The 115,343-nt window shown below is 55.3% G+C and carries 95 protein-coding genes and 2 riboswitches (1 of these 97 only partly in view); of the genes, 35 read left to right on the top strand and 60 right to left on the bottom strand.

The annotated features are described in order from the left end of the window. From C8R31_RS08470 to C8R31_RS08450, 5 genes are all read left to right on the top strand, one after another. Positions 1 to 400: the 3' portion of an HAD-IIIA family hydrolase gene (locus C8R31_RS08470; RefSeq protein ID WP_107693645.1), read on the top strand. The gene continues 227 nt to the left of window position 1, outside the view; 400 of the gene's 627 nt are visible here — the last part of the coding sequence; its start codon lies beyond the left edge, outside the window; it ends in the stop codon at positions 398 to 400. A 142-nt stretch (positions 401 to 542) separates the two neighbouring features. After that, the gene (gene rfaE2, locus C8R31_RS08465) at positions 543 to 2,018 is read left to right on the top strand and encodes a D-glycero-beta-D-manno-heptose 1-phosphate adenylyltransferase (RefSeq protein ID WP_107693644.1); all 1,476 of its coding nucleotides are present in this window, start codon (positions 543 to 545) and stop codon (positions 2,016 to 2,018) included. Positions 2,019 to 2,032: 14 nt separating this feature from the next. Next, positions 2,033 to 3,118, top strand: a complete 1,086-nt coding sequence (locus C8R31_RS08460) for a glycosyltransferase family 9 protein (protein ID WP_107693643.1) — start codon at positions 2,033 to 2,035, stop codon at positions 3,116 to 3,118. Then, positions 3,103 to 3,909 carry a glycosyltransferase family A protein gene (locus tag C8R31_RS08455; RefSeq protein WP_107693642.1) on the top strand — a complete coding sequence of 269 codons (807 nt, stop codon included), beginning with the start codon at positions 3,103 to 3,105 and terminating at the stop codon, positions 3,907 to 3,909. The genes C8R31_RS08460 and C8R31_RS08455 overlap by 16 nt, the downstream gene beginning before the upstream one ends. 58 nt (positions 3,910 to 3,967) lie before the next feature. Further along, positions 3,968 to 4,759, top strand: coding sequence for an inositol monophosphatase family protein (locus C8R31_RS08450; RefSeq protein WP_181320514.1), 792 nt, complete (start codon positions 3,968 to 3,970; stop codon positions 4,757 to 4,759). A gap of 66 nt (positions 4,760 to 4,825) precedes the next feature. Here the strand turns inward: C8R31_RS08450 and C8R31_RS08445 are convergent, their stop codons facing one another. Next, entirely contained in the window at positions 4,826 to 5,284 is a 459-nt protein-coding gene (locus tag C8R31_RS08445; protein ID WP_107693877.1) for a YbhB/YbcL family Raf kinase inhibitor-like protein, read from the bottom strand. 129 nt (positions 5,285 to 5,413) lie between these two features. Between C8R31_RS08445 and C8R31_RS08440 the strand changes: the two genes are divergently transcribed. Then, positions 5,414 to 6,430, top strand: a complete 1,017-nt coding sequence (locus C8R31_RS08440; protein WP_107693640.1) for a glycosyltransferase family 9 protein — start codon at positions 5,414 to 5,416, stop codon at positions 6,428 to 6,430. 136 nt (positions 6,431 to 6,566) lie between these two features. After that, positions 6,567 to 7,370 carry a glycosyltransferase gene (locus C8R31_RS08435; RefSeq protein ID WP_258192638.1) on the top strand — a complete coding sequence of 268 codons (804 nt, stop codon included), beginning with the start codon at positions 6,567 to 6,569 and terminating at the stop codon, positions 7,368 to 7,370. On the opposite strand, the gene C8R31_RS08430 is transcribed toward C8R31_RS08435, so the two are convergent. From C8R31_RS08430 to lgt, 9 genes are all read right to left on the bottom strand, one after another. Then, on the bottom strand, positions 7,342 to 8,511 hold the full coding sequence (locus C8R31_RS08430) for a glycosyltransferase family 9 protein (RefSeq protein WP_146164574.1): 1,170 nt from the start codon (positions 8,509 to 8,511) through the stop codon (positions 7,342 to 7,344). The genes C8R31_RS08435 and C8R31_RS08430 overlap by 29 nt on opposite strands. 65 nt (positions 8,512 to 8,576) lie before the next feature. Then, positions 8,577 to 8,771, bottom strand: a complete 195-nt coding sequence (locus C8R31_RS08425; RefSeq protein ID WP_107693637.1) for a DUF2795 domain-containing protein — start codon at positions 8,769 to 8,771, stop codon at positions 8,577 to 8,579. Between the two features lie 200 nt (positions 8,772 to 8,971). Next, a complete protein-coding gene (locus C8R31_RS08420; RefSeq protein WP_107693636.1) occupies positions 8,972 to 9,340 on the bottom strand; it encodes a DUF393 domain-containing protein in 369 nt (122 codons plus the stop codon). A gap of 80 nt (positions 9,341 to 9,420) precedes the next feature. Then, positions 9,421 to 9,771, bottom strand: coding sequence for a DUF4156 domain-containing protein (locus C8R31_RS08415; protein WP_107693635.1), 351 nt, complete (start codon positions 9,769 to 9,771; stop codon positions 9,421 to 9,423). 147 nt (positions 9,772 to 9,918) lie between these two features. Continuing rightward, a complete protein-coding gene (locus C8R31_RS08410; protein WP_107693634.1) occupies positions 9,919 to 10,251 on the bottom strand; it encodes a YnfA family protein in 333 nt (110 codons plus the stop codon). A 147-nt stretch (positions 10,252 to 10,398) separates the two neighbouring features. After that, positions 10,399 to 10,503 carry an antibiotic biosynthesis monooxygenase gene (locus tag C8R31_RS16760; protein ID WP_219907486.1) on the bottom strand — a complete coding sequence of 35 codons (105 nt, stop codon included), beginning with the start codon at positions 10,501 to 10,503 and terminating at the stop codon, positions 10,399 to 10,401. A gap of 217 nt (positions 10,504 to 10,720) precedes the next feature. After that, complete coding sequence (locus C8R31_RS08400; RefSeq protein WP_258192636.1) at positions 10,721 to 11,389, bottom strand: SRPBCC family protein; 669 nt, start codon at positions 11,387 to 11,389, stop codon at positions 10,721 to 10,723. Then, a complete protein-coding gene (locus C8R31_RS08395; protein WP_107693633.1) occupies positions 11,386 to 11,994 on the bottom strand; it encodes a class I SAM-dependent methyltransferase in 609 nt (202 codons plus the stop codon). The genes C8R31_RS08400 and C8R31_RS08395 overlap by 4 nt, the downstream gene beginning before the upstream one ends. A gap of 6 nt (positions 11,995 to 12,000) precedes the next feature. Beyond that, on the bottom strand, positions 12,001 to 12,858 hold the full coding sequence (gene lgt, locus C8R31_RS08390; RefSeq protein ID WP_107693632.1) for a prolipoprotein diacylglyceryl transferase: 858 nt from the start codon (positions 12,856 to 12,858) through the stop codon (positions 12,001 to 12,003). 302 nt (positions 12,859 to 13,160) lie between these two features. Between lgt and ilvD the strand changes: the two genes are divergently transcribed. The 5 genes from ilvD to C8R31_RS08365 all read left to right on the top strand — a co-directional run bounded on the left by ilvD (position 13,161) and on the right by C8R31_RS08365 (position 18,830). Continuing rightward, on the top strand, positions 13,161 to 14,834 hold the full coding sequence (ilvD, locus tag C8R31_RS08385) for a dihydroxy-acid dehydratase (protein WP_107693631.1): 1,674 nt from the start codon (positions 13,161 to 13,163) through the stop codon (positions 14,832 to 14,834). Positions 14,835 to 14,869: 35 nt separating this feature from the next. Continuing rightward, complete coding sequence (locus C8R31_RS08380) at positions 14,870 to 16,969, top strand: thioredoxin domain-containing protein (protein WP_107693630.1); 2,100 nt, start codon at positions 14,870 to 14,872, stop codon at positions 16,967 to 16,969. Positions 16,970 to 16,986: 17 nt separating this feature from the next. Further along, complete coding sequence (locus C8R31_RS08375; RefSeq protein ID WP_107693629.1) at positions 16,987 to 17,298, top strand: c-type cytochrome; 312 nt, start codon at positions 16,987 to 16,989, stop codon at positions 17,296 to 17,298. A gap of 145 nt (positions 17,299 to 17,443) precedes the next feature. Next, on the top strand, positions 17,444 to 18,205 hold the full coding sequence (locus C8R31_RS08370) for a YdcF family protein (RefSeq protein WP_107693875.1): 762 nt from the start codon (positions 17,444 to 17,446) through the stop codon (positions 18,203 to 18,205). Between the two features lie 208 nt (positions 18,206 to 18,413). After that, a complete protein-coding gene (locus tag C8R31_RS08365; protein ID WP_107693628.1) occupies positions 18,414 to 18,830 on the top strand; it encodes an OsmC family protein in 417 nt (138 codons plus the stop codon). A gap of 75 nt (positions 18,831 to 18,905) precedes the next feature. On the opposite strand, the gene coq7 is transcribed toward C8R31_RS08365, so the two are convergent. Together coq7 and C8R31_RS08355 are read right to left on the bottom strand one after the other, a co-directional pair. Further along, a complete protein-coding gene (gene coq7, locus C8R31_RS08360; RefSeq protein ID WP_107693627.1) occupies positions 18,906 to 19,532 on the bottom strand; it encodes a 2-polyprenyl-3-methyl-6-methoxy-1,4-benzoquinone monooxygenase in 627 nt (208 codons plus the stop codon). A 33-nt stretch (positions 19,533 to 19,565) separates the two neighbouring features. Then, positions 19,566 to 20,972: a (Fe-S)-binding protein gene (locus C8R31_RS08355; RefSeq protein ID WP_107693626.1), complete on the bottom strand. Its 1,407-nt coding sequence runs from the start codon at positions 20,970 to 20,972 to the stop codon at positions 19,566 to 19,568. A gap of 313 nt (positions 20,973 to 21,285) precedes the next feature. Between C8R31_RS08355 and C8R31_RS08350 the strand changes: the two genes are divergently transcribed. Next, entirely contained in the window at positions 21,286 to 21,855 is a 570-nt protein-coding gene (locus tag C8R31_RS08350) for a TMEM165/GDT1 family protein (RefSeq protein ID WP_375136129.1), read from the top strand. A 60-nt stretch (positions 21,856 to 21,915) separates the two neighbouring features. On the opposite strand, the gene C8R31_RS08345 is transcribed toward C8R31_RS08350, so the two are convergent. Next, positions 21,916 to 22,359, bottom strand: a complete 444-nt coding sequence (locus C8R31_RS08345; protein WP_107693624.1) for a CBS domain-containing protein — start codon at positions 22,357 to 22,359, stop codon at positions 21,916 to 21,918. 158 nt (positions 22,360 to 22,517) lie between these two features. After that, the gene (locus C8R31_RS08340) at positions 22,518 to 23,741 is read right to left on the bottom strand and encodes a class I SAM-dependent methyltransferase (RefSeq protein ID WP_107693623.1); all 1,224 of its coding nucleotides are present in this window, start codon (positions 23,739 to 23,741) and stop codon (positions 22,518 to 22,520) included. Positions 23,742 to 23,848: 107 nt separating this feature from the next. On the opposite strand from C8R31_RS08340, the gene C8R31_RS08335 reads away from it, so the two are divergent. Continuing rightward, positions 23,849 to 24,589: a pteridine reductase gene (locus tag C8R31_RS08335; RefSeq protein ID WP_107693622.1), complete on the top strand. Its 741-nt coding sequence runs from the start codon at positions 23,849 to 23,851 to the stop codon at positions 24,587 to 24,589. A 63-nt stretch (positions 24,590 to 24,652) separates the two neighbouring features. On the opposite strand, the gene gatB is transcribed toward C8R31_RS08335, so the two are convergent. The 3 genes from gatB to gatC all read right to left on the bottom strand — a co-directional run bounded on the left by gatB (position 24,653) and on the right by gatC (position 28,060). After that, the gene (gene gatB / locus C8R31_RS08330; protein WP_107693621.1) at positions 24,653 to 26,131 is read right to left on the bottom strand and encodes an Asp-tRNA(Asn)/Glu-tRNA(Gln) amidotransferase subunit GatB; all 1,479 of its coding nucleotides are present in this window, start codon (positions 26,129 to 26,131) and stop codon (positions 24,653 to 24,655) included. Positions 26,132 to 26,224: 93 nt separating this feature from the next. Continuing rightward, the gene (gatA, locus tag C8R31_RS08325; RefSeq protein WP_107693620.1) at positions 26,225 to 27,691 is read right to left on the bottom strand and encodes an Asp-tRNA(Asn)/Glu-tRNA(Gln) amidotransferase subunit GatA; all 1,467 of its coding nucleotides are present in this window, start codon (positions 27,689 to 27,691) and stop codon (positions 26,225 to 26,227) included. A gap of 81 nt (positions 27,692 to 27,772) precedes the next feature. Continuing rightward, the gene (gene gatC, locus C8R31_RS08320; protein WP_107693619.1) at positions 27,773 to 28,060 is read right to left on the bottom strand and encodes an Asp-tRNA(Asn)/Glu-tRNA(Gln) amidotransferase subunit GatC; all 288 of its coding nucleotides are present in this window, start codon (positions 28,058 to 28,060) and stop codon (positions 27,773 to 27,775) included. Between the two features lie 125 nt (positions 28,061 to 28,185). On the opposite strand from gatC, the gene C8R31_RS08315 reads away from it, so the two are divergent. The 7 genes from C8R31_RS08315 to C8R31_RS08285 all read left to right on the top strand — a co-directional run bounded on the left by C8R31_RS08315 (position 28,186) and on the right by C8R31_RS08285 (position 36,234). Further along, positions 28,186 to 29,244, top strand: coding sequence for a rod shape-determining protein (locus C8R31_RS08315; protein ID WP_107693618.1), 1,059 nt, complete (start codon positions 28,186 to 28,188; stop codon positions 29,242 to 29,244). Positions 29,245 to 29,311: 67 nt separating this feature from the next. Further along, positions 29,312 to 30,214, top strand: a complete 903-nt coding sequence (gene mreC / locus C8R31_RS08310; protein ID WP_107693617.1) for a rod shape-determining protein MreC — start codon at positions 29,312 to 29,314, stop codon at positions 30,212 to 30,214. Continuing rightward, positions 30,201 to 30,722: a rod shape-determining protein MreD gene (gene mreD / locus C8R31_RS08305; RefSeq protein WP_107693616.1), complete on the top strand. Its 522-nt coding sequence runs from the start codon at positions 30,201 to 30,203 to the stop codon at positions 30,720 to 30,722. Before mreC ends, mreD begins: the two co-directional genes overlap by 14 nt. Further along, the gene (gene mrdA, locus C8R31_RS08300) at positions 30,719 to 32,629 is read left to right on the top strand and encodes a penicillin-binding protein 2 (protein WP_107693615.1); all 1,911 of its coding nucleotides are present in this window, start codon (positions 30,719 to 30,721) and stop codon (positions 32,627 to 32,629) included. Before mreD ends, mrdA begins: the two co-directional genes overlap by 4 nt. Further along, a complete protein-coding gene (gene rodA, locus C8R31_RS08295; RefSeq protein WP_107693614.1) occupies positions 32,622 to 33,722 on the top strand; it encodes a rod shape-determining protein RodA in 1,101 nt (366 codons plus the stop codon). Before mrdA ends, rodA begins: the two co-directional genes overlap by 8 nt. Then, positions 33,719 to 34,834: a septal ring lytic transglycosylase RlpA family protein gene (locus C8R31_RS08290; RefSeq protein ID WP_308811265.1), complete on the top strand. Its 1,116-nt coding sequence runs from the start codon at positions 33,719 to 33,721 to the stop codon at positions 34,832 to 34,834. The genes rodA and C8R31_RS08290 overlap by 4 nt, the downstream gene beginning before the upstream one ends. Before the next feature lie 158 nt (positions 34,835 to 34,992). Continuing rightward, positions 34,993 to 36,234, top strand: a complete 1,242-nt coding sequence (locus C8R31_RS08285) for an alanine--glyoxylate aminotransferase family protein (RefSeq protein ID WP_107693613.1) — start codon at positions 34,993 to 34,995, stop codon at positions 36,232 to 36,234. 210 nt (positions 36,235 to 36,444) lie between these two features. Here the strand turns inward: C8R31_RS08285 and metF are convergent, their stop codons facing one another. From metF to metK, 3 genes are all read right to left on the bottom strand, one after another. After that, a complete protein-coding gene (metF, locus tag C8R31_RS08280; RefSeq protein ID WP_107693612.1) occupies positions 36,445 to 37,290 on the bottom strand; it encodes a methylenetetrahydrofolate reductase [NAD(P)H] in 846 nt (281 codons plus the stop codon). A 70-nt stretch (positions 37,291 to 37,360) separates the two neighbouring features. After that, complete coding sequence (ahcY, locus tag C8R31_RS08275) at positions 37,361 to 38,809, bottom strand: adenosylhomocysteinase (protein WP_107693611.1); 1,449 nt, start codon at positions 38,807 to 38,809, stop codon at positions 37,361 to 37,363. 16 nt (positions 38,810 to 38,825) lie between these two features. Continuing rightward, positions 38,826 to 38,903, bottom strand: a riboswitch (S-adenosyl-L-homocysteine riboswitch). A gap of 25 nt (positions 38,904 to 38,928) precedes the next feature. After that, positions 38,929 to 40,137, bottom strand: coding sequence for a methionine adenosyltransferase (gene metK, locus C8R31_RS08270; protein WP_107693610.1), 1,209 nt, complete (start codon positions 40,135 to 40,137; stop codon positions 38,929 to 38,931). 189 nt (positions 40,138 to 40,326) lie between these two features. Here metK and dapF point away from each other — a divergent pair, with 189 nt between their 5' ends. The 5 genes from dapF to hslU all read left to right on the top strand — a co-directional run bounded on the left by dapF (position 40,327) and on the right by hslU (position 45,024). Beyond that, the gene (dapF, locus tag C8R31_RS08265) at positions 40,327 to 41,154 is read left to right on the top strand and encodes a diaminopimelate epimerase (protein ID WP_107693609.1); all 828 of its coding nucleotides are present in this window, start codon (positions 40,327 to 40,329) and stop codon (positions 41,152 to 41,154) included. 102 nt (positions 41,155 to 41,256) lie between these two features. Further along, positions 41,257 to 42,006 (top strand): DUF484 family protein, encoded by a 750-nt coding sequence (locus C8R31_RS08260; RefSeq protein WP_258192635.1) that lies wholly within the window; start codon positions 41,257 to 41,259, stop codon positions 42,004 to 42,006. After that, positions 42,003 to 42,908, top strand: coding sequence for a tyrosine recombinase XerC (gene xerC, locus C8R31_RS08255; protein WP_107693608.1), 906 nt, complete (start codon positions 42,003 to 42,005; stop codon positions 42,906 to 42,908). The genes C8R31_RS08260 and xerC overlap by 4 nt, the downstream gene beginning before the upstream one ends. Positions 42,909 to 43,030: 122 nt before the next feature. After that, a complete protein-coding gene (gene hslV, locus C8R31_RS08250) occupies positions 43,031 to 43,552 on the top strand; it encodes an ATP-dependent protease subunit HslV (RefSeq protein WP_107693607.1) in 522 nt (173 codons plus the stop codon). Positions 43,553 to 43,692: 140 nt separating this feature from the next. Next, the gene (gene hslU, locus C8R31_RS08245) at positions 43,693 to 45,024 is read left to right on the top strand and encodes an ATP-dependent protease ATPase subunit HslU (RefSeq protein ID WP_107693606.1); all 1,332 of its coding nucleotides are present in this window, start codon (positions 43,693 to 43,695) and stop codon (positions 45,022 to 45,024) included. 139 nt (positions 45,025 to 45,163) lie between these two features. Here the strand turns inward: hslU and C8R31_RS08240 are convergent, their stop codons facing one another. Genes C8R31_RS08240 through C8R31_RS08220 form a run of 5 tightly spaced genes read right to left on the bottom strand, consistent with a single transcriptional unit; the run spans position 45,164 to position 49,127 of the window. Beyond that, positions 45,164 to 46,354, bottom strand: coding sequence for an NAD(P)/FAD-dependent oxidoreductase (locus tag C8R31_RS08240; protein ID WP_107693605.1), 1,191 nt, complete (start codon positions 46,352 to 46,354; stop codon positions 45,164 to 45,166). Between the two features lie 33 nt (positions 46,355 to 46,387). Then, positions 46,388 to 47,020 carry a bifunctional 2-polyprenyl-6-hydroxyphenol methylase/3-demethylubiquinol 3-O-methyltransferase UbiG gene (locus tag C8R31_RS08235; protein WP_107693604.1) on the bottom strand — a complete coding sequence of 211 codons (633 nt, stop codon included), beginning with the start codon at positions 47,018 to 47,020 and terminating at the stop codon, positions 46,388 to 46,390. Between the two features lie 40 nt (positions 47,021 to 47,060). After that, positions 47,061 to 47,864: a DUF2063 domain-containing protein gene (locus tag C8R31_RS08230; protein ID WP_107693603.1), complete on the bottom strand. Its 804-nt coding sequence runs from the start codon at positions 47,862 to 47,864 to the stop codon at positions 47,061 to 47,063. After that, positions 47,845 to 48,699, bottom strand: coding sequence for a DUF692 domain-containing protein (locus C8R31_RS08225; RefSeq protein WP_107693602.1), 855 nt, complete (start codon positions 48,697 to 48,699; stop codon positions 47,845 to 47,847). The genes C8R31_RS08230 and C8R31_RS08225 overlap by 20 nt, the downstream gene beginning before the upstream one ends. 11 nt (positions 48,700 to 48,710) lie before the next feature. Next, positions 48,711 to 49,127 carry an EF-hand domain-containing protein gene (locus C8R31_RS08220; RefSeq protein ID WP_107693601.1) on the bottom strand — a complete coding sequence of 139 codons (417 nt, stop codon included), beginning with the start codon at positions 49,125 to 49,127 and terminating at the stop codon, positions 48,711 to 48,713. Between the two features lie 466 nt (positions 49,128 to 49,593). Between C8R31_RS08220 and dksA the strand changes: the two genes are divergently transcribed. Further along, positions 49,594 to 50,016: an RNA polymerase-binding protein DksA gene (gene dksA, locus C8R31_RS08215; protein WP_107693600.1), complete on the top strand. Its 423-nt coding sequence runs from the start codon at positions 49,594 to 49,596 to the stop codon at positions 50,014 to 50,016. Between the two features lie 147 nt (positions 50,017 to 50,163). Here the strand turns inward: dksA and pnp are convergent, their stop codons facing one another. The 18 genes from pnp to C8R31_RS08120 all read right to left on the bottom strand — a co-directional run bounded on the left by pnp (position 50,164) and on the right by C8R31_RS08120 (position 72,143). Then, complete coding sequence (gene pnp / locus C8R31_RS08210) at positions 50,164 to 52,269, bottom strand: polyribonucleotide nucleotidyltransferase (RefSeq protein WP_107693599.1); 2,106 nt, start codon at positions 52,267 to 52,269, stop codon at positions 50,164 to 50,166. 110 nt (positions 52,270 to 52,379) lie between these two features. Beyond that, complete coding sequence (gene rpsO / locus C8R31_RS08205; protein WP_107693598.1) at positions 52,380 to 52,649, bottom strand: 30S ribosomal protein S15; 270 nt, start codon at positions 52,647 to 52,649, stop codon at positions 52,380 to 52,382. A gap of 257 nt (positions 52,650 to 52,906) precedes the next feature. Next, on the bottom strand, positions 52,907 to 53,644 hold the full coding sequence (locus C8R31_RS08200; protein ID WP_107693597.1) for a phosphorylase: 738 nt from the start codon (positions 53,642 to 53,644) through the stop codon (positions 52,907 to 52,909). Next, positions 53,641 to 55,587: a squalene--hopene cyclase gene (gene shc / locus C8R31_RS08195; protein WP_107693872.1), complete on the bottom strand. Its 1,947-nt coding sequence runs from the start codon at positions 55,585 to 55,587 to the stop codon at positions 53,641 to 53,643. Before shc ends, C8R31_RS08200 begins: the two co-directional genes overlap by 4 nt. A gap of 218 nt (positions 55,588 to 55,805) precedes the next feature. After that, entirely contained in the window at positions 55,806 to 56,585 is a 780-nt protein-coding gene (locus C8R31_RS08190; protein WP_107693871.1) for a VacJ family lipoprotein, read from the bottom strand. A 132-nt stretch (positions 56,586 to 56,717) separates the two neighbouring features. Then, the gene (locus tag C8R31_RS08185; protein ID WP_258192634.1) at positions 56,718 to 59,411 is read right to left on the bottom strand and encodes an MMPL family transporter; all 2,694 of its coding nucleotides are present in this window, start codon (positions 59,409 to 59,411) and stop codon (positions 56,718 to 56,720) included. A gap of 158 nt (positions 59,412 to 59,569) precedes the next feature. Next, positions 59,570 to 60,202: an HpnM family protein gene (locus C8R31_RS08180; protein ID WP_107693596.1), complete on the bottom strand. Its 633-nt coding sequence runs from the start codon at positions 60,200 to 60,202 to the stop codon at positions 59,570 to 59,572. Positions 60,203 to 60,292: 90 nt separating this feature from the next. After that, positions 60,293 to 61,402, bottom strand: a complete 1,110-nt coding sequence (hpnH, locus tag C8R31_RS08175; protein ID WP_107693595.1) for an adenosyl-hopene transferase HpnH — start codon at positions 61,400 to 61,402, stop codon at positions 60,293 to 60,295. A 505-nt stretch (positions 61,403 to 61,907) separates the two neighbouring features. Next, positions 61,908 to 63,167, bottom strand: a complete 1,260-nt coding sequence (locus C8R31_RS08165) for a porin (RefSeq protein ID WP_107693593.1) — start codon at positions 63,165 to 63,167, stop codon at positions 61,908 to 61,910. A 208-nt stretch (positions 63,168 to 63,375) separates the two neighbouring features. Next, positions 63,376 to 64,266 (bottom strand): indole-3-glycerol phosphate synthase TrpC, encoded by an 891-nt coding sequence (gene trpC / locus C8R31_RS08160; protein ID WP_107693592.1) that lies wholly within the window; start codon positions 64,264 to 64,266, stop codon positions 63,376 to 63,378. A 3-nt stretch (positions 64,267 to 64,269) separates the two neighbouring features. After that, positions 64,270 to 65,313: an anthranilate phosphoribosyltransferase gene (trpD, locus tag C8R31_RS08155; protein WP_107693591.1), complete on the bottom strand. Its 1,044-nt coding sequence runs from the start codon at positions 65,311 to 65,313 to the stop codon at positions 64,270 to 64,272. 74 nt (positions 65,314 to 65,387) lie between these two features. After that, positions 65,388 to 65,951, bottom strand: a complete 564-nt coding sequence (locus tag C8R31_RS08150; RefSeq protein WP_107693869.1) for an aminodeoxychorismate/anthranilate synthase component II — start codon at positions 65,949 to 65,951, stop codon at positions 65,388 to 65,390. A gap of 278 nt (positions 65,952 to 66,229) precedes the next feature. After that, positions 66,230 to 66,706 (bottom strand): hypothetical protein, encoded by a 477-nt coding sequence (locus C8R31_RS08145; protein WP_107693590.1) that lies wholly within the window; start codon positions 66,704 to 66,706, stop codon positions 66,230 to 66,232. A 177-nt stretch (positions 66,707 to 66,883) separates the two neighbouring features. Then, the gene (locus C8R31_RS08140; protein WP_258192633.1) at positions 66,884 to 67,672 is read right to left on the bottom strand and encodes a DNA repair protein; all 789 of its coding nucleotides are present in this window, start codon (positions 67,670 to 67,672) and stop codon (positions 66,884 to 66,886) included. Then, positions 67,659 to 69,344 (bottom strand): putative porin, encoded by a 1,686-nt coding sequence (locus C8R31_RS08135; protein ID WP_107693589.1) that lies wholly within the window; start codon positions 69,342 to 69,344, stop codon positions 67,659 to 67,661. Before C8R31_RS08135 ends, C8R31_RS08140 begins: the two co-directional genes overlap by 14 nt. A gap of 21 nt (positions 69,345 to 69,365) precedes the next feature. Continuing rightward, complete coding sequence (locus tag C8R31_RS08130; RefSeq protein ID WP_107693588.1) at positions 69,366 to 70,031, bottom strand: TonB C-terminal domain-containing protein; 666 nt, start codon at positions 70,029 to 70,031, stop codon at positions 69,366 to 69,368. 4 nt (positions 70,032 to 70,035) lie between these two features. Further along, a complete protein-coding gene (locus C8R31_RS08125) occupies positions 70,036 to 70,440 on the bottom strand; it encodes a biopolymer transporter ExbD (RefSeq protein WP_107693587.1) in 405 nt (134 codons plus the stop codon). A gap of 11 nt (positions 70,441 to 70,451) precedes the next feature. Continuing rightward, entirely contained in the window at positions 70,452 to 72,143 is a 1,692-nt protein-coding gene (locus C8R31_RS08120; RefSeq protein WP_258192632.1) for a DUF2341 domain-containing protein, read from the bottom strand. A 297-nt stretch (positions 72,144 to 72,440) separates the two neighbouring features. Between C8R31_RS08120 and C8R31_RS08115 the strand changes: the two genes are divergently transcribed. Beyond that, the gene (locus C8R31_RS08115; protein WP_107693586.1) at positions 72,441 to 73,769 is read left to right on the top strand and encodes a glycerophosphodiester phosphodiesterase family protein; all 1,329 of its coding nucleotides are present in this window, start codon (positions 72,441 to 72,443) and stop codon (positions 73,767 to 73,769) included. 554 nt (positions 73,770 to 74,323) lie between these two features. Here C8R31_RS08115 and C8R31_RS08105 read toward each other — a convergent pair. The 16 genes from C8R31_RS08105 to gspG all read right to left on the bottom strand — a co-directional run bounded on the left by C8R31_RS08105 (position 74,324) and on the right by gspG (position 100,324). Next, positions 74,324 to 84,553 carry a filamentous haemagglutinin family protein gene (locus tag C8R31_RS08105; RefSeq protein WP_107693584.1) on the bottom strand — a complete coding sequence of 3,410 codons (10,230 nt, stop codon included), beginning with the start codon at positions 84,551 to 84,553 and terminating at the stop codon, positions 74,324 to 74,326. A gap of 132 nt (positions 84,554 to 84,685) precedes the next feature. After that, complete coding sequence (locus C8R31_RS08100; RefSeq protein ID WP_258192631.1) at positions 84,686 to 86,200, bottom strand: ShlB/FhaC/HecB family hemolysin secretion/activation protein; 1,515 nt, start codon at positions 86,198 to 86,200, stop codon at positions 84,686 to 84,688. Between the two features lie 183 nt (positions 86,201 to 86,383). After that, the gene (locus C8R31_RS08095) at positions 86,384 to 87,880 is read right to left on the bottom strand and encodes a hypothetical protein (protein ID WP_107693582.1); all 1,497 of its coding nucleotides are present in this window, start codon (positions 87,878 to 87,880) and stop codon (positions 86,384 to 86,386) included. An 88-nt stretch (positions 87,881 to 87,968) separates the two neighbouring features. Continuing rightward, positions 87,969 to 88,841 (bottom strand): PEP-CTERM sorting domain-containing protein, encoded by an 873-nt coding sequence (locus C8R31_RS08090; RefSeq protein ID WP_107693581.1) that lies wholly within the window; start codon positions 88,839 to 88,841, stop codon positions 87,969 to 87,971. 105 nt (positions 88,842 to 88,946) lie between these two features. Further along, positions 88,947 to 89,027, bottom strand: a riboswitch (cyclic di-GMP riboswitch). 480 nt (positions 89,028 to 89,507) lie between these two features. Continuing rightward, entirely contained in the window at positions 89,508 to 90,287 is a 780-nt protein-coding gene (gene epsA / locus C8R31_RS08085) for an XrtB/PEP-CTERM-associated transcriptional regulator EpsA (protein WP_107693866.1), read from the bottom strand. Positions 90,288 to 90,564: 277 nt separating this feature from the next. After that, complete coding sequence (locus C8R31_RS08080; RefSeq protein ID WP_181320511.1) at positions 90,565 to 91,239, bottom strand: type II secretion system protein; 675 nt, start codon at positions 91,237 to 91,239, stop codon at positions 90,565 to 90,567. A 22-nt stretch (positions 91,240 to 91,261) separates the two neighbouring features. Next, positions 91,262 to 91,678, bottom strand: a complete 417-nt coding sequence (locus tag C8R31_RS08075; protein ID WP_107693580.1) for a type II secretion system protein — start codon at positions 91,676 to 91,678, stop codon at positions 91,262 to 91,264. 55 nt (positions 91,679 to 91,733) lie between these two features. Beyond that, a complete protein-coding gene (locus tag C8R31_RS08070; protein ID WP_107693579.1) occupies positions 91,734 to 92,234 on the bottom strand; it encodes a type II secretion system protein in 501 nt (166 codons plus the stop codon). Positions 92,235 to 92,246: 12 nt separating this feature from the next. Further along, positions 92,247 to 94,499 (bottom strand): secretin and TonB N-terminal domain-containing protein, encoded by a 2,253-nt coding sequence (locus C8R31_RS08065; RefSeq protein ID WP_107693578.1) that lies wholly within the window; start codon positions 94,497 to 94,499, stop codon positions 92,247 to 92,249. Next, positions 94,496 to 95,044, bottom strand: a complete 549-nt coding sequence (locus C8R31_RS08060) for a secretion system X translation initiation factor (protein ID WP_107693577.1) — start codon at positions 95,042 to 95,044, stop codon at positions 94,496 to 94,498. The genes C8R31_RS08065 and C8R31_RS08060 overlap by 4 nt, the downstream gene beginning before the upstream one ends. After that, positions 95,041 to 95,628 (bottom strand): hypothetical protein, encoded by a 588-nt coding sequence (locus C8R31_RS08055; protein WP_107693576.1) that lies wholly within the window; start codon positions 95,626 to 95,628, stop codon positions 95,041 to 95,043. Before C8R31_RS08055 ends, C8R31_RS08060 begins: the two co-directional genes overlap by 4 nt. Then, positions 95,619 to 96,167: a fimbrial assembly protein gene (locus C8R31_RS08050; protein ID WP_107693575.1), complete on the bottom strand. Its 549-nt coding sequence runs from the start codon at positions 96,165 to 96,167 to the stop codon at positions 95,619 to 95,621. The genes C8R31_RS08055 and C8R31_RS08050 overlap by 10 nt, the downstream gene beginning before the upstream one ends. Further along, positions 96,167 to 96,991: a hypothetical protein gene (locus C8R31_RS08045; protein WP_258192630.1), complete on the bottom strand. Its 825-nt coding sequence runs from the start codon at positions 96,989 to 96,991 to the stop codon at positions 96,167 to 96,169. Before C8R31_RS08045 ends, C8R31_RS08050 begins: the two co-directional genes overlap by 1 nt. Next, positions 96,972 to 98,678, bottom strand: coding sequence for a GspE/PulE family protein (locus C8R31_RS08040; RefSeq protein ID WP_219907485.1), 1,707 nt, complete (start codon positions 98,676 to 98,678; stop codon positions 96,972 to 96,974). Before C8R31_RS08040 ends, C8R31_RS08045 begins: the two co-directional genes overlap by 20 nt. After that, a complete protein-coding gene (locus tag C8R31_RS08035) occupies positions 98,675 to 99,859 on the bottom strand; it encodes a type II secretion system F family protein (protein ID WP_107693573.1) in 1,185 nt (394 codons plus the stop codon). The genes C8R31_RS08040 and C8R31_RS08035 overlap by 4 nt, the downstream gene beginning before the upstream one ends. 6 nt (positions 99,860 to 99,865) lie before the next feature. Further along, entirely contained in the window at positions 99,866 to 100,324 is a 459-nt protein-coding gene (gspG, locus tag C8R31_RS08030; protein ID WP_107693572.1) for a type II secretion system major pseudopilin GspG, read from the bottom strand. A 465-nt stretch (positions 100,325 to 100,789) separates the two neighbouring features. Here gspG and C8R31_RS08025 point away from each other — a divergent pair, with 465 nt between their 5' ends. From C8R31_RS08025 to C8R31_RS07995, 7 genes are all read left to right on the top strand, one after another. After that, a complete protein-coding gene (locus C8R31_RS08025; RefSeq protein ID WP_107693571.1) occupies positions 100,790 to 101,488 on the top strand; it encodes a response regulator transcription factor in 699 nt (232 codons plus the stop codon). Positions 101,489 to 101,889: 401 nt separating this feature from the next. Then, positions 101,890 to 102,894: a multicopper oxidase domain-containing protein gene (locus tag C8R31_RS08020; RefSeq protein ID WP_107693570.1), complete on the top strand. Its 1,005-nt coding sequence runs from the start codon at positions 101,890 to 101,892 to the stop codon at positions 102,892 to 102,894. 34 nt (positions 102,895 to 102,928) lie between these two features. Beyond that, positions 102,929 to 105,814: a multicopper oxidase domain-containing protein gene (locus tag C8R31_RS08015; RefSeq protein WP_219907484.1), complete on the top strand. Its 2,886-nt coding sequence runs from the start codon at positions 102,929 to 102,931 to the stop codon at positions 105,812 to 105,814. Between the two features lie 151 nt (positions 105,815 to 105,965). After that, positions 105,966 to 106,589: a LexA family transcriptional regulator gene (locus C8R31_RS08010; RefSeq protein WP_107693568.1), complete on the top strand. Its 624-nt coding sequence runs from the start codon at positions 105,966 to 105,968 to the stop codon at positions 106,587 to 106,589. Between the two features lie 15 nt (positions 106,590 to 106,604). After that, entirely contained in the window at positions 106,605 to 107,375 is a 771-nt protein-coding gene (imuA, locus tag C8R31_RS08005) for a translesion DNA synthesis-associated protein ImuA (protein ID WP_107693567.1), read from the top strand. A gap of 22 nt (positions 107,376 to 107,397) precedes the next feature. Continuing rightward, a complete protein-coding gene (locus C8R31_RS08000; RefSeq protein WP_258192629.1) occupies positions 107,398 to 108,858 on the top strand; it encodes a DNA polymerase Y family protein in 1,461 nt (486 codons plus the stop codon). 24 nt (positions 108,859 to 108,882) lie between these two features. Then, positions 108,883 to 112,053 (top strand): error-prone DNA polymerase, encoded by a 3,171-nt coding sequence (locus C8R31_RS07995; protein ID WP_107693565.1) that lies wholly within the window; start codon positions 108,883 to 108,885, stop codon positions 112,051 to 112,053. A gap of 52 nt (positions 112,054 to 112,105) precedes the next feature. On the opposite strand, the gene C8R31_RS07990 is transcribed toward C8R31_RS07995, so the two are convergent. Next, on the bottom strand, positions 112,106 to 114,328 hold the full coding sequence (locus C8R31_RS07990) for a fused MFS/spermidine synthase (protein WP_107693564.1): 2,223 nt from the start codon (positions 114,326 to 114,328) through the stop codon (positions 112,106 to 112,108). Positions 114,329 to 115,343 lie beyond the last annotated feature (1,015 nt).

Genomic DNA, 115,343 nt, shown 5'->3' with positions numbered 1-115,343 from the left:
TCAGACCTTGCTTGCGGCATACGGCGTGAAATTGGATGCATTTTATTACTGTCCTCACGAGCTGAGCGACGGTTGCGGATGCCGTAAGCCAATGCCGGGAATGATTTTGAGAGCAACGAAGGACCATTCCATCGAGCCCCGGATTTCATGGATGATTGGGGACATCCTGCATGACATCGAAGCCGGTAATCGTGCCGGCTGCCGTACTGTTCATTTCGATGACGGCAACGAAACCGAATGGGTGAAGGGTGCCTACAGGCAACCTGAATACTCGGTCGAAGCGTGGACGGAAGCAGCGCAGGTTATTTGCGGACCTGCGACGGGCTTCGTCAAGAGTGATGTCACTAATCGGATACATCCGCCAAAAAACGAAGAGGCATGTCCTACCTCAACAACATAACCGCGAAGTGGGGCGCATCTTAGGCGCAATGGTGCGCGCCTCTTGCCATCAACGGTGCGGTTGAATTGGCTATTTATCAGATTCAGCTGATCGGGGATTCCTGGTTCCTGGTGTTAACGAGGCTCAGGCAAAAGGAGACAGTATGAATGGCGATTACCTTGCCACTATCAATCACTTCAGTAATTTAAGTGTACTGGTGATTGGAGATGCCATGCTTGATGTTTATATGGATGGCTCCGCCGACCGGATTTGCAGAGAGGCGCCCGTTCCAATAGTCGATATCAGAGACGTCAAAACAGTGCCGGGAGGAGCCGCGAATACCGCCGCGAATCTGGCGCAGTTAGGTGCCAAAGTTCACTATATATCCGTTGTGGGGAGCGATCACGAGGCCAAACTGCTAAAAGATGCGCTCGCTGGCCATGGTCTCGATACTTCGCTCGTTTTAAGCGATCCGGTGCGCCGGACAATTACTAAACAACGGGTAACTGCGGGTAATCAACTGCTCGTGCGTTTCGACTCCGGCACGACCGAAGCAATACACCCTGACTACGAGCGGCAGGTCATCGGCAATCTGAAAAACAACTTTCACCGGGTTGATGCCGTCGTTGTGTCGGACTATGGCTATGGCATCTTGACCGATAAGGTCATTGGCGCCCTTGGCGCTTTGCAACACAAAAAGGAAAGTATTTTAGTAATTGATGCAAAGTCCCTTGATAAATATAGCCACCTGCGGGCCACGGTTGCAAAACCCAATTACCAGGAACTTGTGAGACTCCTTGCAATCACCGAACCAGCCGCAAGCGGCAAGCGGTCTGAGCAAATCAGACGCCATGGCCAGCGGCTTTTGAAAAAAACAGGAACGAAGTATGTCGCGGCCACGCTTGATATTGAGGGCGCGCTGCTGTTTCAGCACGGCAAAGAACCCTACCGTACCTTCTCAAAGCCGGTGGAGAACACCAAGGCTGCCGGCGCCGGTGATACGTATGTGGGCGCTCTCACCCTTGCGTTGGCAAGCGGTGCATCCATCGAAGTTGCCGGCGAGATCGCCAAGTCGGCTGCTGTGGTCATACTACAAAAATCCGGCACTGCTACCTGTACGAAGAGCGAGTTGAGTCATTACCTGGGGAATGGCAGTAAATATACTGATGACTGGCAAGAATTAAAAAACCGCATCGATCATCTGAGAAAAGAGGCCCGGCGCATCGTATTTACCAATGGGTGTTTCGATCTGCTCCACAGTGGGCATGTTACCTACCTCGACCAGGCTCGGACGCTAGGCGATGCCCTGGTATTAGGTCTGAACTCCGACGCAAGTATCAAACGTCTGAAAGGAAACAACCGGCCCATCAATAATTTAAGTGAACGTATCCGCATCCTATCCGGGCTGGAGTCAGTGACATTCATGACGTCTTTCGAGGAAGACACGCCTATAAGCCTGCTCGAGGTTATTCAGCCTGATCTGTATGTAAAAGGCGGCGATTACACTGTCGACAACCTGCCCGAAGCGCCCGTGGTACTGGGCTATGGTGGAAAAATCGAAATCATGCCTTTTGTCCAAGATCGGTCGACAACGAACATCATTTTGAAAATTAAAAGTCTTGATACGCAAACCGCATAGTCAGAAAGCGAACCATGTTCTCTGATGCCTGGGGGAATTACAAGAACATACTATGTGTGCGTCTTGATAATATGGGCGATGTGCTGATGAGCCAGCCCGCAATTCGGGCGTTGAAACAATCTGCTTTGGGCAGGCAAATAACCCTGCTGACATCCAGCGCAGGGGCAACCGTCGCTCCCTTTATACGGGAGGTGGACGCAATTATCTCGTTTGATGTCCCGTGGGTTAAAACGGACGAAATCAATGGGGAGCAACAATTGCTGGCGCTCGCCGATAAGTTGAGAAGCAGGCGGTTTGACGCAGCCGCGATTTTTACGTCATATAGCCAGAATCCATTGCCTGCGGCCATGCTGTGCTATCAGGCAGGTATCAAAGCCGTGCTCGGTTACTGCCGCGAGAATCCGTATCAGCTCATCAGCCACTGGTTACCTGATAAGGAGCCGCTGGATTACATTGTTCATGAGGTTCGACGACAGCTCGAGCTGGTCGAAACGGTAGGAGGAGCGACGTCGGATACAGCACTGTCGCTCCAGGTTTCGGAAGAAAGCCGGCAAACAATTCAGGCCAAGTTAGTTGCACTTGGGATCCGTACGGATAAGCAATGGCTCGTGCTTCACGCCGGGGTAAGTGAAGAAAAGCGCCGCTATCCTGCGGATGAGTATATAACCGCGTGCCGCTCGCTCATGGAACAAGGTCACAAGGTTGTCCTTACGGGTAGCAGCAGCGAGCGAAGTTATGTTGGCGAAATTGCCCATCGGCTCGGCGACGGCGCAGTTAACCTGGCGGGCGAATTATCAGTTGCAGAACTTATCGCGTTGATCGCGGCTGCGCCGGTTTTAATTTCGAATAATACCGGCCCCGTCCATATTGCTGCCGCCGTCGGAACGCCCGTCGTGGTGCTATATGCAAAAACCAACCCTCAGCACACGCCGTGGAAGGTATTGAACCGCGTGCTCTATTTTGAAGTACGCCCGGAACTGCGGACGAAGAACCGGCTGCTTCAGTCTTTCCCGGAAGTATCCGCACCTCGGGCTTCGCCTCAGGCGATTACGACAGCGGTTAATGAACTGGTAAGGGATGAGTTATGCGAGAGCGAATAACTGTGCTGATTCCCTCTTATAACCGGCCCGGTGCTCTTGCGGTCACCCTCACCGGACTTTGTTTTCAGCAGTTCCGCGATTTTACCGTCGTCATTTCCGACCAGAGCGATAGCGCACTCGTTTATCACGATTCTTCCGTCCAAACAGCAATCAGGTTACTGGAGAAAAAAGGGCACCCGGTGCGTCAATTATCCAACTCCCCGAGGCGCGGCATGGCTCAGCAACGTCAATTTTTGCTGGACTCTGCCGAGTCCCCGTACTGCCTCTATCTCGATGATGACGTTTTGCTGGAGCCTTTTGTCGTCGGCAATATGTCACAGGCCCTCGGGGAAGAACAGATTGGATTTGTGGGACAAGCGCTGATCGGAATGTCATTCAATGAGGACTATCGGCCGCAGGAAGAGGCAATCGAGTTATGGGAGGGACCGGTTGAACCGGAATTCATCACTCCCGGGGGTTCAGGATGGCAGCGCTACGCGCTGCACAATGCAGCGAATATCCTCCATATTCAGGAAAAATTACGACTCACTCCAGATATGCAAAAAAAATACAAGGTGGCCTGGGTCGGTGGCTGCGTACTGTATGACACTGTAAAACTGCGCGCAACCGGCGGATTTGAATTTTGGAGAGACGTACCGGAAGAGCATGCTGGAGAAGATGTGCTCGCCCAACTGAGAGTCATGAAACGCTATGGGGGGTGCGGTCTTATCCCATCCGGAGCTTATCATCAAGAAGTACAGACGACCGTGACGAACCGAAATTTTGACATTCCAAGGGAGCTGGCTCTGTAAACCTGCGAGAACGCTCTATTGATACCTTCTGGCACGAAAAGATGAGAGCAATCATGGCGTGTTTAACGACAATTCCCTGAAGACGACGAGATTGATTGAAAAAATAGAGAAAATAGCAGTGAGCGCGGGTGAGATCGTTAAGCGCCACTATTCGCGGGGAGTCGCAAATGTATTTAAATCTGTGCGGCAGGTAGCGACCGATGCTGACAAGGAGTCTGAACAGCTGTTGAAAGAAGGGCTTTTGAAAATATATGCGTGCGGGTTTTATGGAGAGGAAGGCGGCGGTGATATTTCCCACCACGGCGACCACTGGATTGTTGATCCACTTGACGGAACAGAAAATATGAGCGGCTATCCTCCGCTTCTTGCTGTCTCGATTGGACTGCTCCGTGACGGAAAACCTGTCCTCGGGGTCATCTATGATCCAATACACGCAACCTTATACAGCGCCCAAGAAGGTGAGCAAGTAAGAGTGAACGGAGAGGCTGCATTAGCACGCACTCAAGTCGACCCAGCGAAAGCTATTGTCGCCCTCGATTTTTCTTCGCGAATGGAAACCCGTCCGCAGACACTGCAGCAACTTGCGCGAGTGTTGGAACGAGCCCGCGCAGCGAAGATTTTTGGGGCACCCGCTCTATCTCTGGCAGAGGTAGCTGTGGGAAGGCTCGATTTGTTCTTCCGTCCTTCCACCAAGCTATCGGATATGGTCGCGGGTATCTGTATGGTTAGAGCATCAGGAGGAAAAGTAGTTGATTATGGAGGTAGGGATTGGACAATGGATTCAGAAGGCGTTATAGCCGGCTCGACCCAAATGGTCGAGGCCTATCTTCCTTGCTTCAGGCAGGCGTGAGCCGATGTTCTATTGATACGGGAAACTGCGCGCCCAGCTTTGGGTATACCCTCCTGAAACGGGAGTTTATGATTCAGCTTTTGTTCCTTCGCAAAGACCGAGGAGCGTCGCGGACCCCACAATATAATCCTGCATAGTTGCTACTACCTGTTTTTTATCCGCTTTTGCGGTCAGGTCAAGCAAAGTATCGAGAGCAAATATCTGAAAGTAGTAATGGTGGACGCCACTGAAATACTTGGAGCAAGGACCCTCATACCCGTGGGTTCCGCCATTGGCAATACCCTCGGTGCCACCCTCAGGGATATGACCGGGAGGAACGGACGTTGTTGTCGGGGGAATATTAAAAACAAGCCAGTGGATCCAAGGATTCGGGGCGGCGTCGCGGTCTTCCACAAGAAGAACGAGGCTTTTGGTTCGTGGCGGAATATCGCCGAACTCGAGAGGGGGACTTATATTTTCTCCGTTGCAGGTGTAGGCAGTGGGGACATGGGCATGAGCTGGAAATGCAGGACTGGTAATAAACATGAAAAACTCCTTTCCTAATGGAATGGCCGATATATGGTTGAAGGCACAGTTTTCGTCAGAATGGATTCCGCCTCGCATGGATTACCGGACGGCCAAGCGAAACCGTAAACGGGAATCACGAAGAACACTATGGCTCAGGTGACCGGGTTCCCCATAAAAAAAATCGCGATCTTCCGCGCGCTGAAGCTGGGTGACTTCCTGTTGTTTACGCCCGCCTTGAAAGCTATCCGGAGAGCGTTCCCGCAGGCGGTGATCGATTATGTCGGCCTCCCCTGGAATAGAGAGCTTGTAAAGCGCTACGCTCATTACATTGACAATTTTATCGAATTTCCGGGTTTTCCCGGCCTGCCGGAAAACCGATTCCGGGCCGAGGACGTCCCTGCCTTTCTATCCGGCATGCAACAGCGAAAATACGACCTGGTTTTGCAAATGCACGGAAAAGGCAACGTATCGAACCTTCTCGTGTCCCTTTTCGGCGGGAGGGTAGTGGCGGGATTCGCGAGTAAGGAAGCATACCGGCCTAACCAGAATTTCTTTCTGTCATATCCAGCGGAGCAGCCTGAGTTGCTGAAAAGCCTCGATTTGCTTGAGTTTCTAGGCATCCCTCATGATGATAAAGCCATGGACTTTCCATTATTCGACACGGACTATGAAAAATTACTGGCGTTGGAAGAATATTCATCCGTTAGCCTCGGGCCGTATGCCTGTGTACATGCTGGAGCCATTTCTGCAAAGCCATGGCCTGTAGAACATTTTGCCGCGGTTGCAGACAGTTGTATAGAGCAAGGCTTGCAAGTTGTTTTGACCGGCACAAGGCAGGAAAAACCGCTGACGCAAGCGGTAATGCAAAAAATGACAGGCGCGGGGATTGATCTGGCGGGTAAAACTGATATCGGAACACTCGCGGCTCTTATAAAAGGTAGCCGGGCAGTTGTCGCAAATGACACCGGGGTTGCACATTTAGCGGTATCAGTTGGCGCGCCAAGCGTGACCGTCTTTACAACTACCGACCCGTTGATTTGGGCACCACTCCAACAAGTTCGACATCGCGTTATAGCGGGAAGCGCTGTCAGGACGCCTGAAGCAGCTATCCTTGCCACTAAAGCATTACTGAACCAGAGAGGAGAGACTCATAATACAAACTAAATTACGGGTTCTTACCTGGCATATTCATGGTAATTATCTGTATTACCTTACCCAGGCCCCGTTTGAATTTTTACTACCGAAAGGAGAGGGCGAAGGTTATGGCGGCCGGCTGCCTGGGTTTGACTGGGGGAGCAACGTGCACGATATCCCTGTCGGCCAGGTGAAGGATCATGATTTTGACCTGATACTTTTTCAACACCGCAAAAATTACGAGGTTGACCAGCACGAAATATTGTCGGAACGTCAGCGCCGCCTCCCGAAAATCTATCTTGAGCACGATCCACCGCAGGAACATCCCACCAACACCAGGCATTGGGTGGACGATCCTTCGATACTGCTGGTTCACGTCACCGATTTTAACCGCTTGATGTGGGACAGTAACCGGACCCCGACGACGGTCATCAATCATGGCGTAATTGTTCCGGAGGACGTGAGATATTCCGGTGAGCATCCGAAAGGCATCGTGGTGGTAAATAATATACGGAAACGCGGCCGCCGTTTGGGACTGGATGTATTCGAGAAGATCCGAGCACAGATCCCTCTGGACCTGGTAGGAATGGGAGCCGCCGACCTTGGCGGCCTGGGTGAAGTGCCACATGACGCGCTCCCATATTTCGTAGCAAGATACCGTTTCTTCTTTAATCCAATTCGCTATACCAGCCTGGGTTTATCGGTTTGCGAAGCAATGATGACTGGGGTACCGATCCTGGGGCTCGCTACCACGGAAATGGCAGCGACGGTTGAAAACGGTGAAACCGGCTATGTTGAAACAGATGTGGACAAGCTAATCGAGCGAATGCGCTATCTGATAGATTACCCCGAGCATGCCCAGCAGCTGAGCCGAAATGCCAGAGCGTATGCTCGTCGCCGTTTTAATATAGAACGATTCGCGGGTGAGTGGCAGGGGGTTGTCAGTAGCTTTGTCGAAAACGCACGGTAGCTTCTTCCGGCGGCAATAATTCCGCCGCAAAATTAAGGACCTCTGCGACTGGCACGCTCTCAACAAATGAGCAGGAATGCTCGCAGTGGTCTGTTATCGGCTGAAATGGCCAGGGTGAAATCGGCTTGGTTCCACAGTTGGGACATTCAAGTTGCCAGCTTATTGCCAGACGATGATTGTTCCGGGTCAAGGGCCCCCAGTTAAGCACGTTGGGCGCCCAAAAAATCCCGATTGTCTGCGCGCCGACTGCCCGCGCCAAATGGAGCGGTCCCGTATCGTTGCTGATGACGAGCGAGCTTTTCCGTAAAAGCGCCGCTAACCCGCCAAGTCCAAGCGAAGTGCAGGGGATCGCGGCACGCTTCATTGCCTGCATCACGCTTGTTACGATCTCTTCTTCTTTTGGCGTGCCTGTTAGAACAACCTGATACCCCGCTTCTATAAGCTCATCAGCCGAGGTGGCGAATTTCGCTGCTGGCCAGACTCTGCGAAGGTCATCAGCGCCAGCATGCATGATGACGTAGGGCTTTCCTTTAATGATTTCTCTAACGACAGCCGTTTCTTGCTCATCTGTTTCTGTAACCTCAACCTGAGGTTCCAATCGCGTCGTACGCGCCCCAATCAAAGCGACCACCTCCAGATTGCGCAGAATTTCACTCTGGTAATGCACATAAGGAATAAAGCGATCGATGGGCTCCGCACCTTGATTGCGAAGTCCTACCGTGAGGCCCCCCCCGAGCCTGTTAATAAACGGATTAACCGCTTTACCATCGCCTTGCAGATGTATAACAACTGCAAATTTTTCCGCCCGCATTGCCTTGTAGAACTGTTCTACAGCGGTTGATTGAGCCGCTTGTCCCACGCAGGCGGCGCGATCTTTCATTGCAACCGCACTCTCATCGTTGACCCCAGCGAGTTGGGGTACACTGATCACTCTATCAACGGCCGAGGGGCGCGCGGATAGAAATTCCTTTGCCCAAGGCCTTGCCAGCAGCGTTAACTCGGCGTCAGGGTACGTTGCTTTGATCGCTCCCAACGCCGGCAAGGTGACAATAAGGTCACCCAGTGCCTTGGCATGCAGAACGGCAATCTTGTGCGGCGTCCCACCCAGCAAGCGCTGGCTCAAGTCACTCGGGATAATCAATTCTCGCTTTCGTCATCTCGCCGATATACCGTCTCGACTCGCTTAGAGAGATCCCATCCGGGAAATTACTCAATTTGGCCGATTGCTTTACTGACATCCGCAGGCGTCTGAAAGCTCTCCTCTGGTAGTTGCTCGAGTGTTTGCACTACCTTGTCGTCGGCACCCTTGGATTTCGCGTGCTTCACAATTTCGTCTTTCTTCGCCGGGTAATGCATGCCGGCCAAAAATTTTTGTACTTGAATAGGGTTAACTGTCGCCATAGGTCCTCCCTTCATTGGTTAGTTCATGGATGGGATTCAGCTAGAACTCAAAGATCATTCGAGATTTTCCTTTGAATTTCAGGATAGACCACATATCAGCTGTGTGCAAAAGCACCTACCGCCATTGCTTCCACAATAGCGTTGAAGTCAGACGACAGCGGGAAAATTCTGCCTGTGGCCGGACTGGGGATGGCCTTTGTCTACCAATGTCCCTTGGCACGATTCCAATGGTAGAGCAATTTGGCAAAAGCATTGTAGGCTAGATATGTGATCTGTCTGAGGACGGGCAACCGCAACAGTTTCGCCAACCAGCGCTGCCCGGGCGTTTGCAGCCAGAGGCGGGTGAAGGCGTCGGCGCCAATGTCGAGCCGGCCATCCTCGGCTTTGACATGCAAGCGCTCGCGGACCTGCTCCAAGGGAGCGCCTACCTCCCTTGCCGCTTCCGGATGGGTATGGACATCGATCCACTCAACATCCTTGACACCGCAGGCCTCCATACGCTGGCGCTGGTCCTTGATCCCCGCATTGCAAACGGGGCAGGCGCTGTTGTAGTAAACCTTGGTGGACATGCTCCAGTTCCCGGCACGTTGTTTCTCGCCACATCAAGCTCAAATGGGGTCAGAGCTATTTTTGCTTCAAGGCCTTTTCGTTACTCACAGCGATAGACTACGCCTAATACCGTGGTATTTGAAGTGCCCTTGCTGCCCCATGCATTGGTATTACTTGAATCCTGTACCCAGACGTAGTTTCCGCCCATTTTAGCCGCCTTGTTGCGGAGATCATTTCTGGCGCCAATAAGCAGATTCTTATTGGATGTATAGTCCCCCGTAAACCAGTTCCCCTGCGAGCCGACGACATCGCCCAGCGGCTTGCAATTACCGGACGGCTTTTCGGTCACAAGCTCGACAGTCTTTCCTCCCGGTGTGGTAGGAATAGCGGAACAGCCCAAAAGAAGGGCTGACAGAACAACTGGCAATGCAATGTTCGTTTTTGCAATCATATACTTTCTCCTCTAATCCCAAGTTTTTAGTCCGCCCGGACCATTTTGTGTATAAAAATTAATTTTGACCATTGTCAGCCTGGAAGATACCTCTTGACGATTGAATCTTACGACACTTCTCAACATAACCCCCGTCTGACGGGGCGCTCAGGCCTGTCGCGGCCCAAACATAATGATCGCCATGCCTGCGAGCGCCACTAGAGAACCTGCCACATCCCACGCCGTAGGCTTGATGCCGTCAATCGCCCACAGCCACAGCACTGCCGTGAAGATATAAACGCCCCCATAAGCGGCATAGGTCCGGCCCGCAGCCGTCGGGTGAAGAGTAAGCAGCCAGGCAAACAACGCGAGACTTGCGGCGGCCGGGATAAGAATCCAGGCACTGTGGCCCTGCTTGATCCAGAGGTAAGGCAGGTAGCAGCCCACGATTTCCGCAATGGCTGTAGCAAGGAAGAGCAAAAGAGTTTTCAGCTCAAACACTGTTTAGCCATCCTAAGCAGTTCACAGCTATCCGGTAACGCGATATCTGTTGATTGCGGGCGCCGTCGCAACAAGTGGTAAAGCCTTGGCAAAAGCATTCTGCACATGAGCGCTCCCCATATGGCTATCGATAGCCAAACCATTTGCCTACTCTTCAACAACGGTGAAGTCGCTCGGGTCAGCCTCGTTTTGAAAAAGCTGATAGCTGACGCAACCGCGTTCTTTGCGTGTTTCCTCTACATGGCGCAGCAAAACGGACCTCAGCTCGTCATTTTCTCAGAGCGCGCAGTTATCCTGGCCAGCACCCTTGCACTATTGTTGTTTTCCATGCTTCGTCTCTCATCGCAAATTTTGGTAGAAATCAGGAAACCGGATCCCTGCCGCCATGTCCCATGGCCCCGCGTGCATCACCCCTATTCTATCGCGACCAATTTTGCCTCGGCGATCTAATGAGAACGCCTCCTTTTTTTTATTTCTCCGCACGCGCTTTCTCGATGGAGCGCGTCATTACAGCCTTGAAGAGCTTGGGTATCGCGACGGTGTTCGACATATTGGCGACAAAGTCCGGTATCAGACCGCCTGGATTCGTCAGAAGCGTATAGGTGAGCCGCGTGCGTGTACCTCCACTGATCGGTTCGGCGACCCATGAGCCTTCGTTAAGCCTGATCCTTACCACGCCTTTAACCTCGGGCTCGGCGTCAGGGCGCGCGGTCCACTCGCTGCGGAACACGCCGCTGTTTGCGGGCGTCCCCCGCGTCATCCTGAACTTCAGAGGATAATCCCGCTCGCTCACGAAAGGCGGCGCAATCCGGTTATAGGCCACAACTTCACTGTCGTTGTTACGGCTAAGCACGCGCGATTCGATTACATACGGCATGAAATCAGGGTAATTTTCGAAGTCGTTGACAACATTAAAAATGACCTCCGGCGGTGCCTCCACCTCGGCGATTGCGACAATCCTGCGGCCCTTCTCCACGTCCTTGGTAAAAATGACAAGCTCTCCTGTACGGTAGGCTTCGGCCCAGCCTGCCCCGGGGCTTTGCACGTCCAGAGACCACGCGACGGGGACGGCGCACCCTAATAGCAGGCCGGCGCCAGAGACGGCGAGACGGTGCATGAGCTTGATCACGCTGCTCATCCGGTCGATCCCGCCTTGATCAAAAGAATGCTGCGAAACCAGCCCCGGCCCAGGACCGGCGTATCGCTGACACTCTTCAATTCCGGCACAGCAGCCAGCACTTCTTCAAAAACGACATCGAGTCGCGTAACGAGATGCTGGGATAGAAGATTCAACGTTCGTCTAAACCATGCCGTCTCACTCGGCTTGAGAAATTTATCCAGTATCAGCACGCTGCCGCCCGGCTTCAATACGCGCGCTGTTTCTCGCAAGCAGGCGCGTCCATCGGGAACAATCGCAAGGATCAAATGCAGCACGACATGATCGAAACATTCGTCCGCGAAAGGCAGAGACATGCTATTGCCCTGGACCAGGTTCATGTGAAGATTTCTTATGCGCGGCTTTACTCTATGTAACATGGCAGCCGTGAGATCAAGGCCGGTATAAGCATGTCCTGGTGGAAGATGAGGGAGATCGAGCCCGGTGCCGATACCGCTGATAAGAATGTCCTGGCTCCCTTGCTGTGGCAGTTGCGCCAGGCTTGCTGCACGCAACCCGCCGCCCGCGGTTGCAAGCAAGGCGTCGTAAAGCGGTGCGATGATCGTGTAGGAACGGCGCAAGGACATGAGCTTCTACTGGCGGTTCCGTTTCCGCGCGGCAGCTGGTCTGCCCGCTTTTTCCGCAATCTCCCGCCCAGGGGGCGGCGCGGGCCGAGTACGATAAGCCCAAACGATCATGAGCACCCCTGCCACGATCATGGGTAGTGACAGCCATTGGCCCATACTGATACCTAACGTCAGCACGCCCATAAAGCCATCATCCGGTTCCCGGAAAAATTCCGCCAATGAACGGAATACGCCATAGCCGGCAAGGAACATGCCGGAGACCGCGCCGACTGGTCTCGGGTTCGCCGAATAAAGCCACATCAATACAAAAAAGGCCAGCCCTTCCAGCGCAAACTCATATAATTGGGATGGATGCCGCGGGAGCGCGTCCACATCTGGAAAGATCATGGCCCACGAAACATCGGTAGGCCGCCCCCACAACTCAGCGTTGATAAAATTTCCGATGCGTCCCGCGCCCAAGCCCAAGGGTACCAACGGCGCGATAAAGTCCGTTACCGCCAGCCACGGCAGCTTATACTTTCGCGCCAACACTGCCATCGCGGTGATCACCCCGAGGAACCCGCCATGGAAGGACATTCCCCCCTGCCATACGGCAAAGACCTCGAGAGGATGCTGCAGGTAATAGCCCAACTGGTAAAATATTACGTGGCCCAGGCGTCCGCCTAAAATTACCCCCAGCACGCCATAGAACAGCATGTCATCGAGCATGTTGGTGGTAAATGCCCCTCTGGGGTTCTGCTTGATGCGGTATCTACCCAGCAGTATGAAAAGGGCAAATCCCAACAGATACATGAGCCCATACCACCGGACCGCAAGCGGGCCGAGATGGATGGCAATGGGGTCGAATTGGGGATGGACGAGCATGGTCTTCCGCTTATTTGAGGTAAAATACCTGTTGATCCGGTGAAGCGACAAATGTCATACCGCTTGCGGGCTGCATACTGTTGGCTTGGGCTAAATGCGGCTTAAGCCCGGAATGATGTAACGAATATGTATTTCTGGTGCCGCTGAGCAATTATACATACGGCGATCCCGTGCGCCCTAGAGGGCATGGAAAAAGACGCCTCTGAATGGTCTTTCTTTCCCTGCTAGGTTGAGATTCAAGCCTTTGTTCAATCCTCGACAATTGAGGCACTTCAGGTTTTTCGATATTTTTAGGAGCATACATGCCAGACAACCAACGCAGCCGGGCGATTACCCAGGGTGCGCAGCGTTCTCCCAACCGCGCCATGCTGCGAGCGGTCGGTTTCAGTGATACAGATTTCGACAAACCCATTGTCGGCGTAGCCAATGGTTTTTCGACCATCACCCCCTGCAACAAGGGATTGAATGAGCTGGCGCTAAGGGCGGAGCACGCCCTGAAAAAAGCCGGCGCGATGCCGCAAATGTTCGGCACGATTACCGTCTCCGATGGGATTTCAATGGGAACGGAGGGCATGAAGTATTCGCTGGTCTCGCGAGAAGTAATTGCGGACTCAATTGAGACCGCGGTGCAGGCGGAAAGCATGGACGGCGTGATTGCGGTGGGCGGTTGCGACAAGAACATGCCGGGGGCAATGATCGCGATGGCGCGGATGAACGTCCCCGCGATTTTTGTGTATGGCGGGACCATTAAGCCGGGCCATTACAAAGGGCGGGACCTCACGATTGTGAGTGCGTTCGAGGCGGTCGGGCAATATACCGCGCACAAGATAGATGAAAAGGAACTGCTTGAAGTCGAGCGTCATGCATGTCCCGGCGCCGGTTCCTGCGGCGGCATGTTCACTGCGAACAGTATGTCCTCGGCTTTCGAGGCGATGGGCATGAGCCTGCCGTACTCTTCCACCATGGCCGCAGAAGATGATGAGAAGGGCGAGAGCGCTGCCCGCTCTGCGGAAGTGCTCGTTGAAGCCATTAGAAAGCAGCTGCGGCCGCGGGACATTATTACCCGCAAATCCATCGAAAACGCAATTGCTGTAATCATGGCGGTCGGTGGCTCAACCAACGCGGTATTGCACTTCCTGGCCATCGCTCATGCGGCCGAAGTAGCGTGGACTATCGACGATTTCGAACTCATACGCGGCAAAGTCCCGGTCTTGTGCGACCTTAAGCCTTCCGGACGGTATGTTGCAACCGATCTGCACAAAGCCGGGGGCATCCCCCAGGTAATGAAGATGCTGCTCGAACATGGCCTGTTGCATGGCGACTGCGTGACAATCAGCGGTGAGACGGTGGCAGAAATACTAAAGGATGTGCCGTCGGCACCGCGCAAGGATCAGTACGTCATCCGGGAGTGGGACAATCCCATGTACGCCCAGGGCCACCTCGCCATACTCAAAGGCAATCTTTCCACGGAGGGTTCGGTGGCAAAAATTACCGGGGTCAAAACACCAAAGATTACCGGGCCTGCCAGGGTTTTCGAATCGGAAGAAACATGCATGGCGGCTATCCTCGCGCGTCAGATCCAACCGGGTGATGTGGTCGTTATCCGCTATGAGGGGCCCAAAGGTGGTCCAGGCATGCGCGAAATGCTCTCCCCCACTTCAGCCCTGATCGGCGAAGGTCTCGGCGATTCAGTCGGTCTTATTACAGACGGTCGTTTTTCAGGGGGGACGTACGGGATGGTGGTCGGCCATGTCGCACCCGAGGCTTTCGTTGGCGGTACCATCGCACTGGTGCACGAGGGGGACTCAATTACTATCGATGCCGAGAAAAGGCTGCTGCAACTCAATGTTCCCGAGGATGAGCTTGCGCGCCGCCGCGCGGAATGGACACCACCGCAGCCGCGTTATACGCGCGGCGTCCTCGCCAAGTACGCCAAACTGGTTTCGACCGCCAGTCTGGGAGCCGTGACGGATTAACGCGCGGCTTGACTCGTCCGTGCCGGGGTAAAACCATGCCCAATCATCTTGCCAGCGAAACAAGCCCCTACCTCCTGCAGCACGTGGACAATCCTGTGGACTGGTACCCATGGGGGGACGAGGCGCTGGCGCTCGCGCGCGCGCGCAACAAGCCGATATTGCTTTCCGTCGGCTACTCGGCCTGTCACTGGTGCCATGTCATGGCCCATGAATGCTTCGAAGATGCTGAAGTTGCCGCGGCGATGAACCGCGACTTCATCAACATCAAGGTGGATCGTGAGGAGCGGCCGGATATTGACCAGATTTACCAGACCGCCCACTACATGCTTACCCAGCGTAGCGGCGGCTGGCCTCTGACGCTGTTTCTCACGCCCGACCAGAAGCCTTTTTTCGGTGGCACGTATTTCCCTAAAACGCCGCGGCATAGTCTGCCAGGTTTTCTCGACCTGCTGCCGCGCGTCGCCGAGGCCTATCATACTCGCGGCGCGGATATCGAGCGCCAGGGCACCTCGCTGCTGAAATCATTCGCGAACATGCTGCCGTCAAAAAGCGCCGCTGTCCCCGCTTTTTCAGAGCAACCGCTGGACCAGGCGCTGGTGGAACTGGAGAACCGCTTCGATTCCACCAATGGCGGGTTTGGCGAAGCGCCGAAATTTCTCCATCCCACGGAACTGGAATTCTGCCTGCGCCGTTACTTTGCCACGCGTAATCATGGCGCGTTGCGCATGGCCACCCTCACGCTGCAAAAGATGGCCGAAGGCGGCATTTACGACCAACTGGGCGGGGGCTTCTGCCGCTATAGCACGGACCCGTACTGGCGTATTCCGCATTTCGAAAAAATGCTTTATGACAACGGACCACTGCTGCGGCTGTACGCGGATGCCTGGCTTGCCACTCACGATCCGATGTTCGAGCGGGTGGTCGATGAAACAGCCCGATGGGTCATGCGCGAAATGCAGCCGCCGGCAGGAAACGAACCAGGAAAAGCCACAAGTGGTGGAGGTTATTACTCAACCTTGGACGCAGACTCTGAAGGTGAGGAGGGCAAGTTCTACGTGTGGGAGCGCAGTGAGGTAGCGCAGCTTCTGCCTTCCGAGGAATATGCCGTAGTTGCTCTCTACTATGGGCTTTCGAGTCACCCCAACTTTGAACACAGGCATTGGAACTTCGAAATTGCGCAACCGATTGCCAACGTTGCGCTTGCTGTCGGCATCAGTCTTGAAGAAGCGCGACAGAGACTCGCGTCGGCGCAGGAAAGCCTCTTCAGCCAACGCGAATTACGCGCGCGCCCGGGCCGTGATGAAAAAATACTCACCAGCTGGAATGGGCTGATGATAAACGGGATGGCGCACGCCGGGCGGGTATTCGGTCGCCGCGACTGGATTCAATCAGCCGCCCGCGCCGTGGATTTTATCCGCACCACGCTATGGAAAAACAATCGCCTGCTCGCGACCTACAAGGATGGCAAAGCGCATCTCAATGCCTATCTCGATGATTATGCCTTTCTGCTGAATGGCTTGCTGGAACTGATGCAAGCTGAGTTTCGCCGGGCTGATCTCGAATTTGCTGTCGCGCTGGCCGATGTGTTATTGGAGCAATTTGAAGATCCCGCGGAAGGAGGTTTTTTCTTTACCAGCCACGACCATGAAAAACTGATCCACCGTCCCAAGCCAGGCCATGATAATGCCACACCCTCCGGCAACGGGATTGCCGCATCCGGGTTGCAAAGGCTAGGACATATTCTCGGCGAATCCCGTTATTTGCAGGCGGCGGAGCGCACCCTGGCCTTGTTCTATCCCACGATATCGCGTTATCCCAGTGCGTGTTGCAGCCTGTTGACAGCGCATGAGGAATCTCTCTTTCCACCACAGCTCGTTATCCTGCGTGGTCCGGGGCAAGCGTTGAAAGAATGGGAGGACGCGCTTCGGGTCGGTTCTCCATATACGCTTGTGTTTGCGTTGCCTTTGGAACTTATCGATCTGCCGCTGAGTCTGAGTAAACCGGCAGGAGTGAATAATACTGTCAACGCCTGGGTCTGCCACGGCGTTAAATGCTTACCGGCGATTACGGATGTGCATGAATTGCTGCGCATCTGCGAAATTCACGGTAAGATAGGGGCCCCTTTCTATAATTAACGGATAAAGGAGTGAGTATGAGAGCTGTCTGGATGGGAATGGTTGCGGCATCAGCCCTGTTGATGGTGGGCACCGCGCAAGCAAACGCGGACTTGGCAAAAGCCAATGGTTGCACAAACTGCCATACTGTTGACAAGAAATTGGTCGGCCCTGCATTGAAAGACATTGCCGCCAAGTATAAGGATGACCCGAAAGCCGAAGCATACCTGGCAGATAAAATTAAGAAAGGAAGCAACGGCGTGTGGGGTCCAGTACCGATGCCCCCGAATGCGCAAGTTAGCGATGCCAACGCCAAAGTTCTGGCAGCATGGGTTCTGACGCTTAAGTAACTTGAAATTGATTCACAAAAAAGCCGGCGCAATGTCGCCGGCTTTTTATTTGTAACCACGGAAAAAAGGCTGCCGCACGATAACGCTGGGGAGACGCATAACTTGGCGTCATACCGGTGAAGTGCGCCCTCAGGGTGCGTTGATCATGAGCTGGTTTGCGACCAACTTGGCAAGCGCGTTTCTGCTTCCGCCATTCAATCTCATTCTGTTGGGCACAGCAGGAGTGCTGCTGCTGAGGCGCAGACCAGGGTTTGGCAAGTCGCTGGTGATAGCCGCTTTGGCTTTGCTTTATTTGCTGTCCATCCCGCTCGTCGCAGACGCCCTTCTGCAGACACTGGAGTCAACCCCTAGCCGCAGGGCACTGGAGAATGACATCCAGGCCGTTGTCGTGCTGGGTGGCGGCACGTACTACGACGCCCCGGAGTATGGTAGCAATACAGTGGGGCGATTTAGCCTGGAGCGTATCCGTTACGCCGCATGGCTGCACCGGCACACGGGCAAGCCAATATTGGCGACCGGCGGCGACCCTGCTGGCTATGGTTCTGCTGAAGCGACGCAAATGAAGCGCGTGCTGGAACAAGAATTCAAGGTCCCGGTGAAATGGATCGAAACCGCTTCGCGCAACACGCGTGAGAATGCCTACAACAGCTTTGCCATACTACAAGACCACGGTGTTCACCATATCGCGCTCGTCACTCATGCCTGGCACATGCCCCGAGCGGCAATAGAGTTTGAACAGGCCGGATTCAAGGTCAGCCCCGCGGCTACCGGCTACACAACGCGTCATAAAACGAACATTTTTGTACTCATTCCCGCAGCTGGGGCATTGCAAAAAAGCAATTTATTCTTCCACGAACTCATCGGCATGGGGTGGTACAGGCTCATGCCAGCCGCGAACTCGCTGTGAACGGCTGGAAGCATTGACGATGACATTCGGACCTATTCTGCCGGATAAATCGAGCCACCGGTGCTGTAAGGCAAGCCACTCGCAAACACTCTTTGTGGAGGTAGCTGATAAAATCGGAGAATTTCAGGTAAGCGCTGGCCAGTTCCGCGATAGGAACCGTGGCATCTGCCATTTTTTACGGGACTGAATCTTTTGGGAGGGGAATCACATGCAAGCACGAATCAAGTGGAAGGATGGAGCGAGCTTTCTGGCCAAATCCGGAAGTGGTCATACGGTGCTGATGGACGGACCGCCGGACGCGGGCGGCAAGAATTCGGGACCGCGCCCAATGGAAATGTTGCTGATGGGAACCGGCGGTTGCGCGGCCTTCGACGTCGTGATGATCCTCAAAAAGGGCCGCCAGGATATCAGCGATTGCGTGGTGGAAATCGAAGCTGAACGAGCCCCTCGGGAACCCAAGGTGTTCACCCGCATTCACTTTCATTTTATCGTGACAGGAAAAAAACTGAACGCTGGACAGGTTGAGAGGGCGATTAGCCTCTCTGCAGAAAAATACTGCTCGGCTTCGATAATGCTGGCAAAGACGGCCGAACTGACACACGACTTTGAGATCGTGGAGGAATAAGATCAGTTGTTCGGGAAACGGGATAACGACAGGGACAACTGATCAGCGGCAACTTATCGGCGAGCAGCGGCGGGCTTAAACCCAGTAGGCGGTTCTCGTCATTACATTCGAGCCCAGCTTCATCATCAGTTTCACCGGCGACGGCAACTCGGCGCCACCGTGAGCCATCGCAGTCGTGGCGTGCCCGGCTTCGTCTATCTGCATCTGCGCGACGATGGCGCGGCTTTTTCCATCGTTGTGCGGCAGTCGCTTCAAATGTCCAGCCAGATGTGACTCCACCTGGCGCTCGGTTTCGGCAAGAAATCCGAGATTCCACTTATCGCCCAGCATGCCGGCCAGCGCGCCGATGGCGAACGACCCGCCGTACCATAATGGATTCAACATGCTTTTGCGTCCGCTCAATTCAGCAATCCGCCGCTCGGTCCAGGCAAGGTGTTCGGTTTCTTCACGCGCTGCCTGTGCCAGCGTTTCCTGTACGTTCGCATCGTGCGCAGTAAGTGCCTGTCCTTGATATAGCGCCTGCGCACAAATCTCCCCGACGTGATTCACGCGCATCAGGGCGGTTGATTGACGCTTCTCCCAATCGTTCAACTCGCTTTCGGGCAATTCAGTTCCCGGCACTGGCCGCAGTGTTTGTGCAGGCGTCAGCAATGTGCGTAGCGCATGGTCAAAACCAATGATGAATTTGTCGATGTTGGGCATGGAGTCCCCCGTAAGCAATATGAAGCGGAATTGTTATAATTGTATACCCATTTGCCGCGATATCAGAGTAACTGGATGCACGACCTCGATCTCGGAGCCTGCTTGGCGCAAGGCACTTCCGATGTGCATGGCGCAACCGACGTTGGATGTGGCGAGGTAACGCGCGCCGCTCGCCTTTAGCGCGGTCATCTTGTCATGCAGTAGCGGCGCCGCCATCTCCGGCTGATCAATAAAATATGTTCCGGCGGCACCACAGCACTGATCATTACCCGCCAGGGGCGTAATCAGCGCCCCTGGGATGCGCGCGAGCAATGCGTATGCATGGGCCGAACCTCGCAGTACATTTCGCAGGCTGCAGGGTTCGTGTACTGCAATTTTATGCGGCAAAGGAGCGAGTTTTACCTCATCCCATCCTTCAGCCGCCGCCAGAAAAGCGCCAATGTCCATGGCCTTCGCTGAAAATTTTATGGCTGGCCTTCGGGATTGCCCGGCCTGAGCTGCGTCGTCTTGCACCTGAGAACGTAAGCTGGACGGTTGCAAGAATGACGATAAACCGTATTCCCGCAGCTGGACGCCACACCCCGACGCGGTACTAAGGATCGCGTCCAGATTCAACTCATTGAAGGCCGCAATGTTCTGAAGCTCCAGCTGCTTCGCCGTGGTTCTGTCGCCGCTGTGCTGATGCAAGGCGCCACAGCAGGTTTGCGCGCGCGGCACATGGACCGTGTAACCCAGTCGATTGAGTACCAATATTGCCGCGTTAAGCGTGATAGCGTCCGTCAGTCGGGCGACACAGCCGAGAAAGAGGCCGACTTGTCCACGCGGTTCCGCCACAGCGGGATAAACGGGCTGCCAGGTACGCGAATCCACCATGCCGGATGAAGCAGCCGGTGTGTCGATGAATGGCAGCTGCGCCTCGAGCACGGCGAGCGCCGTTCCGCCGAATATGCCGGACTTGCGACTCCATTTTTGCAGGCCGCTGCGCTGGTAAAAACGCAAAAATGGACGCAGCGCGTCAAGCCGCCCGGGTTTAGCGATGAACTCGCGTTTGATCCATCCCTGCAGTCCGGCTTTTCGCATCTCAGGATCTCCTCGAGGGAGATCACGCTCCGAGTCCATCAGCGCACGCGTGTTGTCGATTAATTGGCCAAAGCGCACATGATTGGGGCATGCCGCCTCACAGGCGCGGCAGGTAAGACAACGGTCGATATGCAGCGCAAACCGCTCATTCATGGGAACCCGGCCGCCCATGACGCCCCCTATGAGGGCAATGCGCCCCCGCGGTGAATCGGCCTCGGACAAGGTGATACGGTAGGTGGGGCAATGCGGCAGACAAAGGCCGCATGCGACGCAGCGGTTAGCTTCGGCGCTTATTTCGGCGCGTTCGCTGGTCCGTTCGGAGGCGGATGAAACGTCAGGTGGAAGATCAGTTGCGTTCATCGTTGTAGGCGTAGACCAACTTTTGTGGGAGCCGTTCATTTAGACGAAAGTCCGGCGGGGAATCCCGAAATTTTTTTCAGAAATAGCGGCAGAGGCGTTTAAACCCACTCGACTTCATTTCTATAGAGTTCGCCCACAAGGGAGTTGGAAGAGTCTACTCGCAAGGCTGTTTGAAGAATAGGGGATTGAATATGCCCATCAATATGAGCACACGTCTGGTATCAGTGCGATAACTCATGCAGATCTATCTGGCCAGCCTTCATGCACAAATCGCGCTACAATTCACGCCCCTCAGGTCTGCAACCGTCAATCTATCGTGGAAGCGTTTTTTACCTCCACCATTCTTGTCGCAATTGCTGAAATCGGTGACAAGACTCAGCTTCTGTCATTCGTGCTCGCAGCGAAACTACGGCGGCCCTATCCGATCATGGCTGGTATTTTTGTCGCTACGCTGCTCAACCATGCGTTGGCGGCCTCGGTGGGAGCATGGCTCGCCAGCATGATTCCTTCTCATTTTATTAACTGGATAGTAGGGGCGTCATTCATCGGTTGCGGCTTGTGGGCACTCAAGCCGGATACGCTTGAGGAGCATGCGCCTTTATTTGCTGCGGGAGCGTTCGTTACCACGCTCATCGCTTTCTTCCTGGCGGAAATGGGGGACAAAACTCAGCTAGCGACCGTTGCATTGGCAGCGCGTTACGATGAGTTGACGGCGGTTGTGCTCGGCACGACTCTCGGTATGATGATGGCAAACGCGCCGGCAGTCTGGGTTGGAGAGGCGCTTGCCGGTCGGATCAATATGAGAAAGACACGCTGGGGTGCGGCAGCCTTGTTCCTGCTGATGGGAGTGTGGTCGCTCGCAGGCGTGATCGAGTTCCCCTGATACACGAACATCCGACCCCTGGCCGCAAACGCAGCAATACCCGAGCCTCCGCTACGCTGCCTAACCCGGTCCGCGGACGCCGTAAATATAGCGTTCGAGTTCATGGATAATAAATTGCTGGCCTGAAATCGAATCCTTGACCAGATCGCCGATGGAAACAAGGCCGACGACGTTATTGTTTTCAAGCACGGGCAAGTGGCGTACGCGCATCTCGGTAACCAGTGCCATGCAATCCTCGGCGGTATAGTCGGGGCTGACATACGCGACCTGCGGTGTCATGAGCTCGCTGACCCGAATATCCTTCGCAAGCCTATCCAGCAAGTACGCCTTGCGCGAATAATCCCTTTCGGTGAAGATACCGGCCATTTTTCCATCCTGTAGCACCAGCAATGCGCCAATGTTTCTTGTAGCCATCAGCTGCATGGCATCATGCACCGACTTGTCGGGCTCGATGCTTGCGACTTCATGTCCCTTGCCTTCCAGTAATTGCCTAACCGTTGTCATGGCATCATTCCTCCACTTCGGATTGAAACTTGTTCGGGCATTTCTCTTAAAATCATAGCACGTCGAACGAGCAACCTGAGCGGGAGGAACTGAACCACAAGTGGACGCGAGATCTGGACTTCTCCCAATGACAGGATGGGCGGCCTGGCCGGCATTTTCTACAACATGCGGCTTTTATCGCCGCTGGCAAATCCTGTCAGAGGTGTGGAAACATTTTTGCCAAAGGCGATAACTTTGAATAATTCTCCCATTTCAGCCGGGCTCAGCAGCTTCTGGACCTGGTTTGCAAGTGGCAGATAATCCCTCGCATTCTCGGCGGGGATCTGCGCCAGAAGCTCTGTTATGCCGCAGTTGATGAGAAAATGTGCTTGACTGGTATAGCCCAGCAAATCCAGCCCCGTTTTGTGCGCAACCTCGGCAATCGCGCTGAAGTCCACATGGCTGGTGATGTCCTGCAGGCCGGGTAGATAAAACGGGTCATCATGCGCATAATGCCGGTAGTGGCACATCAGGGTCCCGCGATGACGCTGCGGGTGGTAATACTCGTTATGCCCAAAACCATAGTCAATCAGGAGAATCGCGCCCTGCTTCAGCATTCCGCTCAGGCTGAGCATGAAGTGCCGGGCGGCGAGACTTATTTCGCTGACATAGTCGCCCCCCCGGTCGCTGCCACGGTGGGGGCCGACGCCTCCCATTTCCAGATCAGCCAACGGACGTAGGATGGAAGCCGCTTGAAACAGCTCCCCTTGTATCAGTGGACGATCGCTCCACTTGAATTCGTCCGCATCTGTCTCCACCCCTCGCTCCAACAGTTGGAAGCCGCGCCACCGGACGAGATGTACCGGCATAGCGTCGAGCACTTCATTGGCAAGTATCAGTCCATTGAATTGCTCGGGCAATTGCGTCAGCCAAATCACCCTGGCCGCCAGATGCGGCGCCCGGCGTTCAAGTAAAACTTGTTGCCGCTGTTGCAGTTCCGCGCTGACTTCGAGAATGAAATAATGCCTTGGTAAACACCCAAGTTTTTCCAGCTCAAGCAATAAATCGAGCGCGAGCTTGCCAGTTCCGGCTCCGAATTCCAGAATATCACCCTTATCCTCGTTTCCGAGCACCTGCGCCGCTTGTCGTGCCACGGCTCTACCGTACAGAGAAGAGATTTCCGGTGCGGTCACAAAATCGCCTTCCTGCCCGAATTTAGCAGCGCCCCCGCTGTAATAACCCATACCCGGCGCATACGACGCCAGCCTCATGTAATGCTCAAACGAAATCCAGCCGCCAGCCCCAGCTATTTCTGCTTTGATCAACTCCTTCACCGCGCGACTATGCTCGAGGGCCGCGTGGCTCGGTGCCGGTAACGGTGGTTGAGGTGATAGTGGCTGCATGGGCTCTATGCTACTCTTTACTATCGAGCGCCTCTTTTTGGAGCTGGCGCTAGTGAAATTGAAAGTCGCGCCTGTTTCGCGAGTGTGCAAGTGTAGAGGAGATAGCAATGCAAGGGAAAGTGATACTGGTCACCGGAGGGGCGAGGCGTGTAGGCGCGGCTACCTGTCGACGCTTGCATGCGCAGGGCGCAAACGTGGTGGTCCATTATCGAGCCTCCGCGAACGATGCGCGGGCGTTGAAAAGCGAGCTTGATCAGGTCCGCCCCGGTTCGGTTGCGCTCGTGCAGGCAGACCTGCTGGACATTAATCGGCTACCCGATTTGATTGACGAAACGATGAGCCACTTCGGCAGACTGGACGTGCTTGTCAATAATGCTTCCAGCTTTTTCGCCACTCCCCTGGGGGAGATCACAGAGGACATATGGGATGATCTTATCGGCAGCAACCTTAAGGCGCCGCTGTTTCTTTCGCAAGCGGCGGCGCCCCAGCTCAGGATGCAGCAAGGCTGCATCGTGAACATTGTCGATATCCACTCTGAGTGGCCACTGAAACGATACGTGGTATATAACGCCGCCAAGGGCGGCCTCGCTTCGCTGACCCGTTCACTCGCCGTTGAGCTCGCGCCGGAAGTCAGGGTGAACGGAGTTTCTCCAGGGCCCATCCTGTGGCCTGAAGAAGGCGAGTGGATGGATGAAGCTTCGCGCCAGCATATCATCGGGCGGACACTGCTCAAACGGACTGGAGAGCCGGAGGACATCGCGAAAACCGTAGCCTTCCTGATTGCCGATGCGCCTTATATCACCGGCCAGATTATCGCGGTGGATGGGGGACGCAGCGTGAACCTTTAGATATTGGCGGGAAAGATAACCGGCCACGAACTGACGCTTCACCAAACCGCTGCCAACTCTCCTTCACTTCAGTTTGTTTCTCAGTATCTCGTTTACCTGCGTGGGATTTGCCTTTCCCTTGGCGGCCTTCATCACCTGCCCTACGAGGGCATTAAAGGCTTTCTCCTTGCCAGCCTTGAATTCTTCCACCGATTTTGCATTCGCCGCGATAACCTCGGCGATCAGGTTTTCCAGGGCGCCTGAGTCCGAGATCTGCTTCAATCCCTGCGACTCAATAATTTGATCAGCCAGGCTTTCAGCCATTTGCGCGTTTCGGCTCTTCCAGGCCGTTGCCTCGTCCCTGCGCTTGATCCACATTTGCCTGAACACTTCCTTCGCCATCTTTCCGGAAATCGTACCATCTTTGATACGTGTTAAAAGCTGGGCAAGCTCATTGGGAGACAGTGGGCAACGATCGAAGGACCTTCCCTCATCATTGAGATAGGCGGAGGTTTCGCCCATCACCCAATTTGCGCACAGTTTCGGGTCGGAAGGAAGTTTGCGGGCAACGGCTTCAAAATACTCTGCGATATCGCGGTCAGCGGTTAGCGTCGCGGAATCATATGAAGAAAGTCCATAGTCGCGCTCCAGTCGGCTTCGCATCTGGGATGGTAATTCCGGCGACGCGCTTCGCACTTCCGAAATCCAGTTCTCAGAGATTTCGAGCGGCAGCAAATCCGGATCGGGAAAATAACGGTAATCCTGCGCGTCCTCCTTGCTGCGCATGGCTCGGGTTTCATCTTTATCCGGATCGTAGAGCCGGGTTTGCTGCTGAATGATTCCACCTTCCTCGATGATCTCGATCTGGCGTCTCGCTTCGTGATCTATGGCCTTCTCAAGAAAGCGGAACGAGTTGAGATTTTTTATTTCACAGCGGGTGCCAAGCTTGTTGGATCCGCGGGGCCGCACCGACACATTGGCGTCGCAGCGGAACGAGCCTTCCTGCATATTACCGTCGCAGATGCCGATCCAGCGTACCAGCGAATGCAAGATTTTGGCATAAGCCACTGCTTCTGCGCTGCTGCGCATATCAGGTTCGGAAACGATCTCGAGCAACGGGGTTCCGGCACGATTCAAGTCGATGCCGGTCATGCCGTGAAAATCCTCGTGCAACGACTTTCCCGCATCTTCCTCCAGATGCGCCCTAACGAGGCGGACCGTCTTCTCCGTTTCGGCGACCTGGAACGTGACAGTGCCGCCCTCGACCACTGGCAGCTCATATTGGCTGATCTGATACCCTTTGGGCAGATCCGGATAGAAGTAATTTTTCCGCGCAAAGATTGACGGGGAGTTGATTTTTGCCCCTACCGCCAACCCGAACCTGATTGCGCGCTCGACTGCGCCGCGATTCAAGACAGGCAGGACCCCCGGCAACGCAAGATCCACGGCGCAGGCTTCCGCGTTCGGCGCGACGCCAAACGCTGTGGATGCGCCTGAGAATATTTTAGATTGGGTCGAGAGTTGCGCGTGAACTTCAAGACCGATCACGGTTTCCCATTGCATTAAGAGGACCTCATTTAATTACGAACGCGTATCTGAACTGTCACGAAGCAAATCCACCCGGCAAACCGCTTCTCCTTAACTGACGACTAAAAGTTAGTCGATATTGCCGGGTTCAGCCGGCATACGCGTGTGCCAGTCCGTGGCCAGCTGGTATCGGTGCGCCACATTCAACATCTGCGCTTCGGAAAAATAATTTCCCACGATGTGCAACCCGACCGGCCTGTTTTTATTGCCAAAGCCTACAGGAATCGACATCCCAGGCAAGCCGGCTAGGTTGACAGCGATGGTATAGGCATCGGACAAATACATTTGCACCGGGTCGTTGCTTTTCTCGCCCAGATTAAAAGCAACGGTGGGAGAAGTGGGCCCCATTATGATGTCGCACTGCTTGAACGCCTCCGCAAAATCCTGCGCGATCAGTCGGCGCAGTTTTTGCGCCTGAATATAGTAGGCGTCGTAATACCCGTGCGATAGAACGTAAGTACCGATCAGGATTCGTCGCTTTACCTCCGCGCCGAAACCATGAGCGCGGCTTTTGCGGTACATGTCGTTGAGGTCGTCGTATTCTGGCGCCCGATATCCATACCGCACGCCGTCAAAGCGCGAAAGATTGCTCGACGCTTCTGCCGGAGCGAGCACATAGTAAACAGGAACGGACAGGCTCGTATTGGGCAGCGATACTTCAACCGTTTTTGCTCCAAGCTTACGATACTCAGCGAGGCTTGCCTCCACCGCGCGGGCCACATCATCGCTTATCTCATCAACAAAATATTCTTTCGGGAGGCCGATACGTAAACCATCCAAGGGCTTTTGCAAATCGCGCGTGTAATCTTCCGGCTCGCGCTGGAGGCTGGTCGAATCGCGGGGATCAAACCCCGTCATGACATTCAGCATCAATGCCAAATCTTCGGCTGACTTTGCCATGGGTCCGGCTTGATCCAGACTGGAAGCGAAAGCGATCATTCCGTAGCGCGACGCCAGCCCGTAGGTGGGTTTAAGTCCGGAGATGCCACATAGAGCCGCGGGCTGGCGGATGGAGCCACCAGTATCCGTACCGGTTGCGGCCGGAGCCAGGCGGGCAGCGACCGCACAAGCGGAACCGCCCGAGCTGCCGCCCGGCACCGCCGCGATATCCCATGGATTCTTTACTGGTCCGTAAAAGGAGGTCTCGTTGCTTGACCCCATGGCGAACTCATCCATATTGGTCTTGCCGATGTTAACGGCACCGGCCGCATTGAAACGCTCGATCACCCCGGCGTCGTAGGGCGAAACGAAGTTCGACAGCATCCTTGACCCACAGGTGGTGAGCCACCCCTTCGTACAGAAAATATCCTTTTGGGCAATCGGCACGCCGGTCAGAGGCTTTGCCCCGCCGGATGCGATCAGCCTGTCAGCCGCACGTGCCTGGGCAAGGCTAGTCTCTTCAGAAAGAGTAATGAAGGCGTTGTAGTGCGAATTCAGCGCTTGGGCTCGCTTGAAAAACTCAGCGGTCAACTCAACGCTGGAAATTTTTTTTGCGGCGAGCAGCGCGGACAGTTGGCTGAGGCTGGCGTTCAACATAGGTTTTTCGCAGAATGACGCAAATCCTGAAAGATCACGGATGAAAGGTGGAGGGAGGGGGGATGCAGGTCCAAGCAGGTGTTATTCGATCACTTTCGGCACCAGGTAAAGCCCAGCTTGGACCTGAGGCGCGATCGATTGGAACAACTCGCGCTGATCGGTCTCGGTCACCACATCCGGGCGCAGGCGCTGTGTCACATCCTGTGCGTGCGCCATGGGTGCGATTGCGGTCGCATCCACCGCCTGCATCTGCTGGATGAGACTGAAAATACCCGATAATTGCCCGAGGACGGTAGCAGCTTCTTCCTCGCCAATTTCAATACGGGCCAAGCTGGCGACCCGTTTCACATCATCCAGAGAAAGTGACATTGACTCGTTGAATCCCTTTATAACCCTTATATTCAAATAGCTAATAGAGTATCATAGCCCGCCTGAGGGACGCATTCTTTTCACGCGCTTTTTACCATCGTCGTCTGCACCGGATTCCGTAAATCATGCTTAATTTCATCAACAATAATGTACTGAGAGGTTATTTTTCGACTGACATGGCGATAGATCTGGGAACGGCCAATACCCTGATTTACGTTCGCGGTCAGGGCATCGTGCTGAACGAACCCTCAGTGGTGGCGATACGTCAGGATGGCGGACCCAATGGCAAAAAGATAATTCAGCAAGTCGGGCTGGCGGCCAAGCAAATGCTGGGACGCACCCCGGGTAACATTACCGCTATTCGCCCCATGAAGGATGGCGTCATTGCCGACTTCACGGTTACTGAACAGATGCTGAAACACTTCATCAAGAAAGTGAATCCGCCCCGGCTATTTTCCGCCAATCCCCGCATCGTTATTTGCGTTCCCTATGGCTCTACTCAAGTCGAGCGCCGCGCTATTCGCGAAGCGGCGTACGGCGCCGGAGCGCGCAAGGTGGAATTGATCGAGGAACCGATGGCGGCAGCCATCGGGGCAAATCTGCCGGTCGAGGAAGCAACAGGATCGATGGTGGTCGATATAGGTGGCGGCACGACAGAAGTGGGCGTGATTTCGTTGGGCGGTATCGTATATTCCAATTCAGTGCGAGTTGGCGGCGACAAGTTCGACGAGGCAATTATTAATTATATCCGTCGCAATTATGGGATGTTGATCGGCGAGGTGACCGCCGAATTAATCAAGAAGGAGATCGGGTCAGCGTTTCCGGGTTCGGAAGTAAGGGAAATGGAAGTTAAAGGACGCAACCTGGCGGAAGGAATACCGCGCAGCTTTACGATTTCGAGCAACGAAATACTGGAGGCGCTGACCGACCCCCTCAATAGTATCGTCAGCGCGGTTAAATCTGCCTTGGAGCATACCCTGCCCGAACTCGGTGCGGACATTGCCGAAAAGGGAATGGTGCTAACCGGTGGCGGCGCCTTGCTGCGCGATATCGACCGTTTACTCATGGAAGAGACCGGATTGTCCGTCATAATTGCGGAAGATCCGCTCACCTGCGTAGTGCGAGGATCTGGAATTGCGCTGGAAAACATGGATCAGCTGGTCGGCATATTCGCCAGCGATTAGACGGGATACTCGGGTTGGCGCCTGACCGGACAAGGCTTGACTTGGAAACCGCGAAACCTGGAACGTGATGGAAACGGCCCCGCAGTTTTTCCGGCACGGCCCCAGTCTCCTGGCCCGTCTGGTCTTTTTCGTAATGCTGTCATTGATCCTGATGGCCGTGGACACCCGGTTTAAGTATGTAGCCGAAGTCCGCCAGGTTTTATCTGCGGTGATCTATCCCCTTCAGAAGCTCGCTAATATTCCCGTCGCGGTTTATGACAACATAAGCGAATTCTTTGTCGGGCACCAACTGGCCGGGGAGAACGCGGAACTCCGTCAACAGAAACTCTTCGACCAGGAGCAACTCCAGCGATTGCAAGCGCTTGAAGCCGAAAACGTGCATTTGCGCAAGCTTCTGGATGCCGCGCAGCGAGTCCAAGGCAAGGCAGTCATGGCTGAAATCCTGCACATTCCACGCGACCCCTTTAACCGCAAGGTCATGCTTGACAAGGGCAGCCAAAGCGGAATTCAGCCGGGGCAGGTCGTGGTGGACGATGCCGGAGTAGTGGGACAGGTTACCCGCAACTATCCGTGGGTATCCGAAGTGACGCTTATTACGGATAAGGACCATTCGGTGCCGGTCCAGGTCGTGCGCAATGGCTTGCGCTCAGTCGTATCAGGGACCGGAAAGGATGCAACGCTCGAGCTGCGTTATATGGCGGGCAACACCGATATTCAGGAGGGCGATTCACTAATAACCTCGGGAATAGACGGGGTCTATCCGCCCGGGCTACCCGTTGCGGTGGTTTCGAAGATAGAGCGGAATCCCACTTATGTCTTTGCCCGGGTTACCTGCATACCCGTTGCCGGCGTCGCAAACAACCGCCAGCTGCTGATCCTGTCCATGCTGCCGCCGGCTCCCGAGATCCCCGCGGAGGCGATCGAAATGAAGCCCAATAACAAGAAACGGGAAAAAGTTGGCATTCGCTAATCACCCTAAACAGGAAATCCTTCTGCCGGTAAAAGGTTCCGTCATTGTAGTCAGCTTGACGCTGGCGCTAGTGCTGAATCTGCTGCCGCTGAAAGGCCTGGCGATGGCGTTATGGCCGGATTTCGTAGCCATGGCGATACTCTACTGGTGTATCAACCAACCGCAGCGTGCCGGTATCAGCATGGCCTTCGTCATGGGTCTTCTAACGGATATCGGCAACGCCAGCACATTTGGCCAGCACGCCCTCGCATATAGCGTAATGGCATTTGTCGCGTTGGCGTTCCACCGGCGTTTCAGCATTTTCGGCGTCTGGAAGCAGGCGCCACAGATAGGATTGATTTTACTTGCAGGTCAATTCATCATGCTTCTAACCGGACTTCTGGATGGGTCCCAGTTTCCAGGTCGCGATTTCTTTCTTCCCAGCATTACCGGAACGCTGTTGTGGCCATTCTTCTCCTCGTTATTGAGAATGCCGCAGAAGCCCAGGCCTGATAACGATGTACGATGAGCCGCACGGTAGAGCTTCGTAATCATCCGCGCGAGTTGCAACGTTTTCAGTTGCGGCTCGCCGTCAGCGCAGGGTTCGTGCTGTTGCTGTTCCTCGTGTTGTTCGCGCGCTTCTTCTATCTCCAGGTATCTCAACGTGAGCACTACCACACATTGGCGGAAGCCAACCGTATCTCTATCGCGCCAATCGTACCGAACCGGGGATTGATATTCGACCGCAATGGCGAAGTGCTTGCGCATAACTATTCCGCTTACACACTTGAGATTGTTCCGAGCAAGGTGGCCAACCTTGAGGATCTCATTAACGAGTTGTCCACCGTGGTCGAGATCGCCGCGCGTGACCGTAAGCGGTTCAAGAAACTGATGGACGAGAGCAAGAGATTCGAGAGCCTTCCCATCCGTACACGCCTGACGGACGTTGAAGTTGCGCGCTTTGCCGCGAATCGTTATCGTTTTCCTGGGGTTGAAATCAAGGCACGTTTATTCCGTCAATATCCCAAGGGGGAAATGGCGTCGCACGTCATAGGGTATATTGGTCGTATCAATGACAAGGATCTGGAGCAACTGGAGGCCAACAACGGGCTGGCCAATTATCGCGGTTCGCAATACATGGGCAAGATCGGTATCGAGCAGAGTTATGAAAATGAGCTGCACGGTATCACCGGCTTCGAGGAAATGGAAACCGACGCCGCCGGAAGAGTGATCCGGGTGATCTCCCGCACACCTCCGATTTCTGGCAATAACCTCACGCTATCACTCGATTCCAAATTGCAGGAGGTGGCGGAAAGGGCATTTGGCGACCGGCGCGGAGCACTGGTTGCGATTGAGCCCGAAACTGGCGACGTGCTCGCCTTCGTCAGCAAACCCGGTTTCGACCCCAATCTCTTTGTCGATGGCATTGACTCGGAAAATTGGGATCTGCTGAACAATTCCATCGACCGGCCGCTTAATAACCGTGCATTGCGCGGGTTGTACCCGCCGGGTTCCACATTCAAGCCGTTCATGGCGCTGGCTGGCCTGGAGCTCAAGAAACGCGCAACTCAACATTCCATTGATGATCCCGGTTACTTCAGTCTGCCGGGCAGCACGCACCGCTTCCGGGACTGGAAAGCTGGGGGCCACGGCGTCGTGGATCTCCACAAGTCTCTGGTCGTATCCTGTGACACGTATTACTACGCGCTTGCCAATGACCTCGGCATCGACAATATCTACAACTTCATTGGCCAGTTCGGGCTGGGAAAGAAAACCGGAATCGATATCGATGGCGAAGTGAGCGGCCTGTTACCGTCCCAGGAATGGAAAATGAAGCGGTACAAGCAGAAGTGGTACGCGGGCGATACGATCTCCGTGGGCATAGGTCAAGGCTACAATTTGACTACGCCCCTGCAACTGGCTTTCGCGACCGCGGTCCTGGCCGGCAAAGGGACCGCGTTCCGGCCGCATCTGGTAAAGAATGTCCTGGGCAACAACAATGAAGTACTGCGCGAGATCGCTACACATCCGCTATACACGCTGGACCTCAGTCCCGGTAATTTGCAGGCGGTGCAAAACGCGCTCGTGGACGTAACCCGGCCGGGAGGCACTGCCGCGCTTGCCGGCGCTGGCGCCGGCTATACTTTTGCCGGAAAAACCGGTACTTCGCAAGTGGTGGGCATCAAGCAGGGCGAAAAATATGTGGAAAGCAAGGTACAGGACCGCCATCGCGACCACGCGCTGTTCATTACCTACGCCCCGGCTGAAAATCCAAAAATTGCCCTGTCGGTGCTCGTTGAAAATGGCGGGCATGGCGGCGCCGCCGCTGCGCCGATCGCAAGGGTAGTAATGGACTACTATCTGCTCGGCAAGCTGCCTGAAGCGGAGGCAGCAAAACCCGTCGCCCAGACTGATGAGGAGGGCGAGCATGACTAAACCCCTGCGGCTCTGGCACTACCTCACGCGTTACGTTGACGGGGTTCTGTTGAGCGGTATCCTGTTGCTCATGCTGACCGGTCTTTTCACTTTGTACAGCGCCACAGACGCGAACCTTAACCGGGTCACCAATCAGGCGGTTAATATGCTGGTAGCGCTTAGCATTATGTGGCTGGTGGCAAACATTCCGCTCCAGCATATCATGCGCATCGCGTTGCCCATTTACATGACGGGGCTCCTGCTGCTGCTGGGCGTTGCGCTGTTCGGCGAGATCAACAACGGCGCGAGGCGCTGGCTAAACATTGGCGTAACGCGCATACAGCCTTCGGAACTGATGAAAATAGCGGTGCCGCTGATGATGGCGTGGTATTTTGACAAGCATGAAGCCACGTTGCGACTGAGAGACTATGCGGTCGCAACGTTGCTCCTGTTGCTGCCGGTCGTAATGATCTTGCGTCAGCCCGATTTGGGCACCGCGTTGTTGATTGCTTCGAGTGGTTTTTTTGTCTTGTTTCTCACCGGGCTTTCCTGGCGCATCATGGCCGGGTTGGCGGTTGCGGGACTGGGTAGCCTACCGGTGCTGTGGTCGATGATGCACGATTATCAACGCCGTCGTGTCATGACCCTGCTTGACCCTACGCAGGATGCGCTTGGGGCTGGCTACCACAGCATTCAATCCACCATCGCCATCGGTTCGGGAGGCGCGCTGGGCAAGGGCTGGCAGCAGGGAACCCAAACCCATCTTGACTTCCTTCCAGAGAAAAGCACCGATTTCATCTTTGCAGTATTTTCCGAGGAATTCGGTCTCGTCGGTAATTCACTGCTATTGCTCTTGTACCTCGCGGTGATTGCCCGCGGCATGGTTATTGCGGCCAATGCCTCAACTCAGTTTACCCGTTTGATTGCTGGATCGATCACGCTCACGTTTGCGACCTATATTTTCGTGAACATCGGCATGGTGATCGGTATTCTGCCGGTGGTGGGAGTCCCTTTGCCGCTGATCAGCTACGGCGGCACCTCGATGGTGACAATGCTGCTGGGATTTGGTATTTTGATGAGCATACAAATGCATCCGAAACTGGTGAAGACGTGAACGACATCAATCCGGGATCAAATTTGTGGTCGGCTAGCGTGACCTCGTCCACGCGGATTATCGCGGGCACCCTCATTATTTTCTTGGCTGGCTGCGGCAGCGTCCTGAAACGGGACGTGCCGGGGAAAGGCACTTCCGCCAGCGGCGCCATCTCAAGCGCGGCAAAACGGGGCGGTTATTATCTGGACGACGGCCCGGGCCATAACCCACCGCCCGACCTGGCCTCGATCCCGGATGCTACCCCCCGCGATGAGCCGTTGCGCCCTGCTAACATGAGGCCATATGTCGCTTTAGGGAAATGGTATACGCCTAGAACGATCCTCGAGCCATACCGGGAGAAAGGAATCGCGTCCTGGTATGGCCGCCGCTACCACGGACTGAAGACGGCGTCCGGAGAACTATACGACATGTATGGGATGACTGCTGCGCATCCCACTTTGCCGATACCCAGCTATGCGCTCGTCACCAATATACGCAACGGTCGATCGGTGGTAGTGCGCGTCAACGATCGCGGGCCCTTTCTCTCGGAACGGCTTATTGACCTCTCGTACACAGCCGCGTACAAACTCGACGTACTGGGTGGCGGAAGTGCCTGGGTGGAAGTGGAAACCATCCTACCAGGCGCAACAACCGCTATGCAGGTTGCCGCGGCGCAAGCTTCTGCTCGAGGTTCGGGTTCCACCGGGAAGCCCGCGCGCACCTCAAATGCCGAACGCTCACCTTCTCATACAGTCACGGCGGTCGGGGAAAAAGGAAACTTGTCGTCGGCCGCCGAGCAACAGAAGGAAGAGGACGGACCTGACTTGTTCGAAATCACTGACCCACCGGCGCAATACGGCACGACCGTTTCCGGTTCCGGGGAAGGACCCGCCACAACAGACGCAGGGGGAATTTACCTGCAACTGGGCGCATTCAGCGCCTACGATAATGCCGATAATTTTTTGGCGCGCATGCGCGCCGAGCTCCCCACGGTCAATGCGCTGGGCATCATTGCCAAAGATGGCTTGTTCAAGGTTCATGCCGGACCTTATCCGGATCAAACCATGGCCAGGCAGGCAGCCGATAAAATCGCGCAGAGCTTATCCATCCGACCGTTATTGCTGACGCGATAAATCCCCGACGCAGCGATTCACTTTCACACATGGGTTTAGCCCTTGAGGTCGAAGTGACGACGATCAGCTCGACTTCCCTGATAGCCAAATCGCATCACCCTTGATAAAATCGCCGCTTCCATCGATTAAAACTCAGCCCATCATACTCAGGATCAACCATGACCCAACATTTCGGCCCCGCCAAAAAGATCAGCACATTTTATCCTCCGCAACGTACTCTGATGGGTCCCGGGCCGTCGGACACGCATCCACGCGTCTTGTCCGCCATGGCGCGTCCAACGCTCGGCCATCTCGACCCGGTGTTCACGGATATGATGGAAGAACTGAAGAGCCTGCTGCGGTACGCCTTTCAAACGTCCAATCTGCTGACTTTCCCGGTCTCGGGCCCCGGCTCGGTGGGGATGGAAATGTGTTTCGTCAACATGGTCAGCCCCGGTGACAAGGTGATCGTGTGTCGCAACGGGGTATTTGGCGGGCGCATGATCGAGAATGTGCAGCGTTGCGGGGGTACGGCAGTGGTGGTGGAGGATAAGTGGGGAGCGCCAGTTGACCCACAGAAGGTGGAGGACGCGTTGAAGCAGAACCCTGACGCGAAGGTAGTTGCTTTTGTACATGCCGAGACGTCCACCGGGGCTCTGTCCGATGCGAAAACCCTTTGCGAAATCGCGCATCGCCACAACTGCCTCACCATCGTCGATACCGTTACGTCATTGGGTGGGTCTCCGCTCAAGGTTGATGAATGGAAGATCGATGCAATTTACTCCGGTAGCCAGAAATGTCTTTCCTGCCCTCCCGGGTTGTCGCCTATCAGCTTCTCCGAGCGCGTGGTGGAACTGGTCAAGAATCGCAAGGGAAAAGTGCAGAGCTGGTTCATGGACATCAACCTGCTGCTCGGGTATTGGGGCACAACCCGCACGTATCACCATACCGCGCCTACAAACGCGCTCTACGCATTGCACGAAGCGCTGGTGATGCTGTACGAGGAAGGATTGGAACACTCCTGGGCACGGCATCAACGCAACCACCTCGCGCTGAAGGCAGGGTTGGAAACGCTGGGAATGCAATATCTGGTCGAAGAAAAAGCCCGCTTGCCACAGCTCAACTCGGTCAATGTGCCTGAAGGCATTGACGAGAAAGAGGTGCGCCGCAGACTGCTGGCCGATTATAGCCTCGAAATCGGTGCCGGATTGGGCGACTTGGCAGGCAAGATCTGGCGCTTCGGCCTGATGGGTTATTCCAGCAGAATGGAAAATGTCATGCTGTGCCTGGGTGCGCTGGAAACAGTGTTCTCCGATATGGGCATGAAGGTCGAGCATGGGGCGGCGGAATCAGCGGCGCATCACACCTATGCCGCCAATCCGTTGCCGGTGGAGAGCAAAGGGTCGGCCAAAGCAGCCTGATCCCGACCGGACGGGGGGAGGAGCGCTCAACGCCGCGCTCCTCGGTTCTACGCTTTCCGCGAATGCTGCCAGAGGAAAAAGGGGAACAACGAATTTTGCGCTCCACCATTTCCCTGGTGAACCAAAGTAACGAGCCTCGCCGCTGAGGTAGGATGGCGGACGTGGGTGAAAACGTCAATAAGTGAAAGCCTGATCCCCTTACGGGTCTAACTACAGACCCAGCCGTTGCCAGATTGTGCTGGTCAAGCCTGCTGAGTTCAACGTATAAAAATGCAGACCGGGTGCACCCCCGCTTAGCAGTCGGTCGCAGACGTCAGTTACGATATCCAATCCGAATGCGCGTATTGATGCGCTATCATCGGCGTAGCCTTCCAGTCTTTTCCTGATCCATCGCGGTATTTCGGCCCCGCAGGCGTCGGAAAACCTGGCCAGTTGAGAGAATTTATTGATCGGCATGATGCCGGGCACGATGGGAATATTGATGCCCATCGCCTCGCATGCCTCAACGAAGCTGAAGTAAGCGTCCGCATTATAAAAATATTGTGTAATAGCGGAATCCGCCCCAGCCTCAACCTTCTGCTTGAAGTGGCGTAAGTCTTCCTGGGCTGAATCAGCCTGTGGATGGTATTCCGGATAGGCCGCCACTTCGATATGAAACGTGTCGCCGAACTCCGCGCGGATAAAGTCGACCAGCTCACGCGCATAAAGGAATTCTCCGCCTTGGGCCATGCCCGACGGTAAATCGCCTCGCAGGGCCACGATATGGCGGACGCCGCGGTCCCGATATTGTCGCAACATGCTGCGTATATTGTCGCTGGTTGCGCCGATGCAGGAAAGATGAGGCGCCACGGTATAACCCTCCGCCTGGATTTCCAGCACCGTCTCGAGGGTACGGTCGCGCGTCGATCCGCCTGCGCCAAAGGTGACCGAAAAGAATTTAGGGTTGAGCTGTGCCAACTGCCTGCGCGTCGCGCGCAGCTTTTCGATTCCCTCCGCTGTTTGCGGCGGGAAAAATTCGAAACTGAAAGTGGGGGCGAATTTTTTCTGTGATTCCATCTCTGCCAATTACAAAAAGGCGCGCAGCGGACTGGCATATGGCCGTCCGCTGCGCGCCCATCGCATGCAATTAGTACCGGTACATTCCCGGCTTGTATGGTCCGTTCTTATCCAGGTTCAGGTAACTCGCCTGCTCCTCGGTCAACTCGGTGAGTTTAACGCCCAGCTTCCCGATATGAAGCCTTGCCACTTTTTCATCCAGGTGCTTGGGCAGCACGTAGACGCTCTTCTGGTAGCTTGGGCCATTTTGCCAAAGCTCCATTTGTGCCAGTACCTGATTCGTGAACGAAGTCGACATGACAAATGATGGGTGCCCGGTGCCGCAGCCCAGATTTACCAGCCGTCCCTTCGCCAGCACGATAATGCGCCTCCCTGTGGGGAAAATGACGTGGTCCACCTGCGGCTTGATATTCTCCCACTGGTACTTCTGCACCGAAGCGATGTCTATTTCGGAATCGAAATGGCCGATGTTGCAAACAATGGCCTGGTCCTTCATTCTCAGCATGTGATCATGAGTAATGACACGCAAGTTGCCGGTGGCGGTCACGAAAATATCCACCTGATCGCATACTTCGTCCATCGTAACAACCCGGTATCCCTCCATTGCCGCCTGCAGCGCGCAAATGGGGTCGATTTCGGTAATCCATACAGTCGCGCCCAGACCCCGCAATGATTGAGCGCAGCCCTTGCCCACATCTCCATAGCCGCAGACGAGCGCGATCTTCCCGGCAATCATGACGTCGGTTGCGCGTTTGATTCCGTCAACCAGTGACTCGCGGCAACCGTAAAGATTGTCGAATTTGGACTTGGTCACCGAATCGTTGACATTGAACGCGGGAAACGGCAGCTCGCCTTTTTTCTGCATCTCGTACAGGCGATGCACGCCGGTAGTTGTTTCCTCGGTCACGCCGCGGATATTGGCGCGTCTGCTGGAATACCAGCCGGGACTAGTGCTCAACCGCTTCCGAATCGCGGCAAACAGAGCGTGTTCTTCCTCGTTAGTGGGGTTGGCAATGACGGAGGGATCTGTTTCGGCTCTGCTTCCTAAAATGATCAACAGCGTCGCGTCACCCCCATCATCCAGAATCATGTTGGGCGCACTATCTTCATCGGACCACTCGAAAATGCGGTGGGTAAATTCCCAGTAATCATCCAGCGACTCGCCCTTATATGCGAATACCGGAATGTTTGCTGCCGCGATAGCAGCCGCGGCATGGTCCTGTGTGGAGAAGATATTGCATGATGCCCAGCGCACTTGCGCGCCCAGTTTGATCAGTGTTTCAATCAACACTGCGGTCTGGATAGTCATGTGCAGGGAACCGGCAATTAACGCGCCGGCCAAGGGCTTGGCGGCGCCGTATTCCTCCCTCAATGCCATCAAACCGGGCATTTCGGTTTCGGCAATGGCGATTTCCTTACGTCCCCATTCTGCAAGGGACATGTCGGCGACTCTATAATCGGTAAATTTATTATCCGCGGGGATGGAAGTGGACGCGGAGGGGCTGAGCACAGCGTTCATAAAATTTTCTCCAGAAAATTAACGAGCGCCGTTGTTGCGATCCTTCCCCGCCGAGCCTCGCGGGACGGTGCCCGTTGCAGCGCTCCTCGGCGCGGGAAGGGATTAAAGCTGAGGTAAAACTATACATGAAGACTTGTCATTGCGTCTGCGGCCTCCTCCGCGGGTTCTATTCCGGCATCGGCGCGCAATTGCGCAGCTTTATCCGTTGCCTCCCACGAAAATTCCGGCTCGTCCCGGCCAAAATGCCCATACGCGGCGGTTTTTTGATAAATGGGGCGCAGCAAGTCAAGGCTGTGAATAATACCGCGCGGACGCAGATCAAAATGCTGCTCGATCAGCGTGACGATTTTGTCGTCCGGAATTTTTCCGGTTCCAAACGTATCGACCATCAACGAAACCGGACGCGCAACACCAATGGCATAGGCCATCTGAACTTCGCATTTGCTGGCAATACCGGCAGCAACGATATTTTTTGCCACGTAACGCCCGGCATAAGCGGCAGAACGATCAACCTTGGATGGGTCTTTGCCTGAAAAAGCGCCGCCGCCATGATGCGCGGTACCACCATAGCTGTCCACGATGATCTTTCGGCCTGTCAGACCGCAGTCGCCCATAGGACCACCCACTACAAAGCGGCCAGTGGGATTGATGAGGTAACGCGTTTCGGCGGTCAGTAAGTTTTTTGGAAGTACCGGTTTGATAAGTTCCTCAATGACCGCCTCGCTTATCTGACCGTGGGAAATGTCCGGATGATGCTGGGTCGACACCACGACGGTTTCGATCCGTTGAGCCTTGCCGTTGCGGTAGCGCACCGATACTTGCGACTTCGCGTCCGGGCGCAGCCATGGCAGGCGCCCATCCTTTCTCAGTTCGGCCTGCCGCTCCATCAGGCGATGGGCATAATAAATTGGCATGGGCATCAATTGCGGGGTTTCGTCGCAGGCATAGCCGAACATGAGCCCCTGGTCGCCCGCTCCCTGGTCCATTTCCTCTTCTTTCGTACGGTTGACTCCCTGGGCGATATCGGGGGACTGTTTATTGAAAGCAGTCAGCACTGCACAGGTTCGGTAGTCAAAACCGATGTCGGAACTGTCGTATCCGATACGCTTGACGGCTGCCCGCGCGACCTGCATATAGTCGACATTTGCCTCAGTGGTAATTTCCCCGGACATCACGATCAAGCCGGTGCTGCATAGGGTCTCGCAGGCGACCCGGGCATTGGGATCCTGAGCCAGGATTGCATCCAGAATGGAGTCGGAGATCTGATCGGCCACTTTGTCAGGATGACCTTCGGATACGGATTCGGAGGTAAAAAGATAATCGCTCATGTCGCCCAGCCCGCTTATAGTCGTAAAAGGCCTGTAGAATACCAAATTACTCGGTTATTAAGAAGACGAATAACAATATTGAGGCCGTTCCGGTGGCTGGGGAACGTCTATGTGGGGCGTGGGAACTGCGGACTTGTTCCAAGGCGTTCTGCCCCCACCCGTGTGCGCCGCTCCTGCTGCTGGTACATTATGAAATTAAGGTTCACTAAAATGCATGGCCTGGGCAATGATTTCATTGTCATCGACGCCGTGAATCAGGCGGTTGCTCTCCGCCGGGAACAACTGCGCCTTCTGGCCGACCGCCATTTTGGTATTGGCTGTGATCAAATCCTCTTGATAGAGACCGCGGAGGGCGACGCAGATTTTCGTTATCGTATTTTTAATGCGGATGGCGGAGAAGTGGAGCAGTGCGGAAATGGCGCGCGCTGCTTCGTTCGTTATGTGCACGATTATGCGATGACAGCAAAACGGGAAATCCGCGTTGAAACGCTTGCCGGGCTCATTATTCCCAAACTGGAGCGTAATGGCGAAGTGACGGTAAACATGGGGGCGCCGAAGTTCGAACCATCTGATATTCCGTTCATTGCCGAAAAGCGGGCACTGACTTACCCGCTGGATATCGAAGGCAGGCAGGTGGAGATCAGCGCTTTATCCATGGGCAACCCACACGCCGTACAGGTGGTGCCGGACATCGATCAGGCTCCCGTGTTGACCGAAGGCGTACTGATCGAGGGTCATGTCCGCTTTCCCCAACGGGTGAATGCAGGATATTTTCAGGTACTGGGCAGGCATCATATCCGCTTGCGGGTATATGAGCGGGGCACTGGCGAAACACTCTCCTGTGGCACCGGCGCCTGTGCCGCAGTAGTGACAGGTATCCAGCGAGGGATGCTAGAGTCACCGGTAAAAGTCAGCTTTGGCAGTGGCGATTTGGGCATATGCTGGGAAGGCGAAAATCGTCCCGTCTGGATGAGCGGCCCTGCAGTAGCGGTATTTGACGGAGAGATTGATTTATAGAAGCTTGAACGGTTTGAACAAATCCTCGCAGGTTGAGTTGCTGGTAAAATCGACCATTACCGCTAGCGGCTTAAGTCCGATTTGTCTTAAAAGCCAAAAACCGTGGCTGCATGGATTTCCACCGCAACCAGACCACAGGACTTCGTCGGGATACTTAATATCAATGCTATGAATCTCAGTTCGGAAGATGTAGCCCACTACCTGCGCACTCATCCCGAGTTCTTCGAGGACTTTGCGGAAATGTTGGCAGAGATTCAGTTTCCTGATCCTCACGGCGGCAGGGCCATTCCGATCAGCGAGCGGCAAATTGCCGCACTTCGGGAAAAAAATGGCGTTTTACAGGAGAAGTTGGCGGAATTGATCAGATTCGGCGAAGAGAATGACGCTATCGCCGAGAAAATGCACCGGTTGGCAGTTTCGCTGCTTAAATTCCACCGCTTGAGTGATCTGCTGCATGGTTTAAACTATAATTTGCGCGAGAGTTTCGCCGTGCCCCACACGGTGCTGCGATTGTGGAACATGCCCAGCCACGATCCCGTTCTGCAGGAACTCACTCCCACCAGTACCGATATTCATATCCTGGCAGAAAGCCTGCTGCATCCGTATTGCGGTTCCCACATCTTGGACGAGATTCGTACCTGGTTTGGTGAGGATAACCCTCGTCTGCGCTCTTTTGCCATGGTGGCCCTGCGAACGCAGCAGACCATTGGTCTGCTGGTGATGGGAAGCGAAGATCCGCAGCGGTTTTATCCTGAAATGGGAACAGTTTATCTAATGCGGCTGAGCGAACTTGTCAGCGCTTCGTTAGGACACCAGGGCGACGACGACGAAATCCGAAGCCAGTCAGTATGACACTCGAAAACAGCCGGGAACTTGCGTCAGCCTATCTCTCCCATCTGGCAACCGAACGACGCCTGTCCCCGCTGACCTGTAATAGCTATGCACGGGATATTGCTGTGCTGGTAAGACTTTCGCAGAGCACGTCGCTCGATCAGCTCCAAATTCATCATATCCGCCGGTTCGCAGCCCAACTACATGGGAACGGGTTTTCGGGCAGGAGCCTAGCCAGAATGCTATCGGCATGGCGGGGCTTTTACAGGTATCTGACGCGCGACCACGGCTTTGGGTCCAATCCGTGCACCGGCGTCCGGGCGCCGAAGTCGCCGAAACCTCTGCCGCATACCCTTTCGCCCGACGAGGCCGCGAAACTCCTCGAGTTCTCTAACGGCGATGACTCCATGGCGCTGCGGGACAAAGCAATGTTCGAGCTGTGCTATTCCTCGGGGTTGCGGCTGGCTGAACTTGCCAGCATGAAACCCGAGGATTTGAGCTTAGCCGACGGTACCGCGCGCGTCACCGGAAAAGGCAAAAAGACCCGGATAGTGCCAGTCGGCAGCAAGGCTCTCCAGGCTGTGCGGGAATGGTTACAGCAGCGCGAAGGCTTGATAAGGGCCGGCGCATCCGCGTTGTTCCTGTCTCGATACGGAAAAAACATCAGCCGGCGCTCGATTGCTCAGCGGCTGAAAGATCAGGCTGTGCGGCAGGGAATAAATACTAACGTTCATCCTCATGTTTTGCGGCACTCGTTCGCGTCGCACCTGTTGCAATCGAGCGGCGATTTGCGGGCAGTACAGGAAATGCTTGGACATGCCAGTATCAGTACCACTCAAGTTTACACCCATCTTGATTTCCAGCATTTGTCCCGGATCTATGACGCAGCCCATCCGCGCGCCAGGAAAAAGGAGAAGAGTTGAGCGACGAGCCGGCCTCAGCCTGAAGAGAAGCCCGCCCGATCATACAATTTGCAGGTTTTCAGGTAATTCAGCGTTATAATCGCCGCTCCGATTGTAACGCGCAAAATCAACGCCACAACATCATGACAACCATTCTTTCCGTGCGACGCGGAAGTCAAGTCGCACTTGGCGGCGACGGGCAGGTAACGCTGGGAGCCGTGGTAGCCAAGGCAAGTGCTCGCAAGGTACGCAGGCTGTACCACGAGAAAATTCTCGCCGGGTTCGCTGGTGGAACCGCGGACGCTTTTACCTTGTTTGAGCGTTTTGAAGGCAAACTCGAAAAACATCAGGGACATCTCATGCGCTCGGCGGTAGAACTGGCGAAGGATTGGCGAACGGACCGAATTCTGCGTCGCCTGGAAGCGATGCTGGTAGTAGCCGACCCGGGTGTTACGCTGATAATTACCGGGTCGGGTGATGTGATTGAACCAGAGTTCGGCCTTGCGGCCATCGGCAGTGGTGGCTCCTACGCTCATTCGGCAGCGCGTGCACTTCTGGAAAACACCAGTCTGCCGGCGCTAGATGTCGTCCAGAAGTCGCTGATGATCGCAGGCGACTTGTGCATCTACACCAATCAGAACCTCGTTATCGAGGTTCTGGAGTGATTCCAGCTGGCGTCACTCCAGAATAAAGTAGAACACGCTCATGCACGGTGTGGTCAAGCCGGACTCGCGTGTTATACAGTCCTTACTGCCGTCGCGCTTGCAGTTTTTTAGCAGCTCCCATTTAACAAGACCTTAATGCCATGTCTCAGTTGACCCCGCGGGAAATAGTCCACGAGTTGGATAAGCATATCATTGGACAAGAAGCAGCCAAGCGCTCCGTAGCCATCGCGCTCCGGAATCGCTGGCGCAGACAGCAGGTTATGGACCCGCTAAGGCAGGAAATTACTCCCAAGAATATTTTAATGATCGGACCTACCGGGGTCGGCAAGACGGAAATCGCGCGGCGTCTGGCCAAGCTCGCCGATGCGCCCTTCATCAAGGTCGAAGCAACCAAATTTACCGAAGTGGGATACGTCGGACGGGATGTGGACTCTATCATACGGGATCTCGTCGAATCGGCAATAAAGCAATCGCGCGAGCGGGAAACGCAAAAATTGCGTGCTCGTGCTGAAGACCACGCTGAAGAGCGCATTCTCGATGTGCTACTGCCGCCAGCGAGAGAGATGGGCGCCCCGCTCGAAGTGAGTGATGGGGAGAGCACTACCCGGCAGAAGTTCCGTAAGAAATTACGGGAGGGTGAGCTGAACGATAAGGAAATAGAAATCGAGGTGGCTTCACCACATACTCACATGGAAATTTTTGCTCCTCCCGGCATGGAAGAATTAACCACGCAAATCCAGGGCATGTTCCAAAATCTGGGGGGGGAGAGAAAAAAGACACGGAAACTGAGGATTCGTGAGGCGATGAAACTCATCACCGATGAAGAAGCGTCCAAACTCGTTAATGATGAAGAATTGAAGCTTCTCGCTGTGCAAAATGTTGAGCAGAATGGGATTGTATTTCTTGATGAGATCGACAAAATAACCAGCCGCTCGGAAACTTCCGGAGCGGATGTTTCGCGTCAAGGGGTGCAGCGGGACTTGCTTCCGCTCGTGGAAGGCACCACAGTTTCAACCAAATATGGGATGATTAAGACCGATCACATCCTGTTTATCGCCAGCGGAGCATTTCATCTCGCCAAGCCTTCCGATTTGATTCCCGAATTGCAGGGTCGGTTTCCCATTCGTGTCGAACTCACGAGCCTCAGCGCAGACGATTTTGTCCAAATCCTGACCAATACGGACGCTTGTCTCACACGCCAATATGAGGCACTCCTGGAAACGGAAGGAACCAAGCTGGAATTTACACCTGGAGCGGTACGCCGTTTAGCGGAGATTGCCTTTGCGGTCAACGAAAAAACTGAGAATATTGGCGCGAGGCGTTTGTACACGGCGATGGAGAAGCTTTTGGAAGAAGTTTCTTTTGATGCCGAAAAACACATCGGTACTACGGTGGTCATCGACGCTGAATATGTAAATACTCGCCTCGACAGCTTATCTCAAAGCGAGGATCTGGCTCGCTATGTGCTGTAACGGAACAATATTCTGTTGTTCTGCCCCGAGTAGTCACACCTGCATGTGACGTCCGCCGCCATTCTGACTTAGACGCTGCCGGCGACCCCGATTCGGCTGAACGCCCGTTATATGGCGTCGACAGGGATTGGGAATTGAACTATGCAAATTGGCCCGCAGCGTGGCCCGATGCCCAGGCCCACTGAAAATTGAATCCACCCAGGTGCCCGGTTACGTCCACCACCTCACCAATAAAGAACAGCCCGAGTACTTTTATCGCCTCCATGGTTCTGGATGAGAGTTCACGGGTATCGACCCCGCCAAGCGTTACTTCTGCCTTTCTATATCCTGCGGTGCCTTCCGGAGTGACTTGCCAGTCATGCAATTGCCCGGCGATCCGCTTCAAGCTCTTGTCATCGTAGCGATTAATCGGCTCGTCCTGTACTCCGGTAAATGCATCGATCCAGGCCTTGGCAAAACGCCGAGGCAAATGTTGCGTTAACACGTTGGATAAAAGCGCTGGGCAGTGCCTGTGGTCGAACAACCAGGTTTTTGCGTCAACATCGGGCAACAAGTTGATATGGATGGGGAGTCCCTGCCGCCAGTAGCTGGAAATCTGCAATATTGCCGGACCGCTCATACCGCGGTGCGTAATTAACAAGTTTTCCCGGAAACGGCCGCCGTTACAACTTATCTCGGCGTCAAGGGCAATTCCAGCGAGGTTTGAAAGCTGGGTGAGCTGTTCTCCCGAAAAAATCAGAGGCACCAGGCCCGCCCGCAGCGGCATGACGTTGATCCCGAATTGCTCTGCGATGCGATAGCCAAAAGAACTTGAGCCGATTTGGGGAATGGAAAGGCCGCCAGTCGCGATCACCAGTGAATCGGTCGTCAAGTCGCCAATGTCTGTTTCGAGCATGAAACCGGGGGTGCCAGCGCTGGGTCGGGTTACATTCGTAACTCGACACGGCATTTGCCATTGCACTCCCGCCTCGTTGCACTCATGCCGAAGCAACTCAATGATTTGCTGGGAACTGTCGTCGCAAAATAATTGCCCGAGCTTCTTTTCGTGATAGCGAATGTTATGCTTATCTACGAGCGCAATAAAATGCTCGGGGGTGAAGCGTGCCAGTGCCGAGCGGCAGAAATGCGGATTGTGTGAAAGAAAATTTCCTGGTGCTGCATAGCGATTGGTAAAATTACACCGACCCCCACCAGAGATACGAATTTTTTCCGCAAGCCTGGTCGCATGGTCCAGTAATAACACCGAGCGACCCCGCTTTCCCGCTTCAATCGCGCACATCATTCCCGCCGCGCCCGCGCCTATCACTACCACGTCTTTTTTCAAGGGCATGTCACATTTGTTTGCACCGGTGCTTGCCCCGCTTTATAGAGCCGCTTTGCGCCATATGCTGGCAAGCCATGGCTGCCGTTCGCGCGGAAGCCCCTCAGGCCGATAGTAATGGGATAGTTCGACAAATCCTGCATCGCCCATGAAGCGTCTCCAGCCCTCGATGTCGTGGTACATGCCGTAACGCCCCTGGTTCCAATATTCCTCGTTACTCCCTCGGGGATTGGAGCTGAATAACACGCCCCCCGGCTTCAATGTGACCCACAGTTCCTTTAATACACGTGGCAATTCGCGACCGGGAACATGAAACAGGGAAGCATTGGCGAATATTCCGTCGAAATACTCGGGCGGTAGAAAGAGCCGAAGAAAATCCTGATGCCATACTTCGCAGCCGCTATAGCTGCGAGCCATCCCGACAAAACGTATGGCACCCTCCAACCCCACTGCGATATGGCCAAGTTCTGTAAAAGCTTTCAAGTCACGGCCCGGACCGCAGCCTAAATCCAGTATGGTGCGGGGCGAGCCGGGCTTGATGTGCTGCAGGAATGTCTTGATATTCTGACTGACGTCATGATCTTTCGTGCCCGCCCAGAATGCGTCCGCACGTTCGTTGTACCGAGCCAGTGTTAGCTCGGAAATTTTTCCAAGGTCCTGCAAATCGGTGTTCATCAAAACGTTTTCACCCCGTCCTCCTGTCCGGCAGCTTTACTTAATCGGGGTTGTCCCAGGTTTCCGGGGGCGCCCCAAGGAGCGAAATCACTGGCTTCATTACCCCCAGTAGTGCGCCGCGTGCCTGCAGGTCATGCATAATGTCCAGTCCACCCTTTATTACTAGCTGCGGCATGGGATGGTTGCTTTCTTCAGCGACTATTTCAAGCGCTGCTTGACCGCTGTATTCGCCAGATTCAAGCAGGTTAATCAGGCGCGCAGTATAGGCGTTTATCTCGGTAAATTGCACTTCGTCGGACGGGCCGCGAAATACCAGCAAGTGGGTCGTTGCGGGTTGAACTTCACCTTGGCCGATACGGTGCACCGGCCAGCGATAACTCAGGTTGGCAAGCACCGGATTTAGTACGGGGCGATGGAGCAACAAGTCGCCTTCGGGTTCAATCGCCTCCCAGTCCGGGACTCGGCTCGATATGGAAAGCACCAGTTCAATCCACTCATAGTGCGCGAGTTCCAGCAAGAACGGGGGGTAAGTAGCGGGTACGGCCTCCTCAGTTTGAAGGAATTGGATAAACTCATCCGGAATCTGACGGAAGAAAGGCGAGCGGCTGCCATGGGTGGCCAGAAAGCTTCTTACGAGTCGCGCCCACTGCTGCGTCCCCAGCACCTCTCTGAGGACCGGAAAGCATGGCAGAAGAAAACTTTCGAGGTTGTTGTAAACAAGTCTCGTGTAGACCGCCATGCGATGCGTCTCAACGCCAACGGGACAGGGGCTGGAGTACGGATCGCGGAGATGGGCGGCGAATGCATACTGGAAGCGTTGAAACTCAGGAAGAGGCGACGACATGGCCTTGATTGGCGTGTTGGCTTTGGGTGACCTCTATGCGTTGGATTTCCCGCACCAGCTCATCAAGAGGGGGAATATTGAAGTCGCGCTCCAGCAACGTGGGCCTTATGCCATGGATTTCATAGGCTTGATCCAATAATGTCCATACGGAGTCAATGACGTTCGCTCCGTGGGTATCAATGATCAAATTCTCGCCTTCATGATGGTGGCCCGCGATATGCATATAAACGATACGCTCCGCCGGCATGGCTCGGATAAATTCGACGGGATCGTAGCCGTGATTAACACTGTTGACGTAGACATTATTAACGTCGAGATGCAGGTCACAATCCGCTTCGGTCAGTACCGCACGAACAAAATCCATTTCGCTCATATCCGCAACAGGAGCCTGCACGTAGTACGAGGCATTTTCCAGCGCGATGCGGCGCTCCAGAATATCCTGAACCTGACGTACACGCGCAGCAACATATTTTACGGCTTCTTCGGTAAACGGTATTGGAAGTAGATCGTACAGGTAGCCGCTGTCGTCAGAACAATAGGAGAGATGTTCTGTATATAAAACAATTCCGTGCTGATCCAGGAACTGACGAATCGAATGCAACAGGGTTACGTTCAGCGGCGCAGAGCCGCCAATCGAGAGGGAGAGACCATGGCAAACAAATGGATAGCTCTCAGTGAAACTGCGCAAATCACGCCCATGCCTTCCGCCAAGACCGATCCAGTTTTCGGGGGCGACCTCGAAAAAATCGATGACGGCTGGGACATGACTCTTCAGCGCAGGAATCAATTCCTGCCGAAAACCCAGCCCCACGCTGGAGACACCTAGGGGCTCCATTGCGCCACGAGTTACTTCTTCATCGGAGCGGGTGAACCGGGGTTCGACTTTCCCCCCCCGAAATTATCGGCTTCGGTTTTGTCGACAGAACCATCGTGATTGGCATCAATCTGGTCGAAGATGATCTCGTGATGCTTCAGAAATTCCTCTTTAGTGACCTTTCCGTCCTTGTTTGTGTCCGCCAGCGACATGCCGCATTTTCCCTCTCCCGCTTTTGCGCCCATGCCCCCTTTTGCGCCCATGCCGTATTTGCCGGGATCGGCCCGATCAGCATAGGCTATCATATAGCCCTTGTCTAAGGACTGCAGGGCAAACGGATTATTGGCGGTTGCCGCATCATCAGCCGCATTGACGACGAAAGCCGCACCCAGGCTGGTGGCAAAGACGGACCCAACCGCGATTGAGATCATAGATTTATGGTGGCGCACGGTACGTTCTCCTCAACTGTGGAAAAAATATTATGTCACAATTTGGTGACGGCGGGACGATTCATGGCACGTCGAAAAGCGGACCACGGCATTCGTTAACTGGAACAACATTGCCTAAATCGGTGCACTCAAATCATTTAATAAAGACGGGCATTTATTTTTATTGAGGGGGTATTCAAGCGGTAAGAATTCTGCAAGAATTCGTGCTGCCTTGTCCGGATGGCATGCAAATGAGTTGACAGAAGTTCTGGAAATTCTTATATATGAGCACAACATCAACCCAGCCTTTATGGAGTTAGCTAACATCCGAGTTAAGCCGGCATTTTTATTTAGGGCCTTTGAATGCAGAAGGATGATGATGTCCCACACTTTTTATCAATGGGTCAAAAAGAACCACAGATCAGTTACTGTATAATCAGTTTTTTTTAGCGTCATCTGTAACGGAATTGGAAGAGGAATACTAAACATGCCGCAAGAACTGTATAAGCAAACCGCCCCGTATAAGCCGAAGAAAGGGGAAAATTACATGAGCCCAAAGCAGCTCATGCATTTTCGCAATATACTGGAAGGGATTAAAGTCGAGTTGGGCCAGGACATAGATCGCACGGTGCACACCATGCAAGATGAGGCCACCATTTTTGCGGATCCTAATGATCGCGCCAGCCAGGAGTCGGATATGGCGTTGGAATTACGCAACCGCGACCGCGAGCGCAAGCTGATCAAGAAGATTGATGAGACTATTGCAAAAATCGATACTGGCGATTATGGCTATTGCGAAAGTTGCGGCATCGAAATCGGCCTGAAACGCCTGGAGGCCCGTCCCACAGCTACCCTTTGCATAGATTGCAAGACACTCGACGAGATAAGAGAAAAGCAGGTCGCTAAATAACCTACTGTCTTTTTTTAGGTGATCCTGACGGATCACCTTCATTTATATGCCCCGGCCTTTCATTGGGGCTTTTGCTTTTTTGGCTGACAAAGTCTTAGGGATTTACTTGGCTGCAAGGCCCTCTGTTCGAGTTCGTATCATCTGCGGCTAAGTCTCTGTGCTGTCTGTCGTCTCCGCCGAAACTGCCTTCATACTCAAACGTAAGCGACCCTTATCGTCAGCTTCCAGGACTTTTACGCGCACCGTCTGACCTTCCTTGAGATGGTCAGCAACGTTGTTGACTCGCTCATTGGCAATCTGGGAGATGTGCAACAATCCGTCCTTGCCGGGTAGCACGCTGACAATGGCGCCAAAATCGAGAAGCTTTAATACGATCCCTTGGTATATTTTCCCGACCTCTACCTCAGCGGTGATATCTTCGATCCGCTTTCTCGCCAGCTCGCCACCTTCGGCGTTGATGCAGGCTATCATAACGGTGCCATCGTCGGTGATATCGATAGTGGTACCGGTCTCTTCAGTCAGCGCCCGAATTACCGCCCCGCCTTTTCCTATCACATCCCTTATTTTCTCGGGATTGATCTTTATTTTAATGATACGCGGCGCGTGTTCCGAAATTTCCTCGCGCTTTGCGGGCATGGCCTCTTTCATGATGCGAAGAATATGCATGCGCCCTTCCTGCGCCTGGATAAGTGCAGCGTGCAAGATATCCTTGGTAATTCCCTGGATCTTGATATCCATTTGTAGAGCTGTAATACCTTTTTCGGTGCCGGCCACCTTGAAATCCATATCGCCAAGGTGATCTTCGTCACCGAGAATATCCGTCAGAACGGCAAATCTGTTGCCTTCCTTGATCAGGCCCATGGCAATGCCCGCCACATGCGCCTTTAATGGCACACCCGCGTCCATCAATGCAAGGCAACCGCCACAGACCGAGGCCATGGAACTCGAACCGTTGGATTCGGTAATCTCGGACACGACCCGCAACGAATAACCAAACTCTTCAGGAGACGGCAATACCGCAACCAGAGCCCGCTTGGCAAGTCGGCCATGGCCGATTTCCCGGCGCTTAGGCGTGCCCACACGACCTGTCTCACCCGTAGCATACGGCGGCATGTTGTAGTGAAGCATGAAGCGCTCGGAATAGTCGCCTTGCAGGGCGTCGATTTTTTGTTCGTCGCGGCCAGTACCTAATGTCGCCACCACGAGTGCCTGGGTTTCACCACGGGTAAAGAGGGTAGAGCCATGGGTTCGCGGTAATAGCCCGTGGCGAATGGTAATGGGACGTACGGTACGCGTGTCGCGGCCGTCTATACGTGGTTCGCCATCGAGAATCTGAGAACGCACGATTTTGGATTCCAGAGCGAAACAATCCTCCTTGACCGCTTGCGCATCTGGCCCATCCTCTGTACCGACGCCCACCTCAGAGAAAACTCTCGTCCATATATTGTCTATGGTTTCCGATCGAAGCTGTTTCTCCTTTATTTGGAATGCCGCCCGTAGATCGGCTTCCGCCAGACTTGCAATTTTTTCAGCCAGCGTGGCTTCTCGCGACGGTGGTACCCAGTCCCATGCGGTGACGCCGGCTTCATCAGCCAACTCATTAATGGCATCAATCGCGACCTGCATTTGCTGATGCCCATAAAGAATGGCGCCCAGCATGATGTCTTCGCTTAGCTCGTTGGCTTCGGATTCCACCATTAGAACTGCTTGCTGCGTACCTGCTACTACCAAATTCAATTGGGTCTGTTTCAATACGGTCGTGGTGGGGTTCAGGACATATTCACCATCGATGTAGCCAACACGGGCCGCGCCAATCGGACCATTAAAGGGAATGCCGGATAGCACGAGCGCCGCAGAGGCGCCTAGCATGGCAGGTACGTCCGCATCCACCTCGTTATCGGATGACAGGACCGTAGCCACAATTTGTACTTCGTTGTAAAAATGATCCGGAAACAGCGGCCGGATAGGACGATCAATCAGACGGGAAGTGAGGATTTCCTTTTCGGACGGTCGGCCCTCGCGCTTGAAAAAACTCCCCGGTATTCTACCGGCCGCGTAGGTGCGCTCCTGATAATCCACAGTTAGAGGGAAGAAGTCTTGCCCGTGCTTGGCATGTTTTGCACCCACCACGGTAACCAGAACCACAGTATCGTCCATGGATACGATTACTGCTCCGTGTGCTTGCCTTGCTATTTCTCCGGTTTCGAGCGTTAGTTGATGAGACCCATACGTTATACTTTTCTTGATTTTCAATTAACTACCCTTTTCGATAAAAACATTTCAGTTCCGCTTCGGGTCAGCCGGTACAAGTGAAACCTGACATGCTCATTCACGTCCCACTATCTCAATCAGGGCTCTATATGCTATTTGCGCAAGCCAAGACGCTCTATTAACGTGCGATAACTATCGGCGCTGCTGCTTTTCAGATAATCCAGCAGCTTGCGGCGACGGCTCACCATGCGCAAAAGCCCGCGGCGGGAATGGTGATCCTTGACGTGGGCCTTGAAATGAGTGGCCAGGTCGTTAATCCGTACGGTCAACAACGCCACTTGCACTTCGGGAGAACCCGTATCTCCAGCGGCTCGTTGGTAGTCGCGTACTACCTGTGCTTTTTGATCGGTTGTGACTGCCATGCTACTCTCCATTACACCTGATGCGAAAGGGCGACATTTTAACCTTTAACATGCTCAACGCTCAAGTAATGTTATATTTTATTTCATGCTGAGGCTAAAGACGTCGAGCGGAAGCTGTAGCCGAGACTGCACCTAAACATGAAACGAAGCAATAACTGGCGGCCATGGTGGCAAGCCGCCAATCTCCTGTTTACCCCAATGGTTAAAATGACTGATGAGTGCTTGAGCGGGCCAAGTGCGACGCCGGCGCCCCTCGTTTAGAAGCTTGCAAGAGATGAGGAGGAGCGCTGTGAAGCGATCCCCATTTGCATCCCGGCAAATCGTGCGACATTTGACAACGTGGTACATGCGGCCCGAGAATCCGCCGCAAGACGCAGCAGCATGCCAACAGTTAACGCTCGACCCAATAACAATGGCAGCAGCCGCGCCAGATCAGCCCTGCCATCGGGGCGGACCGCACCAAGCAAAACTGGCGGAGGGGAAAATTCCACGGGATCGGAGATTGCCCGAATTGCCAGAAATGGGATCCCCGCATAAGCCGCAGCCTCCGCTACCGCTCCGCTTTCCATGTCCACCGCGCAGGCCCCGGTAGCTCTCGCCAATTCACGTTTTGCCGTGCCCGATGTCAGTACGTTGGGGCTAGCAGCCAATATACCCCCAGTGATACTCAGGTGCCCAGGCAACCGCTGCCGCAGGCTCTCACGCCAACTCAAGTCAACCTCCAGCAGACGACCAGCGTGAATGAATTCCGGTAAGACTAAATCCCCTGGGTTTAAGCCTGGCTCCAGGGCACCTGCAAATCCAAAACTCATCAAGGCAGTGGCGCCGGAGGTCCTCAATCCCTCCGCAGCCTTGCGCGCTGCGTCTGCGCCCATTCCGGAAAGCCATATCGCTCCATTCTCCCCAAGGCCAATCGGTGCATTGAACGGCAGGCGGCGACGGGTAATGCAGCGAGCTTCGACTCGCATTGCCGTGACAATGCCGACGCCCCTCACGTAAATGCTTTCCGGGTCAGCGCATGGTATCTGGTCAAAGCCCACAAGGGGAAGTATTTTGCATACCCGTAGTATCTGAGGTAAAAAACGCGGGGGAAGCCTGGCGCGGTAAACCACGGGTCGTGCCACAGTCCGTCAGCGTCCTGGGTGTTCAGCAAGTATGCGATACCCCGGTTCACTTCCTGACAGTTCGCTTCGCCTGCTGCCATCAGACCCAGGAGCGCCCACGCGGTTTGAAATGAAGTGCTCGTCTTGAACTGGCCTGCCTGCTGCGGTTCGAAATATGTATCGTTGCTTTCGCCCCAGCCTCCATCATCCCGTTGCACCGACTTAAGCCAAAGTGCGGCGCGGCGAATGGCGAGATGACCCGTATCAACACCAACCAACCGGAAAGCTTCGAGCACCGACCAAGTGCCGTAAATATAGTTGCTTCCCCAGCGCCCAAACCATGCGCCGTTGGGTTCCTGTTCCGCGTACAGATAGGCAAGGCCTCTCTGTACTGCCTCCTTGTGCCGGGACTCTCCATGCAAGGCCAGGAAACCGGTACATCTTGCCGTCACGTCGCTGGTCGGCGGATCGAGCAGGGCACCATGATCCGCAAACGGAATTTCATTCAGGTAGTAATAAGTATTGTCGGAGTCAAATGCGGCAAAACCACCATCACGCGACTGCATCCCGGCTAGCCAGTCCGCAGCTCGGACAATGCTTTGGTTATAGGCTGCGGGATCCGCTTGCTGCAGAGACCATGCTACCGCCGCGGTATCGTCCAGATCGGGGTAATGGGGATTGGTGTATTGAAATGCCCAACCTCCTCCCAAAAGTCCAGGATGCTCTACCTGCCAGTCCGCAGGTGCATCAAGTATCTGATTAGGTATAAGCCAATCTAGCGCCTTTCGGATCGGCTTCTGATCCGCATTGATACCTTCTTGTAATGCGAGGCACGCGAGGACAGTATCCCACACTGGTGATGCACAGGGCTGGCACCAGACACGCTCGCCTTCGTCCACCAGCAGTTTACGCAGGGCGCCGCGGCATTGCTCCCGATATGGATGCTCATATGGATAGCCCAGCAATGCCAGCGCCTCCCCCGCGTTGACTATCGCGGGAAAGATTCCACCCAGGCCGGAATCTCCGTTCAGCCGCTCAATGGTCCAGCTTTCCGCGCGGCGTAGCGCGTAACGACGCAGCGGCTTTGGGATGAGCGGTTCAAATAATGAAGCGGTACGCTCGATGATCAAAAACAGCCGATTCAGGCGAGTGCGCACCGGGAAATAGTCCCGCTCTTCCTCGGGTGGGGTCGTAAACAGTTCCTGAATATGTACCTGGCGCGGATTGACCGCGCGCGCTTTCAAGCTGCACAGGATGGAAAGCGGTACCATTACGGCGCGAGACCAGTACGCAACCTTGCTGATGTGAAATGGAAACCACCGAGGCAACAAAATGATCTCCACCGGCACGAATGGAACGCCGCGCCACGGGATCTGACCATACATCGCAAGCAATATGCGGGTAAACACGTTCGCCCGTGCTGCGCCTCCATGTTGGATAATGGCTGCACGAGCACGCAGCATATGGGGCGCATCTGGCGAGTCTCCGACAATCTTGAGGGCGTAATACGCCTTTATAGTACAACTCAGGTCGAATGCGCCCCCGTAGTATAATGGCCAGCCGCCATGCTCAAGATCCTGCTTTTCACGAATAAACCGGGCGAGCCTGATCTCAAGGTCCGCATCCACGTCATCCATGAAGTGCATCATCAACACGTACTCGGCGGGTATTGAGCAGTCCGCCTCCAGCGGGAAACACCAATGCCCGTCTTCATTTTGTAACGAAAGCAAAGCATCGCGCGCGGCAGCCAATCCGTTTTCCAGCATTGTGGTACCCGTTGAATCCGGGTACCGATCTTGCGAAGACAACATCGCAGCACCTTCGAATCTTTTCATTTTTTTACCTACGTTCCTTGCGGGTGAATCAGGATGCAACCTATCCATATGGTCATCAGAATAAATGCTGCCAGCTACGTTTTTATTCTGCAGATCGCGTACCGGGCGGATGAGTGGCCCAAGTTACGGTCCTTAACCATACAAACTTCCTATCAAAAAAACGCGATCATGCTCTCTAACCAGTTCGATTATTGCCCTTATTAAAATAATTGCTAGCCTTACGACGGTGGTTTAACCGTCCGTTCGCCTTGAACGGAATCAGCTTCTACTGGGTCATCGTAATTTTCGGGCGGCGGATCGCCGTCATAGATCAAATGCTTGCGTTGTTGCAAATATCCCTCTCGCACAAATAAATAAGGGTCCAGGGCAGCCTGGTCGCGGATTCGCATAGGGCCGGACAATCTAGCCCGCCTGTCAATAATGCTTAAAACTGTGACGGGCGCCACGACAGCAGAGCCTGCAACCGACCCCGCATAAAACAAAAGATTGCTGAAAACACTTACCGGAATACCGGGCGCATCACGATATGTGCTCGGCCCGATCAATGGCACGAATAAGTAAGATCCGGTATTGACCCCCCACACCCCCAAGGTCTGGCCAAAGTCTTCATCATGTTGCGGTAGTCCCATGGGGGCCGCCATATCAAAGAGCCCGCCCAGGCCGATCGTGGAATTGACGACAAACCGCAGACTGTCCTCAAATCCCTGTCGGACTTTTCCCTGCAAAAAAGCGTTAAGAATAACGTTGGGGTAGGCTAAATTGTCATAAAAATTTCCGATCGAGCGTTGCATGCGGTTGGGAACGTACTTTACATAGACGTCTGCAACCGGCGCCAGAACTGCCCGATCGACCTTATCCGTAAAATCATAAAACTTACGATTCGTTTTTTCGTTTGGATCGACCGGATCAACGCCAGGGTCGGCCGGGTGCATGGAGGCGCAACCAGTAAATAATAGAGCGCTGGCTAAAAACAGGCCGATTGTCGCGTTGCGCGTCATGATGGATAAGAGGTAGTACAAACCTTGATAATCTAATGATCCTGCGAAAAAACGAATTTATCGACGTGGTAAATCATCACAAGGTGCGAAGTATAAACAAATTGCTAAACTAGCGCACAACTTCGCAAGTAATCATGCTCTGACCCCTTGTGCCGGCGTCCGCAGCAATACGGGCAATATCGCAAGCGTGCAGACCAGGGTAAAAGTCAGCCCTACGGTGAGCATTATCCCCATGCTGGCGGTTCCCTGATGCGACGAAAACATCAGGCTGGCGAAGTCGACCAGGGCAGTCAAGGCACTGTAGAAAATGGCACGCGCAGTGCTGGTGTGAATCAGAACCTCGCTCACCATCTCGTTATTCAGACTGCGGTGCACCATATGCAAGCTACTATCGATACCGAGACCAAGCAACAATGGTAATGCAATGATATTGGCGAAGTTGAATGGCACACCCAGCAGGACGGTGAACGATGCGGTGAATAAACTGGATAGCAAAAGCGGCAGCAGCACTAAGATGGTATATTTTAAACTGCGCAGCAATATTAGCAATATTATGATAATGCCGACGAGTGCCAGCAGGAAGGCCTGCACAAACGCCTTCACCACAGCCTCTCCTGCTTCCAGACTCACCATGGGCGCACCGGTGGCGTTAGGGGCCACTTGCTGGACGGACCGTACAAAACGCCGTAACGCGTCGTTATCGTTGAGATCTTCCGCCGGGTAGATCGCTACCCGGTATTCTCCAGTGGTCGGGCTATGCCAGCGGTTGATCAACTCCACGGGCAGGTCGTCCTCTCCGAACGGGGCAGCTTCAGTTGCAAGACGGAGGCTCTGCAGGGCGGTGGGTAACGTTACGAGCAGGTCATCTTCCACCGAATTAAGCAGTTTGCCCTGCTCGTCCTTGCTGGCGATGTCCAGCCGTGTAAATAGGCTGGCAAGCGATGATTTCAGCTTGCGTGCGGTTTCTGTCGCGGAATGATCAGGATGCGCTTTAATAAACCGATCCAGTGCCGCAGCCAACGCATTTAGTGCATGACGCTGCCGTGCCGCGATGTCGCCAGGGGGCGGTTCGGGCCGGGGCGAAATCGCTATTGGTCCCATCGTAAGTGCCATTTCCTCGATAAGCAGGAGTTTTTCCTCTTGTTCCGGCGGCACAAAATCCTGGATTGTAATCACCTTGCTTACTTCCGGAAGCTTGGCGAGGCGCGGGGCTAAATCTTCGGCTTCCTTGCGCTCCTTCACCAGCGCAATCGAGTGCCAGGGTGAATCCTCAGCTTCGGCGATAAGCTCACGGAACGCCTGCACCGCATCTCCGGTGGGGTCCTGCATATTTAGCAGGTTGTAATCAAACCTCACCTGAGGCAAGATCACAAGCGCGGCAAGGGCAGCCGCGACGGTGGCGGCGTAGGTTACCCTGTGCCATTTCAGGGACAGTTCAAGCACCTTTCCGACAGAACTCTTGGGCATCGATTCCTTGAACTTTGGTTGCGGCAGGCACCGCAGCAGCGCCGGCCCGATGGTCAAGGTAACCAGGAGACTTATTATCATGCCCGTGCCAGAGATAATACCCAACTCTGCAACGCCGCTAAAATCGGTGGGTATAAATGCATAGAAGCCGATCGCGTTGGTAATGGTACAGGCCGTTAGTGCGGCGCCTGCATCACCGCCGGAAACCCGTATGGCCTCATCTGGCGGTGGACCGCCTTCAAGGACCTCACGATACCGCAGCAGAAAATGTATGGCGAAGTCCGCGCCCAAACCGATATAGAGCACCGCGAAGGCGATGGAAATCACGTTCAGGTGACCAACTGCCGCGGTGGCAAACGCCGCTGTAAGCAGCAAACCCATCGTCAGGCAGACCAACACGTTGATGATCAGCCCACCGGTTCGCATGGCAAAGTAAAGCACCATCCCCACCATCACGAATGTAATTATTCCCGCGATTTCCATTCCGCTCAGGGAGCTTTTGAGTTCTTCGCCGGCTAACGCTGCCTCGCCCGTAATATGCAATCGGATCGGCCCACCTTCCGTTATGCCAACATCTCGCGCCGCGGCGTGCAAGGCGGTCGTGGATTGCTCGGCTGGAAGTAGCTGAGAGAAGTCGAGTTTTGGCTTAACGACGATTATTTGCTTGTATTTGTTCTTTTGTGCTTCGTCATTGAATAGCGATTGCCATGACAAGGCTCTGGACGATCCTTCAATGCGCGCATCCAACGTTGCACTTACTCCTCCCATGACGGGGCGGAGTTCCATGCTGCGTCCCTTATTCATCTCGTCAACTGCGCGCATAAGCACGTCAGCAAAAGCCGGCAAGGTGGGATCGCGAGCGATATGGGCAATAAGCGGCTGTGCCGCGGCAATGCGATCAGTAATTTGCGCCAGCTCCGGAATACTTTCGTAGAGCAAGCCATTTCGTACAAAGAAATCCTCGGCCGTTGGCGCGTAGATATCGTGAAAATTTGTGGTGTCTGTCTTCAGCCGCTCAGTGAGACGTTGAGCCGTCGTGCGAGCTTGCTCGGGTGTGGGGGCCTCCACCACCAGGAGCATGGTGTCGATATCCTGCGGAAATGTTTCGTTGTAATGCTTCATGTTGACCCGAAACGGCAAGTGCTCGGATAGCATGTCTGTGGTATCGGTATTCATCCCGAGGTTGCGCGAGACGTATATGCCGCAGGCAACCGCGACCAGCAGGGCCGCAAGAAGAACCCAGGCGCCGTGACGGTAGGAAATGGTAGACCAGCGCGCAAAAATTTCATAAGTGCGGCTGGGAGAAGCTTTGGTGGGTGTGGTCATGCCTTGGGAAGCAATTCGAAACGATCGATCCATGACGCAAGTACAAGCTTTTTGAATAAGCTCTATGTATGCGCTGTATGCGCGACAGCAGCTTTAAGGGATGTGACGGGCAAAAGGCAAAGCGCTTGGCGATCCTCCTGGGAGGCAATTGTCGGCCCCACCCGAGAAGTCGGGTTGAGCGTCATAATTGTCTAATCTTGTTCGGTCTGGGCGACTTTTTCCTTGAGCATATCGATTAGCCCCTGAAAGCCGTCGCGCTGAAGGATGGCGCGGTATTCCACCCGTTTTAGCGCAAGATCGCTGACCCCATCAGCAAGGACATTGACGATACGCCACCCGTCTTTCGTTTGGCGGAGGACATAATCGAAACGTACGGGCGGCTCCCGACCCGACTGGACGAATCGGGTACGCACCATGACCTGATCGCGAGGCATATCCTGTTGCTCGATAAATTCGAAACGCTCACCCTCATGACTTTTAAACCAGCCTGCATAGGTGCCAATGCTGAGTTTCCGAAAAACATCAGTGAAGACGCGCTGCTCCTCGGCGCTAAGCTGGGTCCAATTGGCTCCAAGCGTGGTCCGGGCAATAAAGTCGAGATCGTGAGTTTGGTCAACCGCCTTAGCCAGCAAATCGAAACGGCCTCGGTAACCCAGTTTCCCGCCCTCACGCATCGACTTGATCAGTGACTCTTGCAGGTAATTCACCACCTGCTCCGGGCCTGGTCGCTCCTGCGCTTCAGCCCATGAGGCTGGCACGACCAGTAGCATCACTACCAGTATCGAAAGTTGAAATACGGACTTGATTAAGCGCAGAATCCTCATAGTGAAAGCCTTTCAAACAAGTGCGCTCATCGCCATCAAAGCCGTGGCAAGCTACTACACCCAGCGCTTTGAAACATAAATGCAGCGCCGTTATCGTTGAACCTTAACTGGAATACCCGCAAGCGTTTTCGGGAGTTTCGGCTCTTCGTTTTCCCAAGCCGGTGAAGGCTCGGCGACCATCGGGCCAGTCGTTTTTGGACCACGGATGGAGGTGAGCAACGCCTTTACCGGGTGCTGCATCATGTCTTCAACGGCAGTGGCTTCGTAACCGCAATGGGCCATGCATTGTGCACATTTAGGATTACTACTGTTTCCGTATTTGTCCCATGGCGTATCCTCCAGCAGTTCCTTAAAGGTCGCGGCATAGCCTTCATCCGAGAGCAGATAGCAGGGTTTTTGCCACCCGAAGATGTTACGCGTGGGGTTGCCCCATGGGGTACATTGATAGTTCTGGTTGCCGGCGAGAAAATCAAGATAAAGCGAAGAATGGTTCAATTTCCAATTGCGCGTCTTTCCGATCTTGAAAATCCCCCGGAATAGATTCTTGGTATCTTTTCCTTTAATAAAGATATCCTGCCTCGGTGCGCGTTCATAGCTGAATCCGGGCGCGATGGTCGCGCCTTCAATACCCAGCTCCATGGCGTAGTCGAGAAACTCTGCCACATCTTCCGCGGTTTCCCCCTGAAAGAGGGTACAGTTCACGGTGACTCGAAACCCTTTCGCCACCGCCAGTTTTATCGCCTCTACCGCCCGCTCAAATACTCCATCCTGGGCAACCGAGGCATCATGGCGCTCTTTCAGGCCGTCCAGATGGATGGAAAAAGTTAAATAAGGAGATGGGGTATAGTCGTCGATCCTCTTCTTCAACAAAAGCGCATTCGTGCAGAGGTACACATATTTCTTCCGGGCGATGATTCCCTCAACGATTTGAGGCATCTCCTTGTGTATTAGCGGCTCGCCGCCGGGAATGGAGACCATGGGCGCGTCACATTCATCAACGGCATCCATACACTGTTGAAAGGACAGGCGCTGGTCGAGGATATGGTCGGGATAATCTATTTTGCCGCAGCCTGTGCAAGCCAAATTACATTTGAACAGCGGTTCCAGCATTAAAACCATAGGATATTTTTTTACTCCTCGCAACTTCTGCTTCAGCAGATAAGTGCCTACCGCGATCTGTTGACGTAAAGGAACTCCCATGTGCAAACCCTCCAGAAAACTTCAATACACTGATTAATGGCGGACGATAACCGCCCGGTTTCTCGTTTTTTGATTAACCTCTATATCCCGGACACTTCCGTACTGCGATACCGGCGACGACCTGATCCACGTAAAGGCAGTTAGGAATCTACCAATAACACATTCAATCCGGGCATTAATGGGCCGTCTTATCCGACTGTCATGCCATTACCGACAGACGGCGTTATACCCATTCTCCATTTTTTTGGTGAAACACTTGCGACGCGTCAGCATATTAGCATGTCTACCCGGCAAACTAAACACACAACCTCTCCGAGGTTAAAGGCCGCGCTCAATCCTTCCAAGCAATGAAAAACTCATTCTGAAGTTGTAAAAAAACAACCGCAACAGAATCTCCTGGCGCAAAAGATCTTGGGGTTTTGATATATGAACATTGAATATTGCCGAAAAAGAACCTAAAAAAATGGGGCGCCTCAGCGCCCCATTCTTAACTGTCACGTCTCAATTAAAAGTTGTGACGAACACCGATTGTGTAGGTTGCGCGGCTACCCGTTGCATAATTCGGCGCAGTGAAACCGGTTCCAGCACCCAGATTATTCACGGCGGCACCGTTCGGGTTATCCACATACACGTGCTGATAACCACCGAAGACGCTGGTGCGCTTGCTCAGGTTGTGAATCGCACCGACGGTAAAGCTATCCGCGTTACGTGCAGCCGCGGAATTGACACCACCCGCATGGGCCTTGGTCATACCGCCTTGAGCGACCAGGGTGGTATTGCCCCATCTGTACTGCGCGCCAGCATGCCAAATGTTACCGTCGGCACCCCAGTTCATCGCAGAATTACACTGGCCGGAGACGAGGCCGGTGTCGAGCGGGTTGGCGGTCAACGAAGAAGCGGTGGTACAGGTTGCAGAGCCAATGGCATTGTTGATGTTTTCATATTGACCGGAAAGCTTGAAGTTTTCCCAGACCCATGCAGCGCCAACACGCCATACTTCTTCAGTCCGGAGCCCTATGCTTTTTTGAATGTTATTGGCATTATCGCGAGAGTAGCCGCCGAAGATGTCGAATCCCATGCCCATGAAATCCACATGGTATTTAGCTGCAGCCTGGCCGTCGAATTCACCGTTTCTGCCGCCGGTGTTGCCATTGCTACCCAAGCCACCAGGTGCAAAGCCGGAGATGATGCTTCCCTGTTGAAGCGGATTGAGACTATTCGCATCGCCAGGCATCAGGATGGCTGCAAAGGAGAAGCCTTCGATGGTTGCGGAATCGAAACGGATCGCGCTGTTGACAAAACCGTTAGCACCCGAACCCATACCGTTGGCGCCCCCGGACATCGTGCCGCCCGCGCCATTGGCTTGCAGGGTGGTATAGGCAAACGGATCAATCGTCATGCCGCCGGCGAAATCCTTGAAGGGAGATTGAACACGGCCGAATTTAACATCGCCCCACTGATTGCTGGACAGCCCGACCCACTGCTCACGGGGAGTCGTGGCGGAACCGGAGCCGGCGTTCAGACCCATTTCCAGACGAGCATTCGCTTTCAAGCCGTTCCCCAGATCTTCAGTAATGTGCAGACCCCAACGGGAGGAGCGGGAGTTATCTTGGAGCGACCCTTGGCTAGGTTGGCTGGCAAAGTCGACGAGGCTGTATTCAGCTTGTACCCGACCAAAAATCGTGACGTTAGTCCCCTGAGCGGATGCAACCACCGGGGCCGCGAGTGCACCAGCGACGGCGAGTGCAATCAGTTTCTTTTTCATGTGGAAAATCTCCTTTAAAGTTGAAACGGTGGGGGCCTCTCACCGACCCTATTTCGGTGGAGTTTATCCCGCTGCTTGGACCTCTCTAAATGAGAGGGTTGAGAGATTGTGCCTAACGCGGCTACACCTAGCAAGGAAATAAAGAGAGTTTCGGGATATGGAAGAGGTATGTGTTGCTTTTTTGCAACAAATACTTTCGGCTCGGGATTCAAATGGATGCGCCGGCTTTGCTTCGCGGTGCGGCGCCTCCGCTTGGGTCAGACGACACCCCAAATAATCGGGCCAGCTCGATGCCTGGATCAGCGGCCCGCATGAACGCCTCGCCTACGAGGAAAGCATGGACCTGATGAGCACGCATGAGGGTCACATCGGCTGGAGCGAGTATGCCGCTCTCGGTGATGACGGTTCGTCCCGCAGGAATCCTTTTTAGCAATTGCAAGGTTGTATCCAGCCTCGTTTCAAACGTGTGCAGATTGCGGTTATTGATTCCGATCAAGGGGGAAGCCAATTGCAATGCAAGTTCCAGTTCGGCACTATCGTGGACCTCAACCAGCACTGCCATCCCGAGCATGCGGGCGCATGATTCCAGCTTGAGCATCCGGGAGACGGCTTCCTCATCTCCCCAATTCTCTCCCGCCGGGCCAGAGGGATTGCGGAAAGCAGCCACGATAATCAGGATGCAGTCTGCGCCCATTGTCCGGGCTTCGACCACCTGATATTCGTCAATCAGAAAATCCTTGCGCAGAACCGCCAAATCACAGACAGATCGCGCCAGTTTCAAATATTCCGCGCTCCCGCTGAAAAATTGCTCATCGGTTAACACGGAGAGACAGGCTGCGCCGTTCTGCGCATAGCTCAGGGCAATGGCAGCCGGATCAAACTGCATGCGCAAAACGCCCTTGCTTGGACTCGCTTTCTTGATTTCGGCGATAACGGCCGGCAAACCCGCGTCAATTTTTTTTCGCAGGGCTCCAGCGAAATCTCTAGGTGGTGCAACAGATTCCGCCGCACGGCGAAGCGTAGAGAGGCCGCATGCCGCCTTCGCAGTCGCAATCTCCTGTTGCTTGACGGCTAGAATCTCTCGCAATATGTTAGCCATCGACTACTCCAGAGCGACTCTATCGCGGTTGGAGAATTCGACGAACTGACGCAGCTTAGCCCTTGCCGCGCCACTTTCTATCGCTGCCCGGGCTTTTGTTATGCCTTGCTCCAAGGAACCTGCTGCACCCGCGACATAAATTGCCGCGCCTGCGTTAAGAGCTACGATATCCAAAGCGGGCCCGGGCTGATTTTCCAGGACGGATATCAGCATTTCTCTGGAGTGAGCGCTGTCTCGGGCTTGAATCGTTTCGATAGCGGAACGCCTCATGCCGAAGTCTTCCGGGGTGATGGTGTATTCAACCACATCGCCGTGTCTGAGCTCACTTATACGTGTATCGCCAGCGATCGTTATTTCGTCCAGACCGCCTTGCCCGGTCGTGCCATGCACCACCATAACATGATGGCTGCCCAAGCGTTGTAGCACTCGCGTGAGGAGACCGACGAGATCGGGGTGAAATACGCCCAGAAGCTGGTTTTTTGCGCCCGCGGGATTCGTTAGCGGCCCCAGGATATTAAAAAGGGTACGCACGCCCAGCTCTCGCCTTACTGGCGCCGCGTGCCGCATTGCACTGTGGAAGTTGGGCGCAAACATGAAGCCGAGGCCCGTATTTTTTATATTCTCCGCAATTTCCACCGGCGTCTGATTAAGATTAACGCCAAGGGCCTCAAGCACATCCGCGCTCCCCGACTTGCTGGATACCGAGCGGCCGCCATGCTTCGCCACATGGGCGCCGGCCGCGGCGGCGACAAAGGCCGCCGTCGTGGATATATTGAAGGTATGAGCCGAATCTCCGCCGGTGCCGCACGTATCCACAAGATGGCGGTCATCCAGCACCTCCATCGGGGTGGCAAATTCTCGCATCACCTGGGCAGCGGCAGCGATCTCGCCGATCGTCTCCTTTTTGACGCGCAGCCCGGTGAGGATTGCGGATATCAGCGTGGGCGATAGTTCCCCCCGCATGATCTGTCGCATGAGCGACAGCATCTCGTCGTGCAAGATTTCACGGTGCTCAATGATACGTGCCAGCGCTTCCTGCGGTTTCATGTGGGGTCCTTTCGGGGACTGTATCAACCAGTCCTTTCTCGGTATGTTTCAGCTCCGCCGCCGAAATCAATTTTTTATTGATTCAGGAAATTCGTGAGCAATTTGTGACCATACTCGGTCAGTATGGATTCGGGATGAAACTGAACTCCTTCTATGGCCCGGATTTTATGACGAATGCCCATTATCTCGCCATCTTCGGTCCATGCAGTTATTTCCAGGGAATCGGGAAGACTGTCCCGCTCGATAACAAGCGAATGATAACGGGTTGCGGTAAACGGATTTGGCAGACCGCGAAACAGGCCGGCACCCGAATGAAAGATGGGAGAAGTTTTACCGTGCATGACCTGTTTCGCATGAACGATCCTACCGCCAAAAGCCTGGCCGATGCTCTGGTGGCCGAGACAAATGCCCAATATGGGAATTTCACGATTATACGATGCGATAACCGGCATCGAGATGCCTGCTTTACTTGGTGTGCATGGACCGGGGGAAATGACAATGCGAGCCGGCTTCAGCCGCACGACCTCGTCGGACGTAATCTCATCGTTCCGAAATACGACCACATCCTCCCCCAGTTCGCCGAAATACTGAACCAGATTGTAGGTGAAGGAATCGTAATTATCGATCATCAGCAGCATAGGCGAGATAGCGAGAGCACGGGTACCGAGGTCCTGCTTATACCCGTGAAGTTTGCGAATACGGGTAACCGCGAGGAATCCGATATTATCCCTGCTCGCAGGCGCCCGGGCAAGGGTAAAGAAACTGGACACGGGCGCTCGAAAATGGCGGGGCACTCCCCGTGCGGATGCGCAATCCGCCCCTGCATGAGAACATTGCTGTCTTTGTTTTTTAGATTACCCTACCTGCGAGGCAGGTCTTGCGCGCGAGAAGAGGGAGAAAGCGCAGGCGTTGCGGTTTATTTAACACGCTCAATCGCTGCGAGGAGTTCGTCGTCATCCATCAGCGCCAGTACCTGTATTCCCGCGCGCAGCAGGTAACTCTTTTTTATCGGCGTGCCCTGATCGATGCAACGCTTTTTAAGCGCAACAAGCTGCTTGTGCTCGCTTTCGGGAATCGAGTAACTGTCGCGCTGCAGTTTAGTTTTCTTTGGTGCCATCGCGGTATTGGCCGCCGCTTTATCTGACTTATCTGCCTTATTTCCCTTGGCTGACTCACTCGCCACTTTCGCCTGTCTCACGGGCCTGGGCGGCTTTTCATTCTCCGGGACGCTTTGACTGCTCTTTACTGGGGCTTTTGATTCAGAACTCTTGGCAGCCACCGCCTTGTTCTGTTTGGGCGCCGGATTACGCGTTCGTTTTCGCGGCGCCACGGCTTCCTCATCTCCCTTGCTGGCATTCAATTCGACACGCGCCTTGCGTGATGTTGTTGTCATGTTTTGTTCTCCTGGAATCAATCGGGATCACACTCGTGGGAAGTATAGTACTTTTATATCTGTTGCCAATTCGTTTCGTACGTTTAATGCAAAGGGCCGTTCCACAAGGATATGACCTGAATCGGGCTGCTTTGTGGTCGTTTTTCCATTGCCGACGATGAACGCTGCGGGGTCATATTAACGAGTGACGGGCTCCAGGCGCTGGCCCTCAAGCTTCTCGCGGTAATTTTCAAGAAGGTTTTCCATTTCCACACCCTTCATTCGGGTAAACGGCTCAGCCTCGAGAATCGCATTGAAAGCGCCCTTGTTACCGTACCACTCGACCAATTGGCGGCCTATACGATAGAGCTCGCTATTATTGGCCTCGCAAAGCTTTCTTTGCTCATTCTCCTTCGCCAGGACACTGCCGGTATTCTTCAGATCCTGTTCCAATTGGTCACGCTGGGCGGATACGGCCTGATTTTGTTTGGCCGCCTCATCCAGACGCGCACGCAATTCGATCTTTTCCATATTGGCAGCTTCAATATCCTTCTCAAGCTCGCGGGCTTTCGCCACCGCGCTCGCCGTGGATCGCTTGTGCGTTTCGACTTCGTTGTAGGTCTTTTTCAACGCTTCCTCCAGCGCTGTTGTTTCCTGCTCCGCCGCCGACTTCTGCTGCTGAACCTCAGTCAATTGTTGCTGCATGCGCCGCAGGGCCTGCCGCTCTCTTTTTTGATCCTTGGTGGCGGCGGCCATAGTAGGACCAGGCTGCCAGCAGGTTATCAGAAAAACAACCGCCACCCCCAGGCAGAAGAGTCCCGACGTCTTTTGTCTTTTTCGTTGCTCGTCCAGGAATTCTGCATGCAACACCCTGAACAAACCACAAATGCTCAACAGTTGCCGTCCGTATGCACCTGCCAATTCACACCGCTGCGTCAGGTAATCGGCAATCCGGGTCAAACGCACCATTACGTTAGAATCTGGCATTCAAGTCGAAGTTGACCGTGTCGATGCCGAGGGGCAGGCCGCTAATGTTATCGTAGGACATATAACGAACCCCCAGCCAGGTATTGTGCGCAACTCCATACAGAGCCTGGAGGGTATATCCCTTGTGATTGGTGCCCCCAAGCAGATAATTTGAATCGGTGAAGGCATCGAGCATTGAATCGCGCTCAGATCGGCGGTAAAACCCCATTACCTGCCATTGGTTGCGTTCAGATATGACAGGATAGCCGACGGTCAGACGCGCCTGATAGGCGTTGACTTCCGGCTTGATATTCTGTCCTGTGCGAGCGAGGATTTTACCTTCGTCGTAACCGACGTTGCGCGCGAAGTCGAGGGCACCGATAATGTGAATCGGTCTGAATCTGGCATAGTCCGCCACCACGGTTAAATTGGCGATTTTATAGTCTGCCGCCAGCGCCCAGAGGTTGGTGGTGGGATTGCCGTCGTTATCAATATTGAAAAGACTGTTGCCTTTTTGCCGGAACAGGGGAGCGCTCTGGTCGTATAGTGTGTCGCCGAAATTGGGGTTGCGGATGCCGCTGATGTTGCGGTAGTCATAATACGCAGCGCCGACCCTGACTGTAGTATCTGTATCGGTGGGTGCCCACTCGAACCCCGCCTGCGCTCCATAAAACCATTTATCCTTGGCTTTGACAGTCTCGCTCTGGTTGACTTGCTGCAAAGGGAATATGCCAGCGTTGAAGAACGGCTTGATAACACGATCTTCCTTCATCCAGGGATTGAGATTGACTGCCAGGCCTTCAAAGTTCAAGTCAACGTCCCATATCAGGTCTGTATGCACCACTCCGGCGGTGGGAATCGTATGCGGCCCTTTCGGAAGGGGGCCAGTATATATATTCCCCACCGTCCCTACGAAGAAGGGATTGGGGAAACGTCCGGCGGATACCGTCAGCGCGTTCCACGGAGCGAGCTTGAGAAAAACCTGATCTAGGACAAAGCTGAATTTACTGTTGTATGTGCCGAATGTCTGCAACGTGGATACCGGGGAACCTATTCCCACCAGATCACCAGTGACGCCGGCACCATTCACATTCCCGGTAGTAAGGCGCAACCCAAGGTCCACTCCTTTGGTAACATTCGCGTTGATTCCCAGGCGCATGCGGACCCGTTCTCGGTTGCCGTCTTCGGTCGTGTTGTCGATTTGCTGCCCTATTGCTTGGAAATTGGCGGCAGGGGCGTTACCGTCGGCATAGAAATCGAGTTGCTCACGCAACCGTATGTCACCTTCCATCTTGAAGCGACTGAGCCACTCGGGAACCGTGTTTACGTCCCCCCAGCGCTCCTGCTTGGCCTGGCTTACCACTTCCGAGCGTAACTGGTCGCGGATTTCGCGCTTGACATGCTCGGGCACGTAGGTCACCCGTACTTCGCCCTTCTTCGGTTCCCCAGTTTCAGGGGGCCCGTTTTTCTCCTGCGCCTGCTGCTGGGAAGCCTTCGCCTTTGCTTCCGCTTTACGGATCATTTCATCGGCGACTTCCTGCTTGATCACTCCTTGCTCAACCAGAAGCTGAATCAGATTCAAGGTAGTTTCATACAGGACCTCAACCTTTTCCCGCTCGCTGGTTCCTGCCTGTGCCGCCCCCGCAAATGCCATCGCCAGCGCCGCGCTCGCGAGCATCAAACTAATATTCATTTCGTTACATTTCTCCAGCCATCAGGCGCGCGAGGTCACCCGTATTTTTATTGGTTGCGGCATGTCGGCCGGCGGAGCCTCGCGTAGGGCCCGTAAATTTTGCAGCACATCTTTCAACAACTCGTCGACCTTGGCATCACCCGTTGTGTCAGCCAGGATCACTTGCGATATCTGTCCCCGGACATCGATCCATACCTTCACTACCACCTTGTAGGCCTTGTCCTTTAGCGCTTGTTCGCGCGAGAGCGCATCCTGAAAGGCCGAGTTCAACGCGTCGTTTACTATTCCGTCATACCAGGCCCAGGGATTTCCTCCTCGGCCGCCCCCAATCAGGTCGGATCCACCTTTTTTTCCCACCAGACCAAATGCGTCACCACTTCCAGCTCCTTCCGCATCGACACCCAAGTCCGGCCCGGGCGGCGGCTCATCGGCCTGATCCATAGGCTCAGGGTCAGGTTCAGATATCTTTATTTCTTCCTTAACTATCGGTTCCGGCGGTTTCTGCTCGGGTGGCGGTGGAGGAGGGGGCGGCTTAATCAAGGTGATCTGCTGGAGCGACTGATTTTTTTTTGGGGGCTCGTCACTGCCGAGAAAATCTTTCAGCCACAATCCCAGCGTGACCGCCCCAGCCAGGCAGAGTAAGACGCCCCCCCAGCGCATCCAGGCTGGTCGCTCCTGTTCTTCCATCGCATTACTTCACTAGGCGCTGGGTCACTAGGCCCAACTGGGTAATATCCAGTTGGCCCAGTAATTCGAGAACCTCCATCACCTTGCCGTATTGCACCACTGTATCTCCCTTGACCACGACGGGAAGTTCCGGATTAGCGGCTTTCAGCTGACCTAAACGCGTCCGCAATTCGTCCAGCGTCACCGGATAGGCGTCGAGGAAAATCTGACCGCTTTCGTTGATCGTAACCGCCTTGGTCTGAGGTTTGGCCAGACTGGGCGAATTGCTGGCCTTGGGCAGGTTGACTTTTATTCCCTGCACCGATGCTGTCGTCATTATTATGAAGATCACCAGCAGCACATAGGCGAGATCCAGCATGGGCACCACGTTGATCTCGTCGTATAGCTCGTTATCTTCCTGTACTTTCATGCCATTCCCGGTCAGCGGCTATAGTTTTCGGCAAGCTTGGTGATGAATTCATCTACAAAAATATGCATCCTGGAGACGATGGCCTTGATGCGCGATGCAAGGTAGTTGTACCCAAACAACGAGGGGATCGCGACCGACATTCCCGCCACGGTAGCCGCGAGTGCTGCGGCAATACCCGGTGCGATGGCGTTAACATTGACATCACCCGCCGCCGCAATCGCTGCGAAGGTGATCATTACACCCATGACCGTGCCGAGGAGCCCGATGAAAGGTCCGCCGGAAATGGCAATGGTGAGCAGCACCATGAACTTGTTCATGCGCTGGATTTCTTCCACCAAACCCGCGTCCAGGCTGGCACGAATGGCGTCGAGCGACTGCGGAGATAAAGACTTGTTGATTTGCGTCGCATCGGTGTTGTCAAACCGATGCGCCAGTTCGACCGCCCCAATGTGATAAATGCGATATAGGGAAGAATGCTTGAAGTCCTTATCCAATCCCCCGCTCTTGTCGATCATTGCGAGGTCTGTGGACAGTTCGCGAAACCTGTGCATGAAGCGGTTATTGGATTTATCAACTCGGTTGATGTAGATCGCCTTGCTGTACATGACCCAGATCGCAATCAATAGCATGATCGCGAGGAACCCTATGGCAACCCACCCGTCAACGGTTAGCGACTTCAGGATGATGCCCAGGTGCGATGCCTCCGGACCCCCTTCAGCGGTCTCCTCTTCACCCACTGCGACCAGCTTGGCATCCGGCGCCAGGGCGGCCTGTACGGCCATCCATTCCATGGCGCGCGCCACACCAGAGACCTGCACCTCGTCCATTTCGCCCTTGAACCCCGCACCCAGCGTCATGGTCCCGGTCGGGAAGGCGGCGCCAGTAGCGTCGCCCACGGCTTTACCATCGAGATATATGCGAAGCCCGTCAGAAAGCGTCAATCCAAGGTGGTGCCATTTTCCTGCGCTAAGCGCCGTGTTCGAGACGACGTTCGCTCTGCCGGATTTCGCCCGGACCGCACCGGCCTCCAGCGATACCGCGAGGCCATCTGACTGGAGCAAGACGCCATCCAGGGAGGAAGGCTTCACCCATATCGAAAAGCTGTAGCCATTGCGTGCGCTTACTGCGGGCAGCAATACGCTTCGGGCGCCGTCAAACCCCACCCCCCCATTAGAGAAAGATGCCGCTATACGCGTTGCGGAAGATTGCGCGTGCAGACCATGAGGTCCGCTGTCCTGAGGATTTCCCTCCGGCTCTGCAAAATGGTAGATGGCGCTGCTAGCATCGTAGGTCCCTTTCGGATCGGAGGCAGATACCGCATTCTCGTTGCCGAAATAAAGGAGTATTTCTGTTTTGGATGAGAGTTTGGGGACTTTTACCCAGACTAGCGCCAACTGATTTGCGCCATCCCATTTTTCAACATTAAATTTCAGTTCTGTCGCATCATCTTCCGCGATCAGACGCAAATCGCCGCCATCGTCGTTGGTTGAAAGAAAATCGAAATTTCCGGTATGCAGCCGGAGCAGTATCGGTGCATCCACGACCTCGGCAACCGGGCTGCTCAAGGTAACTTTCTTTCGGCTGGTCCATTCGTTATTCCACCAAGCATGGCTCGACAGGGAAAACGTGCATAACAGTAAAGCCAATAGAGAAGCAAAGACGCGCATGGAGGTTATCTGAATGAATTTGGTGCGATTATCCATGGATCAGATTACAGCCATTAGCAGTAACCATGAGCCGAACAGATCACTATTCTCGCCGCAAACAAAAGTGGAGCGACATGACTGATGATTACGCCGCAGCCTCGCGGCGGACACCATGATTTGACAGTGCGAGGATGTAACCATGGAGCAGATCCGGGCGTTCTGACCCCAACACTGCCGCTGGTTGCGCTAATCTGTTCGGATCAGTAGCGCCTCATTGAAATGAAAAAGAAGGAGAGTAGCGTTGGGGCATGGCCCGCTCTGTATGTAACTAAATTCCAAAGGGGAGATGTTCCAATGCTTAAAAATCGATCAGCATTAACGCGACTGTCAATTTTGGTGCTACTGACGGGCCTGTCGATGGCGACGACCATGTCGTCCGCAAGCAGAAATGGTGACGATGAGGAAACCGACCATTATGACGTCGGAGATAATCGGGGAAACGGCATGAATATCCAGCTTGGGCCCCGTCCTTACTTCCTCGTCAATGACATGCGGAGCGGCGCCCTTAAAAGCAAGCTGAAGCATTGCGGGAACGGCCCATTTTACAAAACTGATTTTTCCATCGCTCACCGAGGGGCCGCGTTGCAGTTTCCCGAGCATACGAAAGAATCCTACGTGGCCGCAGCGCGCATGGGTGCCGGCATCGTAGAGTGCGATGTGACCTTCACCAAAGACAAGGAACTGGTTTGCCGCCATTCCCAATGCGACCTGCATACCACCACGAATATCCTCGAAACGCCGCTGGCTGAAAAGTGCACCCAGCCTTTCAGGCCCGCCCAGCTTGATGCAGCGGGAAATCTTGTTCAGGCAGCCTCGGCACAATGCTGCGCCAGCGACCTTACTCTGGACGAATTCAAGACGCTAAGAGGCAAGATGGATAGCTTCGACCCCGCCGCAACCAGCGCCGCGGCCTACCTGGGCGGTAACCCCAGTTGGCGCACCGACCTCTACGCAGGAGCCACCAGCGGTACCCTGCTTACGCACAAAGAGAGTATTCGATTGTTCAAGAAACTCGGCGTGAAAATGACACCCGAACTCAAGAGTGCCAGCGTGGCCATGCCTTACGACAGCGATGGCGACGGCACCGGGGATTACACGCAGCAAAACTACACGCAGCAAATGATTGATGAATACAAGGCCGAAGACGTCAGGCCCCGAAATGTTTTTCCCCAGTCGTTCGACATTGGCGATATACGCTACTGGATCGCCAAAGAACCGGAGTTTGGTAAACAGGCGGTTTATCTGGACGACGCCAGCGTGGTTGCAGAGCTACCCACGGCTGCCCAACTCGCTGCTTACAAGGCAGAGGGCATCAATATCGTCGCTCCCCCCATATTTGCACTGCTGGATGTCAATGACAGCGGCAACGTCGTCCCCTCCAGGTACGCCCGCGATGCCAAGAATGCAGGACTCGACATCATTATCTGGACCCTGGAGCGTTCCGGCATTCTGGCCGACGGCAACAACGACTTCTATTACCAGACCTTCGATTCCGCCATCAGGCGTGAGGGCGATAAGATGAAGGTCCTGGATGTCCTTGCCCGCAACGTCGGTATCCGCGGCATATTCAGCGATTGGCCAGCGACCGTGAGCTACTATGCTAATTGCATGAACATTAGATAATCCAGCCCCAAGGGGCGTCTCAGCTGTCGGCCGCGATTTCCTTGCCCGGGCAACCACTTTGCCGCAACCGACATCAGCGACGCGCTCAATTTTACCTTCGCCAATGGTATGACCGCCGCCGGAGCCTTCCTCAACAGTTTCGATGGCGGCCCCATACTCATCAGAGTTTTGGGTAAGGACCAGCAAGTGCTCGAATCATATACCGTTGAGGTCGACCACTCGACGATAGCCTTAATTCGGGGATCTTCTTTGGCATCACCCGATCTACGGCCGACTTCGTTCGCTTTCGCTCGGCGGCCAAGGATTGGTGCTGATGACGTGACATTCATATCACCTGTCCCGGAACGCGAGGTGTACGCCATGCTGGTGTCAGGACTCAGCCTGATGGGCTGCGTGGCCCGCCGCCGTAATAAAAAACGATGCTTGAGCGTAGCACCGGATGCGTAAACGCGATGACAATCCGGCCCTAATGACGAAAAGAACCGATCACCTGTAGTGATTTTCCCAAACCGCCACTACCCCGTTAGCAGGTCCGTATTTCCAGACCCATCTTCCTACTCGCCGTGCCCGATTACCTCGGTAGAAATAAAGGTGGGTTTAAGTTTTTTCATTGAATCGGACGTGCGCGCGGCATCTGACAAATTCTGCGATAAAGCGGCTGTTGCCTTGGATACGTCATCTCCCTGAGATGTGGAACCGGAAGTGGTGGCGGTGACCGCGCTGGCATCCGCCACCGGGGTGCCGGTGGATGTGCCGGCAACGGCGATATTATCCGCGCCCAGCACGACCTGGGCGGCAATATTGAGATTGCCGGCCCGAATACCAGCATCCCCCGCGTTCACCGTGCCGGTGGGCGCAACCAGGTCGATGTCGCCAGCGGGCTTCCCGCCGCTGGAAAGGGCACCTATCCCGCTGCCCGAAGCCGCGCCTTGCAATTCCTGCGTCACGTTACCTTGGGCATCGACTTTGATGATCGGCGGAGGCACCGCGGTTGCACTCTTCTTGCCTTTACCCGCATCAATATCGCCTTCGCTCGACCACAGCAGGACGTCTCCACCGCCCACCGTGAGAATGCGCGACTGATTGACGGTGATATTGTTACGAGCAAAACCGCGCACGTCACCTTCGGCGACGGTCAGCATTCCAAGGACATCGTTGCCCACGTCTACCAGTATTGCGGGGGTATTGGTGAGACCGACAATCAAGTCCCCGCCCGGCACCATGAACTCGATATTCCCGCCGCGCTCGGTCTTTATACGGCTGGCAAACAGATTGACTTCTCCCTGGTAATTTTTAAAGGTGCCATCCTCATTCTTCTCGCGCAATCCCGGGAACACCAGCTCCAACGCCGCATAGCCGCGTTCATAGTCGGCGGCAAACGGGCTGTCCGGATTGTTGGAATCGCGTCCGGTGACCAGCAAGGCGGAATATATCATCGCCCGCACCATGCCCTGCTGCACGTCCGCATTCAGCGCCTGTACCGCTTTCACCGCCTGCAAGGCATCAGGACCTTCCAAGTTATCGTTCTTCACCAGCCAACGCGCCTGCCACAACAGGACATCAGTCGGGTTCCCCCCCGCCTTTTCCAATTCCGCAGCCAGCCGGTTGACAGCCCCGGTGTAATCGATCCCTTGCGCCCCCACCCCGGCCGCCACATGAATATCGGCGCCCCCGGCGGGCAATTCCGCATTATCGAGGTCACCGCGGCTGACGATTCCAGCGGAGGTGCCCAGGTCCACATTACGCCCCGCGGTCACCTCCAACCGCCCCAAACCGCCAACCCAGATTTTCGCGGTATCTATTCGGCTATTTCCGGAGGTAAAGGCAACATCCCGGCCTGCTTCCACCCGGCTGATATCCCCCTTGCTGACGTGCTGCGCCACAATCCCGAGATCGCGAACATCCTGTCCCGCACGTACCCGAACGGCCTTCGATAAATCCAGGTTTGGGAGGCCCTCAATGTTGCCCCGAATATCCCCAGCTACAGCATAAACTCGCGCCGGCTGAGTATCTCCGGTATGCACGGGAACGGCGGCATGAACAAGCACCACGTCCGCAGCCCTCACTGAGGTGGTCGGAAATTGGGTATACGTCGATCCTGGCCGGATCCCACTCGGGATCAGCGCTGGATCGCGGTCGCTCATGGATATAACCGCGGGGATATTGACGGAGTTCGTCGCCAATAGCGTCAACTGCGCGCGTGGCGAGGGGCTCAGCACGATGTCGGTAGGACCATCATTCATGACAATATCATTCTGAAAAGCCGTTGCCGATAGATTCGGCGGCAAAAGGGAAAACAGGTCTGGTTGGTACCGTTGGCCCGAAATAGTGAAGTTGAGCCCGGGGCCATTGATGCCCTGGGTCTTTCGATAAGCTTCGGGTATATTTGCACTTCCCCCCCCGCCATTGTGCATCGTCACCTTGCCACTCAGGCTCTGCATATCTACACCACTGTCCTTACTGTAGGTCGAAAAAAGGCTCCAGCTTGGGCTGGTGGCATTGTTGACGTTAAACGCGGCGCCGGTGCCGGAAGACTGGACAACCAGATGGGGATTTAGCACGGTTTGAATATTGACATCCCCTTGCGCGCGCACTAACGCCCGCGCATCGCCCAGGGCCAGAATGGTGTAGAGTGGATTGCCGGCTACAGTCTGCCCGCTGCTCACCGAGCCACCTGCTGTTATAACGACATCGCCACGGTCGGCATAGTATTGGCCGCCCAGCAGGTCGCCCCCGGTTGTCACCCTCACGTCGCCGCCGCCGGTCGTCACCAGTTTTGTCGCATCCGGCGCAGCGGCGGTCATGCGTGCCTGCGTTGGGGCGCTGGCGGAAACGTTTTCCACGTTGCCGCGGGCCTGCAGCGTTACATTGCCCCCGCCCAGCGCGCCGACGCCTTGCTGGAACTGGTCGAAGCGTACCCACCAGGCGGGTTGGCGGGTGTACTCCCCGGTGGATGCGTTCACTGCCCCCTGGCGGAACAGCCAGTTGGAATAGAGTTGCGCCGAGGGCGCGCCGGTAATATTGCCCATCGCCACCAGGCTGACATCCCCTCCGCCCTGGCTGAACTGGCTATTGACGGGAACGACAAAACCGGCGGCGGTATCGGATATCCGTCCGGCGGTATAAATCGCGGACTTGTTATCGGCCAGTTTTATGTCGCCGCCTGCGGCGAGACGAATGTCGCCGGTGCCGGTGCGCACCAACTTGCCGGCTGCGAGGGTGATGTCGCCGCTGCCTGCCTTCACTGCCAGCGGATCGGCAGCATCGGCATCCGCGCCTGCAACCAGCCGGTAGCCCCATGAATCTCCTTCAAGCAGGGTGGCGGGCGTGGTGCCGCTACTGAAAGGCGTCGCCACGTTGAAGCCGTCCGAGAGGTTGTTATCAAGATTGAGGTTGCCTGCCGCCCTCAGGGTCAGCACGCCAGGTTCTTGTCCCGCGGGCCGGGTAGCGAGATTCCAGTCATTGCTGAGCGCAAGATCGCCGGCCGAGCGCACTTCAACCCCGCCGCGCACGTGGAAAACGGCATCACCAGCCTTGCCCAGACGCGACGCAATCGTGCCGGCGTTGGATGCAAAGCTGGTATTGTCGGTGTTCACCGTATCAAGGCTGAGGGTGCCACTCCCTGCGCCGGAAGCGGTCAGCGTCGTAATGTTGTCGTAAACCTTGACCGCTTCCACCGCTACCGACCCGGCGCCGCTGATGCTGCCGCCGATACCGCCGACTGCCACGTCAGTGCCCGCGCCGCTCCCGGTGCGCGGTGCGCGCAGCACTACTTTCCCCCCGTGTCCGTTGTTACCGCCCTGCACGTCGATCGCGCTGCCTTGCGCGAGGTTCAGGCTGCCCACGGCAGTGCCGATCTCCACTTCACCGCCACTCTCACCGCTACCGGTGGAAACGGCGTCGAGCTTCCCCCCAGCCAATACCGCCACATCGTTCTTCGCATGAAGATGGATGTTGCCCGCATCCTTGCCCGAGGCATCGACATGACCCGCGACATCCAGTTTTCCCCCGTCCGCCGCAATATGCACCTCCTTCGCCTTGACCGTGTCTGACGCAGCAACGCTGACATCGCCGGTGCGTACCCGCACCGTCCTCGCGCCATCGAATTCGCCCTGGTTGAGCATGGTGTTGAGAGCGGAGAAGTCCGGCAGCGTGGCCACATCCAGTTCGAAGCGCCCGCCGTTGCCTTTGGCGCCATTGCCGTCCTTCACGGTTGAGCCCTGCAAGCTCCCAGCCGGCAAGGTCACCGCACCTTTCGGTGCGCGTACGTTCACCTTTCCTGCATCCGCCCCCAAGGGGGCGGACACGTCGACCTTTGCGCCCTCGGTCACCACCACATTGCGGTTATCGCTGACCAGTTCGGCGCTGCCGCCTGGCGACCCGCGTTGCACGTCGAAGAAAGCCACCGACCGTCCGGCTACGTCCACGACTGCATTTGCGCCCAGTGTAAGATCAGCGGACGTCGCGGTAAGTCTGAGCTGTCCAGAGGGCAGAATCGCCTCGGTATCCAACATCACCTCCGTGCCCGACAGCGCCCATTTCGCTCCAAGCGCATTTACCGCCGCGAGCGCACGATCCGCCGCAGTATCGGCGAAGTTGAGGGTGCCGCCTGCGGTCAGGCTCTGGCTGGCACTTTGCTCGCCGCTGATACGCGCAATGCTCATGTTTGCTGCATTGGCTACAATATCAGTAGTTCCTGAGCCGCGTCCGATAAGCTCATTTGCCCGAACATCGACCTGGGAAAATCCTTCGATCGCTTTGGCGCCTTCGCCGAGCACCAGCTTATCTGCCTGTATCGCCAGCGTACCGGTGCCGAGCGTACCTCCGGCGGTGAATGCCACCGCAGCCGGATTGGAAAGCGTGATGGCAGCGGCACGCAAATTGGCGGTTTTACCGACATTGCTCAGTCCGGCCAGCCCGCCACCTAACAGGTTCAGGGCTTGCAGGGTCGGCTTGCCGGCAGAGTTTACCCCTCCGACATCCACATCGCCGTACAGGTCAAAAGTGGTATAGCTTGTCAGCGTCAGCGAGTTCAGGCGATCCAGCGCGTCCAGTTCGCCCTGGCTGAGAATCAGACCCTCGGAACCGGACGGCGCGTTCCCAAAATTGACGCGCGTCGCACCAACCGTCAAATTACCCGCGACGGGATTATTCCTATCGTTGGCAAAACTGGTTGTACCCGCAAAGGCATTCTGTTTCGTGGCGTCCAGCGTGACCGAGTTTACTGAGCGGATCGTGCTCCCGGCTTCACCGATCAGGGCACCCTCGCTACGACCCGGGCTCCCGGTACGGGAAAAGGCGGCATGGGTGGAGGCGGCCCGCACCAGCGCTCCATTTCCCTCCGTGCTGTAGCCGGCGCCGGTAGTATTTGCCTTGCCTTGCGCGTCGATGGCACTGCCAGACTTGAGCGTGAGCGTATCCTTTGCGGCCAGGATGATTTCCTCGCCCTTCAAGGCATGATCGGTGTCGTTAGCCAACGTTACTTCGTCCGTCCCTACATTGAGCGTCGTGCTTGCGCCGACCGTAGCCCCGGCACTACGCGTGCCGCCGATGAACAGGCTGGCCGCGCCGATGCTATTGAGCGTGGTGACCGCAATGCGGGTGGCAAGCGGATCGACGCCGAGAATTATGGAACCTGGCTGGCTGGTGATGGCGATTTTAGGCGCGCTGATGTCGACCGCAGCGCCCCGGCCCCCCACGCCCGCCGCGAGTTTGTAGATGGCATCCAGCTTGAGCCCCGCAGTCGTATCCAGGGATAGCAAGCCCGCGTCCTGCGGACGGCTGACCCCTGCGGCAAAGAACTCGGAGGCCCGGGTGAGAGTGATTTCTGAGCGTTGCAGAACCTGGTCGCGGGTCAGCACTTCAAAGCCGTGCCATAAAGCATCGCGCGGGCCGCCCGCGGATGCCCGGCTGTCGGTAACATAGCCGGGCACAACCTGGCTGCCATCCTGCTTGCTATAGGCTTGGCCCGGCAGCAGATTGGGCACATCCATATTCGGGCTGACAGCGTAAGCACCCGGCAGCAGCGCATAGTGCCCGGGCAGCAGCGTATACACGCCCGCCGGCAGGCCCGGTATCCCGGAAAGATACACTGCATCTCCCGAGGCACGGTCGAAACCCACATTCTCCTGCCTGTCGCCGGGGGCGAACCCGCCCCTATTGCCTGGGAGGATGGCATAGGTTCCGGCGTCGTTGAGAATGTCGCGCGACCCACCTGGTCCCACGCTGAACTCATAGGCCTGCAAATCTCCACCCCCGGCGAGGTCGAGCGCGGCGCCCGTCTGCATGTCGATATTCGCCGCATCCATGCGGATGGATTTTTCGTTAAACGCAAGCTGCGGAATCTCGAACGCATCCGGCCTGTAAACCCAGCTACGCCCGTTCACCAGCATGCCAAAGGGAACCATGCTGCTGGGTGCGGCCGCCACGGAAGTCATGCTGCCATCCTTGAAGGCGACGGAATTGGTAGCGTTGAAATTCAGTTGGCCGAACGGCGCCCACACATTGCCGCCCTGCACGATATCCGCCGCCGTCACGGAAAGACTGCCCAGGGCGGACAGAGGTTGAGCTGGCTGCAGGCTATTGCGGGTGAAAGAAACCGTCTGTCCCGGTGCCTGGATGCTGAACTGGCTATAGGTGGTGGGAGCAACAACCGCACCGCTGAAGGCCAAGTCTCCGGCGCTGGCGAGCATGCTGGTGGGACGCTGTACGCCGGTGCTGCTTATTCCTTGCAGCCTGACTTCCTCGGTCCCATTCAGTTCTGCGCGCGCCATGCCGCTCAAGGTCAGGTTGCCCGCCAGTTCCAGCAGTTGCGAATCCGTCTTGAGAACGCCGTCGCCGGCAACCGGTGTGTTGACCACTTCCACCCGGTTTATGTCGTAATTGCCCAGCCGAAGGGTTTGCGCCTTCAACGTCGCTGCACCCCCTGCCATTTCGATACGCGCGGCATCGAGCACCAGCTCATTCAAGGGCAGCGTCCGGTTCGCCCCCACATTCAAGCCGTTTTCCAGCCGGATCGCATCAATGCTTTTAAGCGCGACGCGATCGAAGCCTGCAGCCTCCAGCACTGCAGAGCCGACCCTGGCCTGCCCGTTCAACCCGCTTGGTATAGCCGCGCCTGGAGTCAGGTCACCCACCTGCGGTGCCACAATTGGCGCCAGGCTCAGCACGCGCTCCCCAACAGGATATCCAAGACTTGGGTCCGGGGCAGTGAAGTTATTGCCCAGCACCAGATCGAATACACCGCCGCGACTTGAGCCGCTGCCCGCATATGCCGCGAAAGCGCCGTCCAGCAGCCCACCTTCGCGCGCGCTGATGCGTAGCGACCCGGCGTCGCTGCCGATCCACTGCCCCAGTCCTCCCGCTTCATTCAGGATATCAAGACGAACCGGTGTGGCACCCGATAGCTCGATTTTCGAACCGGCCTCGGTCACGACATAACCATATTGAGCATGCAAGGCGACTTTACCCCCATTCAGCGCTTCGCCCTGGGTAAGGCGATTGCTGTCCAGAAAAGTCAGCGCCATGCCCGATACATCGAGGACCGCCTGCTTGCCCAGCCAGAGACCGTGAGCAGGATCAAATGCCTCTTGGGCTTCGAGGCCGTGATCAAGCGTTGCCGAAATGGTGCCGCCGGGCGCGCTGATGCGGCCCTGTATCTCCAGCAACTGCGCCGCCGCGAGCGTCACGTTTGCCCTTGGATCGGCCGCGATGCGCGCGCCAGCGCCGATCAGCAAGTGGCCCGCCCCATCGGCGGGATTTTTGGCGGTAAGACTCAAATTCAGCGGGTGGCGGATCAGGTCATCCAGCTTTACCTGGCGCGTGAAATCCTCCAGCCGACTGCCACTCGGCCGCAGGGTATAGTCCGGCTGCAATTCCAGGCTGAGGGTGGTAGGCGTAACCTTTGTGCCTGACGACACGGTCAGTTTATCCAGCCCCGCAAGATGGATGTTGGAAAATCCGCCGCGTTGGAAAAATTCCGCGTCCAGGTTGAGCGTGCCCGGCGTATTGTCCGGCACGCCGCCGATCTGGATCTTATTGCTGGACACGGTAAGCGTGCCCCCGCTGCCGCTATCGACCCCATAGCCGCGCAAATTGTCGGCAACGCCCGATACGGCGTTGCCGGAAATGCTGATTTCACCGCCATTGCCGGGGATGACTCTGCCTTCCCCGTCCACCCTGAGCCGGCCGCCACCGGTGACGTCCAGCAGCGTGTTCTGCCCCAAGGCGACGTTGTCTCCCGCGCTAAGCGCGACTTTGCCGCCATGCACCAGCGCGACCTCGCCGGAGCCCGGCGGCATGCCCGGCAATTCGTTCACCCAGGCCCCGCGTGCCGACAGCGTCACGCCATCCGCTACAGTCAAATTCACTGGCGCGGACGCGATATTGACATCGTTTCTTGCTGAGTTGAGTACAATCGAACCGCCCCTGGCCTCGATATCGCCGTCGACTGTCAGCCCCTGCGCGGCAATATGCACGCTGCCTCCCAGCGGAGCACGCAAAGCCTCGCGCACGGACGCAGCATAGTTGCTGAATATCTCCAGATTGGCGATCTTATCCTTGCCCAGCAGCGAAGGGTTAAGGGTTAAAGTACTGACGAGATCGGACGAAAGCGTATCGCCAAACTTGAACCCCGCCGGCAGGGCAACGCCGGCGCCACCCAGCTCGACCACTTGGTTGAGCTTGTGGTCGACTCCGGCGCTGAGAAGGGGGTTAGCCACAGGGTCGTTGCCAACTGTCAGCCGGGCGCCAGCAGGCATGATGCCTGCGTCGCGCTGTACCTCGCCCACGACAGTGCGGCCCTGGATATCAGCCTGCATCACGTTCGCGCGCAAACCAATGACTTCCAGCGCGCCTGCATTCCTGCCCTCGGTATAGCCGGGATCGTAATTGAAGCTCTGCCCGAGGTCGATCACCTCTTTCACATTCCAGCGTCCGTAATCCTGCACATAACGCGTAGCGATGCCGTCATAGCGCACATCGGCGCGCGCATCGGCGATGTCGGTCAAAATCCCACGCGACATAATCAGCGTGGTGGGGACGCTTGCCGGCGAATAGCGGAGGCTGCCGCCCGAGAGATCGATTGCGGCGCCGGCTTCGATGATGCTCTCTCCTTGCGAGCTCACGCGCACCGTACCACCCTGGGTGGAGCGTTCAGCCACGCCGCGCTCCAGACGCGCCTGGTGGGATTCGAGACTGTCCTTGGCAATCAGTGTGGGCTCGCCCGCGGTGGCATTGGCTAAAGCGCGGTTAATATCGACAAAAACCTTCTGGCTGCGCAGCGGCCCATCACGATTCACCGGCGAGTCTTTCAGCTCATCCCCGCGCAGTTCGATTTCCACGCCATTACGGGCTGCGGAAATTGCCACGTTTTCCAGTCCAGCGACATTGATGCCCGCACCGCTCGCTATATGAACCCGGGCAGCAGCCGAGACAGGCGCATTAAATACCTCCCTGACTGGATCATCGGTAAATAGCAAGCTGGGATTGTCGATCGCGATGAAATTCACTTCGCCGGCCGGCGCGTTGATCATCGCACCATTTTCCATCCGGACGTCCTGTCCCACCACCTTTACCTGCGACGGAAGCACGAGGCCGGTGCCTGTCAGCCCATCCGGCACGCCGGTCTTGTCGGATACGTCTGGCAATATTTCGGTCAGGCTGCCCGTGCCGAGGACCGCGTGGCCGCCGCGGGTCGAACTATCCTGTGCCGTGGCCGCATCCTGCGCCATCAGATATATCGAACCGTTAGCGACCACCGAAGTGGTCGCGCGCGCGATGCCTTGCTGGTTTACCGCGTACCCCACCATGGTGACATTGCCACGCGGCGTGCTCAGTTCGCCCAGATTGGTGACGTGGCCGAGCTTGTCGCGTGCAGCATCCTTGAGCGCGACGGTTTGACCATCGAGCTTGCCATCCTTGACACCCGTGTTGGCGGTTTCGAAGTCACTCAAGCCAACCGGACTATCCACCTCCACCAGCAGTCCGCGCACGTTCGCATCTGTGGGCTGCGCAGAAGCCGAACGCAAAAACACCTTGGTGCCCGCCGCCGCAACCACCTGGCCGTCTGCCGCCTCCACCCTGCCTTTATTGATGACGGTGGGCGCGATCAGCATGACGCGGCCCTGGCTGCCGGCGGTGATGCGCGCGCCCTCGAACACCTTGACGAAGCCTCCCGAGCCTTCGAATTGCGGGCTTGTCTTCTCGGGGGTAAGAAACGCATTCAGAATGAAGTTATCCTTGATATCCAGGCTGCTGGCGGTAAAGCTGTTGAGATTCACCTGGGACGAGCCCATGAATGCAATGCCATTCGTATTGACTAGAATGATATTCGCCTTCTGCCCCGTGGCCTGGCTGATGATGCCGGCGATAACGCTGGGATCGTTGTCCCAGACCCGATTAAGGGTAGTGAAGTTGGCGCCCTGCACCAGGTTCTGCTCGACAAGACTCTCCACTTGACTGAATTGCACCGAATGGCCCGGGCTGACGTTAAAGCTTTCCCAATTGAGAATGGCTTTGTCACCCACCTGGTTGACGATGGCCTGATGGTCATGGACGTGATAATTTGCCTGACCCGACGTGACAAAATCCGGTATCCCGCCACCGCAACTGCCGCCAGCGCACGGCACGGGCAACTCAGCCTGCGCAGTTGTCCCTATCAGCAAAATTGTCAACAGAAGCCCCTTACTACCGGCCGCCTTGCGACAGCCCCGTGCCGATTCTGCCGCCGGAACCAGCATGCCCAAGGTCGTGTTGAAAACTAATTTGTATAGTTTACGATTCATTTTTTCCACCTGCGCCCGGACGGGAAGCCTTGATATCCCGCCTCATCCCACCTTGCGTTATCACGTTATTCTGTTTAAACCCGGTTTCGATCGGGCGTTGGGGCGATGTATTCGAGCGCCAGCTCGATCTCATCACCACGCTTGCCGCACCAGGAAATGCACCCGTTTGTCTCCCGCCTTGGTCCTGTTAACGTCCTCCAGCGCAAGCGCCCAGCTAAAGTCAGCGGACGCTCCCTTCCATGCTTTGAGATGAAATCCCATGCCGGTACCCGCCAGGTCGAACCGGTCTATCTGGCCGGGCAAGGGCTGCTGCACGCGCACGACCCCGCCATCGATAAAAACCACCAAGCGAAACTCGTCGATTGGCCTGATCAGATAGGCGGCGTAGTTGGGGGTAAAGACTTCAAATTGTCCGGTTGCGCTGTCGTCGCCCAAGGCCGCAACTTCGAGGTAGCCGCGCACCGTATTTATCCCGCCGACGATGGACTGCTCGTTGTTGATAAGCGGCTGCGCTGCAATCTGCCAAGTCGCACGCCCCGTCCATCCCCACCCCCCGGGCATGGTGTGGGTATGGGAAAAATTACCACGCAGAAACATATAGTTTGAATGTGCCTTGAAACGCTTGTTGGCAAATTCGGCTTCACTTCCTACCACGTCGCGCAGGTGAAAATTCAGCGAGAGTCCAAGCTTGGTGGCACTTCGGCCGCCAACCCAGGTGCCATCCCATCCGACAGTGAATGGCATATACGTGATGGGCGTGTTGAAATTACCGCCCTCAATCAGATTGACTGTCTGCCCGAAGTCCTTGTAGTCGACACCCAGGGTGGCGGTATGGAAGAATCCATCGACGCCCGGCAGGGGAAGGATATAGCGCCCACCGACAATTACGCCGTTGCCCAGCACATTAAGCGCCCCCACTGACGCTACGTTGGAATCAGAATAGACGCTGTATAAGGCGAGGAAGCCGCCGGTCGGAACCGGCATTGTGTAATTGGCGGAAAATACCTTGCTTTCGTCCGGATTCTGCGGTGCAACAAGGCCGGTGAGGCCAAGGCTATGCTGCCGGTGCCAAAGGTTGTCCCAACTTACATTTGCACTGAGCCGGGTAAGTGTTGTATTCGGGATCTGGCGGCTGTTCAGTTCGATACTGCCGTGCAGAGGAAGCTGATCCTTCACTTTCAAATCGACTTCCACCGTACCCGGCGTCTTTCCCGCTCGGAGGACCGGCGTGACGCGGCGATCGGCGGAACGATTCAGGCTCGCCAGCTGTTTTTGCATTTCCGGAAAGTTTGGAACCTTCCCCTCGGCCAACTCGGGTATCGTGGCTTTAATATCAGCGGGACTGAAATAGCGCGAATCCACCACACGCAAGCGCTTCACTGGCGCTTCCGTGACCGCCAGCCGCACAACCGCATCTTCCACTTTTTGCTGGGGAATCGTCACCAGCACGGTCAGGTAGCCCGCGGCGTGGTACGCACGCTCCAGCGCGTCGCGCGCCCGCTCCACATCGTCGAGGGTTCTTGCTTCGCCAAGGTGCGGATAAACTGCTTCTTCGATCACCGCAACAGGCAATAACGTGGCGCCTTCGACGCGGTATTCGAATACATCAAACTGTGAATTTTGTGCATATGCGCTCGACATAGGCATGAGGCCGATCAAGCACAACATGCAGCTTGCACACAGCGCTTTTTTCGCCATTCGCACGATTTGAGAGCTCAACTGAAGCATTCTTATTTTTGTTCTTATAAGCGCAAAACGGGACAGCCCGGGATGGGCTGTCCCTTTCACAGGGTCGGGACAGCGTTGCACCGTCCTGATAACGTGAAAAGCCTACTGGAACGCAGGCTGGCAGGAATTGCCGAGACGTGCGCCCTTGCCGGTGGGACCACTGGAACCGGCCACCGGTGTGGCGAATATACCCTTCAGATCGCTTTCACCCAGCGTGGTGGTTACGGCCGAGATCAGGGCCGCCCCCGAGGCACTGGCGGGACTGACGGAGCCCCCGGCAGTGAACGCTGCGAGTTCAAACCAGAAGTCGTAGGAGCCATCCATCGCTTCCGCGCGCTGTTGGGCGTCGGTGTTGGGGGAGGCACGATTCAGCTTGACGAACGCCCACCGATCAGCGGTAGCGGTCGGGGCCGGCGTGTTTTCCATCGACATTACGCCCAAGCCAAACTGGTTTGCACCCGTCGCCGTGTTGAGCGCGGTTTTCACGCCGCCTGTGCTGGACTGCTCGGTGACAATCGCGGTGCCGGTGCTGTCAGTGGCGCGTGCCGGTTCCAGCGCACCCTGGGACGTCCCCGTGGCACAAGGCTTATCCAGGAAACGTATATTGGACGCCGACTGAGTGCCGGAGGTTGGGACGCGGCGCGCCAGGTTTACTATCGAACCGGCAGGCCCGCCGAACAGGCTACCGTCCACGCTGCCGATGGTGCCCTGGGAGGCGATAGAGGTATAGCGCTGGGCGGGCATGCTGGGCTGGCAGGCAGGGGTGAGATTGGGGGCGGTTGCGGAACCATCATCGCAAGTGGCAGCCAACAACCCGGCCGTAACATCATTCTTCTGCAATTGGTGGTACAGGGGGTAGCTTACCGCTACGCCGAAGGCCTGGCCGATGTTGGTCGCCACCTCTGAACCGATCTCGCCGAGTTCCGCCCGGATAGCCAGGTTCTGCTTGTTAATCAGATACTCGGTATCGGAAAAGCCGCCGTCGGGATAGCTTTGCCCGGGAAGGGCGGATGCATCACCCTTGACCGAAGCGGTGAAGGTCTTGGTAACGACGTCGGCGCAGTTGTTGTAGCGGCCGATGTTATAGGCTACACCGTTCAAGGTCACACTCGTCGAGCCAGCCGCACCCCCGGCGCACTTGCCCCCGGCACCGAGCAACGCCAGATTGTTGATACGCTTCAGATTACCCGGCAGGTAGCCGTTGGGATTGGGCTCGGCGGCCATGCTCAGATGCGGTGCGTAGGCGTTGAACGAACCGCCCTCAACCGTGTGGTATACCACGACTTTCTTTCCGGCCAGCGAACCGGCGGCTGAACTCATGGTACAGGCATACGCCACGCGGTCTCCACTGCTCTTGCCTGGTTCGGTACCGGCGGCTTCCAGATACATGTGCGCATCATTGGTGCCGCCGTTGCCGGCCAAGCCGTTGCAAAGCGACATCACGCTGCGGAACACTGCATTGGTGGGCGCAGATGCGCCGGACAGCCACACGTAAGTGGTTGGGCCGGCGGCGATCTGAGCGGGAGTCAGCGCGAAAGCAACCGGAGCCGTGCCCAGCGATGCGATGGCCAGGGCGATTTTACTCAGTTTCATTTTCATTTTATGTCCTTTTTTAACTGATTGAATACTGCAACAAATCCCTGCGCTTTCTTTTCTGAGATAGAGGAAAGCTTCAGCGGATTTACGATTAGACGCCCGTACGGCGGCGGACGATCATGCTGAGCATCCCCAGGCCGGCGAGCAGCATGGCCCAGGTCTCGGCTTCAGGCACGGGACTGGTGATGGTAAGAACACCTGCCTCGCTTAACGAAACTTTGGTGAATTCGCCAGCACCGATGGTGCCGTCGTGGTTCAGGTCAAAACCGAAGGGGGTCTTGGTGGCCTGGGCCAAGTTCGAAGTGGAAGAGGTGGTCAGAAACCAGAAATTCTGATCTGTACCCACAGCTTGTGTGGTGTCGACGGTCGTCTTCTGAAGCCAGGTATCGCCCTGCCCAAAGCCGTTAATCGCGCCGAAGAAGGTATCGGAAGGGTCCGTCGCGGTGGCAACGCTGGCGCCATTAGCGACGGTGCCATGGGTGCCACGGCTGTTGTTGGCATCGACATACTTGTCCATGCCGTTCATGGTTTTCACGTTGGCATTGCCCTGGCTCGGGAATGCGTCAACGTTGCCCGTGGTCAGGTAACGTGAACCGCCTTTAAGATTCCGATCGGTATCATCCAGCGCGATTACGTTGAATTCCATCTTACCAAGATTAGACGCACCAACAAAGCTGGTCAGCTGGCTCCAGGATGCGCCGTAATCGCCCGTCTTAAGATCCCAGCTTTTGGTATAGCCGGCCTGGCCGTTCGCTGCGATCATATCGTCCATCTTGAAGCCGAGATCGAACAGGCCAGATATGTCGTCACCGCCGGTGGTAGCGGAATCGCCACCGTAGTAGCGTACGTTGAGCAAGAGTTCGCCGTTGCCGCTCGGACCGCCGTCGATGGCCGCAAAGGCGGGGGTTCCCGCGGCCATGATTGCCGCGACTGCGAGTGCCTTGAGTTTTAATTCTATTTTCATTGCTGATGCTCCCTTAAATGAATTAATGAGTTGCCTGAGATCTGACCAGGCCAGTCGACCATGGGTCGATATGTCCAAGTCTCTTCGGTCAACATCTAACATCTTTGGAGCAACCCGGCTGCCTCCCCTTATGGGAGACCCGTAGCTTTCCGTCCCCGCTTCGCAACGGGTTTGGCTTTATCCCTGACCATCGCAAACACTTCTTACCGGCCGCCGCCAGTGTATGAAAACACCGTTAAGCGCTTGTGAAGGGCTGTCTTGCTTTTCGTGATACTTTCCGGCTATTTTTCTGTGCCTGTCGTCACGGCTCAGCAATGCGATCGCTGTTCCATTCCGCCTCCGAATGGTAATGATGGGATGTGACGGTATATCGTTAGCACGACTCGCTTTTCATGGAGCGTTCGGACTATACGGTAGAGCGCGAGGTTACAAAGGCCGGCGATGCTGCTGACGGCGATTTTCTAGACGACTATGCTTCAGGCGGGAAAGAACCGGGAGGTGGACTATGTGAGAGATAATGACTGGAGCGTGAGATGCGATGACGGATAACGGGAAATATGCTTTTCAAACGGTGGCGATGCGGAACCTCACTGCCGGGCCGGCCACTGGTTGCAGCGTAAGGCGGTTGGAAGGCTGCGACCGTGGGGAGGTCCTATGACGATGCCCCTAGAGCGTGATCTTCAATGCCATTGCTTTAGCCACGGCGTGCGCACGGTTATTGACATCCAGCTTGCGCAAGATTTTCTGGATATGGTTTTTTACGGTAAGAGGGCTGATATTGAGCGACTGCGCAATTTCCTGATTGTTCTTGCCGGACTGAACATGGCGCAAGATTTCGGTTTCGCGATCAGTAATGAGTTTCCTGTTTTTCCCCGTAACAGCCCCGTCCTTCCGATGCCGTTCATGGAACAGCATCCGCACTAATGCCGTGTGCATGTGAGGCATCAATAATTCGAGGAAATACGCATGGCGCTCGGTCAAGGGGACGGAAAACTGTGTGAAGGCGAAAAAACTGCTTGTACGGCCGCTGGTGTCATGCATTCCGTGCGCTGCAATGCGATCCAGAGCGTCACGCTTGAGGTCGTTGGCGAATTGGCGGTACGCAATGGCCTGAGGCTTACTCGGGCACAGCAGCAACGGCTGATTTTCGTCCGCGCTCCAGGCGGACATGAGGCGGAAAATGATTCCGCCCTCCGCACGGCAAAGGTCGGAAAATTTGGCCGCGCAAAATTCCGTGCGGCTAAACTTTTCGATACTGATGGATTCTTCAGACCCGTCGTCGAATATGCAAACGAGCATGACATGTGGCAGGAGACTCTGTACCTCCCCCTGTGCCCACAAAAAAAATTGATGTCGCTGCGTTATGCAAGTAGATGAATCTATAATCCGGAACAGATACTCGATTTCTCGTTCCGTCAGAGCAATAAACCTTTCAGTGTCTCTCATGCCCGGCTTTATGTTATGCGCGTCCCCGGTCACAATCTTGGGCACACGGTTTTTTTTTGAACTTCTATCAACCGTAGCATTCTCGGACGTTCGCATGACAGAAACATTAAGATCATGTGTCATCTACGTGAATATGGCGTAGGCGGAAAAGCTCATGGCACCGGCTTTGGCATTTGTTTTCCCGTGACTGGAACTCGGGCTGCAACCTTGTCCACACGCGTTCCCGTTGCCATCGCCTGTGCAATATGACAAGCGATAGTGCGACGGGGGCTACGTATCAGCCCGGGTTTACGCCTTCACGTGGTGGCTCCCGCCGACGGAACAAGGAATCATTCTCGCCCGATGGGTCTGGTGAAGCCGGAAACATGGACGAACCGGGTTGAGTTTGCTGCTGTTGATCAGCCTGTGGTTGAGCGGGTTGTTTTTGATCGAAAGGGGAGTTGGTCTGATTCTGAGGCTGGGCCTGCGGCTGGGAGGCTCCGCCTCCCGCCTCGCCCGGCAAATAAATAAACTTCCATTCGCGATAGCTGTCCGCTTCTGCGAAAGACTTGTAGCGCTCGTGAAAATTTGCCTTTTTAAGGGGTTTATGAGCCGAGAGACTGTGTACCCCGGTAATCCCGACGCCAGGCCGGCTGATCAATCCCCATTCGGCAACGCCAGTCATCGGGTCATGAAAAATCTTGCGCAAATGCCGGGTGGCGGTGGGGAAGCGATTGTCGAGAAGCAATTTTTCGAGGGAATCCGGATAGCGCTTGGCGCCGGGAGAATTCTCGTAGTACGATCCAATCGCGAGCCTGAACTGTTCTCCGACGAATAAAAGCTCTTTTTCCTTCTCACGCCGCGCTTCGGTTTTCCACACCTGCCCCGCGCCAGCCAGCGCAATGCCGGCGAACGCAACTACGAACATTATCCAGATGAAGGTATAACCTTTTTCATTGCACATGCTAGACATGCGACACCTTTCCATCTTTCAGCTACCAGGCGCCGTAATATGTTCCGTTCTTCGCCTGTCCTGGCGCGCCGCTTTGGACATCGTACAAGCCCCCCGACCCGTCCGCGGGAGGAACTGCGATCCATGTATCCGCGCTTTCAGTAAGAGGGTCAACCGGAACGGCGCGTAAATACCGCTTCTCCACCAACTCGGCGAGATCGGCCGGATATTTGCCGGTATCGCTGTAAAACTTGTCGATGGAGTCGCGCATGACATTCAGATCCTGGCGAAGCACTGTTTCCTTTGACCGGTCCAGCGAATTGAAATATTTAGGCGCAACAATGCTGAGCAGGGTCGCGATGATTGCCATCACGACCAGTAGTTCGACCAGGGTAAAGCCGCGATAGCCCTTGTCAGGGATTAATGCGCCGCTTTGATTTTCCCCCTGCCTGTTCTGCATGATTAAGTCCCCGGAGCCGTATGGCAGGCTTACTAAGAAGTTTTCCTAACGCTGCTCACCATTTGTCGTAAGCGATACCGTTTAAGCCGGTCTTTTGAGATCGCGAGTACACATCAAAAACGTCGTCGCCTTCCTGCGGATTATCCGGGGGACTTTCGTAAGCGCGTTTCCCCCACGTTTCCGCATCGGATAACGAAGGATCCTCTGACATTGGATCGCGCGGCAACCGGCGTAAAAAATAGATTTTGCGCTTTTCCGGGTCCTTGATGTCCGGCACGCCGGTGATCAGATCCTCCAGTTTGCGCGGGTATTCCGATTCATCTGCTTTCCTGGCGATCCGGCCGTCACTGACCGCGCGTTTGTACGCATCGATTGCTTCCCGGATCTGCCGCAGTCCCACCCGCAATTCCTGTTCTTTTTCCCGCTTCACATGCAGCTCATACAAGGGAACAGCCGAGGAGGCCAGCACTGCCATAATTGCGACCACAATGGTTAGTTCGATGAGACTAAAACCGCTCTCGGCTTTTAGCCTTGCGACGAACTCTCTTGTCGCCATGGATTCCAACGGTTAGCGGATATCAATACTGACGGCAGGCGGCAATGGAACTTCCGGAAGACCTGCGCTTTCGCCCTGTAGGGTGAGGCTCTTGATCGAGACTTGGGTTGTGACCGGTTTTTGTGCAACCGCTTTGAATCGCAGTTCCGCAAATCCTCCTCCCTTACCCAGCTTCAACGACCGTGATCCTGATTTCTCGCCTCCATCCAGCAATTCCAGTACGCTCGGGTCGTAGCTGAGTTCCAGCTCTGCAGGTGGCAGCGCGTCGGCTCCGCCCAGGCTTACGCTGACCGCGAATTCCTTGTCGGCAAGCACTTGCTCGGGTCCCACCAGCATCAGGACAGGAACGCCATCGGCGGCAGGGGCAGCATCCCTGGAAGGCCTCGGCTCGTCTGTTGGAACTGCAGACTCGGCGGCCAAACCAGCCCCACCACCGGTCCCCGTGGGTGCCATTGCTAGCGAATTGGGTGCGCTCTTTTTGATTGTGACGGGACGCGCCCCTACCGCGTTCTCGGTGCCAAAATGAAGATCACTGTCCGCTCTTGCCGGGCGGGAGATATTTCGGACGATACGGGGGGTTATCAGAAGCGCAATTTCAGTCTTATTGCGCGTGAAATTCTGGTTCGTAAACAGTTTCCCAACCCATGGCAGTTCACCCAATCCCGGGACTCTCGTAAGCGCTGCGCGTTCGTCGTCACTGATCAATCCCGCGAGAACCTGTGTTTCTCCATCCTTAAGCGCAAGCGTGGTGGCGGCGGTACGGGTCCCTACCTGATAGGCGAGGCCCCCATTTGCTATCGGCACCTCTTTGACAATATTACTCACCTCGAGGCTGACTTTCATCGAGACCTCGTCCTGCAAGGTGATTGTGGACTCCACGTCCAGCTTGAGCCCCACTTCGAGATAGCTCACGGAGGACGCCACGCCGACGTTGGCGGTCGCGGTGGTGGTGACTACCGGAACCTTATCGCCAATGAGAATTTTTGCCTTCTCCCGGTTTTTCACCCGGATGCGGGGATTGGCTAGAACGTTGATAATTGCCTCGGTTTGCTTGAGATTGATTACCAATGCCGGGTTGAGGATGATAGCCGTCAGGTTATCCAGGCCCCCGGTGCCACCATTGATTCCGGCGGAACTTATTCGAAAATCTGGCGGTGGAATACCAGCAGCAGCCGTGGCTGCGTTCAGCATATTCACCCGAACCTGATCCGGGTATAAGAAACCGAGATTGCGCAGAAGATCGCGTCTGATTTCGAGCACTTCGACTTCCAGCATGACCTCCGGATCAGCGAGGTCATTCACGGCAACCAGTCGCTCGACTAGGCGGATCGCATCCGGCGTATCCTTCATGACAAACGAATTCAACCTTTCGTCGACGTGCATATCCTTGGTTTTGACCAGTCCTCGGACCATGGCGACGATTTGCTTCACATCGGTGTTCACAACGAAAAAACTGCGGACGCTCAACTCCTGATACTCCTTCTGCTTGGCGGGCGTATTCGGATAGATCAGCACCGAGTTTTCGTTAAGCACCTTATGGGTGAGCTGATTCGTCATGAGCAAGAGCTTGAACACATCCTCAACGTTGGTATCGCGCACAAAAATGCTGGTTTTAGTATCCTGCCTGACATCCTTGTCGAAAACGACGTTTATCCCCGCGGCGCGCGCCATTATTTCAAAGATGGATTTCAGACCGGCGTCGCGGAACTCAAGCGTAACCGGCTTTTTATACGCGGTTTTCAGAACCGGCCCGACCTTTTCAGCCTGGAACTCCATGTCCGTGATGAGTTGTAGGAGACGGCGGGCGTCCTTCTGCTGCGGATTTTCCTGCAGAACAGTGCGGAGCTCCGGTTCGGCGGCCACATAATCTTTTCGCGCCATCAGTTCTTCCGCCTGTTTCAGTATCACACCGTGGCGGCGGTCCATGTCCAGCCCGGCCAAGCCTTCCTGGGAGCGATCGTTGTGTGGATTTATCTCCAGTGCGCGACGATAGCCTTGCTCCGCAGCAGCGACATCGCCTTTCGAGCGCGCAATATCTGCATCCAGCAGGTGACGCGCCGCTACTGCCTCTCGCTGACGCGCAAGTATGGTGCGGATTTCAAGATTATCCGGCTCCTTTCTTGCCGCCTCTTCGAGGCTGGCAAGCCCCATGTCTATCTTGCCTTCGGCAATCAGGCGTTTGCCTTCCGTAAACTCTTTCTTGGTTGCGCACCCCGCGAACATGACCAGGAACGCGACAAACAGAACAACCGCTCCCGCCCTCATCGAATCTCTCCGACCGGTGCAGTGGCAAGCATCTGCTTGGCATTGAGCGGAAGATAAGTAACGGTGATTGCATGGTCGTTCACCTCATCCAGGCGGTACTGGCTATTGATTTTCTCTCCTGGCTTGACAATATAATTACGTTCAGCCAGCGCAAGGAATACTTGGGTTTCCTCACCCTCAATAATCTTGCCGAGATATTTGAATTGAAGCGGCGGCGGTGGAGGCGGTTGATTTTTTTCGGCCTCAGATTGGGGAGGGGGAGGGGGTGCCCACGATTGAGCACGAAAAATGTCTCCGGCCTGGGTGCTGAATTTCCTGCGCTCCAATCGATCGAGCCGAAGCAGTTCATTTTCCCGCGCGTTTTCGCTCGACGAGCGAATTTCAGCCGTAGGAGCCTGTTTTCGTGGAGTTGCTTCTTCTTTAACCTGCTCCAGATCCGCAGTGCCATCCTCTCCACTGACCCATTGGGCGGCAAGAAGCGAGGCTAGCAATGCCACCCCCAGCCATAATGTGCGCCGCCCGCTTGGTGCCCCCGCTCCTGTCATTCCGGGCCTTCGCTCAGATAGAGATTGAATTTGAGATTCGCGTCCAGCAACTCCGAGTCCACCCCTTCACGTTTAATCGCAACATCCACCAGCGCCATTGGCGGAACGGCACGCAACGCACCGGCGATAAAACCACGCACCTGGGAATATTTACCCCGCACCGGCACCAGCATCTCATAGCGCGCGAGCTTCACCTCCTTCTCCCGCACCAGACGGTACTCGGTCCCGCTTATCTCTACGGCGTGCTCTGCCGCGGACTGTACCACCTCGTTAATCCAGAACGGAGTGGAATCAAAACTCGGAAAAAACTCGTAAAATACCTGCAGCCCTTCATGTCCTTGTACCGCCTTCCGGATGCCTGAGCCGCTTGTGCTTGTCCGCGCGGGTTCGGCCTTCAATTGCGCCTGCATCGTTTCCGCCTTGATCATAAGCGCGCTCGACTCGGCGCGCCGCGGTAACACTGCCGCGAAAAAAAACGCTGCGGAAAAGACAAACAGCGCGAAGCCGATTTTTCCAGGGGTACCCAGCCGTTCCGCTTGCCAGCGCATGCGCAGCCAGGCGTTTTGTAAAAAACTTAGGCCCATATTGCGGTCAACAGAAAAATGACGGGCCGATGAGGATCGTCCCGCTTGATTTCATATTTGAGCAGGTGGGCATCCTTAAGCACCGGCTCACGTTCCAGCGCGCCGACGAAATCCAGCATCGCCGCAATGTTCTTTGCCTCCGCGCCGATACGCATCATGCGGCCGGCAGGGTCCGGCTGGAAGGAGAGCAGAGCCACATCATGGTTGGCGGCATATTCGACCGAATCAAAAAGCGCTTGCCACGGCAAATCAAGCTCGCTCATTACCGCATTGGCTTTTTTTACCTCCTGCTTCATGTCGCGGCCGGCATACGACGACGATGACGATGACGAAGACGAAGTGCCCTGGGGCGCCGTGGTGCGCTGAACCCGCCGCTCAACGCTGGCGATACGGGTATCCCAATACGCCACCTCGTTCATGGCCAGATTGAACTCATACAACACAGCGCCCAACATCATGAGGCCAAGCGACATAATGATATAGCCCACGCGCTCCGCCCCGCCGCCGGTGTCCGGAAATCTGAGTCCAAGGCGGCGCATCAGGTTGCCCCGGCCGTCACTTCGGCAATGGTTGGATAATGCGGCGGAGCAGGCATGCTTTCAGTCTGCAGCGGAGCAATGCGCCATCCGCAGTCCTCCGGCAAGGCGAATTCTTGATGCTCTGGCGCAAACAGGTAGACCGTCTCGTCCGCTTCCTTGCTTCCGGAGAACAGTATCGCCTCCTGATGAAGCACCGAGAGCAGTTCATCTTCCACATCGTGCAGGATCCGCTGGTTACTTATGCGTTGCCACGCGCCATTCTCCAGCAAGGCGATACAAACCCGTCCGGTTTCCAACAATGCGAACCATGAGCGGTTGCTATTGAATCGCTTGTACCAGTGATCAAAAGCGCCCGTGAGATAGGGTTCGACATATTTCAGCCTCGCCTTGCGCTGCGAGCAGACTTCGGTCATCCGTTCCAGAAAACTACGCTCAATCGCAGCACATACCCCCCCGCTGCACGGGTCCCACGCACTTACGCTGATGACCCATGTCGCGGCCCGGTCGCCAAATACCTCGCGCATCTGAAACGCGGCATAGGCGTGCAATTCGGCCGGGGTCGCAATCGATGGCTGAGCGGGCAGTACTACGTAGCGAACGAAGGCGTTCGAAATGGTGATGCTTATGTCCACTCCGCCGGCCTGTTCGGTTATCCGCTCGAATTGCTCAAGCGGAGCCTCCCACGCGGGCAACCCCGGCTTCTGTTCGCACGTGGCGGCAACCCGAGCCGCCTGCTTCGGCTTTATACCCTTGCGCAGCCGCGCCATATCGACCCGTTCGGGCGCAAGAAAAACCTGCATCCGGTCACGCCACAATGGTGACACGATTGGCCTCCTGCAAGCTCGTCTGCCCAGACTGCACCATCTCCAGCGCTGCGTCCCGAAGGAAACGAGTGCCATTACGCTTCGCTGCCTCCTTGATTTGCCGTATGGGTTCACGCGCCACGATCAGTTCGCGGATTTCATCATTCAAGATCAGCATCTCCGCAATCGCGCTTCGTCCCCGATAACCGCTGCCCCGGCACTGGCCACAGCCTTTTCCGGCGCGAAACCGGAAGGTTTCCGCCCGCTCCGGAGTAATTCCGGATGCCGCTATCAATTGCTCGTCCGGACGCTCTTCGGCTGCGCAATGCGCGCAGAGCAGGCGGACCAATCTCTGCGCGGCGATTCCGTTCAGGGCCGAAACGAAACTGTAGGGGTCGACCCCCATATGCGAGAAACGCCCGATGACATCGAACACGTTATTCGCGTGAACGGTGGTAAACACCAGATGGCCGGTCAATGCCGCCTGGATCGCAATTTGCGCCGTCTCCGGATCGCGGATTTCTCCAACCATTATTTTGTCGGGGTCGTGACGCAGAATCGAGCGCAAACCGCGCACAAAGGTCAGCCCCTTCTTCTCGTTAACGGGTATCTGCAGGACACCGGGCAACTGGTACTCGATTGGATCTTCGATGGTAATGATTTTATCGTGGCCGGTGTTTACTTCGGAAATGGCGGCATAAAGCGTCGTCGTTTTCCCGCTGCCGGTGGGCCCGGTCACCAGCAGCATACCGTAGGGTTCGGCGCTGAGCCGGCGCAGACTCGCCATTGTGGCCGGTTCGAAGCCAAGATGATCCAGCGTGAGGCCCTCCACATGATCGGCCAGCGCCTGCCGATCAAGAATACGCAACACCGCGTCTTCCCCAAAAATACTGGGCATGATGGATACGCGAAAGTCAATCTCCCTTCCCTGGATGGAAACCTTGAAACGACCGTCCTGAGGCACTCGCCGTTCGGCAATATCCAGATCAGACATCACCTTGATGCGTGAAATGACCTGTTCCGCCAAATCCGCGCCTTGCACCACTCCGATGCTGGTCAGAACGCCGTCGATCCGGTATTTGATCGAAAGTGCGCCCGGTACCATTTCGAGATGTATGTCGCTTGCCTGTGATTTATGCGCGTCATATAAGGTGGAATGTACCAAACGCACCACCGGGCTCGTACCTTCGTTGATCGATTTGAGCGAAAGATCTTCCTCACCCGCCTGTTTTTCTCGGCTTGCCGCTGCGGGCAGCAAAGTATCCATGGCGCGCATGGTCTGTTCCTGCTGGGCAAAAAAGGCGACCAAGTCCGCCGGATGAACCAGATGCCATGCCGCTGGAACGTCGATACGGTCTTCCGCCCAGGCTCTCAAGTTCGGCGAAAACGGATTGGCGACCGCAAGGATGTATTCCTCGCCGTTGCGGAACAACGCGCATTCCTCGGCAACGGCTTCGTTAAAAGGCAACACTTCGAATGCGGGGGTAAATGCGCGCAGGCGTTCCATTGTCAGCACACGCATGCGCAGCAACCGACCCAGTTCCGCTATCAGTTGATCGGGCTCAAGGCCATATGTTTCCTCCAGAAAACCGATTACCGGAACGCCTCGCGTAAAAGCCTCCCTGCGCGCCTCAGCAAGCTGATGCGCATCAATACGTCCTGTCCCTGTTGCGGTCTGAAGGACCTCCGCTTCGATCAACTGGTTCAACCGACACTTCCCGCCAACTGAAATATAGGCATATACATAAGAATGATTATCCCCCCGATCACGCCCCCGATCACCGCCATCAGCACCGGTTCGATCAGCTTGGTGAGCCACTCTACCCAGCGCGCGATTTCTTCATCGTGAAAATTGCCGATGCGCTCCATCATCTCGCCCATGAGACCGGTTCTTTCGCCCACCCGCAACATGCGGTCGCCGACCGCCGTAGTCAGCCCTTCAGCTTCCATTGCGTTTGAGATGGTCTTTCCTTCGCGGATCAGAAGGGCAGCGGCGCGCACTCTTGGTCGGAAGTGCGGTTGCAACAGGCCGTCCACCATCTCCAAGGCTTTCACCACCGGGATGCCGCCGCGCAACAGCATGCCTAATGTCCTATAAAATCGAGCGAGCTGATAAACCCGCATGCGTTCCCCAATGGCTGGAATACGCCATAACTGCTGGATCAACCGCACCCTGAATGCCGGACGGGTAATGCCATAAACGGTTAGCCCCAGCACAGCTGCCGCGACACCCGCCATCTGCCATCCCTGTTCCTGCACAAGATGCCCCCATTCAATAAGCAGCATGGAGAGCCAAGGCAAATCCGAGCCTACATCCTCGTAGATGGCGCTGAACTTCGGCACGACAAAAACCAGGAGAAACAGCCCCACGAGCAACCCGATCAACAACAGAAGCACAGGGTAAATGGAAGCGCCGATCAGCTTCTTGCGGACCAGATCCATCTGTGTATGATAATTTATGAAACGCGTTAACGCCTCAGGCAGGTCGCCGGTACGCTCGCTTGCCCTTGCGGTCGCGACGTAGAGCGGGGGGAATGCTTGCGGAAAAAACTCCAATGCGCGAGAGAACGTAACACCCTCGTAAAGCCGTGCAAGCAGCTCCTCGATAATTTTACGCACGCCGGCGTCCTGCTCTTTATCCGCCAGTGTTTCAATACTCTCCACCAGACTGAGTCCAGCTACCAGCAGCGAAAGCAGTTCCTGGCTGAAGTGCGCCAGCGGAAAACGCAGCCTCGGCTTCGGCAGCCAGCCTGAAAAACGGCGCCTGACATTCAGCACCATCCCGCCTTGCGCCAGCACCTGAAGACGTGCGTCTTCCGCGCTATCGGCGTCGAGTTCAAGAAATACCGTGCCTCGCCCGGCAAGCACAGCTTTTACTTGATAGCGCATTGCAACTTACCAGTTGGTGATATCCGCCGCTTCGCCCGCACCGCCGGGCTGACCGTCCTTTCCCAACGAATGTAAATCGTACTCCCCGCGTTCACCCGGATACTTGTAAATATACGGCCGCCCCCATGGATCCGGTGGGGCCGCCTTTTTCAGGTATGGTCCCTGCCATTTTGGCTCGTTCGCCGGACGTGTCATTAATGCGGTCAACCCTAGTTCCGTAGTCGGGTAGTGGCCGGTGTCCAGGCGGTACTGGTCCAGAGCCTTTTCGAGGGCATCAATCTGCGCTTGCGCAACTTTTACCTCAGACTTGCCCACCTGAGAAAAATACTTGGGAGCGACATAGCCTGCCAGCAATCCAATAATGACCATCACGACCAGCAGTTCGAGCAACGTAAATCCTTGCGTCGAGTGGCGGCGTGGGAACGGCCAACGATACTTCGTTTCACTATTTTGAAATCTATTCATAGACTTTCACAGCACGGAGCGCAAGCGTCCTGAAACGTAGAGTGTAGAGCTTGGGTGTTACCAAAAAATGACGGAACGGGTGAGCTTGACCCCGAGAATCCGTGGGAATCATATTAGCTTCCCAACAATGTCGCAAGCAATATCGCGGATCGAAGCAAATGTCAAGCCCAGCTGGGAACCGCTGAATTATTCATGGCGAAAAAACATTGACTGCCGTTTTCCGGTAAATATCTCCCCCTCGGGCACGACGCAACCATACCGATCCTTATAAATCTTGAAATGAATCCCAATTGGACTGCCATACTCGTCGCCGTTACATTCGCCTAGTAACGCCTTGAAAAAAAGCCAACTTTTAACCATGCGCAAACGAATAACCCTATTTGCGTAATGTAGAAATTTAAACTATGCTTTTTTTAACTTCCAATCGTGGCAAAAAAAAAATTAACTTACATCTCCACGTTCCTCATGTCTATCCGTGTCCTGCTCATTAACAGTCATCAGATCGTTCTGTGGGGACTGGAAAAACTTATCAACGCCGAGTCGCCGAGCATGGAGGTCGTGGGCAAAGCGACCAACGGGCCTGAGGCCGCGCACGTGGCAAGGGAAAAAAAACCGGATATTCTCTTACTCGACCTTTGTCTTGGAGTGGAAAAAAGCGGAAACCTCATCCCGGATTTGCTCAGGGAAGGACAATTTCACATCATCATCTTCACAGAGTGTCACGACCAGGCCGCCATCGACGAAGCTGTGCTGAATGGAGCGCGAGGCGTAGTCTTCAAAGAAGAGCCCACGCACAACATACTCAAGGCAATTGAGAAAGTTCATGCTGGCGAACTTTGGCTCGACAGAAGCACGACAGGACGTATCTTTATCAACTTTATTCGTGCTGGCCAAAAGCCCACCGCTATCACCAAAAAAATCGGTGCGCTTACCCGAAAAGAGCGTGCCATCGTCACCGCGTTTGCAAACGAAGCGGGCGCTTCCAATAAGAAAATCGCGCAAAAGTTGTGCATCAGCGAACAAACGTTAAGAAACCATCTGACATCCATTTTCAGCAAGCTGGAGATCACGAACCGCTTTGACCTTTTCATGTTTGCCAAACTTCATCACCGCGACGTAGGAATCACCGAGCCGCGCTCGGCGCACCCCAACCACGGCTTATAGCTCCGCTCAAGCGCGGAGGGACCCGAACCTACCCTCTCCGCCTCTTTACGCTCCTCCATGTCTCGGGGCAAATGTACTGATACAACTCCAAAAACAAGTACATCCTCTTAAGAAAATAAGTACAACCCTCCCGTGGCCTTCCTCCCTTAGTAACTCATAATCACCACCAAAAGATAGCGCCATCGGGGCAGCCTGACTTAAGGCTCCTCAATGTCAATGCGGCACTCGGCACTTCAACTCTCCTGTCAGAAATGGTCAGCCACGATCACTGCAATGGGTTGCGCCGCTGCACTGTCCGATTGAACAGCTGAAGAATCAATGCGAACCAGCTCAAGCCGGGCAATTCGCGTCCGACTCTGCTTCGTGTCAACTAACTCATCAACCAAGGGAGCCTTCCAAAAATGAAGTTTCGACGAAGCCATGCTATCGGGGAGTTTTGTGCTTCTGATAACGCCGGGTACACCTCAATCTCGACGCAATTCGGACGCTTTCGCACTGGCCTGATAATACCGTCAGCCCTCTTTCTCGCGGCTTTTTTTCTACCCGTTGGGGAAAGCGTCAGCGCCGATCACCGGATTCAAATGACCGCGGAAGAAATCACTGATGGATTGCTTGCCTACCGGATGGTTCAGCACACCGTCAACGGCGCTGATATCACATCCCGCTACAGCACCGAAGCTACGGTTCCAGGTCCCACGATTGTTCTCAACGAAGGGGACAAGGTGGTCCTCACTATTCGCAATGGCTTAACCATGCGGCCCGATCAGCAGGTTAGCGTCCATCCCCACGGCGTCCATTACATGATCCTCAGCGACGGCACGCTGAAGGTTATCAACAAGGTTGAAGATGAAGGCGCCTACCCTGTCGGTTTTTATACTTATCTTTGGGATGTGGCGCCGGGCACAGCGGGCACCTGGCCGTATCACGACCACAACTTCGCGACGCACAATGGCTCTGAACACCGGGGGCTGTTCGGCGCCCTCATTGTCAACCCGGAATCAGGGACAGTTACTGCAAGCGCCGAAGGCAGAATCCGGAACGTATCCGTCGATAGCATCAAGAAGGATTATGTGCTTTTCCTGGGCGATGATGCCTTTTGGGGAACGGAGATAGATGGCGTCAGCAAGCAGCAAACGCCCCGCTGGACCAACCCTGCCTTGACCGCAAAACATGGGGACAATGTGAGGTTTCATCTGATTGCGATGGGAACCGACCTGCATCAGTTCAGGCTCAAAGGTTACAGATGGGTTGATCCCGGAACCAATAACCTCATCGACAGAGCCGACATCGGTCCGCTCGAAAACCACGTTTTCACCATCAAGTCCTCACATTCAACAGATTACCTCGACAAAAATTTCTCAAATCGTTTGATGGGCATGAGGGGCGACTTTAATGTCACCCAATAATAAAACGCCCCAACAGGACATCAGAGGACAAAGGATGAACAAATTTACACTTAGAATGAAATTATTGACTGCGATGGCACTCGGGCTGATCGCAGCCATACCACTCGGTTCAACCATGGCCCTGGCTGCTTCCCACAACATTGTATTGTCAGCCGAAATACTGCCTAACGGGCAACCTGGCTACAAGATGGTCAGCCATAGTGGAAACCAGGGCTCGCACTACCCCAGTACCGCCGTCATCCCAGGTCCGACCCTTTTCGTAAAGCAGGGTGACTCGGTGAGCGTGCAGCTCGTCAACAATACCAAGGAAAAAGTAGGTTTCAAGGTACCCGGCCTTTCACATGGCGGAACGGTCGCGCCGGGCCAAACAGGAAACTATAGCGTAGATACCAGCGCACGGGGCACCCACCTCTACCACGACGAGAAACTGGGGCTTACCGGCCTGTTCGGCGCAATCGTCGTTGACAGGCCCGACGGGAAGGTGGAGAGCTACCTTGACGCTGACGGGCGCATTGTTCCGGTGAAGCGACAGGACGTCAAAAAGCAGCAAGTCCTGTTCATGGTCGGCTCAACCTTCTGGGGAACGGAAATTTCCCAGGACGGCACACAGACACCGTTATGGACCAATCCCACTCTGGGCGCCGTTCATAACGACATTGTGAGATTCCATATCCTGTCGGTGGGACCGGGGCACACCTTTCACTTGCATGCCCACCGATGGCTCAAACCAGTTACAGAAACGAGAAAGGGTAAGGATAGCGCTTCCCGGCATGACAAGGACAGGGATGACTACTCCCATTTCAGAAGAGATGGGGATGGCGACCGGCACGGAGATGACGACGATGATCACCGCCACCACGATTTATCGAAAGGGACCGTTGAACACAGCGGCACGCCTGGCATTATCGATACGAAACTGTTAGCCGACCGTTTCGATAGCCATGTGTTTACGGTTAAAGCAGGTTCGGGCGTGGGGCCAGGCAACTGGCAGTACCACTGCCATTTGTTTTCCCACATGGAAGCAGGGATGCACGGCAGCTTCAGGGTTGATCCCGTAGGCTCCCCCCAAATGGGAACCAGCATCGCCGGTGCATCTCCCCATGGAGCTATTTTTGGCCATACCAGCAACGACCCCGGCCTCGTCACCTTCATAATTTCGGATCAACCCAGCAGCTGGTTCAGGAGCGCCCGCGCCGACACTATATTTGGCATTACCGGCGGCACCCGGTCGCTGGAAGTCCTGCCTCCCGGCGGTAGCGTCAATTTCATCATGTCGGACACCAACACGGTACATTCGATTACCAGCCTGATATGGCCCAGTGGAGCGCCGCACCTGCCATTTGACCAGGCCAGGGCCTATAAAGGCGGGGGGCTGCTACATTTGTCCAAACCCGGTCTATATGTATTTACCTGCAAGGTGCATCCATACATGTTTGGCGCGGTCATCGTGGACGATCCCGCCACCGATGGTCTTGATCTCGGCGAAACCATCGATCTGGCCCCGGGCATAAAGAACCTGCCCACTAGCAGCGATTTGGCCACTTTCCTGCTGAGAACCTTCTTTGTCGCCACCGCTCCCAACAACTGGCAGGATTACACTTCCGGCAAGCCATGGAACATAACGTATCCCAACGTTTCGGTCCGCATCACCGGCGGAGCTTCCGTGAATTTATCGGAAGTGCTGATCGCCCGGTACGGCAACAACACCGTCTTGACACCGCCGGTTCCGCCCCGTATCCATGGGGTGGGCGAGGTATGGGTCGATACCCAGTTTGAAAAAACGGCGGGCAAGAGCAAACCGGGCACCATTTCCGTCGTTGACACCACGACCTGGAAAGTAACCCGCAAGATCGCCCTGCCGGAGATCAATATGAATAATCCCCATAACATGTGGACCAACAGGGATCAATCGATTGTCTTTCAGACGCAATGGTTTGACAACAAACTGACGATGATCGATAAAAGGACGGGCAAGCTGATCAAAAACATCCGCGTGGGCGAGGCCCCTGCCCATGTCATGACCCGCCCGGACAATGACGACATCACGGTCACCAACAACGGCGAAGATGGGGTGTCGATCATCCCGGCGGGCACAACCAAGGTCAAGGAGATCATGCCTACACAGAAATCCGGCCAGCTTGCCACAAATCCTCATGGGCACTGGATCAGCGCGGACGGAAACCAGGTGGTTACGCCAAATATCTTTACTAACGATGTCGGCTTCTATGACATCGACAGCGGAGTCATCCTGGAAAGAACCTCCACCGGAGGGTCTGCCCCGGGCGCTCACCCCATCGCTATCGGCATGATGCCTGATTCGAGCAAGGCCTACGCGGCGAACCTGTTGCATCATAGCGTGAGCGTGCTCGACAGGAATGGGTCGTTACTAAAAACCATCAACCTTATTGCCGACTATAACCCCATTGACGGAACAATCCAGGACCGCGATGGGGATGGACTGGCAACGGTCGGCATCCTTCCGATTCAGTTGCCCGTTTCCCCGGATGGTCGCGCAGTAGTGGTGGCTAATATGGGTCAATCGATCATAGTCATCGACACGCGTACCGACCGCGTGGTGAAGATGCTTCCCTGCGATCCGGGTTGCCACGGAGCAAATTTTGGTGCGAAAAAGGGTGGGGGATACTATGCCTATGTCACCAGCAAGTTCTCCAATGAGCTTATTGTCGTTGACGTCGATCCCAACAATGACGGCAATGTGTCCGACGCGGAAGTGGCAGGCCGGGTTTCGCTCGTAAGCAACAGCAGTACCCACACTGATGACCGCATCAGCGGTCTGGCGGGCTATGGCGGGCAAGGAGTTCTTGCCATTCCCAACGTATACAATAGCTGGGTTAAGAACCTGCCTGATGAATGGAAGAGCCAACTCACCCCTGCGCAACGAAACCCGTCTCATCACTGATGTAGTCCTGAAACTTACCCTCGGCAGCGGCCATCGAAAATGATGGCCGTTTTTTTTGCTGATAGCAGCCGGGATTTTGGGCGCCTGTTAATTTGTACTCAGAACAATTGTTCTCTATAATGAGATCAACTGTTCTCAATTCCTTTCTCTCATGCAACAGCTCGACATTTTCTCTTACCTTGGCAAGCTTCAGGATTACTATGCCCGGGAAAGAATCATTCCCTCAACTACGCAGTTATCTATGCTGTGGAACGTAAAGGCGCGTTCCTGGACACACCAGATCGTGCAACGCTTAAAGGAAGAAGACTTTCTGGAAACAGCGGCGGGCGGGCGGCTGCGCCCCGGACCCCGTTTTTTCGAGCGAACGGTCGGGCACGCGGTTCGTGCGGGGCTGCCTCAACAGGCTGCCGACGTTCAGCCGGAATTGCTGCGCATAGACGATTACCTGATCGAAAAACCCTCTCAAACCATTCTCTTTCCCGTCAAAGGCGACTCGATGATCGACCTGGGCATTCTTGAGGGAGACATGGTGATTATCGAACGCAGCAATTCAGCCTCGCCAGGGCAGGTCGTGCTGGCAATCGTAGATAATGAATTCACCCTCAAGGTCCTTGCCAGGGATAAGGAGGGTTATTATCTGGAAGCACGCAACGAGAAACAAAGCCAGGATTACCCTCCCATCCGGCCCGGACATGAACTGGAAATCTACGGGTTTTATGTCGGCCTGTTTCGAAAAGCTTCCACTTCCGGGCACCGCGTCGGCCCCAACCGGTAATGATGAGTTATTGCCATGCCGATGCCTGCTTCCCCACCTTTGGCGCCGCTATCGCTTTTGCAAATCGAAGCTCGATTCAGGGGCAGAATATGGCGAGGCGATGCGCTGGGATCTTCCGCAGAGCCGGTTCTTTCCAGTGGCTTTGATGAACTGGATGGTGAGTTGCCCGGAGGGGGATGGCCCACCCGCAATCTGACCGAGTTGCTGCTACCGGCGGCAGGGATGGGGGAAATAAGCTTATTGAGCCCGCCGCTTGCAGAGACTACTCATAACGGAAGAAATATTCTGCTGGTAGGCCCTCCTTATCTCCCTTATATGCATGCATGGGAGAATCTGAATATCGATAGCCGGCGGATCGTAATGGCCAGGGTTTACAAACCTGTCGAGCGGTTATGGGTGCTTGAACAAGGTATCAGGAGCGCTGCCTTTGGCGCAGTTATCGGCTGGCTACCCGAGGTAAGCCAGCAAACGACGCGAAAACTGCAAATCCTGGCAAGGTCTGCCGCCGCGCTGGTCTTTTTGCTCAGGCCAGCCGGCGCGCAATCCGAAACTTCCGCAGCCCCCCTAAGATTATTGCTCGGTTCGGCACGTAGGCATGCTCTTTCCTTGTACCTGCTCAGGCGCCGGGGCGCCCCCGCTGCCTTACCCATTCGCATTGCCCTCACCTCCTTCCCCTGGACCAGGCACTTACCCGGTTCCACTACACCGGCGCCTCTATCCACCTTATCCGCTCCAGCCCAACACAATGCTGTGGATCGCTCTTCATTGTCCCGCACTATCGCTTGACTGTATTGAGCGCCGGTTTCCCGTGGCGCTCATTCCGGCAATGGCGGTAACTGCGCGAAAAGGCAACCGGATATATATCCAGCAGGCCAATAAGCTGGCGCAAGAGCGGGGAATAATGGCTCATCAACCTCTTGCCACCGCCCTGGCTCTTTTTTCCGAGTTGGTGGTAATGGAACAGGATCCGAATGAGGAGATGAAAGCGCTGCACGACGCCGCATATGCCGCGTTACGTTTCACGCCCAATATTGTTTTGCAACACAGCGGCCTTGTTGCGGAAGTTTCCACAAGTCTGAAGTTGTTTGGCGGCCTGAAAAAGTTGTGCCAGTTGCTGATAAAGGCAGTGTCCGCGCAAGGCCTGCAACTCTGCGCGGGGGTTGCTCCTACCCCGAAGGGGGCGTGGCTGCTGGCTCGATCGACACCCTCCGGAACCATAATCAATGGAGCGGGTGCCAAACTCCGCTTATTGCTCGATTCCCTCCCCGTCGCTTTGCTGGAATCGGCCGAGCCTCACCTTGAAGTCATTCGCGGCATAGGCTGCAAGACACTGGCTGATCTGAGACGATTGCCTCGCGGCGGAATAGCGCGGCGGTTCGGCCCCGATCTGCCGGCGGAAATGGATCGCGCCTACGGAGAGGCCCCCGATCCACAGAAATGGTTTAAGGCGCCGGAACAATTTCAGCAAAAGATGAGGCTGATGGCTCAAATTGAAAGCGTGGAACTGCTCTTGATCCCCGTACAGAGAATGATCCATCAGATGTGCGGCTGGCTGGCTTCACGGCATGCAGCGGTTTGCGCCTTCTCATTGGTGTTGCATCACGAATATTCTCTCCGGCAGCCGCACCGGTCTACGCCTGTATATATACAGCTTTCCGAACAGAGCGGCGAGCCGGGACATTTGATGCTCCTGCTGCGTGAACGCCTGGAGCGAACAAAACTGGCAGCTTCGGTTTGCGAGCTGACACTGGCAGCGGATGAAATAGCAGCGGGGATGGATGCCAATCTTGAACTGTTCCCACATGCGCAATCAGAAACTACTTCATTGAACCGGTTTATCGAGAAGCTTTCCGCCCGCCTTGGGCCTCAGGCAGTCATGGGTTTGAAGGTTATTCCTGACCACCGGCCGGAACGCAGCCAGCGATTCGAGACGCCGGGAATAAGCGCGATGAATGGGAGAAAGAGTGTTCCAGGCCAGGAAAAACACCGGGAAGTCATGCCTTCTGAATTGACCCGTCCTGCCTGGCTGATGGAAGCCCCGCTGGAGCTGAAGCTGCAACGCCAGCAGCCTGTTTATGGTTCCCCGTTAAAACTGATTGCAGGACCGGAACGGATCGAAGCAGGCTGGTGGGATGATGCGCTGGTCGCGCGCGATTATTTCATTGCGGAGAACGACCTTGGCCAGCTGTTGTGGATCTACCGCGAACATAGCGAACATAACGCAGAGGCCAAAAACTGGAGCTGGTATTTGCAGGGACTGTTTGGCTAGCCATTGCTCATCATGAGCTTACCCATGAATTCCATGAATTCTTTCGTTCCCTCCTACGCTGAACTTCACTGCCGTTCCAGCTTCAGTTTCCTGAAAGGCGCCTCCATGCCGGAAGATCTGGTCGAGCACGCGGCAAGCCTGGGCTATGCGGCGCTGGCCATCACCGATGAGTGTTCCATGGCAGGGGTGGTGAGAGCCCATTCGGAAGCGAAAAAAACAGGACTGCATTTGCTGATCGGCAGCGAATTCATCCTCGAGGATGGATTGAGGCTGGTTTGCCTGGCCATGAACCGGAATGGTTACGGCAATCTGTGCGAGCTCATCACGCTGGCGCGGCGGCGCGCTGAAAAAGGTGCTTACCGCATCAGCCGCGCTGATTTCGAAAGCTGCCCGGATGCACCTCATCTCGCGCTATTACCAGACTGCCTGGTCTTGCTGATACCTCATCCTGCCCAGGCAGAGCGCTCTTTGCTTGATGACATGCGCTGGGTGCTGTCGGTCTTCCCCGGACGCTGCTGGACCGCTGTCGAGCTTTTGCTTCATGCTGCCGAAGATGTCCTGTTCGGAAGAATACGGCAGGCTGCGGATACCACGGCCATGCCGCTTGTGGCCGCAGGCGATGTCAGCATGCATGATGCTTCCCATAAACCCCTGCAGGATACGATGACCGCAATCCGGCTGGGCAAGCCGTTATCGGAATGCGGTTATGCCCTGCAGCCCAACGCTGAGCAGTACTTGCGCTCGAGATTGCAGCTGGAACAAATTTATCCCCTGGAACTCCTGTCGGAAACGGTAAGCATTGCCGCCCGCTGCACTTTTTCCCTGGATGAGCTGCGCTACCAGTACCCCGATGAATTGACCGGCACTGACGAAACCTATGCCGCTTACCTGCGACGCATGGTGGAAGAGGGCATCGCCACCCGTTTTCCGCATGGCATTTCAGCCAAGGTCAGGAAGCAGGTTGAGCATGAACTGGATCTGATTGCCGAACTCAACTATGAACCCTATTTCCTGACGGTATTCGATATCGTAAGGCACGCCCGTTCGCAAGGCATTCTGTGCCAGGGCCGCGGCTCGGCGGCCAATTCCGCAGTCTGCTATTGCCTGGGCATCACCGAGATCGACCCCGAGTGCAGCAATTTGCTGTTCGAGCGATTCATGTCCAGGGAGCGAAACGAAGTTCCGGACATCGACGTCGATTTCGAGCATCAGCGCCGGGAAGAAGTCATTCAGTATATCTATGAGAAATATGGCCGGGACCGCGCCGCCATCGCCGCCACGGTCATCACCTACCGCACCCGTTCGGCGGTCCAGGATATCGGCAAGGCTCTCGGCCTGGATCTCGAACGTGTCAGGCGGCTGTCCGGCTCGTTTGCCTGGTGGGACAACAGCTCGGAAATCCGCCAGCGCCTGACCGAAAACGGCTTCGATCCCGACAGCCCGGTTATCCAGAAGCTGATTGCGCTGACCACCCTCCTGTATGGCTATCCGCGTCATCTATCCCAGCATGTTGGTGGCTTCGTCATTACCCGCGACAAGCTGTGCCGTATGGTTCCCATTGAAAATGCCGCCATGCCGGACCGCCGCATCATCCAGTGGGACAAGGACGACCTGGACGCGGTAGGGCTGATGAAAATCGACGTGCTCGCGCTCGGCATGCTTTCGGCCATTCGCCGCGCACTGGATCTGGTTTCCGCCCGCCGGGGAATCCCGTTCCGGATGCAGGATATTCCCAAGGAAGATGAAGAGACCTACGACATGATCTGCAAGGCCGATACGGTGGGCGTCTTCCAGATCGAATCGCGCGCGCAAATGTCCATGCTGCCGCGTTTGAAACCGCGTAACTTCTACGATCTGGTGATAGAAGTCGCCATCGTACGTCCCGGCCCGATTCAGGGAGACATGGTGCACCCCTATTTGCGCCGCCGCCAGAAGCTGGAGGAAGTGAGCTATCCGGGCGAAGGGGTAGAAGCCGCCCTGAAGCGTACGCTCGGCGTGCCTATTTTTCAGGAACAGGTCATGCAATTGGCAATAAAAGCGGCTGGTTTTACCTCGGGCGAGGCAGATCAGTTGCGGCGCTCCATGGCCGCCTGGAGAAAGAAAGGTCTGCTCGGTTCTTTCCGTGCTCGCTTGATCGGGGGCATGGTCAGCCGCGGCTATAAACTCGAATTTGCCGAGCAGATCTTCCGCCAGATCGAAGGCTTTGGGGAATATGGATTTCCTGAATCTCACGCCGCCAGCTTCGCGCTACTGGTTTATGTATCGGCCTGGCTCAAATGCCATGAGCCCGCCGCCTTCCTGTGCGCCATGCTGAACAGTCTGCCGATGGGGTTCTATAGCGCCTCGCAACTGATTCAGGACGCCCGACGGCATGGTGTTGAGATCAGGCCTGTGGACGTGACTGTCAGCGAATGGGAATGCACGCTTGAAGAACAGACTGATGATTCTTCCCCATCCATTGCATCCACCGCACCTGCTCTATCCATGTTGCCTGCTGTGCGGCTGGGGCTGAATAGAGTGAAGGGAATTGGCCGGGAAGCGGCCACGCGCATCATGGAGGCAGGGAAAACCTCGCCATTTGAAAATACCGGTGATCTGGCAAGCCGCGCACTATTGAACGCCGCTGAAATCCGCGCGCTCGCCAGCGCGGATGCGTTACTCGCCCTGTCAGGCCACCGGCGGCAGACGTTATGGGCGGTCGCATCCCACATCAGGCAGCAGGACATGATGCGAGGCGCGCCAGTGAAGGAAGCATTGCCAGTCATCACCGCCGCGCCCGAGGGGGAGGAAATCCTGTCGGACTACGCCAGCACGGGACTCACTCTGCGCAGGCACCCGCTGGCCCTGCTGCGGCCGAAACTGACCCGGATGAATCTGCGCTCGGCGATGGAGCTGGATAGCTGCCCGCCGGGGCGGCTGGTTCGGACGACGGGTATCGTCACCTGCCGCCAGCGTCCCGGCACAGCCAGCGGTGTCATGTTCGTCACGCTGGAAGACGAGACCGGAATAATCAATGTTGTCCTATGGAACCAGTTGATCCAGAAGCACCGCCGCGAAGCATTGGGCGCGCGACTGTTGACTGTGTATGGGGTATGGCAATCCGAAAGTGAGGTTAAACACGTGATTGCCAAGCGGCTGGTGGACCATAGTCATCTGCTGGGGAATCTTGCGGTAGCAAGCAGGGATTTTCATTAGCTCACCTCTAATCTGCCGGACGCGCTCCGAAGAAGAATACGGTACAAACCGTTTAATTGCGGATCTCAATCGGATTAATGCTGCTGAAATGGTCTGTCCATAAGGGAACATGTGAAATATTCGGATCAACCTCCCGAATGAGATTGCCATTGTCGTCAAAGTAACGCGGATTGATTGATGGGAATGAGGACAAGTACTCGGGATCATCAGTCATGATGAAGTAGTGGTTGCTGCGAATCAAACGGCCAGGCTCCCCAGACTGGAATTTATTGCGGAAGCGCATGCCCAGGTGCTCGGCTTGGCGTCTGACTACGGGATAAAGGTTCAAATATCGATTCGTGATATTAATCACGATGAATCCGTTTTGCTTCAGATGCCTATGGTAAATTTCAAACGCTTCCGTGGTAAGCAGATGAATAGGAACTGAACCACCCGAAAAAGCGTCAAGCACGATAACGTCATACTGCACATCTTCTGGCGCCTGCTCCAGCTTCAGGCGCGCATCGCCCAGTATTGTTTCCTGCGTCCTTGCCTTGCACCGGGGGACGTTATCAAACCACTGGTTGGCAATCTGGATCACCTCGGGGTTGATTTCATAAAAATCATAATGATCCGACTCTCGGGCGTACGTGGCCAAAGTCCCAATACCCAAGCCGACGATAGCTACTCGTATTTCCAAATACTTTGATTTAGCGTACTCCAGGGTCTCGCCGACACCGCTCTCCCTGGAGTGATACGAAACCGGTAGCGCGCGTTTGTCGAGATGAGTGAATTGAACCCCATGGTTGACCTGTCCGCTGTAGAACACCCGGTAGCTTTGGGATGGATCTGTCCGGTGTACCCGTTCCTTGACCGCAACAGTTCCATAGAAATTACGGCTGCGATGAAGATAAGCTTCTTCAAACTCAGGTGAGGAACGTTGCCGCCACTGGAAAGGATCCAGCCAAAAACATACGACGCCAGCGGCCAGTAAAGCGCCCGCACCAAATAAAAACCGTCTAACCTGATCTGCCTTTTTGTTTTGAATTACCTGTAGCGTGGATGTTGGCCTCGAAGCCAATATGTAGGTGCCCAAGGCGATAGCCGACAACAGGCATAATGTCCATTCGTAAAATTCGTCAAACAGGTTGGTGGCGACAAGCGCGACAAATAACCCGCCGCAAGCGCCTCCAAAAGACATCCACAGATAGAACTCCGTCAGGTGCTCGCGGGACTTTGGGCGCAGCCTTACCAGTTCGCCGTGACACATGAAGCAGATCAGGAACATCGCAAGAAAATGGCTCCAGCGCACCTGGGTTACGCCAGGGTCCCATTCGAATCCCAATCGCTCAGTTATATCCTGAGCGCCAGTCAGGATCAGGATGGTCAATATACACACGATGGCGGTAAGACGGCGTCGATACCACCGCTCATGATCGAAACAGATAATGAATGTCAGCAGATACAAGCTGAGCGTCGTGATCCACAGTCGCGGTTCAGGCGCTATGTCATGGCTCACGCGATCTGTTGTCGCGATAAAGGTCAGAGAAGCAAGTGCGGGCAGGGCAACCCAGCCAACGCGTTGCCAATGGTTAGGTAGTTCAGACTGCATGCCTTCTGCCGAAGAGGAAGCGTCATGATCAGCGGAAGAAAACCATGAATGCCGTTGGAACATTTGAAACGCAGCTGCAATACAGAACGACGCGAAGACCCAGAAACCGATTGTCCAATAATTGCCTAGCTGCGGTAACTCAAAAAAAGGTTCAAAAAGATAAGGAAACGAGAGCAACCCCAGGAATGATCCGAAGTTCGACAGTGAATACAGCCGGTAAGGTGACCGACCGGGGTAAGCATGGCTGAACCAGTATTGGATAAGTGGCCCAGTGGTCGCGAGACAGAAGTATGGAATGCCCACGCACGCGCCAAGCAGTAACAAGATTTGCCATATCGGGCTCTCGGCGCCAGTGGGTTTAAAGTATTCGCCAGGGATAACGAAAGTGGCCAAATAAGCGGCAAGCATCACTAACGCTATATGCACAAGCGTCTGTTGCCTGATCGATAAAAACCGTGAAACCAGATGAGCATATGAGTACCCGAAGAAGAGAAGACACTGAAAAAAAAGCATCGCAGTGGTCCAGACCGCGGGACTTCCTCCAAACCAGGGCAAGATGAATTTGCTGATCAGCGGCTGGACCTGGAACAATAGGTAGGCGCTGACGAGGATGGTTAGCGCAAGTGTCACGCCGACGACCACATGGGTAGATACAGGGTCAATCGTTTCCGTTTGCTGTGTCATTAGTTATTCCTCGCTGGAAGGCAACACCGATGTGAACCCGAGGTCTGTCCGATTTTCTCTCCGGGAACTTGCCTATATATGCATGGGCGACATAAAGCGCCTTGTCAAGCTCGGCTTTACGAATTCCCACCCAAGCAACCATAGACGTAAAGCGCGGTGGCTTTGAATCAACCGTTAATGCGTGACCTCGATTTCTGGGTACTACGTACGCCGGTCCGGCGCCCAAGTCCGGCAGGGATATGGGCGATGGGTGTTGGTGATGGGTGTTGGTGATGGGTGTTGGTGATGGGTGTTGGTGATGGGTGTTGGTGATGGGTGTTGGTGATGGGTGTTGGTGATGGGTGTTGGTGATGGGTGTTGGTGATGGGTGTTGGTGATGGGTGTTGGTGATGGGTGTTGGGGATGGGTGTTGGGGATGGAGGATGGGTTGGGCCAGTTGACAATCTGCGATCAGAAGAGCAGACGCAGACTACAAGAAAGTGGGGAGCAGACCAGCTAACGCCTTTTTGCGCGCAAACAAACTTACAAGGCTTGTTTTTCCTGCACTGCCATCTATAAAGGAAATACGTGCCTATGGCAATTTTTGCCAAATGTGAGGAGATCTGAAATGAATATGCCCGGTTTTACCGCCGAGTCCTCAGCCTACAGGACAAGAGGGTATTATCGCCATTATCAAATGGCCTCAGGTTTTACGGATCACAGCGCAAGTATTGTTCAGCCACAAGCATGTGACCTCGCCTGTCTCGGCGAATGCCGGGAGGGCTGTGCTGGCCTCACGGGCAGGGAGCATGCGGACTGCATAAGGGCTTGCAGGTCGGAATGTGGCTGCACGCCGCAGCCTCAGACGTGCGGCCCGTGTCAGTGCAATGCGGCAACCGGCTGGTCGCAGCGATGCTGCGGTCCCAACGGAACGATTTGCTCCCAGCGAGCTTGCACGCCGCCGGGAGAAGGATGCACCGTCCGGGATAACCGCACCTGCCTCCCCTGGCCGCTGGATTCCATCTGCTGGGGCAGT

The organism is Nitrosospira sp. Nsp2 (assembly GCF_003050965.1).
In the GTDB taxonomy this organism is placed as follows: Bacteria; Pseudomonadota; Gammaproteobacteria; order Burkholderiales; family Nitrosomonadaceae; genus Nitrosospira.
This window is presented reverse-complemented; position numbering and strand designations above follow the sequence as displayed.

Coding starts and splice junctions, on each gene's coding strand:
- rfaE2 (WP_107693644.1), top strand. CDS start 543: ATGAATGGCGATTACCTTGCCACTATCAATCACTTCAGTAATTTAAGT.
- C8R31_RS08460 (WP_107693643.1), top strand. CDS start 2,033: ATGTTCTCTGATGCCTGGGGGAATTACAAGAACATACTATGTGTGCGT.
- C8R31_RS08455 (WP_107693642.1), top strand. CDS start 3,103: ATGCGAGAGCGAATAACTGTGCTGATTCCCTCTTATAACCGGCCCGGT.
- C8R31_RS08445 (WP_107693877.1), bottom strand. CDS start 5,284: ATGTTTATTACCAGTCCTGCATTTCCAGCTCATGCCCATGTCCCCACT.
- C8R31_RS08440 (WP_107693640.1), top strand. CDS start 5,414: ATGGCTCAGGTGACCGGGTTCCCCATAAAAAAAATCGCGATCTTCCGC.
- C8R31_RS08425 (WP_107693637.1), bottom strand. CDS start 8,771: ATGGCGACAGTTAACCCTATTCAAGTACAAAAATTTTTGGCCGGCATG.
- C8R31_RS08420 (WP_107693636.1), bottom strand. CDS start 9,340: ATGTCCACCAAGGTTTACTACAACAGCGCCTGCCCCGTTTGCAATGCG.
- C8R31_RS08415 (WP_107693635.1), bottom strand. CDS start 9,771: ATGATTGCAAAAACGAACATTGCATTGCCAGTTGTTCTGTCAGCCCTT.
- C8R31_RS08400 (WP_258192636.1), bottom strand. CDS start 11,389: ATGAGCAGCGTGATCAAGCTCATGCACCGTCTCGCCGTCTCTGGCGCC.
- C8R31_RS08395 (WP_107693633.1), bottom strand. CDS start 11,994: ATGTCCTTGCGCCGTTCCTACACGATCATCGCACCGCTTTACGACGCC.
- lgt (WP_107693632.1), bottom strand. CDS start 12,858: ATGCTCGTCCATCCCCAATTCGACCCCATTGCCATCCATCTCGGCCCG.
- ilvD (WP_107693631.1), top strand. CDS start 13,161: ATGCCAGACAACCAACGCAGCCGGGCGATTACCCAGGGTGCGCAGCGT.
- C8R31_RS08380 (WP_107693630.1), top strand. CDS start 14,870: ATGCCCAATCATCTTGCCAGCGAAACAAGCCCCTACCTCCTGCAGCAC.
- C8R31_RS08375 (WP_107693629.1), top strand. CDS start 16,987: ATGAGAGCTGTCTGGATGGGAATGGTTGCGGCATCAGCCCTGTTGATG.
- C8R31_RS08370 (WP_107693875.1), top strand. CDS start 17,444: ATGAGCTGGTTTGCGACCAACTTGGCAAGCGCGTTTCTGCTTCCGCCA.
- C8R31_RS08365 (WP_107693628.1), top strand. CDS start 18,414: ATGCAAGCACGAATCAAGTGGAAGGATGGAGCGAGCTTTCTGGCCAAA.
- coq7 (WP_107693627.1), bottom strand. CDS start 19,532: ATGCCCAACATCGACAAATTCATCATTGGTTTTGACCATGCGCTACGC.
- C8R31_RS08355 (WP_107693626.1), bottom strand. CDS start 20,972: ATGAACGCAACTGATCTTCCACCTGACGTTTCATCCGCCTCCGAACGG.
- C8R31_RS08345 (WP_107693624.1), bottom strand. CDS start 22,359: ATGACAACGGTTAGGCAATTACTGGAAGGCAAGGGACATGAAGTCGCA.
- C8R31_RS08340 (WP_107693623.1), bottom strand. CDS start 23,741: ATGCAGCCACTATCACCTCAACCACCGTTACCGGCACCGAGCCACGCG.
- C8R31_RS08335 (WP_107693622.1), top strand. CDS start 23,849: ATGCAAGGGAAAGTGATACTGGTCACCGGAGGGGCGAGGCGTGTAGGC.
- gatB (WP_107693621.1), bottom strand. CDS start 26,131: ATGCAATGGGAAACCGTGATCGGTCTTGAAGTTCACGCGCAACTCTCG.
- gatA (WP_107693620.1), bottom strand. CDS start 27,691: ATGTTGAACGCCAGCCTCAGCCAACTGTCCGCGCTGCTCGCCGCAAAA.
- gatC (WP_107693619.1), bottom strand. CDS start 28,060: ATGTCACTTTCTCTGGATGATGTGAAACGGGTCGCCAGCTTGGCCCGT.
- C8R31_RS08315 (WP_107693618.1), top strand. CDS start 28,186: ATGCTTAATTTCATCAACAATAATGTACTGAGAGGTTATTTTTCGACT.
- mreC (WP_107693617.1), top strand. CDS start 29,312: ATGGAAACGGCCCCGCAGTTTTTCCGGCACGGCCCCAGTCTCCTGGCC.
- mrdA (WP_107693615.1), top strand. CDS start 30,719: ATGAGCCGCACGGTAGAGCTTCGTAATCATCCGCGCGAGTTGCAACGT.
- rodA (WP_107693614.1), top strand. CDS start 32,622: ATGACTAAACCCCTGCGGCTCTGGCACTACCTCACGCGTTACGTTGAC.
- C8R31_RS08285 (WP_107693613.1), top strand. CDS start 34,993: ATGACCCAACATTTCGGCCCCGCCAAAAAGATCAGCACATTTTATCCT.
- metF (WP_107693612.1), bottom strand. CDS start 37,290: ATGGAATCACAGAAAAAATTCGCCCCCACTTTCAGTTTCGAATTTTTC.
- ahcY (WP_107693611.1), bottom strand. CDS start 38,809: ATGAACGCTGTGCTCAGCCCCTCCGCGTCCACTTCCATCCCCGCGGAT.
- metK (WP_107693610.1), bottom strand. CDS start 40,137: ATGAGCGATTATCTTTTTACCTCCGAATCCGTATCCGAAGGTCATCCT.
- dapF (WP_107693609.1), top strand. CDS start 40,327: ATGAAATTAAGGTTCACTAAAATGCATGGCCTGGGCAATGATTTCATT.
- xerC (WP_107693608.1), top strand. CDS start 42,003: ATGACACTCGAAAACAGCCGGGAACTTGCGTCAGCCTATCTCTCCCAT.
- hslV (WP_107693607.1), top strand. CDS start 43,031: ATGACAACCATTCTTTCCGTGCGACGCGGAAGTCAAGTCGCACTTGGC.
- hslU (WP_107693606.1), top strand. CDS start 43,693: ATGTCTCAGTTGACCCCGCGGGAAATAGTCCACGAGTTGGATAAGCAT.
- C8R31_RS08240 (WP_107693605.1), bottom strand. CDS start 46,354: ATGCCCTTGAAAAAAGACGTGGTAGTGATAGGCGCGGGCGCGGCGGGA.
- C8R31_RS08235 (WP_107693604.1), bottom strand. CDS start 47,020: ATGAACACCGATTTGCAGGACCTTGGAAAAATTTCCGAGCTAACACTG.
- C8R31_RS08230 (WP_107693603.1), bottom strand. CDS start 47,864: ATGTCGTCGCCTCTTCCTGAGTTTCAACGCTTCCAGTATGCATTCGCC.
- C8R31_RS08225 (WP_107693602.1), bottom strand. CDS start 48,699: ATGGAGCCCCTAGGTGTCTCCAGCGTGGGGCTGGGTTTTCGGCAGGAA.
- dksA (WP_107693600.1), top strand. CDS start 49,594: ATGCCGCAAGAACTGTATAAGCAAACCGCCCCGTATAAGCCGAAGAAA.
- rpsO (WP_107693598.1), bottom strand. CDS start 52,649: ATGGCAGTCACAACCGATCAAAAAGCACAGGTAGTACGCGACTACCAA.
- shc (WP_107693872.1), bottom strand. CDS start 55,587: ATGAAAAGATTCGAAGGTGCTGCGATGTTGTCTTCGCAAGATCGGTAC.
- C8R31_RS08190 (WP_107693871.1), bottom strand. CDS start 56,585: ATGACGCGCAACGCGACAATCGGCCTGTTTTTAGCCAGCGCTCTATTA.
- C8R31_RS08185 (WP_258192634.1), bottom strand. CDS start 59,411: ATGGATCGATCGTTTCGAATTGCTTCCCAAGGCATGACCACACCCACC.
- C8R31_RS08180 (WP_107693596.1), bottom strand. CDS start 60,202: ATGAGGATTCTGCGCTTAATCAAGTCCGTATTTCAACTTTCGATACTG.
- hpnH (WP_107693595.1), bottom strand. CDS start 61,402: ATGGGAGTTCCTTTACGTCAACAGATCGCGGTAGGCACTTATCTGCTG.
- C8R31_RS08165 (WP_107693593.1), bottom strand. CDS start 63,167: ATGAAAAAGAAACTGATTGCACTCGCCGTCGCTGGTGCACTCGCGGCC.
- trpC (WP_107693592.1), bottom strand. CDS start 64,266: ATGGCTAACATATTGCGAGAGATTCTAGCCGTCAAGCAACAGGAGATT.
- trpD (WP_107693591.1), bottom strand. CDS start 65,313: ATGAAACCGCAGGAAGCGCTGGCACGTATCATTGAGCACCGTGAAATC.
- C8R31_RS08150 (WP_107693869.1), bottom strand. CDS start 65,951: ATGCTGCTGATGATCGATAATTACGATTCCTTCACCTACAATCTGGTT.
- C8R31_RS08145 (WP_107693590.1), bottom strand. CDS start 66,706: ATGACAACAACATCACGCAAGGCGCGTGTCGAATTGAATGCCAGCAAG.
- C8R31_RS08140 (WP_258192633.1), bottom strand. CDS start 67,672: ATGCCAGATTCTAACGTAATGGTGCGTTTGACCCGGATTGCCGATTAC.
- C8R31_RS08135 (WP_107693589.1), bottom strand. CDS start 69,344: ATGAATATTAGTTTGATGCTCGCGAGCGCGGCGCTGGCGATGGCATTT.
- C8R31_RS08130 (WP_107693588.1), bottom strand. CDS start 70,031: ATGGAAGAACAGGAGCGACCAGCCTGGATGCGCTGGGGGGGCGTCTTA.
- C8R31_RS08125 (WP_107693587.1), bottom strand. CDS start 70,440: ATGAAAGTACAGGAAGATAACGAGCTATACGACGAGATCAACGTGGTG.
- C8R31_RS08120 (WP_258192632.1), bottom strand. CDS start 72,143: ATGGATAATCGCACCAAATTCATTCAGATAACCTCCATGCGCGTCTTT.
- C8R31_RS08115 (WP_107693586.1), top strand. CDS start 72,441: ATGCTTAAAAATCGATCAGCATTAACGCGACTGTCAATTTTGGTGCTA.
- C8R31_RS08105 (WP_107693584.1), bottom strand. CDS start 84,553: ATGAATCGTAAACTATACAAATTAGTTTTCAACACGACCTTGGGCATG.
- C8R31_RS08100 (WP_258192631.1), bottom strand. CDS start 86,200: ATGCCTATGTCGAGCGCATATGCACAAAATTCACAGTTTGATGTATTC.
- C8R31_RS08095 (WP_107693582.1), bottom strand. CDS start 87,880: ATGAAAATGAAACTGAGTAAAATCGCCCTGGCCATCGCATCGCTGGGC.
- C8R31_RS08090 (WP_107693581.1), bottom strand. CDS start 88,841: ATGAAAATAGAATTAAAACTCAAGGCACTCGCAGTCGCGGCAATCATG.
- epsA (WP_107693866.1), bottom strand. CDS start 90,287: ATGAGAGACACTGAAAGGTTTATTGCTCTGACGGAACGAGAAATCGAG.
- C8R31_RS08080 (WP_181320511.1), bottom strand. CDS start 91,239: ATGTCTAGCATGTGCAATGAAAAAGGTTATACCTTCATCTGGATAATG.
- C8R31_RS08075 (WP_107693580.1), bottom strand. CDS start 91,678: ATGCAGAACAGGCAGGGGGAAAATCAAAGCGGCGCATTAATCCCTGAC.
- C8R31_RS08070 (WP_107693579.1), bottom strand. CDS start 92,234: ATGGCGACAAGAGAGTTCGTCGCAAGGCTAAAAGCCGAGAGCGGTTTT.
- C8R31_RS08065 (WP_107693578.1), bottom strand. CDS start 94,499: ATGAGGGCGGGAGCGGTTGTTCTGTTTGTCGCGTTCCTGGTCATGTTC.
- C8R31_RS08060 (WP_107693577.1), bottom strand. CDS start 95,044: ATGACAGGAGCGGGGGCACCAAGCGGGCGGCGCACATTATGGCTGGGG.
- C8R31_RS08055 (WP_107693576.1), bottom strand. CDS start 95,628: ATGGGCCTAAGTTTTTTACAAAACGCCTGGCTGCGCATGCGCTGGCAA.
- C8R31_RS08050 (WP_107693575.1), bottom strand. CDS start 96,167: ATGCGCCGCCTTGGACTCAGATTTCCGGACACCGGCGGCGGGGCGGAG.
- C8R31_RS08035 (WP_107693573.1), bottom strand. CDS start 99,859: ATGCGCTATCAAGTAAAAGCTGTGCTTGCCGGGCGAGGCACGGTATTT.
- gspG (WP_107693572.1), bottom strand. CDS start 100,324: ATGAATAGATTTCAAAATAGTGAAACGAAGTATCGTTGGCCGTTCCCA.
- C8R31_RS08025 (WP_107693571.1), top strand. CDS start 100,790: ATGTCTATCCGTGTCCTGCTCATTAACAGTCATCAGATCGTTCTGTGG.
- C8R31_RS08020 (WP_107693570.1), top strand. CDS start 101,890: ATGAAGTTTCGACGAAGCCATGCTATCGGGGAGTTTTGTGCTTCTGAT.
- C8R31_RS08015 (WP_219907484.1), top strand. CDS start 102,929: ATGAACAAATTTACACTTAGAATGAAATTATTGACTGCGATGGCACTC.
- C8R31_RS08010 (WP_107693568.1), top strand. CDS start 105,966: ATGCAACAGCTCGACATTTTCTCTTACCTTGGCAAGCTTCAGGATTAC.
- imuA (WP_107693567.1), top strand. CDS start 106,605: ATGCCGATGCCTGCTTCCCCACCTTTGGCGCCGCTATCGCTTTTGCAA.
- C8R31_RS07995 (WP_107693565.1), top strand. CDS start 108,883: ATGAATTCCATGAATTCTTTCGTTCCCTCCTACGCTGAACTTCACTGC.
- C8R31_RS07990 (WP_107693564.1), bottom strand. CDS start 114,328: ATGACACAGCAAACGGAAACGATTGACCCTGTATCTACCCATGTGGTC.